At 67.8% G+C, this 114,350-nt stretch carries 97 protein-coding genes (2 of these 97 running past the window's edge); 64 read left to right on the top strand and 33 right to left on the bottom strand.

Annotation, left to right across the window (positions count from 1 at the left end):
- From QLQ85_RS09450 to QLQ85_RS09400, 11 genes are all read left to right on the top strand, one after another.
- Positions 1-186 carry the 3' end of a CapA family protein gene (locus tag QLQ85_RS09450; protein ID WP_282738769.1) on the top strand. 3,492 nt of this gene lie to the left of the window's left edge, so only the last 186 of its 3,678 coding nucleotides appear in the window; its start codon lies off the left edge, out of view; the stop codon is at positions 184-186.
- A gap of 41 nt (positions 187-227) precedes the next feature.
- Complete coding sequence (locus tag QLQ85_RS09445; protein WP_282738768.1) at positions 228-2,813, top strand: acylphosphatase; 2,586 nt, start codon at positions 228-230, stop codon at positions 2,811-2,813.
- 182 nt (positions 2,814-2,995) lie between these two features.
- Entirely contained in the window at positions 2,996-4,393 is a 1,398-nt protein-coding gene (locus QLQ85_RS09440) for an ATP-binding protein (protein WP_282738767.1), read from the top strand.
- 19 nt (positions 4,394-4,412) lie between these two features.
- Positions 4,413-4,541: a hypothetical protein gene (locus tag QLQ85_RS09435; protein WP_282738766.1), complete on the top strand. Its 129-nt coding sequence runs from the start codon at positions 4,413-4,415 to the stop codon at positions 4,539-4,541.
- A gap of 7 nt (positions 4,542-4,548) precedes the next feature.
- The gene (locus tag QLQ85_RS09430) at positions 4,549-5,499 is read left to right on the top strand and encodes an ATP-grasp fold amidoligase family protein (RefSeq protein ID WP_282738765.1); all 951 of its coding nucleotides are present in this window, start codon (positions 4,549-4,551) and stop codon (positions 5,497-5,499) included.
- 99 nt (positions 5,500-5,598) lie between these two features.
- A complete protein-coding gene (locus tag QLQ85_RS09425) occupies positions 5,599-6,591 on the top strand; it encodes an ATP-binding protein (RefSeq protein ID WP_282738764.1) in 993 nt (330 codons plus the stop codon).
- Positions 6,588-8,630, top strand: coding sequence for a glycosyltransferase family 2 protein (locus tag QLQ85_RS09420; protein ID WP_282738763.1), 2,043 nt, complete (start codon positions 6,588-6,590; stop codon positions 8,628-8,630). Before QLQ85_RS09425 ends, QLQ85_RS09420 begins: the two co-directional genes overlap by 4 nt.
- Complete coding sequence (locus QLQ85_RS09415; RefSeq protein ID WP_282738762.1) at positions 8,617-10,077, top strand: glycosyltransferase family 4 protein; 1,461 nt, start codon at positions 8,617-8,619, stop codon at positions 10,075-10,077. Before QLQ85_RS09420 ends, QLQ85_RS09415 begins: the two co-directional genes overlap by 14 nt.
- A complete protein-coding gene (locus QLQ85_RS09410; RefSeq protein ID WP_282738761.1) occupies positions 10,074-12,320 on the top strand; it encodes a glycosyltransferase family 2 protein in 2,247 nt (748 codons plus the stop codon). Before QLQ85_RS09415 ends, QLQ85_RS09410 begins: the two co-directional genes overlap by 4 nt.
- The gene (locus QLQ85_RS09405; protein ID WP_282738760.1) at positions 12,317-14,515 is read left to right on the top strand and encodes a glycosyltransferase family 2 protein; all 2,199 of its coding nucleotides are present in this window, start codon (positions 12,317-12,319) and stop codon (positions 14,513-14,515) included. The genes QLQ85_RS09410 and QLQ85_RS09405 overlap by 4 nt, the downstream gene beginning before the upstream one ends.
- A gap of 63 nt (positions 14,516-14,578) precedes the next feature.
- Entirely contained in the window at positions 14,579-15,616 is a 1,038-nt protein-coding gene (locus tag QLQ85_RS09400) for a glycosyltransferase family protein (RefSeq protein ID WP_282738759.1), read from the top strand.
- Between the two features lie 47 nt (positions 15,617-15,663).
- On the opposite strand, the gene QLQ85_RS09395 is transcribed toward QLQ85_RS09400, so the two are convergent.
- The 10 genes from QLQ85_RS09395 to QLQ85_RS09350 form a co-directional block, all read right to left on the bottom strand.
- On the bottom strand, positions 15,664-17,019 hold the full coding sequence (locus QLQ85_RS09395; protein WP_282738758.1) for an aminotransferase class I/II-fold pyridoxal phosphate-dependent enzyme: 1,356 nt from the start codon (positions 17,017-17,019) through the stop codon (positions 15,664-15,666).
- Positions 17,016-24,440, bottom strand: coding sequence for a type I polyketide synthase (locus QLQ85_RS09390; protein ID WP_282738757.1), 7,425 nt, complete (start codon positions 24,438-24,440; stop codon positions 17,016-17,018). Before QLQ85_RS09390 ends, QLQ85_RS09395 begins: the two co-directional genes overlap by 4 nt.
- Positions 24,433-26,043 carry an LTA synthase family protein gene (locus QLQ85_RS09385; protein WP_282738756.1) on the bottom strand — a complete coding sequence of 537 codons (1,611 nt, stop codon included), beginning with the start codon at positions 26,041-26,043 and terminating at the stop codon, positions 24,433-24,435. Before QLQ85_RS09385 ends, QLQ85_RS09390 begins: the two co-directional genes overlap by 8 nt.
- Complete coding sequence (locus QLQ85_RS09380; protein WP_282738755.1) at positions 26,040-26,816, bottom strand: SDR family NAD(P)-dependent oxidoreductase; 777 nt, start codon at positions 26,814-26,816, stop codon at positions 26,040-26,042. The genes QLQ85_RS09385 and QLQ85_RS09380 overlap by 4 nt, the downstream gene beginning before the upstream one ends.
- Positions 26,792-28,117, bottom strand: a complete 1,326-nt coding sequence (locus QLQ85_RS09375; protein WP_282738754.1) for a capsule biosynthesis protein — start codon at positions 28,115-28,117, stop codon at positions 26,792-26,794. The genes QLQ85_RS09380 and QLQ85_RS09375 overlap by 25 nt, the downstream gene beginning before the upstream one ends.
- 1 nt (position 28,118) lies before the next feature.
- The gene (locus QLQ85_RS09370) at positions 28,119-30,134 is read right to left on the bottom strand and encodes a capsular polysaccharide biosynthesis protein (protein ID WP_282738753.1); all 2,016 of its coding nucleotides are present in this window, start codon (positions 30,132-30,134) and stop codon (positions 28,119-28,121) included.
- 253 nt (positions 30,135-30,387) lie between these two features.
- On the bottom strand, positions 30,388-32,478 hold the full coding sequence (locus QLQ85_RS09365) for a YjbH domain-containing protein (RefSeq protein ID WP_282738752.1): 2,091 nt from the start codon (positions 32,476-32,478) through the stop codon (positions 30,388-30,390).
- Complete coding sequence (locus QLQ85_RS09360) at positions 32,475-33,257, bottom strand: hypothetical protein (protein ID WP_282738751.1); 783 nt, start codon at positions 33,255-33,257, stop codon at positions 32,475-32,477. The genes QLQ85_RS09365 and QLQ85_RS09360 overlap by 4 nt, the downstream gene beginning before the upstream one ends.
- A 28-nt stretch (positions 33,258-33,285) precedes the next feature.
- Positions 33,286-34,023: a YjbF family lipoprotein gene (locus QLQ85_RS09355; protein ID WP_282738750.1), complete on the bottom strand. Its 738-nt coding sequence runs from the start codon at positions 34,021-34,023 to the stop codon at positions 33,286-33,288.
- On the bottom strand, positions 34,023-34,448 hold the full coding sequence (locus tag QLQ85_RS09350) for a hypothetical protein (RefSeq protein WP_282738749.1): 426 nt from the start codon (positions 34,446-34,448) through the stop codon (positions 34,023-34,025). Before QLQ85_RS09350 ends, QLQ85_RS09355 begins: the two co-directional genes overlap by 1 nt.
- A gap of 765 nt (positions 34,449-35,213) precedes the next feature.
- Here QLQ85_RS09350 and QLQ85_RS09345 point away from each other — a divergent pair.
- The 19 genes from QLQ85_RS09345 (at position 35,214) to QLQ85_RS09255 (ending at position 58,823) form a co-directional block, all read left to right on the top strand.
- Positions 35,214-36,341, top strand: a complete 1,128-nt coding sequence (locus QLQ85_RS09345) for a polysaccharide export protein (protein WP_456070417.1) — start codon at positions 35,214-35,216, stop codon at positions 36,339-36,341.
- Between the two features lie 46 nt (positions 36,342-36,387).
- Positions 36,388-38,586, top strand: a complete 2,199-nt coding sequence (locus QLQ85_RS09340; RefSeq protein ID WP_282738747.1) for a polysaccharide biosynthesis tyrosine autokinase — start codon at positions 36,388-36,390, stop codon at positions 38,584-38,586.
- Positions 38,587-38,671: 85 nt separating this feature from the next.
- Positions 38,672-39,988 carry a UDP-N-acetyl-D-glucosamine 6-dehydrogenase gene (gene wbpA / locus QLQ85_RS09335; RefSeq protein ID WP_282738746.1) on the top strand — a complete coding sequence of 439 codons (1,317 nt, stop codon included), beginning with the start codon at positions 38,672-38,674 and terminating at the stop codon, positions 39,986-39,988.
- Between the two features lie 40 nt (positions 39,989-40,028).
- The gene (locus QLQ85_RS09330) at positions 40,029-40,979 is read left to right on the top strand and encodes a Gfo/Idh/MocA family protein (protein WP_282738745.1); all 951 of its coding nucleotides are present in this window, start codon (positions 40,029-40,031) and stop codon (positions 40,977-40,979) included.
- A 14-nt stretch (positions 40,980-40,993) separates the two neighbouring features.
- Complete coding sequence (locus QLQ85_RS09325; RefSeq protein ID WP_282738744.1) at positions 40,994-41,584, top strand: acyltransferase; 591 nt, start codon at positions 40,994-40,996, stop codon at positions 41,582-41,584.
- 26 nt (positions 41,585-41,610) lie between these two features.
- On the top strand, positions 41,611-42,696 hold the full coding sequence (locus QLQ85_RS09320; protein WP_282738743.1) for a DegT/DnrJ/EryC1/StrS family aminotransferase: 1,086 nt from the start codon (positions 41,611-41,613) through the stop codon (positions 42,694-42,696).
- A gap of 31 nt (positions 42,697-42,727) precedes the next feature.
- The gene (locus QLQ85_RS09315) at positions 42,728-44,158 is read left to right on the top strand and encodes a lipopolysaccharide biosynthesis protein (RefSeq protein WP_282738742.1); all 1,431 of its coding nucleotides are present in this window, start codon (positions 42,728-42,730) and stop codon (positions 44,156-44,158) included.
- Positions 44,159-44,206: 48 nt separating this feature from the next.
- Positions 44,207-44,791 carry a GNAT family N-acetyltransferase gene (locus QLQ85_RS09310; protein WP_282738741.1) on the top strand — a complete coding sequence of 195 codons (585 nt, stop codon included), beginning with the start codon at positions 44,207-44,209 and terminating at the stop codon, positions 44,789-44,791.
- 16 nt (positions 44,792-44,807) lie between these two features.
- Complete coding sequence (locus tag QLQ85_RS09305) at positions 44,808-45,734, top strand: GNAT family N-acetyltransferase (RefSeq protein ID WP_282738739.1); 927 nt, start codon at positions 44,808-44,810, stop codon at positions 45,732-45,734.
- A gap of 5 nt (positions 45,735-45,739) precedes the next feature.
- On the top strand, positions 45,740-47,203 hold the full coding sequence (locus QLQ85_RS09300; RefSeq protein WP_282738738.1) for a polysaccharide deacetylase family protein: 1,464 nt from the start codon (positions 45,740-45,742) through the stop codon (positions 47,201-47,203).
- Between the two features lie 30 nt (positions 47,204-47,233).
- Entirely contained in the window at positions 47,234-48,553 is a 1,320-nt protein-coding gene (locus QLQ85_RS09295) for a hypothetical protein (RefSeq protein ID WP_282738737.1), read from the top strand.
- Positions 48,513-49,631 carry a glycosyltransferase family 4 protein gene (locus tag QLQ85_RS09290; protein ID WP_282738736.1) on the top strand — a complete coding sequence of 373 codons (1,119 nt, stop codon included), beginning with the start codon at positions 48,513-48,515 and terminating at the stop codon, positions 49,629-49,631. The genes QLQ85_RS09295 and QLQ85_RS09290 overlap by 41 nt, the downstream gene beginning before the upstream one ends.
- A gap of 12 nt (positions 49,632-49,643) precedes the next feature.
- The gene (locus QLQ85_RS09285) at positions 49,644-50,900 is read left to right on the top strand and encodes a glycosyltransferase family 4 protein (protein WP_282738735.1); all 1,257 of its coding nucleotides are present in this window, start codon (positions 49,644-49,646) and stop codon (positions 50,898-50,900) included.
- Positions 50,897-51,493, top strand: a complete 597-nt coding sequence (locus tag QLQ85_RS09280) for a sugar transferase (RefSeq protein ID WP_282738734.1) — start codon at positions 50,897-50,899, stop codon at positions 51,491-51,493. The genes QLQ85_RS09285 and QLQ85_RS09280 overlap by 4 nt, the downstream gene beginning before the upstream one ends.
- On the top strand, positions 51,486-52,193 hold the full coding sequence (locus tag QLQ85_RS09275; RefSeq protein WP_282738733.1) for an acetyltransferase: 708 nt from the start codon (positions 51,486-51,488) through the stop codon (positions 52,191-52,193). Before QLQ85_RS09280 ends, QLQ85_RS09275 begins: the two co-directional genes overlap by 8 nt.
- A complete protein-coding gene (locus QLQ85_RS09270) occupies positions 52,193-53,389 on the top strand; it encodes a DegT/DnrJ/EryC1/StrS family aminotransferase (protein ID WP_282738834.1) in 1,197 nt (398 codons plus the stop codon). Before QLQ85_RS09275 ends, QLQ85_RS09270 begins: the two co-directional genes overlap by 1 nt.
- A 50-nt stretch (positions 53,390-53,439) precedes the next feature.
- On the top strand, positions 53,440-55,410 hold the full coding sequence (locus QLQ85_RS09265; RefSeq protein ID WP_282738732.1) for a polysaccharide biosynthesis protein: 1,971 nt from the start codon (positions 53,440-53,442) through the stop codon (positions 55,408-55,410).
- 111 nt (positions 55,411-55,521) lie between these two features.
- Positions 55,522-57,375: a glutamine--fructose-6-phosphate transaminase (isomerizing) gene (gene glmS / locus QLQ85_RS09260; protein ID WP_282738731.1), complete on the top strand. Its 1,854-nt coding sequence runs from the start codon at positions 55,522-55,524 to the stop codon at positions 57,373-57,375.
- A gap of 158 nt (positions 57,376-57,533) precedes the next feature.
- The gene (locus QLQ85_RS09255) at positions 57,534-58,823 is read left to right on the top strand and encodes an O-antigen ligase family protein (RefSeq protein WP_282738730.1); all 1,290 of its coding nucleotides are present in this window, start codon (positions 57,534-57,536) and stop codon (positions 58,821-58,823) included.
- A 12-nt stretch (positions 58,824-58,835) separates the two neighbouring features.
- Here QLQ85_RS09255 and QLQ85_RS09250 read toward each other — a convergent pair whose 3' ends face one another.
- The 6 genes from QLQ85_RS09250 to QLQ85_RS09225 form a co-directional block, all read right to left on the bottom strand.
- Positions 58,836-59,450 carry an alpha-ketoglutarate-dependent dioxygenase AlkB family protein gene (locus QLQ85_RS09250; protein ID WP_282738729.1) on the bottom strand — a complete coding sequence of 205 codons (615 nt, stop codon included), beginning with the start codon at positions 59,448-59,450 and terminating at the stop codon, positions 58,836-58,838.
- A gap of 24 nt (positions 59,451-59,474) precedes the next feature.
- The gene (locus tag QLQ85_RS09245; protein WP_282738728.1) at positions 59,475-60,017 is read right to left on the bottom strand and encodes a phosphatase PAP2 family protein; all 543 of its coding nucleotides are present in this window, start codon (positions 60,015-60,017) and stop codon (positions 59,475-59,477) included.
- Positions 59,989-61,149, bottom strand: coding sequence for a glycosyltransferase family 4 protein (locus QLQ85_RS09240; RefSeq protein ID WP_282738727.1), 1,161 nt, complete (start codon positions 61,147-61,149; stop codon positions 59,989-59,991). Before QLQ85_RS09240 ends, QLQ85_RS09245 begins: the two co-directional genes overlap by 29 nt.
- 132 nt (positions 61,150-61,281) lie before the next feature.
- Complete coding sequence (locus QLQ85_RS09235) at positions 61,282-62,226, bottom strand: LysM peptidoglycan-binding domain-containing protein (protein WP_282738726.1); 945 nt, start codon at positions 62,224-62,226, stop codon at positions 61,282-61,284.
- Positions 62,178-63,044 (bottom strand): acetyltransferase, encoded by an 867-nt coding sequence (locus tag QLQ85_RS09230; RefSeq protein ID WP_282738725.1) that lies wholly within the window; start codon positions 63,042-63,044, stop codon positions 62,178-62,180. The genes QLQ85_RS09235 and QLQ85_RS09230 overlap by 49 nt, the downstream gene beginning before the upstream one ends.
- Positions 63,045-63,117: 73 nt before the next feature.
- Positions 63,118-64,023 carry a LysR family transcriptional regulator gene (locus tag QLQ85_RS09225; RefSeq protein ID WP_282738724.1) on the bottom strand — a complete coding sequence of 302 codons (906 nt, stop codon included), beginning with the start codon at positions 64,021-64,023 and terminating at the stop codon, positions 63,118-63,120.
- 147 nt (positions 64,024-64,170) lie between these two features.
- Here QLQ85_RS09225 and QLQ85_RS09220 point away from each other — a divergent pair, with 147 nt between their 5' ends.
- Positions 64,171-64,872 (top strand): CoA transferase subunit A, encoded by a 702-nt coding sequence (locus QLQ85_RS09220; RefSeq protein ID WP_282738723.1) that lies wholly within the window; start codon positions 64,171-64,173, stop codon positions 64,870-64,872.
- A 68-nt stretch (positions 64,873-64,940) separates the two neighbouring features.
- Positions 64,941-65,603: a CoA transferase subunit B gene (locus QLQ85_RS09215; RefSeq protein ID WP_102626876.1), complete on the top strand. Its 663-nt coding sequence runs from the start codon at positions 64,941-64,943 to the stop codon at positions 65,601-65,603.
- Between the two features lie 198 nt (positions 65,604-65,801).
- Here QLQ85_RS09215 and QLQ85_RS09210 read toward each other — a convergent pair whose 3' ends face one another.
- The 3 genes from QLQ85_RS09210 to QLQ85_RS09200 form a co-directional block, all read right to left on the bottom strand.
- On the bottom strand, positions 65,802-66,569 hold the full coding sequence (locus QLQ85_RS09210) for a VOC family protein (protein WP_282738722.1): 768 nt from the start codon (positions 66,567-66,569) through the stop codon (positions 65,802-65,804).
- Between the two features lie 173 nt (positions 66,570-66,742).
- Entirely contained in the window at positions 66,743-67,015 is a 273-nt protein-coding gene (locus QLQ85_RS09205; RefSeq protein ID WP_282720533.1) for a GrxA family glutaredoxin, read from the bottom strand.
- Between the two features lie 156 nt (positions 67,016-67,171).
- Positions 67,172-67,993: an inositol monophosphatase family protein gene (locus QLQ85_RS09200; RefSeq protein ID WP_282738721.1), complete on the bottom strand. Its 822-nt coding sequence runs from the start codon at positions 67,991-67,993 to the stop codon at positions 67,172-67,174.
- 108 nt (positions 67,994-68,101) lie between these two features.
- Between QLQ85_RS09200 and hybE the strand changes: the two genes are divergently transcribed.
- Positions 68,102-68,536, top strand: a complete 435-nt coding sequence (hybE, locus tag QLQ85_RS09195; RefSeq protein ID WP_282738720.1) for a [NiFe]-hydrogenase assembly chaperone HybE — start codon at positions 68,102-68,104, stop codon at positions 68,534-68,536.
- Between the two features lie 68 nt (positions 68,537-68,604).
- Positions 68,605-69,378: a 3-hydroxybutyrate dehydrogenase gene (locus QLQ85_RS09190; RefSeq protein ID WP_282738719.1), complete on the top strand. Its 774-nt coding sequence runs from the start codon at positions 68,605-68,607 to the stop codon at positions 69,376-69,378.
- A gap of 27 nt (positions 69,379-69,405) precedes the next feature.
- Here the strand turns inward: QLQ85_RS09190 and QLQ85_RS09185 are convergent, their stop codons facing one another.
- Positions 69,406-69,945, bottom strand: coding sequence for a response regulator transcription factor (locus QLQ85_RS09185; protein ID WP_282738718.1), 540 nt, complete (start codon positions 69,943-69,945; stop codon positions 69,406-69,408).
- A gap of 37 nt (positions 69,946-69,982) precedes the next feature.
- Positions 69,983-71,254, bottom strand: a complete 1,272-nt coding sequence (locus QLQ85_RS09180; protein WP_282720528.1) for an ATP-binding protein — start codon at positions 71,252-71,254, stop codon at positions 69,983-69,985.
- A 211-nt stretch (positions 71,255-71,465) separates the two neighbouring features.
- Between QLQ85_RS09180 and prfC the strand changes: the two genes are divergently transcribed.
- Complete coding sequence (prfC, locus tag QLQ85_RS09175; RefSeq protein ID WP_282738717.1) at positions 71,466-73,055, top strand: peptide chain release factor 3; 1,590 nt, start codon at positions 71,466-71,468, stop codon at positions 73,053-73,055.
- 90 nt (positions 73,056-73,145) lie between these two features.
- Here prfC and QLQ85_RS09170 read toward each other — a convergent pair whose 3' ends face one another.
- A complete protein-coding gene (locus QLQ85_RS09170; protein WP_282738716.1) occupies positions 73,146-73,364 on the bottom strand; it encodes a hypothetical protein in 219 nt (72 codons plus the stop codon).
- Between QLQ85_RS09170 and QLQ85_RS09165 the strand changes: the two genes are divergently transcribed.
- On the top strand, positions 73,341-74,108 hold the full coding sequence (locus QLQ85_RS09165; protein WP_282738715.1) for a TatD family hydrolase: 768 nt from the start codon (positions 73,341-73,343) through the stop codon (positions 74,106-74,108). The genes QLQ85_RS09170 and QLQ85_RS09165 overlap by 24 nt on opposite strands.
- A gap of 167 nt (positions 74,109-74,275) precedes the next feature.
- Here QLQ85_RS09165 and ygfZ read toward each other — a convergent pair whose 3' ends face one another.
- Positions 74,276-75,325, bottom strand: coding sequence for a CAF17-like 4Fe-4S cluster assembly/insertion protein YgfZ (gene ygfZ / locus QLQ85_RS09160; RefSeq protein ID WP_282738714.1), 1,050 nt, complete (start codon positions 75,323-75,325; stop codon positions 74,276-74,278).
- A 157-nt stretch (positions 75,326-75,482) separates the two neighbouring features.
- Between ygfZ and QLQ85_RS09155 the strand changes: the two genes are divergently transcribed.
- The 6 genes from QLQ85_RS09155 (at position 75,483) to QLQ85_RS09130 (ending at position 82,483) form a co-directional block, all read left to right on the top strand.
- Positions 75,483-75,680 (top strand): hypothetical protein, encoded by a 198-nt coding sequence (locus tag QLQ85_RS09155; protein ID WP_282720524.1) that lies wholly within the window; start codon positions 75,483-75,485, stop codon positions 75,678-75,680.
- Between the two features lie 18 nt (positions 75,681-75,698).
- Positions 75,699-76,121 (top strand): OsmC family protein, encoded by a 423-nt coding sequence (locus QLQ85_RS09150; protein ID WP_282738713.1) that lies wholly within the window; start codon positions 75,699-75,701, stop codon positions 76,119-76,121.
- Between the two features lie 75 nt (positions 76,122-76,196).
- On the top strand, positions 76,197-78,224 hold the full coding sequence (gene uvrB, locus QLQ85_RS09145) for an excinuclease ABC subunit UvrB (RefSeq protein WP_282738712.1): 2,028 nt from the start codon (positions 76,197-76,199) through the stop codon (positions 78,222-78,224).
- A gap of 201 nt (positions 78,225-78,425) precedes the next feature.
- The gene (locus QLQ85_RS09140) at positions 78,426-79,931 is read left to right on the top strand and encodes a fumarate hydratase (protein ID WP_282738711.1); all 1,506 of its coding nucleotides are present in this window, start codon (positions 78,426-78,428) and stop codon (positions 79,929-79,931) included.
- Positions 79,932-80,082: 151 nt separating this feature from the next.
- Positions 80,083-81,501: a cardiolipin synthase gene (cls, locus tag QLQ85_RS09135; RefSeq protein ID WP_282738710.1), complete on the top strand. Its 1,419-nt coding sequence runs from the start codon at positions 80,083-80,085 to the stop codon at positions 81,499-81,501.
- A gap of 64 nt (positions 81,502-81,565) precedes the next feature.
- Positions 81,566-82,483, top strand: a complete 918-nt coding sequence (locus QLQ85_RS09130) for a LysR substrate-binding domain-containing protein (protein ID WP_102626860.1) — start codon at positions 81,566-81,568, stop codon at positions 82,481-82,483.
- Positions 82,484-82,492: 9 nt separating this feature from the next.
- Here the strand turns inward: QLQ85_RS09130 and QLQ85_RS09125 are convergent, their stop codons facing one another.
- A complete protein-coding gene (locus tag QLQ85_RS09125) occupies positions 82,493-83,587 on the bottom strand; it encodes a bifunctional nicotinamide-nucleotide adenylyltransferase/Nudix hydroxylase (RefSeq protein WP_282738709.1) in 1,095 nt (364 codons plus the stop codon).
- Positions 83,588-83,723: 136 nt separating this feature from the next.
- Between QLQ85_RS09125 and QLQ85_RS09120 the strand changes: the two genes are divergently transcribed.
- Positions 83,724-84,644 (top strand): YihY/virulence factor BrkB family protein, encoded by a 921-nt coding sequence (locus QLQ85_RS09120; RefSeq protein ID WP_282738708.1) that lies wholly within the window; start codon positions 83,724-83,726, stop codon positions 84,642-84,644.
- Positions 84,645-84,714: 70 nt separating this feature from the next.
- Here the strand turns inward: QLQ85_RS09120 and QLQ85_RS09115 are convergent, their stop codons facing one another.
- Positions 84,715-85,758 carry a Glu/Leu/Phe/Val family dehydrogenase gene (locus QLQ85_RS09115; protein ID WP_282738707.1) on the bottom strand — a complete coding sequence of 348 codons (1,044 nt, stop codon included), beginning with the start codon at positions 85,756-85,758 and terminating at the stop codon, positions 84,715-84,717.
- A 220-nt stretch (positions 85,759-85,978) separates the two neighbouring features.
- Between QLQ85_RS09115 and QLQ85_RS09110 the strand changes: the two genes are divergently transcribed.
- A complete protein-coding gene (locus tag QLQ85_RS09110; RefSeq protein WP_282720523.1) occupies positions 85,979-86,251 on the top strand; it encodes an acylphosphatase in 273 nt (90 codons plus the stop codon).
- Between the two features lie 11 nt (positions 86,252-86,262).
- Here the strand turns inward: QLQ85_RS09110 and QLQ85_RS09105 are convergent, their stop codons facing one another.
- The 3 genes from QLQ85_RS09105 to QLQ85_RS09095 are packed head-to-tail and all read right to left on the bottom strand — an operon-like array spanning position 86,263 to position 89,132.
- Entirely contained in the window at positions 86,263-87,204 is a 942-nt protein-coding gene (locus QLQ85_RS09105) for a nucleoside hydrolase (RefSeq protein ID WP_282738706.1), read from the bottom strand.
- Between the two features lie 33 nt (positions 87,205-87,237).
- Positions 87,238-88,182: a ribokinase gene (locus QLQ85_RS09100; RefSeq protein ID WP_282738705.1), complete on the bottom strand. Its 945-nt coding sequence runs from the start codon at positions 88,180-88,182 to the stop codon at positions 87,238-87,240.
- A gap of 14 nt (positions 88,183-88,196) precedes the next feature.
- The gene (locus QLQ85_RS09095; protein WP_282738704.1) at positions 88,197-89,132 is read right to left on the bottom strand and encodes a D-2-hydroxyacid dehydrogenase; all 936 of its coding nucleotides are present in this window, start codon (positions 89,130-89,132) and stop codon (positions 88,197-88,199) included.
- Between the two features lie 182 nt (positions 89,133-89,314).
- On the opposite strand from QLQ85_RS09095, the gene QLQ85_RS09090 reads away from it, so the two are divergent.
- The 14 genes from QLQ85_RS09090 (at position 89,315) to QLQ85_RS09025 (ending at position 100,862) form a co-directional block, all read left to right on the top strand.
- Entirely contained in the window at positions 89,315-89,578 is a 264-nt protein-coding gene (locus QLQ85_RS09090) for an FmdB family zinc ribbon protein (RefSeq protein WP_282738703.1), read from the top strand.
- A gap of 49 nt (positions 89,579-89,627) precedes the next feature.
- On the top strand, positions 89,628-91,409 hold the full coding sequence (aspS, locus tag QLQ85_RS09085) for an aspartate--tRNA ligase (RefSeq protein ID WP_282738702.1): 1,782 nt from the start codon (positions 89,628-89,630) through the stop codon (positions 91,407-91,409).
- 78 nt (positions 91,410-91,487) lie between these two features.
- Positions 91,488-92,237 carry a YebC/PmpR family DNA-binding transcriptional regulator gene (locus QLQ85_RS09080; RefSeq protein ID WP_282738701.1) on the top strand — a complete coding sequence of 250 codons (750 nt, stop codon included), beginning with the start codon at positions 91,488-91,490 and terminating at the stop codon, positions 92,235-92,237.
- A gap of 9 nt (positions 92,238-92,246) precedes the next feature.
- Positions 92,247-92,786 carry a crossover junction endodeoxyribonuclease RuvC gene (gene ruvC / locus QLQ85_RS09075; RefSeq protein ID WP_282738700.1) on the top strand — a complete coding sequence of 180 codons (540 nt, stop codon included), beginning with the start codon at positions 92,247-92,249 and terminating at the stop codon, positions 92,784-92,786.
- A gap of 109 nt (positions 92,787-92,895) precedes the next feature.
- The gene (ruvA, locus tag QLQ85_RS09070) at positions 92,896-93,507 is read left to right on the top strand and encodes a Holliday junction branch migration protein RuvA (RefSeq protein WP_282738699.1); all 612 of its coding nucleotides are present in this window, start codon (positions 92,896-92,898) and stop codon (positions 93,505-93,507) included.
- Positions 93,508-93,555: 48 nt separating this feature from the next.
- The gene (gene ruvB / locus QLQ85_RS09065) at positions 93,556-94,593 is read left to right on the top strand and encodes a Holliday junction branch migration DNA helicase RuvB (RefSeq protein ID WP_282738698.1); all 1,038 of its coding nucleotides are present in this window, start codon (positions 93,556-93,558) and stop codon (positions 94,591-94,593) included.
- A complete protein-coding gene (ybgC, locus tag QLQ85_RS09060; RefSeq protein WP_282720503.1) occupies positions 94,590-95,024 on the top strand; it encodes a tol-pal system-associated acyl-CoA thioesterase in 435 nt (144 codons plus the stop codon). Before ruvB ends, ybgC begins: the two co-directional genes overlap by 4 nt.
- Positions 95,025-95,047: 23 nt before the next feature.
- Positions 95,048-95,725, top strand: a complete 678-nt coding sequence (tolQ, locus tag QLQ85_RS09055; protein ID WP_407650374.1) for a protein TolQ — start codon at positions 95,048-95,050, stop codon at positions 95,723-95,725.
- A gap of 12 nt (positions 95,726-95,737) precedes the next feature.
- Positions 95,738-96,178 (top strand): protein TolR, encoded by a 441-nt coding sequence (gene tolR, locus QLQ85_RS09050; RefSeq protein ID WP_282738696.1) that lies wholly within the window; start codon positions 95,738-95,740, stop codon positions 96,176-96,178.
- Positions 96,179-96,187: 9 nt separating this feature from the next.
- Positions 96,188-97,387: a cell envelope integrity protein TolA gene (gene tolA, locus QLQ85_RS09045; protein WP_282738695.1), complete on the top strand. Its 1,200-nt coding sequence runs from the start codon at positions 96,188-96,190 to the stop codon at positions 97,385-97,387.
- On the top strand, positions 97,387-98,679 hold the full coding sequence (gene tolB, locus QLQ85_RS09040) for a Tol-Pal system beta propeller repeat protein TolB (protein ID WP_282720500.1): 1,293 nt from the start codon (positions 97,387-97,389) through the stop codon (positions 98,677-98,679). The genes tolA and tolB overlap by 1 nt, the downstream gene beginning before the upstream one ends.
- Positions 98,680-98,725: 46 nt before the next feature.
- Entirely contained in the window at positions 98,726-99,259 is a 534-nt protein-coding gene (pal, locus tag QLQ85_RS09035; protein WP_282738694.1) for a peptidoglycan-associated lipoprotein Pal, read from the top strand.
- 47 nt (positions 99,260-99,306) lie between these two features.
- A complete protein-coding gene (ybgF, locus tag QLQ85_RS09030; protein ID WP_282738693.1) occupies positions 99,307-100,083 on the top strand; it encodes a tol-pal system protein YbgF in 777 nt (258 codons plus the stop codon).
- 17 nt (positions 100,084-100,100) lie between these two features.
- Positions 100,101-100,862 carry a YciK family oxidoreductase gene (locus tag QLQ85_RS09025; protein ID WP_282738692.1) on the top strand — a complete coding sequence of 254 codons (762 nt, stop codon included), beginning with the start codon at positions 100,101-100,103 and terminating at the stop codon, positions 100,860-100,862.
- A gap of 68 nt (positions 100,863-100,930) precedes the next feature.
- On the opposite strand, the gene QLQ85_RS09020 is transcribed toward QLQ85_RS09025, so the two are convergent.
- From QLQ85_RS09020 to ubiG, 3 genes are all read right to left on the bottom strand, one after another.
- Positions 100,931-101,755, bottom strand: coding sequence for a hypothetical protein (locus QLQ85_RS09020; RefSeq protein WP_282738691.1), 825 nt, complete (start codon positions 101,753-101,755; stop codon positions 100,931-100,933).
- 168 nt (positions 101,756-101,923) lie between these two features.
- Positions 101,924-102,592, bottom strand: coding sequence for an HAD-IA family hydrolase (locus tag QLQ85_RS09015; RefSeq protein WP_282738690.1), 669 nt, complete (start codon positions 102,590-102,592; stop codon positions 101,924-101,926).
- Complete coding sequence (ubiG, locus tag QLQ85_RS09010; RefSeq protein WP_282738689.1) at positions 102,589-103,314, bottom strand: bifunctional 2-polyprenyl-6-hydroxyphenol methylase/3-demethylubiquinol 3-O-methyltransferase UbiG; 726 nt, start codon at positions 103,312-103,314, stop codon at positions 102,589-102,591. The genes QLQ85_RS09015 and ubiG overlap by 4 nt, the downstream gene beginning before the upstream one ends.
- 214 nt (positions 103,315-103,528) lie before the next feature.
- Here ubiG and galU point away from each other — a divergent pair, with 214 nt between their 5' ends.
- Together galU and QLQ85_RS09000 are read left to right on the top strand one after the other, a co-directional pair.
- Positions 103,529-104,419, top strand: coding sequence for a UTP--glucose-1-phosphate uridylyltransferase GalU (gene galU, locus QLQ85_RS09005; protein WP_282738688.1), 891 nt, complete (start codon positions 103,529-103,531; stop codon positions 104,417-104,419).
- 5 nt (positions 104,420-104,424) lie between these two features.
- Entirely contained in the window at positions 104,425-105,732 is a 1,308-nt protein-coding gene (locus tag QLQ85_RS09000; RefSeq protein ID WP_282738687.1) for a nucleotide sugar dehydrogenase, read from the top strand.
- A gap of 90 nt (positions 105,733-105,822) precedes the next feature.
- Here QLQ85_RS09000 and sodB read toward each other — a convergent pair whose 3' ends face one another.
- Positions 105,823-106,401, bottom strand: a complete 579-nt coding sequence (sodB, locus tag QLQ85_RS08995) for a superoxide dismutase [Fe] (RefSeq protein ID WP_282738686.1) — start codon at positions 106,399-106,401, stop codon at positions 105,823-105,825.
- A 283-nt stretch (positions 106,402-106,684) separates the two neighbouring features.
- On the opposite strand from sodB, the gene QLQ85_RS08990 reads away from it, so the two are divergent.
- The 4 genes from QLQ85_RS08990 (at position 106,685) to msrA (ending at position 114,184) form a co-directional block, all read left to right on the top strand.
- Positions 106,685-107,596 (top strand): coiled-coil domain-containing protein, encoded by a 912-nt coding sequence (locus tag QLQ85_RS08990; RefSeq protein ID WP_282738685.1) that lies wholly within the window; start codon positions 106,685-106,687, stop codon positions 107,594-107,596.
- A gap of 90 nt (positions 107,597-107,686) precedes the next feature.
- A complete protein-coding gene (gene tamA, locus QLQ85_RS08985) occupies positions 107,687-109,504 on the top strand; it encodes an autotransporter assembly complex protein TamA (RefSeq protein ID WP_282738684.1) in 1,818 nt (605 codons plus the stop codon).
- 20 nt (positions 109,505-109,524) lie between these two features.
- Complete coding sequence (gene tamB, locus QLQ85_RS08980; protein ID WP_282738683.1) at positions 109,525-113,538, top strand: autotransporter assembly complex protein TamB; 4,014 nt, start codon at positions 109,525-109,527, stop codon at positions 113,536-113,538.
- 31 nt (positions 113,539-113,569) lie between these two features.
- Positions 113,570-114,184, top strand: coding sequence for a peptide-methionine (S)-S-oxide reductase MsrA (gene msrA, locus QLQ85_RS08975; RefSeq protein WP_282738682.1), 615 nt, complete (start codon positions 113,570-113,572; stop codon positions 114,182-114,184).
- Here msrA and QLQ85_RS08970 read toward each other — a convergent pair.
- Positions 114,165-114,350 carry the 3' portion of a hydrolase gene (locus tag QLQ85_RS08970; protein WP_282738681.1) on the bottom strand. Its footprint extends 855 nt past the window's final position, so only the last 186 of its 1,041 coding nucleotides appear in the window; its start codon lies beyond the right edge, outside the window; its stop codon occupies positions 114,165-114,167. The genes msrA and QLQ85_RS08970 overlap by 20 nt on opposite strands.

The raw sequence follows: 114,350 nt of genomic DNA, 5'->3' as shown, positions 1-114,350 counted from the left end.
GAAGTCAAACCGGCGGTGACAGGGCTGGACGATCTAGTGTTTCGTGGAGTATTCCGTGATACAGATGAATTGATGGGTGAGCTTTCTGCACTAGTGGAGGATGGGGATTTAGTAGCAATAAAGGGGTCGTCTCGTGGTACTGGTATTCGTAGGATTGCTGACAGAATCATATCTGAGATGAAATAAACGATCTATCATTGTGCCTTACTATCTAAAGGAACGTTTTGGTGATTCATACTAGCCGCCTGAAGAAGTCAGATCACTACGATTATAGAAGGCTTGGGAAAATAATTTCTCAGGACCCTGTCCATGCCACATTCTCCAATGTTGCAGCACAGCTGGGGGTGTCATGCCTGAAACTTTCCAAGTCCGTTTCCATCCTCTCTCAGGATAATGAATTCGTTATTTACAGGCTCAATGAGCCAGGAATAAATTCTATAGTTTCGGCAAAGCTATGCCGAGACAAGAAGATTGCAAGTGACATTGTAAGAAGGGCTGGCCTGAACGCTCCAGAGTCGTACTCGTTCAGTATGAGCAGCAAGGAGTATGTCAGCAAGATTCCACCCGATTTTTTTCCATGTGTAGTGAAACCCCACTCTAGCTACGGTGGGAAAGGAATTTCTCTTGATATAGACGATTACGAAAAGCTGGCAGTTGCCTTTGATAGGGCGGCGTTGGAATCAGAGACGGTTATTATTGAAAGACAACTGACCGGAGACGATTATAGGCTGTATGTCGTTGATGGTAGTGTTGTTGCAGTGAGTCAAAGATTTGAAGCCCACGTTGTTGGCGATGGGCGGCACACGGTTCTTGAGCTGGTAAATGAAAAGAATAGAAAAAGGAGGAAGAATCCTAGGCTTAGAAAACTACTGATAAAGATTGACGATAGAGCTGTAGATATTCTCAAAGGACAAGGGTTTGCCCTGGATGATATCCCTGAGAAGGGAAAAGTCGTGAAGCTGAGAGATGTAAGAAATGTGAGCTCTGGAGGTGAAAACCTTGATGTCACGGATTTCGTTCACCCATTATTCTGTGATATAGCCGCGAAAATAAACTCTCTTTTCCCCGGGCTTTATTCGAGTGGTATTGACCTGATTGCCGAAGACATAAAAAGATCCCCCGAGGACCAAGACTGGGGGTTTATTGAGATTAATGTCAATGGCTCTATCGTGCACCACAACCTGGGAAACTACGATTCTTCCAGGAATGTCGCCAAGTCTGCGATATCCGGACTTTTTTATCCATCCTACATGAATGACAAGAAAAGTGTAGTATTGGATTTCAAATATGACAAGGCTGACCAGGCCGAGATAGAGGAGTTGTTGAGGAGAGAAGCCGCGCTGCGAGAAGTGGCCGGAGAGGTTGACTTTTCAGACGGGGAGTTCAAGGTCAGTCTTTCTGGAAGAAAGAAGGCTGTTGATGATATAACAACCACTTTGCAATGGTTCCTGAAGAAAGATGTTGAATTGCCATTTTTAAACAATGGAACCAAGTCGCTGGGTGGAAGCAGAGGATTCTATTCGTATAGCGGTACATGTGTTGCTCAGCCGGTTTCTTATGGAGAGAGGCGCTCTCTGTTTAGTCGATCAGGTTCATTGCATCAGCAGTTGATTGTAGATGCTGCTTTGGCTAGAGGACTTCGTGTTTCTCGGGATAGCTCTAGGTTTATCAGGGTTGAAGGTGGAGAGGAGACCGTATGGTTCTATAACTCGATGCCGGAGATGACAACATACGGGGATCGCTACATCTCTAACAGCAAGCATTTGACAAAAGTCTTCCTGTCATCATTGGGGGTTAATGTCCCGCAGGGAGAGATATTCGGAAAGGAAAAAGTCGAAGATGCGTGGAGATTTGCCAGGAAGATAGGGCTTCCTGTTGTAGTAAAACGCTCGGGAGGGAAGGGTGTAACGGCTAATATCAAGGATGAGGATGGCTTCAGGTCTGCTTGGCATCATGATGTCAGCAATGTTGTTGAACGCCATGTTGATGGTGGCGACTACAGGTTGTTTGTTGTCAATGGTAGAATAGTCTGTGCGGCCAAGCGAGTTCCTGCATATGTCATTGGAGATGGCACTATCTCTATCAAGGAACTGGTGAGGCAAAAGAATAGAAAGAGGAGGAGTAACCCTTATTTAGGGGCAAAGGCGTTTGTGATTACCAGGAAGATGGAAATGAGCCTCAAATCACAAGGGCTAACTCCTGATGCAGTATTGGATGAAGGAAGAGAAATTCAGTTGGCAAGTGTCGCGAATATTGCAGGCGGTGGGGAGAGTCATGACATAACAGAAAACGTCCACCCTTCCTGGAATGATATTGTCAAGAATGTACAAGGAGCGTTTTCCGGCTGTATTCACTTTGGGGTGGATTTATTGGTTAAGGATATATCCTTGCCACCCGAGGGTCAGGTGTGGGCAATCAGTGAAGTCAACACCAATCCGGATATTGCAATGCACCACTTCCCAGCTTCTGGTGAGCCAAGGGATGCTGCCGGGGTACTTATTGATCATATCATGCAGCGATGCCTGATGCCCTCTGTGAAGCGTAGAAAGAGGGTTGTATTTGCCAAGGCCTCTGGAGATGTCCAAGGGGTTGGGTATAGGAAATATTTGGCCAAGATTGCATCGCGATATAATGTAAGCGGTGGAATTGTCAACCTGGATGATGGCTCTGTTTACTTTGAATTCAGAGGGCATGGAAATGCCATTGACTACCTATTGAGCTGTGCGCGGATAGGAACACGAAGATCTAACGTGGATAATGTTGAGTTACTGGAAAATAGCGTTGGTGTGAATGAGTTTGATATAAGCTTCTGACAACCTTCTATGGAGAGGAGGGGGTGATGGATTTTCGTTCCAACGTCATGGCTGTTTCATTGGGATGTCACTCTGTAGAAACATTCTTGATATATGTTTACATGCCCGATATGCCACAGTCTAAGATATAAGGTGGTCATATCCGGTTTATGCTGTTATTTATCAATTCTCGGGAGTGATCCATGGACGATTTTGTCAGCTGGCCGCAACCCTTTTCACCTGCTGCGGTGAAAGATGCCTTTGGTAAACCCTTATGTGGCTACTGTATATCTCTGGAAGCCTGGAGGAGAGGGCTGAGTGTCAAGGTGAAACACGCTGGGTATAATAAATACACGATATCCAGCAAGGAGAGAACACTGACCTTCAACAAGTCGCTCTTGGTGAAGGATAGAAACCGCATACGAAACTTATCCAAGAATAAGCATAAGGTTAAAAAGCTTCTGTCGGAAAATGGCGTCAATGTTCCTCGCGGTGAAGTGTTCGGTTCTGACTCCAGCCTGGATGATGCACTTTCATATGCTAGAAACATTGGATATCCCGTTGTTGTAAAGCCATTGGTTGGTAGTCTTGGAGATGGGGTTTTTACGAATATCCTCACGGATGAGGATTTCGTGGCTCATTATAAGTATCTAAGGGATGAAGAGAATGAGCCTTACATAATAGTTGAAAAACACTTTTCCGGTAATGACTACAGGGTGTTCGTCATTGGCAGCGAGGCAGTGGCTATTGTCAAAAGAATACCTGCCAATGTCAAGGGGGATGGCAAGAGTACGATAGATCAACTCATCAAGAAGAAAAATGCGTTTAAAAAGCTTAATCCCTTCCTTTCCAAAGGGCTGATCAAGAAAGACAGAGAGGTGCTTGATTTCATAAGGAGGTCTGATTACAGGCTTGATAGCGTCCTTCCCGAGGGGGAAGTGCTATTTCTCAGGGGAAAGGCAAATGCATCGGCAGGCGGCGATACTGTTGACTTTACTGATCAAATTCCTCTGAAAGTGAAAAATGCAGCGGTTCAGGCTGTGCAAGCCATAGATGGACTCGAACATTGTGGAGTCGATGTTCTATTTGATGAGGAAAGTGAGGAGTATTGTGTTCTTGAGCTTAATACAAGAGCTCAGGTAGGGGTCAATATGTACCCCGTTGTGGGAAAAGGTAGAAACGTTCCTAAACTTCTCGTGGACCACTATTTTCCAGAGTCGAAGGGGAATGCTTTCAATTTCTCCACTCGGATAGCCTTCAATAATAAAAAAGTGATCGGTGCATTAAGAGGGGGGGTTATAAATGAGGTGTCGCTGGCCCCGTTTCCTAAGCTTAGCAGCATTCTTCGGAGAAAATTTGTCTGCTCGTATGCCAAGGCTTCTCCTGATGCTGTGCCCGACATGATTGCGAAATTGGCTGGTCGCTATGGCATTTTAGGGTTTGTGAGCGCTCCTTCCGAAGGCAAGGTCGAGGTGGTTGCAGTTGGGACAAGGGAAAAGGTAAGAAATTTCAAGAATAAAATCGCGTCTCAGCCGGGGCTCTCCATAGACACAGAAACGAGATGGCGTCGCACAGTGAAAAACTGCTTCGAATGCCGATGAGGTATCAAGAGGAGGGTGAATGGCACTCGATCGCTTGCTGAGAATACTTCTTCGCCAGCTCATGAGGCCCATCATCAGAAAGCTGCCGATGCCAGTCGTGATTGGCCTGGTGGCAGCGGTGCTGGTGCTTATGTTCGCTTTTCGATGAGTCCCCTGTGAAACAACTTCTGCCCCGTGCTGCGACCACCAGGGCCGCAGCCAGCCATGACGTGCCCGTTGCCTTGGCGGCCTTTCCGAGCTTCACCTCCTTCCTGGCCGAGCCGGATGGTCTCTCCTGGACACGTGCCGCACATCCTGCTCGCAAGGGGACGGCACCGCAGCCGCCATCCTTCCGCGTTGGCATGGATGCCCTGGTGCGTCGCTATCAGCGAGAGGCGTCGTTACCGGGCGTGCGGCCATTCAATCGGCTCGCCAATGATCGTGGATGGGTCGGGCGGCGCATGAGCGAGCTCGGCGTCGCCACGGCGCGTATCCTGCGTGACGATTTTCCGCTGCAGAATCTGCGCGAGGCCCTGGAGGGCATCGAGGAGTGCGTGATCAAGCCCAGGCAGGCGCACAGCTCCCGCGGCGTGATGTCGTTGCGTCGCCTGGGCGAGGTGACCTTCACCTGCCTGCAGCAGCGCTGCGAGCTCAGCCTGGTCGAGATTCTCGATTACCTCTATCGCGACATGCGCGAGCACCAGTTTCCCAACCACTGGCAGCTCGAAGAGCTGCTGCTTCCGCCTTCCGGGCTGCTGCGCCCGGTGGACGACTTCAAGTTCTATGCCTTTCGGGGCCGCGTGGGCCTGACCCTTCAGGTATCCCGGGCGACCCAGGGCACCCACTACCGGTGGTACGACCGTGACTGGCTGCCGGTGCAAACGGGCAAGTACGCAGAGGCACTCGATCCCGCGCTGCTTCCCCCTCGTGCCCCGGACGCCATGCTGGCACTGGCCGAGCGGGTGTCGGCGGCCTTGCCGACGCCGTTCTGTCGCATCGACCTCTACGAGGCCCGTCAGGGTCTGGTGCTGGGGGAGCTGACGCCGGAACCGGGAACCTACCATGCCTTCGGCGAGCAGGCCGATCTCTATCTGGGCGCCATGTTCGAGATGGCGCAACATCTCTAATCCCTTGCCGCAGGTAAGTGGCCAATGAATCTATGGACGAATGTTCGAGAGACCCTGATCAGCACCGCGGCGGAGTCTCACGATACTATCTTTGCGGCGATGAGGACCCGGGCGCTGGGGCCCTTGCTGATCGCCAGGGAAGCCGAGCGCGATGGCGCGAGGATCGAGTGGCTATCGCGCTATATGTTCGTTGCGCGTGTGGAAGACGTCGATATCCTGTTCCACGACAGCCGCTCGCTGGATACCACGGTGGCAGCGACCTTTTCGGGCCGCAAGGACCTGACGCGTGTGCTGCTGCAGCGGTCGGGTATTCCCGTCGCCCCGGGTGGCGTGGCCAAGAGCCTGGCCAAGGTCTCGGCCATGCAGAAGCGCTTGAATGCCCCCCTGGTCATCAAGCCGAAGACCGGTACCAAGGGGTACGGCATCTCGGTGGGCGTACAGACGCCCACCGAGCTCAAGCGGGCGTTCCGCCGAGCCAACAAGGCGAGTGCCGGGGTCCTTGTCGAGCGCCAGATGTCGGGGGTCGAGTACCGCGTGCTGGTGGTCGGTGGAGAAGTGGTGGGTGCCCTGGGCAAGGATGCGGCCCATGTGGTGGGCGATGGGCATTCCACCATCGCCGAGCTCATCGAGGCAAAGAATGCCCTGCGCGCCAGGAACCCCCATCTCTCCACACGCTTGATCAAGGTGCGCAGGCATATCCGCACCAACCTCGAGCGGCAGCAGCTCGGCGTCGAAAGCGTGCTGCCGGAAGGCCGGAAGGTCTATCTCCGCCAGGAAGCCAATTTCTCTGCGGGCGGGGAGACGCTGGATGTCACCGACGCACTGCCCGCATCCGTCAAGGCGCTAACGGTGGCGGCGGTGGCGGCCATTCCCGGTCTGGAGCTGGCGGGCGTTGACATCATGCTCGACCGCGAGGCGCCCGATGAGCGCCAGGCGGCCTGTGTGCTGGAGATCAATACCAATCCCGGTATCGGTGGCCATCACTTCCCTGCCGTCGGACAGCCGCGCAACGTGGCCCGTGCCATCTGGCGGCATACTCGCGCCATGATGACGGCGCGCCAGGCCTGGCGCGAAGGACGTCGCCCCCGATGACTCTCGTGCCGAGCGGTGGGGTGATGCGCTGGATAGGGCGGCTGGGCCACTTCCTTTCCCTGTGGCCCAACCGGGGAGAGCGGGGCCAGCTTGCGCTGATTCGCCGACATGGCATGTTCCAGCCTGACTTCTATCGAGCGCAATTGCCGGCCTGGCGACGTCCGCTGGCCTGGCGGCCGGCGCTGCACTTCCTGCGCCATGGCTGGCGGCAGGGCTATGCACCGGATCCTCGCTTCGCTCCCCAGTGGTATCTGCAGCGCTATGCCGACGTGCGTCAGGCCAATGCCAACCCGTTGGTGCATTTCCTGCGCCATGGCGTCCACGAAGGGCGCCGCCCGTCTCCCCATGGGGTACTGAGCGATCTGCCCTTCCTGCGCGCCTCGGCGATCTGGTATCACCAGCAGCTCTGGCATGGGCATGCCCAGGTCGCCTTGCCGCGGTTGCAGGCCCTGGCCAGGAAGGGCGATGGGGCGGCGCACTGGTATCTCGCAGGCTGGCACTATGGCCATGGCCGTTATCGCGAGGCACTGGCGCACCTGGAACTTGAACGTCCCCTGGCGGCCTGCCCCTTCGCCCCCTATGTGGCCCAGGCGCGGGTGAAGTGCCGGCTGAAGCTGCGGCAGGATGCCGAGGCATTGGCCGAGCTGACGGCCGGCAGGCTGGGCGACGAGCCCTCGGTCCGCGCCCTGGTCGAGGCGAGCCTCGTGGTGCGGCCTGCCGAGCAGCGGTTGATCGCGCTGAATCGATTGTTTGAGCGTCACAAGCTGGCACCCGTGCGCCTCCGGCGAGGGGCGAGAGTCGGCCTGTCCGGACTGGAAACGCGACGGGTCACTGCCACGCCACGCCGCCAGATGCCGCTGGTCTCGGTGGTGGTGCCCGCCTTCGAGGCCGAGGAGACCCTGGAGGTGGCGCTGGATAGCCTGCTGGCGCAGAGCTGGCCCCACCTCGAGATACTGGTGGTCGATGACGCCAGCAACGATGGCACGGCCGAGCTGGTCGCCCGGCGCGCCGAGTGCGAGCCGCGGCTGAAGCTGCTGCGACACGAACGCAACCTCGGCGCCTACGCGGCGCGCAATACCGGCATGCGTGCCGCGCGTGGCGCCTACGTCACGGTGCACGACAGCGACGACTGGTCGCATCCCCAGAAGATCGAGCAACAGGTCACCGCGCTGCTGACGCACCCCGACGCCAGGGGCGCGCTATCTTTCTGGGTCCGGGCCGACCCGCAGCTGCGTTTCGTCGGCCCCTGGCACCTGTGTGGTGACTGGCTGGAGGTCAATCCCTCGTCGCTGATGGTGCCCCGCAAGGTGCTCGATGAGCTTGGCCTGTGGGATCCGGTGCGCGTCGCGGCCGACAACGAGTTCGTCGAGCGGTTGACGCGCCGCTATGGCGAGCCGGCGCTGTTGAGGGTCTGTCCACAGGTGCCGCTGGCATTCTCGCTGGTTCAGCCCGACTCCCTGACCCAGCGTTCGGCCACGCACGTGCGCACGGTGAACAATGGCTTGCGCCACCTTTACCATCAGGCGGCGCGTTGGTGGCATGGACGCCAGGTGGTGCCGGTTCTGGATGCCCGACACCATCGCCGGGCCTTTCCGGCGCCTCTGGGGAGCCTGCCACTGGCCCCCAGAGAGTTCGACCTCGCGGTGCTGGCCGACCTCTCGGCGCGCAATCCCGAGCTGAAGGCAGTGCTCGAGTGCGTGTTACAGCTGCGTCAGGCGGGGCTGGCCGTGGCGCTCTGCCCCTGGTCGCGGCCGGATGACTTCGCCTCACGGCGGGTGGCCGATGAGGTCTGGGAGCTGTGTCACGAGGAGGAGCTGGCCGTTGCCCATGCCGGGATCACCCTGACCGCCGGGCAGTTGCTGGTTCAGGCGCCGGGGACGCCGGAGAGCTGGCCGGACAGCGTGCCGCGGTTGCGCGTCGAGGAGGGGATACGCTGGCTGAACCGGGAGCCCTTGCCGGAACGGCTGGCCGTGCCCTTGAGGGCCTACCTGGCCCAGGGGGGCAGAGAGGTCGAGAGGCCCTGTGATGGGGGTGATTGAGCCGTGGCGCCGGCATGGCTGGCGCCACCCCTGGCTGCTTCTGGCGGCGCGGCGTCTGCTGGATCGCGCCTGGTACCTGGCGCGCTATCCCGATGTGGCCGAGTCGGGGATGGATCCGCTGCAGCACTTCCTCGACTTCGGCCTGAGGGAGGGCCGTGAGCCGTCGCCGCACCTCAGCCTCAGCGGCTATGGCTGGCACCATGGTCGCGGACGCTGGCAGGTCGGCGAGGCGCTGCTCCATTACTGGGCATGGGGACGCCGGCGCGGCCTCGAGCCCCTGCCCCTGGTCGCCGGCCGGGGCGGTGGCGAGGGAAGCCCGCGGCTGGTCGTGTGTGCCCATGACCTGGGCCCGCGGCTGTTCGGCGCCGAGCGCAGCCTGCTGGACGTGGTACGGGGACTGGAGTCCCTGGGGGCCGAGGTGGTGGTGGCCGTGCCCAATGCCAGCCACCCGGACTACCTGGCCGAGCTGCTGGCCCATTGCCGTGCCGTCAAGGTACTGCCCTACGCCTGGTGGCATGCCCATCGGCCGGCCTGGCCCGACAGCGTCGAGGCCTTCCGGCGGCTGCTCGCCGAGTGCCGGGCCGAGGGGGTCTATCTCAATACCCTGACCCTGGAGACGCCGGCACTGGCCGCCCGGGCCCTGGGCCTTCCGGTGATCACCCATGTGCGCGAGCTGCCCGCCCATGATCCGGCGCTCTGCCGGACCCTGGGGGCCGATCCGGCGTCGGTGGTGGCACGAGTGGTGGCGATGTCCGACCTGATCGTGGCCAACTCCCGCTGCACGGCCAGGGCGTTCGAGGGCCAGGGGACGGCCGTGAAGGTGGTCCCCAATACCCTGGCCATGGAGGCGTGGACGGCGCTGACGCCGCCCGGGCCGGAGGATGGCCGCCCCCTGCGCGTCGGCATGCTCGGTAGCCTGGTGGCCAAGAAGGGACTTGCGGACTTCGCGGCCCTGGCCGCGGCGCTGGCGTCGCGGGGCATCGAGGCCGAGTGTCGGTTGTACGGGGCCCCCACCCCGGAGCTGGAGACGCTGCTGGCCGCGGATCGGTCCCACCGGCTGGTTCATCGAGGCTATGTCGAGGATCCGCGCGAGGCCCTGGCCGAGCTGGACGTGGTGGTGAACCTGTCGCGTTTCCAGGAATCCTTCGGGCGCACCGTGCTCGAGGCCATGGCGGCGGCTCGGCCGGTGGTGGCCTATGCCTGGGGGGCGCTACCGGAGCTGGTGGCCGAGGGGCGCACGGGGGGGCTGGTCCCCTTCGGCGACCCCGAGGCGGCCGCGGCGAGCATCGCCGAGCTGGCCGGCCATCGCGAGCGGTTGGCCACCATGGGTGCGGCCGGCCGCGAACGGGCCCTGACACACTACGGACAGGCGGCATACCTCGATGCGCTCGGGCGGGCCATCGAGACGCTGTTTCCAGTGACGAGAACGAAGCGATTATCGACGTGAACAACGGATTACCGAAGCTGGGCGTGGCGGCCATCGTCAAGAACGAACTGCCCGACCTGCGGGAGTGGATCGCCTTCCACCTGGCGGTGGGGGTATCGCACTTCCTGATTGCCGACAACGGGAGCAACGACGGGACGCGCGAGTATCTCGCACTGCTCGAGTCCCTGGGGCTGGTGACCCTGCTCGAGGTGCCCACGGTGGGTGACGAGAAGCCGCAGTTGGGCGCCTATCGGGCGTTGCTGGCGCGCTGTCCCGAGGCGCTGGACCTGCTCGCCTTCATCGATGCCGATGAATACCTGCTGCCGCTGGAGGGCGTTGCAGGGCCACCCTCCCTGTTGCCGTGGCTGGCGCGGATCTTCGCCGACGCATCGGTCGGTGCGCTGGCCCTCAACTGGGCCTGCTTCGGCTCGTCGGGAGCGCGCTTCCGTGAGGAGGGGCTGGTCATCGAGCGCTTCGTGCAGCGGGCGCCGCGCCGCTTCCGCACCAACCGCCACTACAAGAGCATCGTCCGGCCCGAGCGCGTGACGGCAATACTCAATCCTCACCATGTCGCGCTGGACCATGGCCACTACGTGAACGCCAGGGGACAGCGGCTCGAGCCGCTGGAAGAGCGCCCGGGCCTCAGTCGCAAGGTGGTGTGGGGCGGTGCTCGGGTCAACCACTACCTGATCAAGTCGGTGGAGGAGTTCCTGCTCGGCAAGTCGCTGCGTGGGAGTGCGGCGACGCCGGACTACCACAAGGGACGCGACTATTTCGAGCGCTTCGACCGCAACGACAAGACCTGTCGCCTGGCCGAGCGGCTGGCGCCCGAGGTGCATCGCCAGTTGCTGGCGCTGCCGGCGGAGCGCCAGGGGGCCCAGCGTGAGTCCCGCGGGCATCGGCGCGGGGCGCTGCGTCGGCTCGTGCGGTGGCTCCCCGCGGGCGAACGTGCGCGTGTCGCCGCGGTGCTTCCCGAGCCCATCGCCGAATGGACCCTGGAGTCGCCGACCGCCAGGCGCACGGTACGTACGCCACGCGGCCTGCTGCTCCAGGGCCGAATCAGCCTGGCCGAGGGGATCGACGCCAGGCGGGCGTCGCTGCGGGTGAGCTGGGAGGAGGAGAGCGACCTGGTCTATCCCCTGGCCTTCGACCGCCGCCAGGATGGCCGCTATGCCGCGCACTTCCGTGTCGAGGTGCCGCGTCCGGCGGGCGGCCTGGTGCTCCACCTGGTACTCGATGACCGGGTGCTGGAGCTCGAGCGCCTGTGCATCGATGCCGAGGCGGCGACGGTCGGGGAGGGCGGCGTGCTGGTCGGCCGGGAGGGATGGCTGTTCCTGGATCGCGATACCAATGCCAGCGTGCATCAGCACTGTGGCCACCTGCGCTTGAATGCACTGGGGCGGCAGCGCTGGGCGGCCTATGGAGAGGGGCTCCAGGGCCTCGCGGCGTCGCTCGGGGCGGCCTGCGCCCTGCTGGCGGCGCCCAGCAAGGAGCAGGTGATGGACCAGTACCACCCGTTGCCGGCGGCCGGGGAGGGGCCGGTGGACCAGGTGGCGGCGATCCTGCCGACCGCCCTGCTGGTCCACCCACTGGCGCCGCTTCGGGCCCTGGGGGATGCGGCCTATTACGTGACGGATACGCACTGGACGCATCGTGGTGCGCTGGCCGCGACCCTGGCGCTGCTGGAGGCCCTGGGGCACGACCGCCTGCCGGCCGAGCGACTGTTCGCCGCCGACGAGTATGCGCCCTTCCGGGTCAAGGGCGACCTGGGCGGCAAGCTGCCGTCGCCACGAACGGCACCGGCGCAGCGCCAGGTCTCCTTCTCCCATGAACCCTACAAGTGCTACGACAATGGCTTGCCCAACATGGGGCGGATGATCGTCTGGCAGAATCCCGAGGCGCTGTATGGGCGGCAGCACTGCCTGCTGTTCGGCGCCTCGTCGAGCCTCTCGATGTTCCAGTATCTGGTGCGGCTGTTCGGGCGCCTGACCTTCGTGCACTCGGCCGGGAGCATCGACACCTCGCTGGCCCGGTCGCTGGCACCCGATGTCCTGCTCGCCCAGACCAACGCCCGCTTCATGACCCGCGCCCCGAGCCTGACGTTCTCCCTGGCCGATGCCATTGCCCGCAAGGCGCAGGAACTACGCGGTAGCGAGGCGCCGGTAACGCCCGGTCGGCGGGCCACGGTGGCGCCGTCGGAACTGGTGCGACTGGGGCTCGTGACCTGGGACAGGGCCTTGCCGGCAGGGTGGTTCGAACCATGACGCACGAACCCGCTATCACGGTGTCGCTGGGCATCGACGTCAAACTGCCGCTCACCCCCGGCCATGGGGTGCACTGGCTGGCCGAGGAGGGGGCCTGGGACGTCCGCTCGGAGGAGGCCGAATTCCAGACCACCCGGGGGCTGCCGCTGCCCGGCTGGTACATGATCGAACTCACGGCCGAGCGCTCGGTGACCACGGTGGCCTCGGGGTTGCTCCTCGAGGCCGGCAAGCGCAGCGTCCGCATCGACATGCCGCTGCGGGTCGGCAAGGTCACCAAGCGGCTGGTGTACGTGCCGCTCGGGGTCAGGCGGATCCGCTTTCGGCCGATGAATGCCGAGGGGCGCTTCCGGCTGCGGCACTTCCGGCTGGTGTGGGTGACCCCCGCCTTCGCCCGCGATCGGCTCGTGCGGCGGCTGATCAATGCCCACGCCGCCTATCGTGACCGGACCCCGCGCCAGGTCGTGCAACGGCTGCGGGAGGCGGCGTGCCGCCAAGCGCTGAGCTGGCGGCAGGTAGCGCTGCGCGAGTACGAGACCACCTTCGTCAGCCTCTGTTCGCGGCGCAACTACCGGCACTGGGTCGAGACCCTGGAGCGCCGCCCCGATGCCCTGGCGGTTCGCGACGGTCTGGCAAGCCTGTTGCCCCCCTCGGTGCGGGTGGTATTGCCGATGGGGGCGACGAACTCGCCGTCGGCCTTGCAGGCCACCCTGGCGAGCCTGCGCGGCCAGGCGGTGACGACCTGGCGAGCGGTGGCCGTGGTCGCGGATCCCACCCGGCAGGCCGCGCTGGCCGACGAGCTGGCGCGGGAGCCCGGGCTGAGCGTGGCAAGGCAGGCGTGTCCGGCGCCGGATGAGTGGGTGCTGTGCATGTCGCCGGGGGATCGCCTGGCCGACCAGGCACTGCATTCCCTGGCCGCGGCGCTCGAGGCGAATCCGCGGGCCCAACTGGTATATGGCGACGAAGACCGTATCGATGCCGAGGGGAGGCGCCAGGCGCCCCGCTTCAAGCCGGCCTGGAATCCCGATCTGCTGCTTTCCCAGGCCTACCTGGGCCGGGCGGTCTTCTTCCGGGGCGATGCCTGGCAGGCGTTGGCGGCGGGGCGCGAGCCTCCCGGGGGGCGTGCGCCCGAGCCCTGGGTGCATGAGCTGGCCCTGGGGTTCCTGGCCAGGTGGGGCGGGCAGGCGGCCACCCGCTGTGCCCATGTCGGCAGGATCCTCTATCACGCGGTGGACGCCCTGCCCGGTGTGCCCGCCGCACACTGGCCGACGCTGGTGGGGCACCATCTGCAGGAACGGGGGCTGATGGCCGAGGTGGGCCCGGGCCTGCTGACGGGGAGCGTGCGGGTGCGCTGGCCGTTGCCCGAACCGGCGCCCCTGGTGAGCCTGCTGGTACCGACCCGCGACGGGGTGGAGATCCTTCGCCCCTGCGTCGATGCGATCCTCGAGCGCACGGCGTACCGGCACTTCGAGCTGCTGATTCTCGACAACCAGAGCCGGTGCCCCGAGACCCTGGCCTACATGGCGGCGGTGTCGCGTCGCGACCCGCGGGTACGGGTGTTGCGCTGGGATCACCCCTTCAACTATTCGGCCATCAACAACTTCGGCGCGTCCCAGGCACGGGGCAGCGTCATCGGGTTGATCAACAACGACGTGGAGCCCATCGACGGGGCCTGGCTGGACGAGCTGGTCAGCCAGGCGTGCCGGCCGGACATCGGCTGCGTGGGCGCCAAGCTCTACTACCCCGATGGCACCATCCAGCATGCCGGGGTGATCCTCGGCCTGGGCGGCGTGGCCGGGCATGCGCATCGCTTCTTCCAGCGGCATGAGGAGGGCTATGGGGGGCGCCTGAAGCTGGTGCAGAACCTCTCGGCGGTGACGGCCGCCTGCCTGCTGCTGCGCAGGGAGGTCTTCGACGCGGTGGGAGGGCTCAACGAGTCCGATCTGGCCGTGGCCTACAACGATGTGGATCTCTGTCTGAAGGTCCGCCAAGCCGGGTACCGTAACCTCTGGACCCCCCATGCCGAACTCTACCATCACGAATCGGTGTCCCGCGGCGCGGACGATACACCGAAGAAGCGGGCCAGGGCGCTGCGGGAGGCCGACTACATGCGTCGTACCTGGGGCAAGTTGCTGGATACGGATCCCGCCTACAACCCGAACCTGACGCTCATCCACGAAGACTTCTCGCTGCGCTAGGCGTCCGGCCGCCGGCCGAAGCCTGGCAGGCATGTCAATGACTGAAAGGAGCACGGCAAGCCGATGCACGCGCGCTGGGTGGTACTGAGCGACGGGGCCCGGCCCACCGAGGACATCTACTTCCTCGCGTCGGCGGCGCCGGTGCTGCAGGCCGAGGGAGCCTGCGTCGAGCGGTCGGTGGCCCGACGGCGGCGCCTGCCGCTGTGGCCGGGAAGTGCTCGCGAGCGGCGGCGACTGGCGGGGGCCAGGGTGATCCTGTGTCGCGCCCTGGCCCCCGATTGGCTGCACTGGCTGGAACGCCACCGCACCGAGCTGGCGGGCGTCCACTACCTGATCGACGACGATCTCCCCGCCGCGGCGTCGGATACCACCCTGCCGGCGGCCTACCGGGCGCGGATGGCACGCATCGCCAGCCTGCAGCCGCGCCTGCTGGCGGTCGCCGATGAGGTGGTGACCTGCAGCGAGGCACTGGCGGCCCGCTTTGCCGGGCGTCATCCCCGTGTGTCGGTGCTCACGCCGCCGCTGCTGGCGCCCTTGTCTCCCCTCCGGCATTTCTCCCGGGCGCCCGGCGCCGAGTCGCCCTGGTGGGTGGGCTTCCACGGGACCCGGGCGCACCTGGCCGATCTACGCCATATTGCCCCGGCGCTGGTGCGGCTGCACCGTGAACGGCATGACGTCGCCTTCGAGGTGATGCTGGGGGCGCACGCACCGGCCGAGCTCGGCGCCTTGCGGCGCTGTGACTCCCCACCGCCTCTGTCGTGGTCGCGCTTCCGCGACTATCAGCGGCGGCGCCGGCTTCACATCGGCCTGGCACCGTTGCTGGATACGCCTTTCAACCGCGGGAAGTCGTTCATCAAGTTCCTGGACATCGCCGCCATGGGCGGAGTGGGCATCTATTCGCGCCGGCTTCCCTATACCGGGATCGTCGAGGACGGCGTCAACGGCCTGTTGGCCGATGACTCCCCGGAGGACTGGTACCGCTGCCTGGCCTGGCTGCTCGATCATCCCCGGGACGCCGCGCGGATGGCCAGGGCGGCGGCCGATACCGCCCGGCGGGTCGGGGACGTCAGACGCGCCGCGGACTTCTGGCGGGCACGTTGAGCCTGCGCTTCGGTCCCCGATGGCGCCCGAAGCGCGCTGCGGACGGCTCACCGGCGGCCATATCGAGGCGTCGATGATCCTTCCAGCTCCTCCATGAGGGTATGGAGGGTGGTGTCGATCTGCTGCCGTGTGTGGTCGCAGCCGAGGAAGAAGCGCAGCCGGGCGCTCTTCTCGGGCACGGCCGGATGAAGGATCGGCTGCACGTTGATGCCCTGCTCGAGCAGGGCATGGGAGAGTCGGGCGGCGAGCGCTGAGTTGCCGACGATGATGGGCACCACGGCCGTGCCGATGCTGTGGCCGGTGTCGAGGCCCAGGGCGCGGGCGCGCTCGAGGAAATAGCGCGAGATCTCGTGCAGCCGCGCCACCCGGTCGGGTTCCCGCTGCATCAGCGTGAGTGCCTCGAGGGCGGGGGCCGCCACCTGGGCGGGCAGGCCGACGCTGTAGAGGAAGCCGGGGGCCAGGTAACGCAGGGTCTCCACCAGCGCCTGACAGCCGGCGATGTAGCCACCGCAGGCGGCCAGGCTCTTGCTGAGGGTGCCCATCCAGATGTCCACCGCCTCGCTCTCCACCTGGAAATGCTCACGCAGCCCCAGGCCATGCCCGCCGAGCACGCCGAAGGAGTGGGCTTCGTCGACCATCAGCCAGGCCTGGTGACGCTGCTTGATCTCGATGAAGCGGGGCAGCTCCGGGACGTCGCCATCCATGCTGTAGAGCCCTTCGATGACGATCAGCACGCGCTCGAACCGGTGGCGGTGGCGAGTCAGCAGGGCATCCAGGGCCTCGCTGTCGTTGTGGGGAAAGGCGATTCGCCGGGCGCCGGAGAGCTGGGCGCCCACCAGGGCGCTGTTGTGAATGTATTCGTCGTGCAGGACGAGGTCCTTGGGCCCCAGCAGGTAGCCGAGGGTGGAGACGTTGGTGGCGTGGCCGCTGACGAAGGCCACGGCATCCTCCGCCCGGTAGGCGTCGGCCAGGGCTCGCTCCAGCTGGCGGTGGACGGGGCGTTCGCCCGCGACCACGCGGCTCGCGGAGACCGAGGTGCCGTAGTGGGCCACGGCGTCGCAGGCGGCGCGGTTGACCCGGGCATCGCCGGATAAGCCCAGGTAATTGTAGCTGGCGAAGTTGAGGCACTCGCGGCCGCCGATGACCGAGGTGGCACCGGCGTTGCCTTCATGTACCTTGAAGAAGGGGTCCGTCAGGCCGAGCCTGCGGGCCCCTTCGCGCATCATGGCGATCTGCTGGTAGCCGGGATGGGCGTCGAAGCGGGTGAAACGCTCGGCTACCCGGGCGGGAGGGGCGGTGTCCCGCTCGCCCTCCGCTGCCTGGTCGACGGGCGGCGCGGGCCGCTGACGCTGGCGGGCCTGCGCCAGCAGTCGCTGCTTGAGGTCGTCGTGGGAGGTGCTCACTGGTGGGCCTCCTCGGTGGGTTCGGTCGTGGTCAGCGCCGCTTCGACACCGTGCCGGGCGGCCAGGGCGGCGAGTTCGCCGTCGTCGGCGTCGGCGCCCTCCGGTCGCTGGAGCTTGCCGATCAGCACCCCGGCCAGCTTGTCGAGGGTCGAGGCTTCGCTGAGCACCATCACCGGCACCTGGACGCCCAGGCGTGACTCGATGGCGGTCATCAGCTCCACGCCCATCAGGGAGTCGAAGCCCATGTCGTAGACCGAACGGTGCACGTCGATCTTGTCCTCCTCGATGAGCAGGATGCCGGCCAGTTCGGCCCGCAGCAGGTCGGTCACGGCACCATGCAGCTCCTCCGCGGGCAGCTCGGCGAACAGGGCGGCGAGATCGTCGTTGTCCTCTTCGGCCCGGTCGTCGTCCTCGGCCTGGCGGGCGAGCTCCTGGAAGCGGGGGGCTGCCTCGGTGGGCAGGAAGCGGGACAGGGCGCCCCAGTCGAGTTCCAGCACGCCCAGGCTGGGGCCGCCCAGCTGGTCGTCGTGATGCATCAGCAACTGCTCCAGCACGCGCAGGGCGTCGTCGGAGTGCAGCGCCGCGCCGCCCAGGCGTTCCTGCAGGGCATCGCGGGTGCGGGTGTTGCGGGCCAGGAAGCCCACGTCATCGATGGCGCCCCAGCGCAGGCAGGTGGCCGGCAGGCCGCGGGCACGGCGGCTGGCGGCGAGGGCCTCGAGCCAGTGGTTGGCGGCCACGTAGCTGGCCTGGCCGGGGTTGCCGAACAGGGTGGTGGCCGAGGAGTAGAGCACGAAGAAGTCCAGGGCGTCGTCGCGGGTCAGGGCGTCCAGGTGGCGGGCACCCTCGACCTTCGGCGCCAGCACGCGGCGGATGCGTTCGGCGTCCAGGTTGCGGATCAGGCCATCGTCGATGACGGTGGCGGCGTGCACCACGCCGCGCAGCGGCGGCAGTCGCTCGCGGCACTCGTCGAGCAGGCACTCGAGGGTCGCCCCGTCGGTGATATCGCAGGCGACGGCCTCGACCTCGACGCCCTGGGCGCGCAATGCGGCCACGCCGGCCTGGGCCTCTTCCGAGGACGCGCCGCGGCGGCTGACCAGGATCAGGTGGCGAGCGCCACGGCTGGCCAGCCACTGGGCGGTCTTCAGGCCGAAGCCGCCCAGGCCGCCGGTGACCAGGTAGCTGGCCCGGGCGGGCAGGCTCAGGGTGTCGCTCGACAGCGGGGCCGGGTGGCGGGCCGGGGCGATCGGCTGTTCGTGGGTGACGACCACCTTGCCGATCTGGCGCGCCTGCTGCATGTAGCGGAACGCCGCGACCACCTGCTGGGTGCTGAAGGCGGTGTAGGGCAGCGGGCTCAGGGTGCCGTCGTGGAACAGCGCCATCATCTCGCCGAACAGCTCGTGGGTCAGCCCGGGCTGCTCCTTCATCAGCTGGTCGGAGTCGATGCCGAAGTAGCTGAGGTTGTTGCGGAAGGGCCGCAGGCCGATGTGGGTGTTCTCGTAGAAGTCACGCTTGCCGAGCTCGAGGAAGCGACCGAAGGGGCGCAGCGCGCGCAGGTTCTGGTTGATCGCCTCGCCGGCGAGCGAGTTGAGCACCACGTCGACACCGCGCCCGCCGGTCTCCTCGAGGATCTCCTCGGCGAAGGTGAGCGAGCGGGAGTCGTAGAGACGCTCGATCCCCTGCAGGCGCAGGAAGTCGCGTTTCTCGTCGGAACCCACGGTGGCGTGGATCTCGGCGCCCAGCCACCGGGCGACCTGGATGGCGGCGATGCCGACCCCGCCGGCGGCGCCGTGGATCAGCACCTTCTCGCCCGGGGCGAGCCGCGCCAGGTGCTTCAGCGCGTAATAGACGGTGAAGAAGGTGGTGGGAATGGTGGCGGCCGCGGCGAAGCTCACGCCCTCGGGAATCGGGGCGATGGCGTCCCGGTGGGCGATCAGCCGGTCGCTGAAGCTGGCGGGGCCGAAACCCACCACGGCATCGCCCACCGCCAGGTCCTCGACGCCGGGGCCCACGGTCGTGACGATGCCGGAGAATTCCAGCCCCAGGGTGGGACCGGCGAAGCCGTTCTCGATGGCCTCGTCGGAGAGCAGGCCGAGGGTATACATGACGTCGCGGAAGTTGAGGCCGGTAGCCTGCACGCGGACTTCCACCTCGCCGGCCGCCGGGTCGGGCAGCGGGCTGGGGGTCCAGGTCAGGTGGCGCAACTGGCCGGGTAACGAGAACCCCAGGGTCATGGCACGCCGCGGCGTGGCGTCGGGTCCGGCGGCCCCGGGCGCCGGCAGGGTGCGGAGCCGGGTGGCATGGCGCTGGCCCTGGGCGTCGAGGACGATCTCGGTCTCGGCGTCCGGGGCGGTGAGCTCGGCGACCAGGGCATCCAGCACGGCATCGTCCAGGGCGGCCTCGCCGATGGGCAGGTCGAGCAGGTGCACCGCCTGGGCGGAGGACTCGTTGGCCAGCGAGCGGCCGAAGCCCCACAGGGCGGCATCGGCGGGCGCTTCGTGCGCATTCCCCCACATCCCTGCCACGCCACGGGTGACCAGCCACAGGCGGGTCTGGTCGCCGAGCCGCTCCAGGTCCTGTGCCCAGCGGGCGGCTTGCGCACAGCGCTCGCCACCCTGGCGCAGGTCGACCAGGGCGGTGGGCGGCGGGCTCGCGGCATCGAAGGCCTCGCTCACCCTGGCGGGCAGGCCGCGTGCCTCGAGGGCGGCGGCGAGGCGCTCGGCCAGGCCATGGCCGGCGCCGTCGGCGATCAGTTGGTAGGCGAGCGGTGGGGTCTCGAGCGTCGGCGCGGGCTGGCCGGGCAGACGGGCATGCAGCAGATAGGCGCCGCGGCCTTCCTCCTCGAGCGGGATGGACTGCAGGTCGGTGGCGCCCAGGGCCTCGAGCCGGGCCATGACGTCGGCCAGCTCGGTGGCGTGCAGGGTGGTGCCGCCGTCGTGCAGGCCGGGCGTGGCCAGCAGGGTATCGAGCCAGGCGCTGGGATGCAGGCCCAGCAGCAGGAGCTGGGCACCCGGGGCCAGGCGGGCAGGCAGGGCGTCGAGCAGGCGGCGGTTGCGCTGGCGATGGCCGATCTCGAGGCTGACCAGGGCGAGCTGGGCCGGTGTGGCCTGCTCGTCCAGAGCATCGAGGCGTTCGATGTCGATCAGCGGATGACGCTCCTGGAGCTGCTCGGCCTGGTGCCAGGAGGCATCGTCCACCGCCAGGACGCGGTAGTCGCAGCGGTCGGGGTCGATCAGGTCGCAGAGTCGTTCGCCGAGTGACGGGGCGCTGGGACCGGCCTCGATCAGGCTCAGGCGTTGCCCGGCGGGCAGGCCGGCGAGTACCTGGCCGAGGGCATCGCGCAGCCCATCGGCCAGGGCCTGCCAGCCGGCGTTGCCGAGCAGCTGCCGGTTGAGCAGTGCCAGGCCGTCGATGTCGAGCCCCAGGGTCTCGGCATTGGCGTCGCCGGCGAGCAGCGCCGGCAGGTGCAGGCCGAAGCGTCCGAGGCGCTGGATCGGCGCGAAGTAGTCGGGGTAGTCGCTCATCAGCAGCTGCCAGATGGTGGTGGCCTCTACCCCGTCCTCGTCGTCGTGCAGGGTCCAGCCCCGTTCGTCGGCGGTGAGGCGTCCGGTGTTGCCGAGCAGGCGCAGCAACTGGTCGAGCAGCGGCTGGACATCGAACCGGCTACGGATCAGCTCCCGGTAGCGGGCGTGGCTGAGTCGCTCCCCACCGGCCAGTTGATGCAGGGCCCGGGTCGCGAAGGCTTCGGCCAGGCTGTCGAGCAGCGGATCGACCTCGCCGGCGAAGCGTCGCCCGGTGAGTCGGCCGAAGTCGTCCAGCAGCCCTGGCAGGGCGGCGTGCAGTGGGCCGAGATCGAGTGCCGCGGGTCGCCGTGGTGCCGGGGTGAGGCGTACGTCCAGGTAGCTGAAGCGCTGGTGGTGCTGGCGCTTGAGGCGCACCGCCTTGAAGCGGGTCTCGCTGAGCACCGCCACGGCCTGGCCCTGTTCGTCGTAGAGTTCGAAGTCGGCGGTGAAGGAGTGGGGCGAGCGCTTGCGCATGCGGGCATGGGCCAGCGCCGGCACCCCGCCTCCGGGCCGGAACTGCAGGCGCCCGACGCGTACCGGCACGAAGGCCAGGCCGTTGTCGTGCAGCCCCTGGCGTGCCAGCAGCGGGATGAAGAGCTGGAAGGCGCTGTCGAGGATGCCGGGGTGCAGATGCAGGGCATCGAGGTCGTCACGGATCGCCGCGGGCAGCGCGATCTCGCCGATGATGCTCTCGTCCTCGACCCAGGCATGGGCGATGGCCTGGAAGGCGGGCCCGTAGTGGAGCCCGAGCCGCTCGGCCATGCCCAGGTGGTCGGCCAGGGTGACATCGGGCGCTCGCTCGGGGCGGGCCGGGGCCGGGCGGCGCAGCAGGAAGCCGCGGCTCTGGGCCATGAGTCGGGCCACGGCGTTGAGCTGCCAGTCGCCGCCGGAAACCGGCTCACGGGACCGGATCGTCAGGCGGCCGTCGGCCGGCTCGGCATGCACCCGCACGCGGCGGCCGTTGGCGCCGTCGAGCAGCAAGGGAGCGCGAATCTCCAGCTCCTCGATATCGATCAGCGGGAGTTCCCTGCCATGACGGGCGGCGGCCAGCGCCAGCTCAACGAAGCCGGCACCGGGGAAGACCGCGCCTTCGCCGACCACATGATCGGCCAGCCAGGGGAGGCGGCCGGTGTCGAGTTGGCTCTCCCAGGCATGGGGCTGCTGCACCAGTCGGTAGCCGAGCAGCGGATGTTCGTAGTAGCGGTCGAGCAGGCCCTGGCCGTCGCCGGTGCCCTTGACCCAGTGGCGCTCGCGCTGCCAGGGGTAGCGTGGCAGGTCGACGGAGCGCCCCTCCACGGGGAACCAGCGTCGGGCGTCCACGGCGGTGCCGGAGAGCAGGGCCTGGCCGACCGCCTGGGTGATGCAGCGCTCGGCGGGCCTGGCGCGCTCCAGGGTGGGGATCACCAGCCCGTCGCGTTCTCGCTCGCCCAGGGCGTCAGCGAGATAGCGACGCAGGATCGGGTGGGCGCCGATCTCGATGAAGGTGTTGATACCCTCGTCGATCAGCGTCTGGATAGCGGAGGCGAACAGCACCGGCTTGCGGATGTTGTGCCACCAGTACTCGGCCCCCAGCTCGTCGCCGGCAAGCGCCGAGCCGGTCACGGTGGAGACGTAACGCCGTTGCTCGGCCCTGGGGTGGAGGCCGGCCAGGGCATCGATCACGCCGGCTTCGATGGGGTCCATGGCCGGGCTATGGAAGGCGTAGTCCAGGGGCAGCCGCGTGGCGAAGGTGCCCCGTTCGCTGAGCGCTCGCTCGAGGTGACCCAGTGCCTCGGGGTCGCCGGCTAGGGTGATCCCTCGTGCGCTGTTGATGCCGGCCAGGTGGATGCCCTCATGCTCGGGCCGGGCGAGCCATTCTTCGATCTCGTCGGCACCCATGGCCACGGCGCTCATCTCGCCCTGGCCGCGGGTCAGGCCCTGGAAGTGGCTGCGGTAGTGGATGACCTTGACCGCATCGGCCAGGCTCAGCGCGCCGCAGGCCCAGGCCGCGGCCACTTCGCCGACGCTGTGGCCGACCACGGCCTGGGGTTCGATGCCGTGCTCGCGCAGCAGGGCGGTGAGGCCGACCTGGACGGCGAACAGTGCCGGCTGGGCGATCTCGGTACGCACCAGGCGCCCGTCACCGTTGCGCCCCTCGAGTTCGGCGCGCAGCGAGAAGTCGCCGAGGCGCTGGAAGAGGGCATCCACCTCGTCCACGGCGGCGGCGAAGGCCGGTGCGCTGGTCAGCAGGTCGCGGCCCATGGCCTCCCACTGGCAGCCGTTGCCGGCGTAGACGAAGGCCGGGCCCTGGGCAGCCTCCAGGCGCTGGCCGCGGGCCAGCCCGGCGGGGAGCTCCTCGGCCTCGGGATCGGCGAAGGCGGCGAGGACCCGGGCCGCCTGTTCCTTGCTCTCGGCGAACAACAGGGCGCCGTCGCGGTGGTGATCGCGGCGCCGATGGAGGGTGTGGGCGATATCATAGAGGTCGTCGTCGCTCTCGGGCAGCCAGTCGGCGAGCCGGGCGGCCATGGCCTTGAGGGCCGGCTCGCCGCGGGCCGACAGGCGCAGCGGTAGCGGGCCCGGGGCGTCTGGAGCCTGTCGCTCCGGCACCTCGGGAGGGGTTTCGAGAATGACATGGGCGTTGGCGCCGCCGAAGCCGAAGGAGTTGACCCCGATCACCAGGCGACCCTCGGGCTTGAGGGGCAGGGCCTGGGTAGCCACACGCAGGTTCCACTCGTCGAGCTTGATGCGCGGGTTGAGCCTGCGCACGCCGATGGTGGCCGGCACCTCGCGGTGGCGAAGGCTGTAGAGCGCCTTGGCCAGCCCGGCCACCCCGGAGGCGCCCTCCAGGTGGCCGAGGTTGCTCTTCACCGAGCCGATGGGCAGCGGCTCGCGACGCTGCTTGGCCAGGGCCTCGCCGATGGCGTGGGTCTCGATGGGGTCGCCGACCGGGGTGCCGGTGCCATGGGCCTCCAGGTAGTCGATCTCGTCGGGCGAGATGCCGGCCTGGTGGTAGGCCTTGCGCATCAGGGCGACCTGGGCGCTGGAGCTGGGCACGGTGAGTCCCGACTTGTGGCCGTCGGTATTGACCGCCGAGCCCGCCACCACGGCGAGGATGCGGTCGCCGTCGGCGATCGCCTGGTCGTAGTCCTTGAGGAGGAAGAGCCCGGCCCCCTCGGAGCGCACGTAGCCGTCGCCGGCCTCGTCGAACACCTGGCAGCGTCCGCTGGGCGAGAGCATGCTCGCCTTGGTGAAGACGATGAAGCCATAGGGGTGCAGGTGCAGGCTGATGCCGCCGGCCAGGGCCATGTCGGCCTCGCCGTTGCGGATCGCCTGGCAGGCCTGGTGGAAGGCCACCAGGGAGGAGGAGCAGGCGGTGTCCAGCGATATGCTCGGCCCGTGCAGGTCGAACACGTAGGAGAGTCGGTTGGCGGCGATGCTCGAGGTGTTGCCGGTGGCCGAGGCGGCATCCAGGGTGCTCAGGTCGTCGGCGACCCGGTAGGAATAGTCGATACTGGCGATACCGACGAAGACGCCGCACTGGCTGCCACGCAGCCGCGAGGGTGGCAGCCCGGCGTTCTCCATGGTTTCCCAGGCCAGCTCCAGCAGCAGGCGTTGCTGGGGGTCCATGGTGGCGGCCTCGCGCGGCGAGATGCCGAAGAAGGCCGCATCGAAGCCGCTGATGTCCCCCAGGCTCCCGGCGGCGAAGGTGACGCTGGTGCCGGGGTGGCGCTTGTCGGGGTGGCGGTAGGCCTCCTGGCTCCAGCGGTCGTCGGCGACGCGGGTGACCATATCCTTTCCGGCCTTGAGATCCTGCCAGAACGTTTCAGGCGTCGTGCCAGGAAAACGGTGGGCGGCGCCGATGATGGCAACGCGTCTAGTCATGTCGTGCTCCTGATGTTGCTGGGTCTTCCCTGGGTCTTGCTCTGTTCGTTCCTGGCTGTCCCGGGCCTGTCCCACGACAGGCGGGGCTCGCAAGCAGCGTGTCCTGCAGCACCGTCCCCAGGTCGGCGACCGCCCGCTCGCGGGGCGGTGTCGAGCCGATGGCCTGGGGGGACCAGATGGCGTATCGGGTGTGGCCGGGGGGCATCCCGTGGCGACGGTAGGCCTGCGGCATGATGGGCACATGGTCGCCATACCAGCACAGCAGGCTGGGGCGCGACTGGGCGGCCAGGATCCGGCGCAGTCGTTCGATCATGCGGTCGGCATTGACCAGGTGGCGCAGGTAGATGGCCAGGTCGTCATGCTCGGCCGAGCGCGCCGCCTGGGGCGTCAACAGGGCGTAGGCCTCGTCGGGCACGGGACGCTCCAGATGCAGCGGGCCGTGATTCTCCATGGTGATCACGAAGACGAACAGCGGCCGATCGTCCTCGCCGGCGAGCAGCCTGCCCACGGTCTCGGCGACGGCCAGGTCACCGATATACTGGCCATCGCGATCGCTGGGATCGAAGTCCGTGATATCCAGGAACCGCTCGAACCCCAGTCGTGGCATGACCCGGTCGCGCAGGTAGAAGCCGGCGGGGTAGGGGTGGACGCAGACGGTGCGGTAGCCGAGCCGGCGCAGGTTGGCGACCAGGTTGGGGACCGACCGGCGTGCCAGCTGGCGATAGGGGTTGAAGCGATGGATGCCGAGTTGCGACTCGCCGAGGCCGGTGAGAAAGGCGCTCTCGGTACGCACGGTGTTGGCGCCCCAGGCGGGGACGTGCAGGGGCCCATGATGCAGGGCCTCGCCGCACAGGGCATCGAAGTGGGGCAGCAGGTCCGGGCGTACCAGCGGGCACCAGGCGCGGGGATCGAAGAAGGATTCGCTCTGCACGACCACCAGGTCGGGCAGGCGCTTGCCCGCCGGGGGGTGGGGGGAGGTGGCGAAGGGGGCGACAAGCCGCTCGGTGTCCAGCGGCCTCAGTGCCAGGCGGCCATAGGCCCAGAGGGCGCCGCATAGCCCGAGCCGCTCGAGGTCGCGCTGAGGCGCCAGTGTGGCGGCGGGCAAGCGACGCAGGCCGAGCCACAGCAGCGGCAGGGCGAGCAGCAATGGCGATGCCACGGCCAGCAGGTAGGTGCCGGTGCCCAGGCGGGTGACCAGCGAGGCTTCCAGCCACAGGAAGGCGGCGATGGCTGCGGCCCCGGCGCTGCCGGCGGCGATGGCCAGGCCGATGCCGAAGAAGGGCACATAGAGCCGGGGGTGGCGCAGGGCATCGAGGAAGTACTCGAAGTCGTGGCAGATAAAGGGTTCGTTCAGGGTCCGTGACTTGACGTTGCTGGACTGCACCACCACCAGCTGCAGCGCGGCGATGAGGCCGGCGGCGAACCAGGGGCGTTGCAGGACCAGCAGGAACAGGGCGAACAGCGTGAGCCAGCTGGCCAGATGGAGGGCCAGGGTGACGGGGGGCCGCCGCCAGGGAGGACCCACGGCGGGGCGCAGCAAGGCCTCGATGGCGAAGCTGAGCCCGAGGCCGGCGAGCAGGGGCAGCCAGAGTACCGCGATCATGGCTGGCCTCTCCCGTAGCCGAGTAGCCGCAGCAGGCGCTGAGAGACCGAGGCGGGCAGCACCGCGAGCCACCAGCAGCCATGATGCAGCAGGAGCGGGAAGGCGATGCGGGCCCGGTTGCGCGTCACGCCGCGGCGGATGGCCCGGGCGGCGCGCTCGGGTGACCAGAGCCAGGGCTTGGGGCCGGGCATGGCGTCGCACATGGCCGAGCGCACGTAGCCGGGCATGACCACGCTGACGCCCACGCCATGGGGCGCCAGGTGGCCGCGCAGTCCCTCGCCGTAGGCCTTGAGCCCCGCCTTGCTGGCGCTGTAGGCGGGGGTGAGGGGCAGTCCGTGCCAGGCGGCCAGCGAGCTGACGAACACCAGTTGACCGCTGCCGCGTCGCACCATGGGCGGGGCCAGGCGATGCGCCATGGCCAGGGGGGTGCGCAGGTTGATGGCCAGCAGGCCGCTGGTCTCGGGCCAGGGCTCGAGCTCCCCGGCCGGGCCCGCATGGGTGTTCTGGCCGGCGTTGGCGATGACGATATCGGGCAACTGCCGCTCGGCGAGGTCGTCCAGCCAGTCGCTCAACTGGCGGTCGTCGGTGAGGTCGATGTCGCAGAGCTCCACCCGGGCGCCCCGCGCGCGGCAGGTGTCGGCCAGGGAGGCCAGCATCTCCCGGCGACGCCCGTGCAGGACCAGGCGGGTCCCGGGGGCGGCGTATTCCCGCGCCAGGGCGCTGCCGATGGCGCCGGTGGCACCGGTGATCAGGACGGTACGCGATCTGGCCACGTGACGCTCCTTGCTCTCCTGGGCCTGGGCCGTTGGCGGGGGCCTTCGCTCGATGAGGCGGGCGACAGCAGGATCTCCAGCGGCGAGCGCTCCGCCTCGAGGGCGCGCACGGCATTGGTGACGGCCAGGTCGATGCCCGGCCGGCAGTAGAAGCCGCCGTTGAGTTGCACGGTATGCATGAGGGTATGCCGGAAGCAGTCGAAGAGTTCGGCACCGGGGGGCGGCGGGTGCTGCCAGAACTCGTCCAGGCGGCCCTGGAAGGTCAGGCCGGTGAGGTGGTAGATGGGGTCGCTGAGGGCCAGCGTCGGGCGCTGGTGCTCCAGGGAGACGATGCCTACGGTGCTGTTGATGGTGACGGTGCCGGCCGTCCGCTTGAGCAGCACGTTCAGGTCGCCCGACTCCAGGTAGACGATGCGGCCCTCCAGGCCGTAGTGGCGTTCCAGTCTGGCTACGCTGCGGGCATGGTCGTCCAGCCCGGTGTCGAGGGGGTGGTTCTTGATGCACAGCAGGGCATCGCCCGGGGCGTGAGCGGCGAAGGAGCCCATGACATGGTCCATCACCTCATGCATGTTGGCGTAGGGCGAGTGGTCGCGGATCTGGGCGTCGCCGTTGAGCTGCAGGGGCAGCACGAAATAGGGGCGACTACCCTCGACCAGCTCCTGGATGCGGCGGGCGTCCCGAGGCTTCCAGAAGCGCAGCTGGGTGAAGCGCTTGAGGTAGCCGGCATATTCCACCGGGGCGATGACCGGGGCGTGATTGCGGTAGTGGGGATGGAGCAGCGGATTGGCCAGTCCCGCCAGGTGGTAGAGCACGTCATGGGTGGCGCGCACCCGGAAGGGCGAGCGGAAGCGCACCGGTTTGGGCAGTGGCGGCAGGCGCCGCCCGACCTCGAGGAACCACCGGGGGTCGCGGGGCAGCAGCGAGTGGCCGTTGACGCCCTCCCGCTCCAGGGTGATCCAGAAGGGGCGGAAATAGCCCTCCTCGAAGACATGGGAGCGAATGCCGACCGTCGCGGCCTGCTCGATGGCGGCGCGGTGGACGGGGCGTCGGTCGCCGAACACCACCTGGTCGGTGATGGCGTGGCGCTGGCAGAGGTCGGTCAGGAAGGCCGGCAGCTCCGTGGGGCGGCCGCGGAACGAGTGGACGGGGCCGATGCCGCGCCGCCAGTAGGCCAGGTCGCCGGCGTTGTAGTGCACCTTGACGACGCGGTGGCCATCGGCGGCGAGCCGAGCGGCGAGGCGTCGGTGGAAGGGCGAGCAGACGCCCTGGAGGAACAGGAAGGAGCGGCGTGGCAGCGTCACGTCAGTGTCTCCCGATGAAGGCGTTGCGATAGCGGCGGTAGAGGCGTGTCTTCCAGCCGAGGGGCCGGCATCGAGCGCGCTCCCTCTCCAGCAGGTCGACGGCGGTTTCGGCGTTGCAGAGCTGTCGCGTGCGCGGGTCCACGTAGACCGGGTAGCGGATCAGGGTCCCGGCCACCAGGGCATCCAGGGACAGGCGGCGCCGGCGTCGTGGGCAGTGGCGCTGGTCCCGGGTGAGCCCCCAGCCGGCATAGAACGGGAGACCGTAGGTGGTGACCTGGCGACCACGCAGCAGGGCCTCGAAGCCGGCCAGGGAGCTGATGGTGTGGACCTCGTCGACCTCGTCCAGCAGCGTGGCGATGTCGACCTCGCCGACCTCATGGTCGTAGAGGGCCCGCTCGGCGGGTGACAGGGCGCCCTTGCGGGCCCCGCTGGTCACGTCCGGGTGGGGCTTGTAGAGAAGGCAGGCGCCGGGGTTGGCCCGGCGCACGGCGGCCAGTAGGGCCGCGTTGGTGCGCACCTCGCCGGCGCCGCGCGCGATCGAGGCGTCGGTTTCCACCTGGCCGGGCACCAGCAGGCGCCGCCGGCCATCGGCCGCTGGCAGGCTATGGGCGCCGGCCAGGTTGTACTTGGAGAGTCGCAGACGCACCAGGCGCTGGCGCAGGGCGGCGGCCCGCTCGAGCAGGTCGGCATCGAAGTCGCCGTGTTCGAGCAGGTGCTCCAGGTCGCTGGGGCGCGCGGGGTCGTAATAGATGCCGCGCCGGTCGAGCACCAGCGACAGCGGGCGGGCCAGGTCGACGCCCAGGCCCACCGAGCGGATGAAGCCGTCCTCCATGCGCCACAACGGTACGCCGGCTCGTTCGCAGGCATCATGCAGGGCGTCGTCGACCCCCGGCGACCAGGCCAGCAGGCGCTCGCCTGGGGCTGCCTGGCCGGGGGCTGCGGGGCCGCGTCGGTGCCGGCAGCGGGCGTCGTCACCGAGGAAGTCGCCGACGAAGCCACGCTTCCAGCCCGAGAAGCCGCAGGCGACCCAGTGGCCGGCCAGGCGTTCGCGCTGACCGCGCTGGTCGGCGATCAGGTCGATGGTGGCCTCCAGGGTGCTGGCCTGGCCGGTATAGGGATTGGCATAGCGACAGTAGCGCAGGTAGGCGGCGGCGAAGAGCTGCTCGAGCGAGCGCGTCACGCCGCGCCGGGGACAGGCCTGGCGGTCCTCGGTCAGCCCCCAGCCGGCGAAGAAGGGGAGCCCGTGACAGACCACTCGCTTGCCGGCCAGCAGCGCCTCGAAGCCGAGCTGGCTGGTGACGACGTGAACCGTGTCGACGGCGTCGAACAGCGCCCAGGGGTTGAGATCCTCGGCGATCAGCCGGCAGCGCGGGTGGTCGGCATGGGCCGGCAGGTGGCCGCTTTTCTTGCCGGCGATCACGTCCGGATGCACCTTGACCAGGATCTCGGCATCGGGATGCTCGTGCAGGGCGGCGTCGAGCATCGTCTCGAAGGTGGCGGCATCGGCACCGCCGTATCGGATGGAGGCATCGCCATGGGTCTGGTCGACGACCAGCACCCGGGGGCGCTCGCCGACGGGCAGGGGGCGGTCGGGCGCGTGGTTGTACTTCGACAGGCGATGCCTGGCGAGCAGCGCCATGCAGTGGCGCGCACGGTCGAGCTCAGCGGCGCTGAAGTCGGCATCGCGGATCAGGCATTCGAGGTCGGAGGGGCGCGAGGCGTCGTAATAGATGCCGCGGCTGTCCACCACCAGGCTGTGGGGTTGAAAGCCCGTGACGCCGAGTCCCAGGGAGCGCAGGAAACCGTCCTCCAGGGCGACGTAAGGCAGACCGCGGCGCCTGGCGAGGCGCCGGGCGCGCCGGGCGGTGGGCTTGCTGCCCCAGCCGAGGACGGCATCGAGGGCGGCGGGGCGCCCCGGGCCGATCGCGACGATCCGGGAGAACTCCGGCAGGAAGGCCGGAAGCGTGGTCAGGCGGTCGATGCCGCGTGATGTGTAGCCTGCGATGTATCCTGCCATCGGCGATTCCCTGGGCGAAGGCTCCGACCATGGTCCATCATGGTCATCATGCGGAAAGGGGGTGAAACGTACGTGATGTGGTCGTGCGCTTCAATTCGTATCGTGTCAGCATCCATATACGCTTGTGTGCGAATGGCGACACGCAAAACGCCGGTTCCAGGCCGGGACGTGGGCCTGAACGCGCACGAGTCGTGGCAACGCCTATCGCCGGCGCCCCGTCATCTCCCTACCCGATCGTTGCCGTTGGATTTGCCTAGCGCATGGCGGCGTCGTAATCCCGCCAGTAGCGGCCCATCTGGCGCTCCTCGGTCAGCGCGTGGAGCTCGAAGCGCCTGGCCAGGCGAGCACCGCCGTCACGGCTGAGTGGTTGCCACGCCAGCCGGGCACGCTGGCGGGTCGAGTGCACGAAGAAGGCATCCAGCGGCAGCGACAGGTAGAGCCCCTTGTCGAAGCTGCCTTCGCCGAAATCGCTGCCGGCATCGGTGATGGTGGTCCAGCCCCCCAGCCGCACCCCGGAGTCGAACTCCCGCGACAGGTCGACGGTGACGCCAAGGTCGCCGGCCAGGTAGCGGCCCACGCTGACCTTGGCGAGGACATCCTCGAAGCCGGTCCGCCAGTAGCCGGTGAGGTGGCCGGTCCAGGTGCTGTAGTCGCGCAGCGCCAGGCGCTGGTCGAAGTCGCGCTGCTTGACCCAGTTGACGTCCAGTCCCACCGCGACATCGCCGTTGAAGGGGCGGTAGAGGAGCTCGCCACCGACGCCCGCGAACATGGTCTCGAGCAGGCCGCCATAGCCGATGGCGTACCAGTCGCTGCCGAGGCGGGCGGTGTGGCTGTACTGCAGGTTGCTGATGCCGATGTCGGTCTCGGCCAGGTAGTCGCCGATATGGGTCCGCACCCGTGGCAGTTGCGAGTCGGCAAGGTAGCGGTAGTTGTCGAGGTTGTCGGCCAGGGTGTAGGCCAGGGTGGCGGAGAACCAGTTGCCGGCACCCAGGCGGTACTCGCTGTCCAGGTTGGCGGAGAGGCGATAGAGGTAGCCATCGGGGCCGCCGAAGTTCTGTTCGAGCACCGGGCCCAGGCTGTAGCTGAAGCGGCGCGGGTCGTTCTCGTGGAGAATCCGCCCCTGGGCCGGCCGGAGGGCACCGTGGGCATAGATACCGTGGCGGTGGTCCACGGTGTCATCGGCCGAGGCGACCGCCGCCACCAGGGCGCTGCGCTCGTGCACGCTCTCGCGCAGCGCTAGCCCTCGCTCCTGCCAGCGAAAGCGGAAGGTCTCCACCTCGCTGGCCAACTGGTTGTGCAGTATCCGTCCGGCACGCTGCTCACTCTGGGCCAGCGACGGATAACGCGCCGGTTCGCCCTCGACGATCACCGCGTTACCGTCCTGGCGTAGCCGATGGACGTCGATGCCGGCGTTGTCGGCGAGTTCGCGACTCAGGGCCTGCCAGTCCCGGGTGTGCTCGGCGGGGGCCGGGCCCAGCGCGGCCGGCGCCGGATCGCGCTTGGCCTGGGAGAGGGTCGCCAGGTTGGTGGAGAGCGAGATGCCGAGCATGGCGGTATTGCCGCGTTGCCAGCCGGCCCTGAGCTCGATGCCATCGCTCAGTCGATAGCGCGCACCGAGGTTGATCCTCGAGTCCTGGCGCTGGTCGTTGCGCTGGGGTTCCCGCTGATAGTCGTTGCCCTCGAGCTCGAGCTGCAGGACCAGGGGGTCCCAGGGCGTCTGGTACTCGATGCCCCCGAACACGGCCGCCGGTCCGCTGAACAGGCTGCCCAGGTTGAGGGTGCCGCCGTCGTCACCCGGGCTGAAGCCCGAGCGTCGATCGAAGCGATCGTCAAGTCGTGCCAGGGGGTTGGCGAAATCATCCTGGTTGCCCAGATAGCCCCAGCCGATCCCCAGGCTGACATCGACATCGTGCCAGCGCTTGTTCGCCACCAGGTACTCGGCGCCGAACAGGCCGGTGCCCCCCATGTCGCGTATCCCCACGGCGAGCTGGGGCCAGCGGCGGTTCTCCTCGCGCAGGCGCAGCTTCACGTCGATGCCCTTGTCCAGGTTGTTGCGATCCTCCGTCGCCGCCAGGTACTGGCGGTTCTCGACCTCCACATAGCGGAAGCCGGCCTCCAGCCACTCGGCCGGCTGGAAGAAGAGGTTGTAGCGTCGATAGGGCGCGGTGCGCGAGAAGGAGAAGGCGAAGTCGCCGAGTGGGGCCATGCGGGCCGTGGGCGTCTGCATCAGGCCGATGCCGCCGAAGTCGCCCTGGCCGAGATCGGCCTGGGCGGCGGTTGCCGCCAGGCCGACCGTCAGAGCCAGCGGTGAACGCAGCAGGCGGCGCCGTTGGAGTCCATTCATGGGGTCTGGCCGACATCCGTATCGGTGAAGCCGAAGCTGTCACAGCTCACGCCAGGCAGTCGCGAGGCGAGAAAGCCCGGCAGGGTGCGGTTCACCCAGTCGGCCTCCTGACTATCGCCGGCGAGCAGCAGGACGATCCGGCTGCCCGGCACCAGGGGGCTCTCCTCGCCGTTCCAGGCCGCGATGCCCAGTCGCCGGGGCGGGCTCTGGGGGCCGACGAGCCAGGCCTCGTCGGCGGCCCGCCAGTGTGCCGCGGGCTGTTCCCGCAGCGCCTGCCGCAGCGTCATGCCGGGCGACCAGGGGCGGCGGGCCACGCCGCCGAAGGTCCACAGCTCTACCCAGTCGGGCGGCTCGCACTGGCCGGCCGTGCTGAGAGCCGATACCCGTGGATCGTGGCGTGGCGCGGCGAGCAGGGCGGCCAGGTCGGCCCGTTCCGGGGTGCGGCCACCCTCCCGGAACAGAGCGCCGATCGTCGTCTGCCAGTCGGTCAGGGCCCGAGCCATCGCTGGCCGACCGTCGAGCCTGCCGAGGGTGGCCAGGGTGGCGAGTTCCTCCTGGAGTCTCAGGGCCTGGCGTCGTTGAGGCGCGAGATGCTCCCGGCGGAGATAGTAGGCGAAGGCGGGATGATCGGGCTGGGTGCCGCGGGACAGCCAGTACTCCGAAAGGCGGGGTGAATCGCTCGAGGCACTCGGTGGCAGGCCGAGCAGCAGGGCCGCCAGCGCCAGGCGACGGGCCAGGCCGGTCGGCGAGCGGTGATGGAAGGTTTCTTTATCCAGCATGGTGGTGTCTCGTGGCGGCGGCCAAGGGTCACTCCGGTGCCTCTCCGGCGCCGGCATGTGAGGTGGCGGCGTCCTCTGCATCGGTCCACCAGGGGCGCGCCACCTGCCAGCGGAGGCGCTGCCCGTCGGGCCAGGCGGTGACGTCACCGGCCCAGATGCGCCGGCTGACCGGGTCGCGCCAGAGCCGGTTGATGGTGCGGCCTCCCCCCTGCCAGCTCAGGCGCTCGGTGCAGCGCTCGAGGGCGAGGGTCGTCAACGGCAGTGCCAGTGGACGGGGAGTCCCACACTCCAGGCTGGCGTTGGCCGTGGCCAGGTGTTCCGTCCCGTCACCATCCCGCCAGTGAGCATGCAGGCGATAGCGCCCGGCGTCGCCGGGGGCGTCGCGCAACTGGCCGAGCAGGGCGGCATCGAAGCCGGCGCTGGTCATGGGCAGGCCATCCCGCAGGTGGAGGGTGGCGCGGTCACCGGCCTGCCAGTAGGTGTCGCGCCCGTTGCCGCCGCTGCGGTAGGCCATGACCATCAGGGCTTCGTTGCCTTCACTGGTCACGACCAGCGATGCATAGGGCAGGGCCTCGGCGCGTTCGGCCGCGTCACCGGTGCGCCAGGGGGCGACCAGGGACTCGCCCATGGGCGTCAGTCCCCCGCCCTGAACACAGCCGGTCAGCCCGAGGCCCAGGGCGAGTGGCAGGTAATGACACACCAGGGCCGCCTTGCGGCGGCCCTGGTGTTGCAGGCGTCGTGGGTGGCGCCGAGTGTCGTCGTCCATCAGCGGGTGCCGGTACCTGTGCCGGTCCCCGTACCCGTACCCGTACCGCCGGTAGCGCCCGTCACGACGCCGATGCCCACGGCGCCCTTGTCGATGGCGCCGGCAATGGCGTCACCGGAGTTTCCGGGGGCGTCGCCCGAGGCGCCACCGCCGGCGGTCACGCCACCTCCCGCGACCGCGCCGGGGGCCGGGGTGTCGCCCGAGTTGCCGGGCGCCCCGGGAGTCTGGGTGTTGCCGGCGCCCAGGTTGGCGTTGGCTGAAGCGCCGGCATCGACCGATGCGCCGCTGCCGAGGTCGGCGCTGCCCGCCGCATCGGCCTGGCCGGTGCCGGAGGCCTGCTGGGCGAGGGCGAGCGGCGACAGCATCATCAGTGCGATTCCCGCAACGGCGACGGTCCTTCTCGAGGGAGTCAAGGGGTGGATCATGGGGTCGTACTCCTGTGGTTGGGCCGGAAAGGCTCCGGGCTGGAGCTGGATGGAGCCGGTCCGGTACGGCACATGCCTGGGCGCCCTGTCCCGATTCGCCCCGCTGAAGGCGCCTTGCACATGGCCAAGAGCTCAATTTGTCTCAGAAGAAAGATGTAATACACGACTCATTGACAAGGAGAAAGAAACCAATAATTTCCTAGTTATTCATTTTGTAATCAATGGTAATAAATTGAAAAATTGAAAACATTAGGGATGACATGTAGTCAAAAGGGATTATGCTTTCTTCGTTCCACTGATGGCGTCCAGGGATCCGGAAGCCCTCGTCGGACTCTATACCTGATCGGTCATTCATCGCCATTCGGCTTTTTGCGCCAGAGTGTCGGTACGCTGCTGCCCGCTGGCGGCCCAGGCATCAGGGATGGTCTGATAACCCTGTGGCGGTAGCGTGCCCGGGGCCGGGCCCGGCGCTGCGCTTCCGGCCTCCCGAGGCGCCCCGATGGTGGCTGGGCTGTCTCGGGTTGCTGCCCGCACGAGGTGTGTAATTTTTGCGACAACGCCGATTTTGAATGTCGCCAATTTGCTACTTTGAGTGCGTTTGATAACGTCAGTTTCGAAAAATTTAATATTGTTAATTGGTGTTGTTTTTTTGAAATGATAGTGTCATCGAGACGAGAAGAGGATGTTGTTACCGCTGAGGTCGCATCGGCATCAGGGAAGGTAATGATAACGGCTTGAGTGAGTAGCGTAATGACGCCCAATCGGATGCGCCGGATGATGGCCGGAGCAGTGCTGGCCTCCGGCCTGATCGCCCTGCAGGGGTGCGCCTTCGCGCCCGGCGGGCATGTCGACTACCGCACGGATGCGGCCCCCATCGATGACCTGGTGGATGTCGAGCCCATCACCTTCGGGCTGGTGCGCGCCCTGCGGCGTGACGGCATCGACCCCGACCAGGACGAGGTCGGCCGAGTCAGCGAGTCGCTGCGCGGCGACATCGGTGCCTACGAGTACCGGATCGGCAAGGGCGATGTGCTGAGCATCATCGTCTACGACCACCCGGAACTGACGATCCCGGCGGGCAGCGAGCGCAGCGCCGCGGAGTCGGGCAACATCGTGCACAACGACGGTACCGTCTTCTATCCCTACATCGGCCACATCGATGCCCTTGGCCTGACCGTTGCCGAGGTGCGGGACATCATCACCCGGGGGCTCGAGCCCTATGTGGCCATGCCGCAGGTCGAGGTGCGGGTCGCCGAGTTCAACTCCCAGAAGGTCAACGTCACCGGCGCGGTGGCCGAGCCGGGGCCGATGCCGATTCGCAACGTGCCGCTGACGGTGCTGGACGCCATCAACCTGGCTGGTGGGCCGACCGAGGAGGCCAACTGGCACGAGGTGATCCTGACCCGGGAGGGAGAGGAGATCCGGCTCTCGCTGCACGACATGCTCAACAACGGCCGACTGACCCAGAACCGGCTGCTGCGGGACGGTGACCTGCTGCATGTCCGTGACAACGCCAATCAGAAGGTCTACGTGATGGGCGAGGTGCGCGATGCCCAGAGCCTGCCGATGGGGGGCAGTCGCCTGACCCTTACCGATGCCCTGTCGGAAGCCGGCGGCATCAACGAGGGCAGCGCCAGCGCATCCGGGATCTTCGTCATCCGCCGGGCCTCGCCGGAGAGCGACAAGCTGGCCACCGTCTATCAGCTCGATGCGCGCAACGCCACGGCCCTGATGCTCGGCACCGAGTTCGAGTTGCAGCCGACCGACGTGATCTATGTCACCACCACGCCACTGGGTCGCTGGAACCGCGTGATCCGTCAGCTGCTGCCCACGGTCAGCAGCCTCTACCAGACCACCCGGATGGGCAGCGAGCTAGATGGGTTCCGGGAGTGACCGGAGCCGAGGCGAGGTCATCGATCCATCCGTTCAGGACTCTTCCATGGCGAAAGACATCAAGACGGGCTCACGCCCTGCACACGACGATATCGACTTGGGGCGACTGTTCGGTGTGCTGCTGGACAGCAAGTGGCTGATCGTTGCCGTCACCGCCCTGTGCGCATTGGCGGCCATCATCCACGTGCAACTGATCACGCCGATCTTCCGTGCCGACGCGCTGGTCCAGGTGGAGGGCAAGACTGGACTCAGCAACCCGCTGGCCGAGGTGCGTTCCATCCTCGGCGAGGAGCCCAAGACCGAAGCCGAACTCGAGATCCTGCGCTCACGCATGGTGCTGGGCAAGGCGGTGGACCAGGAGCGGCTCGATATCGTGGTGATCCCGACCCGTCTGGCCGTGGTCGGCAACTTCCTGGTGCGCCGGGGCATGGAGCGTCCCGGCTTTGCCGGGCGCAGCGTGTGGGCCGGCGAGTACCTCAATGTCGGTGATTTCCAGGCCGATCCGGAGTGGCTCGGCCGCGCCTTCCGGCTGGTGGCTGCCGAACCGGGTCGCTATCGCCTCTATCACGATGACGAACTGCTCGGCGCGGGGCGCGTCGGCGAGGACGAGTCCTTCCTCGATGGCCAGGTGGCGCTGCGTGTGGCAGAGCTGGAAGCCGGCGAGGGGGCCGAGTTCACCCTCGTCAGGCGAACCCGCCTGGCGGCGATCAATGACCTGCGCTCGCGCTTCAGCGTCGGTCAGCGCGGCCGCGACAGCGGGGTCTTCAACATGACCCTGACCGACGAGGATCCGGAGCGCGCCCGGCGTACCCTCAGCGTGATCGCTCGGATCTACCTGACCCAGAACGTCGAGCGTCAGAGCGCCGAGGCGGAACAGAGCCTCGAGTTCCTCGAGGAGCAGGTGCCCCAGGTGCGCAGCGAACTCGCCACCGCCGAGGACGCCCTCAATGCCTATCGCATGGAGCATGACAGCGTCGATCTGTCGCTGGAGACCCAGTCGGTGCTCAACCAGCTGGTCGAACTGGAGGCACAGCTCAGCGAGCTGGAGATGGAGTTGGCGGAGATCCGCCGACGCTACAACGGTGCGCACCCGACCTACGCGGCACTGATGGAGAAGCGCGAGAACCTGGAGCAGAGCCGCGAACGGCTTAACGAGCAGATCCATGCGTTGCCCGAGACCCAGCAGCAGGTCCTGCGCATGTCCCGGGACGTGGAGGTGACCCAGCAGGTCTACGTACAGCTGCTCAACAAGATCCAGGAGATGAGCATCACCAAGGCCAGTACCGTGGGCAATGTGCGCATCCTCGACGACGCCGTGGCCCAGCCGGGGCCGGTGGAGCCACGCAAGCCGGTCACGGTGGCGCTCTTCACCCTGATCGGTGGCTTCCTGTCGGTGGCCTTCGTGCTGGTGCGCAGCATCTTCAATCGGGGGGTGGAGAGCGCCGAGCAGATCGAGGAGCTGGGGCTGCCGGTCTATGCCACCGTGCCGCTCTCCGAGGACCAGCAGAAGCTGGTGCGTCGCTTCAAGCGGCGGAACCAGAAGCGTGGCCGCGAGGTGGCCTGCGGCGTGCTGGCCCAGAACTCCCCCGACGACACCTCGGTCGAGGCCCTGCGGGGCCTGCGTACCAGCCTGCACTTCGCCATGCTCGAGGCACCGAACAACCGGCTGATGATCACCGGCCCCAGCCCGAACATCGGCAAGAGCTTCATCAGCGTCAACCTCGGCGCGGTGATCGCTCAGGGCGGGCAACGCGTGCTGGTGCTGGATGCCGACATGCGCAAGGGGCACGTGCACAGTGCCTTCAACGCCGCGAGCGAGGGCGGGCTCTCCGAGGTGCTGGCCGGCAAGTGCGAGCCCGATGAGGTCATCCGGCCATCGCCGATCAACGGCCTGAGCTATGTGGCCCGTGGCAAGGCACCGCCCAATCCGGCGGAGTTGCTGATGAGCGATCGCTTCGGCCGCCTGCTCGACGCCCTCGGCGAGGCCTACGACCTGGTGATCATCGACACCCCGCCGGTCCTGGCGGTGACCGATGCCGCCGTGATCGGTCACCAGAGCGGTACCACCCTGCTGGTCGCGCGCTTCGGCCTCAATCCGCCGCGGGAGATCGATGTGGCGATCCGCCGCCTCGAGGGCAGCGGGGTCGAGGTCAAGGGCGGCATCCTCAACGCCATCGAGCGCAAGGCGGCCACCAGTTACGGCTATGGCTACTACCACTACGCCTACAAGACCACCAACGGCTAGGCCTGCAGGCACGGTGGCCGATTGCCGGGCTGCCCCGCACCGTCGGGGCATTCATCAACCCCTCACACCACACCATGGAAGCGTCATGACCACTATCAAAGATCGAGTGATTGACCGGCTGGAGCGCAAGGATGCCGTGATCGGGATCGTCGGGCTCGGCTATGTGGGCCTGCCATTGATGCTGCGCTACAGCGACATCGGCTATCGGGTGCTGGGCATCGACATCGACCCGGCCAAGGTCAAGCGGCTCAACGCCGGGAGCAGCTACATCGAGCATATCCCCGGCGAACGAGTCTCCCGGGCCCGTGACGCCGGCTTCGAGGCCACCGCCGACTTCACCCGTGTCGCCGAGGCCGATGCCGTGATCCTCTGCGTGCCGACCCCGCTCAACAAGTATCGCGAGCCCGACATGAGCTTCGTGATCGATACCGTGGATGCCCTCAAGGGCCACCTGCGTGAAGGGCAGGTGATCTCGCTGGAGAGTACCACCTACCCCGGCACCACCGAGGAGGAGCTGCTGCCTCGGGTCGAGGAGGGTGGCCTGGTGGTCGGCCGTGAGCTGTTCCTGGTCTATTCGCCGGAGCGCGAGGACCCGGGCAACCCCGACTTCGAGACCCGCACCATTCCCAAGGTGGTGGGTGGCCACACCCCGGCCTGCCGCGAGGTGGGCGTGGCGCTGTACCGCCCGGCCATCGACCGGGTGGTGCCGCTGAGCTCGACCAAGGCCGCCGAGATGACCAAGCTGCTGGAGAACATCCACCGGGCGGTGAACATCGGCCTGGTCAACGAGATGAAGGTGGTCGCCGACCGCATGGGCATCGATATCTTCGAGGTGGTGGACGCCGCCGCCACCAAGCCCTTCGGCTTCACCCCCTACTATCCCGGCCCGGGGCTGGGGGGGCACTGCATTCCCATCGACCCCTTCTACCTCACCTGGAAAGCCCGCGAGTATGGCCTGCACACCCGCTTCATCGAGCTCTCCGGCGAGATCAACCAGGGCATGCCGGAGTACGTGGTCGGCAAGCTGATGGAGGGGCTCAACCAGCAGGGCCGCGCGCTCAAGGGCAGCCGGGTGCTGGTGCTGGGCATCGCCTACAAGAAGAACGTCGACGACATGCGCGAATCGCCCTCGGTGCAGATCATGGAGCTGGTGCGCGACCGAGGTGCCGAGGTGGCCTACAGCGACCCCCACGTGCCGGTGTTCCCGACCATGCGTGAGCATCACTTCGACCTCGAGAGCGTGCCGCTCACCCCCACCGCCCTGGCCGAATACGACGCCGTGGTGCTGGCCACCGACCACGACCGCTTCGACTACGACATGATCCGGGCCCATGCCCGGCTGATCGTCGACACCCGCGGCATCTATCGTGGCGATGACATCGACAAGGTGGTCAAGGCCTGAGGCCAGCCCCGACATGACCCATGAGCACAAGGAACACGCCATGAAATACTTCGCACTGATCGGCGCTGCCGGCTACATCGCACCGCGCCACATGAAGGCCATCAAGGAGACCGGCAACCATCTGGCGGTGGCCTATGACATCAATGACTCGGTGGGGGTCATCGACTCCGTCTCGCCGGACAGCGAGTTCTTCACCGAGTTCGAGCGCTTCCAGGAGCACGCCTGGCAACGCCGGCGCGATCCCTATACCGCCCTGGACTACGTGGCGGTGTGTTCGCCGAACCACCTGCATCACGCCCATATCGCCGCCGGGCTGCGCCTGGGCTGCGACGTGATCTGCGAGAAGCCGCTGGTGCCCACGCCGGCCCTGCTCGACGAGCTCGAGCGCGTCGAGCAGGAGACCGGCAAGCGGGTCTACAACATCCTCCAGCTGCGCCACCATCCCTCGATCCTCGAACTGAGGGAGCGGGTCGCCGCCGAGGCACGCCACGACAAGCATGACGTCGAGCTGACCTACATCACGTCCCGCGGCAAGTGGTACCACGAGAGCTGGAAGGGCGACCCGCGCAAGTCCTTCGGCGTGGCCACCAACATCGGGGTGCACTTCTTCGACATGCTGCATTTCGTGTTCGGCGACCTGGAGCGCAACGTGCTCCACTACGCCGATGACCACCGCGCCGCCGGTTACCTGGAGTACGAGAAGGCGCGGGTACGCTGGTTCCTCTCCATCGATACCAACGACCTGCCCTCGAGCGTCGAGGGCCGGCAGACCACCTACCGCTCGATCCTCTGCGAGGGCCGCGAGATCGAGTTCTCGGGCGGCTTCACCGATCTGCACACGGTGAGCTATCGGGAGATCCTCGCCGGCCGCGGCTACGGCATCGCACAGGCCCGCCACTGCATCGAGACCGTCGACGCCATCCGCGGCGCCACCCCCGAGCGGCCGGCCACGGGTGAGGCGCACCCCTGTCTCAATCGCTTCGCGTTGTGAGGTCGGACATGGACATGCAGAGATCACGGGCAGAGATACATCCCAGCGCCATCGTCGACGAGGGCGCCGAGATCGGCGCCGGCTCCAGGGTCTGGCACTTCGTCCATGTCTGCGGCGGTGCGCGCATCGGCCGCGGCGTGTCGCTTGGCCAGAACGTCTTCGTCGGCAACCGGGTGGTGATCGGTGATGACTGCAAGGTGCAGAACAACGTCTCGGTCTACGATAACGTCACCCTGGAAGAGGGGGTGTTCTGCGGCCCGAGCATGGTGTTCACCAACGTCCACAACCCGCGCGCGCTGGTCGAGCGCAAGGACGAGTTTCGCGACACCCTGGTGCGCGAAGGCGCCACCCTGGGGGCCAACTGCACCATCGTCTGTGGCGTCACCATCGGCCGCTTCGCCTTCGTCGGCGCCGGGGCCGTGATCAGCCGCGACGTGCCGGACTTCGCCCTGGTGGTGGGGGTGCCGGGACGCCAGGTCGGCTGGATGAGCCGCCACGGCGAGCGCCTGGACCTGCCGCTGGAGGGCGAGGGGGAGGCGATCTGCCCGCACACCGGCGACCGTTATCGCCTCGACCGCCGCACCGTCACCTGCCACCCGGCCTGAGCCCAACCCAAGGGGAAGCGACACACATGGACTTCATCGACCTCAAGGCCCAGCAGCTGCGGATCCGCGACCGCATCAACGAGGGCATCCGCAAGGTGCTGGAGCATGGCAAGTACATCCTCGGGCCGGAAGTGGAGGAGTTGGAGGCGCGCCTGGCCGATTACGTCGGCGTCCGCCACTGCATCAGCTGTGCCAATGGTACCGATGCGCTGCAGATCGCCCAGATGGCGCTCGGCATCGGCCCCGGCGACGAGGTGATCACGCCGGGCTTCACCTACATCGCCACCGCCGAGACCGTGGCCCTGCTGGGCGCCCGTCCGGTCTACGTGGACATCGATCCGCGTACCTATCTGCTCGACCCGGCGAAGCTCGAGGCGGCGATCACCCCGCGTACCCGGGCGATCATCCCGGTCTCGCTCTACGGCCAGTGCGCCGACATGGATGCCATCAACGCCGTCGCCGGGCGGCACGGCATCCCGGTGATCGAGGATGCGGCGCAAAGCTTCGGTGCCACCTACCGGGGGCGTCGCTCGGGGAGCCTCTCCTCGATTGCCACCACCTCCTTCTTCCCCAGCAAGCCGCTGGGCTGCTACGGCGACGGCGGGGCGCTCTTCACCGACGACGACGACCTGGCGGCGGTGCTCCGGCAGATCGCCCGTCACGGCCAGGACCGCCGCTATCACCATGTGCGCGTCGGCATCAACAGCCGGCTCGACACCCTGCAGGCGGCCATCCTGCTGCCCAAGCTGGAGATCCTCGACGAGGAACTGCTGCTGCGCGAGAAGGTCGCCGACTGCTACGGACGACTGCTCGGCGCCGCGGGACTCGAGGCGCCCCATGTGGAGCGTCACAACACCAGTGCCTACGCCCAGTACACCCTGGAAGTGGAGGACCGTGAACTGGTGCTGGCGCGGCTGGACGAGGCGGGCATTCCGACCGCGGTGCACTATCCGATCCCGCTCAACCAGCAGCCGGCGGTGGCCGACCCCTGTGCCGACCTGCCGGTGGGTAATGCGGCCGCCCGACGGGTGATCAGCCTGCCGATGCACCCCTACCTGGGCGCCGACGATCAGCACCGGATCGTCACGGCACTCCAGGAGGCCCTGCTGTGATGGTCGTCGGGATAAGCAAGGGGGGCGGCGCGTGCTGAACCGTCTTGCCGCCCCGGCCCGCCGGCTGCTTCCCACTCATGCCTTCGCCCGCGGGGTGAGCGTGCTGGTGGGAGGCACGGCAGGAGCGCAGCTGCTGGCGGTGCTGGCGGCGCCCCTGCTGACGCGTCTCTATACCCCGGACGATTTCGGCCTGCTGGCCGTCTTCACCGCCTTCCTGGCGTTGTTCACGGTGGTGGCGGCCGGGCGTTACGAGTTGGCCATTCCGCTTCCCGAAGAGGACCAGGACGCCGCCAACCTGGTGCTGGTGGGCCTGCTCTGCGTGCTGCTGACCGCGGGAGTTGCCCTGCTCGGGGTCCTGCTCTGGGCGGAGGCGATGGCGGCGACGCTCGGCACGCCGGAGCTTGCCGAGTATTTGTGGCTGGTACCCGTGGGGGTGCTGTTCGTCGGGACCTACCAGGTCTTCAACAAGTGGGCGGTTCGTTCGCGGCACTTCGCCCATGTGGCTCGGACACGGATCTGGCAGGCGCTGGGCATGCTGGGGATCCAGATCGGGGCCGCGCCGCTCGGGCCCGTTGCCTTGCTGGGAGGTCAGGCCACGGGGCAGGGGATCGGTGCCACTGGCCTCGCGCTGTCTGCCGTCAGGCGACCGCAGTTCAGGCACTGCTCCCTGAAGGGCGTGGCGCGGCAGGCCCGCCGCTACAGCAACTTTCCGATCTACTCGACCTGGACCGGCTTGTTCAACACCGGCAGCCTGCAACTGGCCCCCATCGTCTTCATTGCCCTCTACGGTGCCACGGTAGCGGGGCTCTACGGGTTGACACTGCGCATCCTGACCATGCCGATCAGCCTGGTGGGCCATGCCATCGGCAGCGTCTTCCTGGCCCATGCCCCCGAGGCCAGGCGACAGCACCGGCTCTCGCCGCTGGTCGAGTCCCTGCATCGGAAACTCGCCGTCCTCGGGATTCCTCCCCTGGTATGCCTCATGGTCATCGGGCCGGAGCTCTTCGCCATGATCTTCGGCGAGCAGTGGCGCAAGGCCGGCGTCTATGCCCAGTGGATGCTGCCGTGGATCTACATCCAGTTCCAGTGGTCCCCCTTGTCCATGTTGGCCAGCGTACTGGAGCTGCAGCGAGATGCCATGCTGGCCCAACTGCTCATGCTCGTTGCCCGTTTCGGCCTGCTGTTCGTCCTGTTCATGGCCGGTGCCGGTGCGGACATGGCCGTTCTCGTCTTCTCCCTGGTCAGCGCCCTCGTCTATCTCCTTCAGCAGGCATGGTTCTTCAACAAGGCAGGGGTTTCATTCGCCAGGAGCATGGGCTACGAGCTCGTCAACCTGCTGATGTTCACCGCCATCACCCTGCCGCTGATCGTCCTGTACCACCAGGGCGTCATGGACCTGATCTGGTTCATCGCGGTCGTGACGCCGCTGGCGGCCGGGTGGACATGGTGGCGGGTCCGGTAGGACAAGGGGGCGGCGCTTGATCGTCAGTCGGCATGAGGAGAGGGAACCATGATGAGGCATTTCAGGAGGCTGCATGCCGTTTGTGGCGGGGTCATGGTAGTGCTGAGAAACCTGGTGGCGGGCCGCCAGGTTTCCGGAATCGGCTGCGGGACAAGGGAGGGCATCGTCTACAGAGGCATGGAGGCAGGTGAGTATCGCCAGGTGATGGCGCTCTATGCCTCGCTGCACGAGGGAAGACGGCCCAGCTGGGTGATGAGGACTGTATGCCGATTGCTCGGCGGAAAGATGACGCTGGTCGCCGTCGCGCGGCATCGGGGGCAGGCGCGAGTGGTGGGCATGAACATGTTCTATGTCAACAGAAGAGACATTGCCGATCAGACGATCCATGAGGGCTTCATCGGGGTCAGTCCAGACATGACGGGACGGGGGGTGGCATCCGAGCTCAGGAGGATGGCCATTCACCATTTCGAAACGCAGGGGTTCAAGGGCATCTCGTCCCGCATTTCGCTCGACAATGATGCGTCCCTGGCGTCCGCCGAGAAACTGGGTTTCGTTCCCGTGGAGCGCTATCACGACGCGGTAATGAGGACCGATCGACAGTATCTGATTCGCTGGTTCCAGGATGGATCTTGAGTGATAAGGAAGGCGCATGAATGGTGACCCCCTGTTCCACCCCGGGTGGATCGAGTTCAACGAGCAGCAGTGGGGACTCGAGGCCGAGCACGTGACGCTGACCCCCGACAAGGGCGATGCCTGGCGGCTCGATACCGTGCTCTACCACAACCGGCGCGGACGGCTGGTTACGCCGCCACGCAACCCCTATCTGCCGATCCATTTCGAGTGCAGCAGCGAGCGCCCGGCCTCGATCAATCGGCGCAAGCGGATGGCGCTGACTCGTCTGGCCGAACGGCTGCGCGAGACGGGGCTGGGGGGCAGCCTCAGCCTCTCCCCGGTGGCCGACGATGTCCGGCCCTTCGAGTGGGCGCAGATGTCGGCACGACCGCGCTTCACCTACCACCTGGAGATCGCCGGGCGCGAGGCGCGTATCGACCCCAGCGCCCGCAAGAAGGCACGCAAGTGTCGCCGACTCGATTACCGCTGCGAGGTGAGCGACGACTATGCCGCGGTGGCGGGGTGTCTGTCGGGACCCGAGGCTCGCAAGGGATTCGATTACCGCCTGGAGACCGCCGAGCTCGAGCGTCTCGCCAAGCTGATGGGGCCGGATCACTTCGTCTGCTTTCTGGCCCGCAATGCGCGGGGCGAGCCCATGGGTACCCGGGTCTGTCTCTATGCCTCCGGCGGGCATGCGCTGGCCTGGTCGGCGGGCATGAAGACCGAGGCCATGAAGGATGGCGTCAACAATCTGGTGGCCGAGGAAGCCCTGGCGTTCTTCGAGGCGCAGGGCTGCACGGTGTTCGACTTCATTGGTGCCAACATTCCGCCGGTGGCGGAGATGAAGGAAGCCTGGGGTGGGCGGCTGGTCTGCCACTTCGCGATCAGCCAGCGCGGCATGCGCCAGCTGGCCCGGGAAGCCTATGTGACGGCACGTACCCTGTTGAAGAGGGAATCCAAGTGAACGACATGACTGCACTGCATGGCCCACAGCCGGCGCCTCGGACGGGCGCTGCCACGATCCCTCGTTCGCCACTCGCCCCTGCCACCACGACGGCGGACGTGGTCACCGGCTCGTCAGTGGCCGGCGCCGACCCGTTGCTCGCCTGGCTAGAGCGAGTGCTCGACGAGCGCTTCGGTCTGCCCCTGCGACTGGAACGCGATGGCCCCGAGCGGTTGGTGATGACGCTGGACGGGGCGCCGGGCCAACTGCTGTTCGACCGCCTCCAGTCGGGCTTCTTCCTGCGCGGAGGGGACCTGCCTCACGCACACTGGGACGCCGCCGCCGAAGGCTTCACCGCCCCCCTCGACCTGCCACTGCCGGCGCCGGGAGCGGACAGCCTGCCCCGGCCGCTGGTGGAGCCGGCCCCCGGCGGCCTGGCCATCCACTACGATATCCTCGGGCTTGCCTACTGGATGCTGAGCCGCCAGGAGGAGGTGGAGGTCGAGACCCTGGACCGCCACTGCCGCTTCCCGGCCAGTGCCTCCCATGCCGGCCGACACGGTTACCTGGATCGCCCGGTGGTCGACGAGTGGCTGGCGGTGCTCGGCCAGGTGATTCGCTGCCAGTGGCCGGATGTGACGCTGCGGCGCCACGCCTTCCGGATGCGGCCCACCCACGATGTCGACCGTCCCAGCCGCTACGGCTTCGCGCGCGACGTCAAGCTGGCCCGGGTGATGCTGGGGGACACCCTGCTGCATCACCGCCCCCAGGCGCTGCTGCTCGGCCCCTGGGTACGGCTGACCACGCGGCGACGCCTGCATCCCCTCGATCCGCTCAATACCTTCGACTGGCTGATGGACCTCTCGGAGCGCTACGGCCTGACCAGCGCCTTCTACTTCATCTGCGGTCGCACCGACCCGCGCAAGGACGCCGACTACGAACCGGAGCATCCGGCGATCCGGGAACTGCTCAGGGGGATTCACGCCCGGGGGCACGAGATCGGGCTGCACCCCAGCTACCATACCTTCCGCAACCCCAAGGAGCTGGCCAACGAGGCCGCCCGACTGCGCCGGGTGTGTGCCGAGGAGGGGATCGAGCAGGCCGAGTGGGGCGGACGCATGCACTACCTGCGCTGGCAGACCCCGCTGACCCTGCAGGGCTGGGCCCAGGCGAAGATGGACTACGACAGCACCCTGGGCTATGCCGAGTCGCCGGGTTTCCGCTGTGGCACCTGTTTCGACTATCCGGCCTTCGACCCGGTCAAGCGCGAGGCACCGCCACTGCGAATCCGGCCGCTGATCGCCATGGAGGGGTCGGTGATGTCGCCGCTCTACCTGGGGCTGGGAAACGGCGAAGAGGCGTTCGAGCGCTTCGCCACCCTCAAGGCCCGCTGTCGTGCCATGGGCGGCAGCTTCACCCTGCTATGGCACAACTCCGAGCTGACCACCGGCGCCCAGCGCGCGCTCTACGAACGCGTGCTGGCGGCATGAGGGGGGCATGTCCGGCGTGGAGTTCATCCCATGATCCTGTCCGGTGACAGCCTGGCCGCACGCGCCTCCAGCGTCGGCTTCTTCGTGTTGTTCCCGGGGTTCATGATCTACCACACCCTGGTGGCCCTGGGGCTGATCCCCGCCTTCCTCGGTGGGCTGTTCGGGATGGTGTCGGTGCTGATGTTCGGCATCTACGTGGTGGTGCTGCCGTCGCAACGCCACGTCATGTTCTCCGCTACCCGGGGATTCGCGTTGCTGGTCATGGCCTTCTTCACCTATGTGCTGTGCTGGTCGGTTGCCAGCTACGGCCTCCAGGGAGGCGGCCAGCTGCGCGCGGCGATGATCCAGTCACTGGAGACGATGGTGCTGTGGCTGGTGCTGTTCGTGATGGGCTACCGGGTGCCGCTTGACTCCCTGGCCCTGGCCAAGGCCTTCCGGATCGCCTTCCTGGCGACGACCGGTTACCTGCTGTTGTTCGTGGTCACGACCGGCCAGCTGATGTTCTTCGCCCGGCAGATGATCGAGGCTGGGGGCGGCGACAACGTCTCCACCTACCAGGGCTACGCGCGCAGCGGGCTGGTGATGCTCGTCTTCCTGATCGCCGTGAGCCGGAGCGCCGCGGGGCGGGCCGGCCTGATCGCCATGGGGGCGTTCGTGATGTTCGTCCTCGGTGCCCGCTCGGAGCTCTACGCCTTCCTCGCCCTGGTCATGGTGTTGCTGGTGGTCTGGGCGGGGATGAGCGCCAAGTACCTGCTGACGCTGCTGGCGGTGCTCGCCCTGGCCGTGCTGGTGGTGGCCAGCCAGTTCGAGGCGATGTCGGGCACTCGCCAGCTGCAGGTGCTGGACCTCTCCGGGACCAGTTCCTGGATGGCGCGCCAGGACCTCGGGCGGCGCGCCCTGGGGCAGATCATCGCCAGCCCGTGGCTGGGCAATTTTGGTGGTCATGTCACCGCCGCCGGCGGCACCGGCGGCTATGCCCACAGCATGCTCTCGGCCTGGGTCAACTACGGCCTGCTCGGCTTCGTGCTCTATGTCGGCATGACCGTGGTGGCCTTCCTGGGGGCGGCGTATCGCATGGTCTATCGCCGCGACACCTCCGCCTGGTGGGTATTCGCCTTCTCCATCAACTTCGTCTGCCTGCTGCTGGTGGTGCTGGCCAAGCCCGTGTTCTGGCCATTGCCGGCGCTGGGCTGGGGTGCCTTCGCCAACGCCATGGTCTGCACGCGACTGGCCACGCAGGATGACGCCAGTCGCCGAGACGAGAACGTGCAGCAAGAGGCTGCCGACGATTCACAAGGACGAGACGATCATGAAAGTGGCACATCTGACCTCCGCCCATCCCCGCTATGACACGCGGATCTTCCTCAAGCAGTGTCGCTCGCTGGCGGCCGCCGGCCACGAGGTGACCCTGGTGGTCGCCGACGGCCGCGGCGACGAGCAGCGCGACGGCGTGCGCATCGTCGATGTCGGCAAGCTCCCGGGGCGCTGGAATCGCATCTTCAAGACCACCCGCCGGGTGCTGGAGCGTGCCCGCTCGCTGCAGGCCGACGTCTACCACCTGCACGATCCCGAACTGATGCCGATCGGCCGCCGGCTCAAGCGCCAGGGGCGTACCGTGGTCTATGACGCCCACGAGGACCTGCCGCGTCAGATGCTGGCCAAGCACTACCTGAACGGTACCGTCAGCCGGATGTTGTCCCGAGGGGTCGAGGTCTACCAGCGCCGGGCCTGTGGCGACTTCGACGCCGTCGTTGCCGCGACACCCTACATCCGCGACCGCTTCGCCGAGTTCCACCCGCGGGTGGTGGACGTCAACAACTTCCCCATGCAGGGCGAACTCAGCGGAGCGCCCGATCCGACCCTGGCGGCCTCGCCGGAGGAGCCGCCCTCGGTCTGCTATGTGGGTGGCATCGCGCCGATTCGTGGCATCCGCGAGATCGTGCGCGCCATGGAGTCGGTGGATCAGGAGTGCCGCCTGCAGCTCGCCGGCAGTTTCAACCAGCTTGCCGTGGAACAGGAGGTGATGACCTACGCCGGTTGGGCGCGGGTCGAGGCCCACGGCTACCTCGATCGTGACGGCGTGCGTCGAGTGATGGGCGGCTCGCTCGCCGGTCTCGTCACCCTGCATCCGGTGATCAACTATCTCGATGCGCTGCCGGTGAAGATGTTCGAGTACATGAGCGCCGGAGTAGCGGTGATCGCCTCGGATTTCCCGCTGTGGCGGGAGATCGTCGTCGGCAACGACTGCGGGCTCTGCGTCGACCCGCTCGATCCCCCGGCGATCGCCGAGGCCATCGACTTCCTGGTGGCCAACCCGGTACGGGCCCGCGAGATGGGCGCCAACGGGCAGCGTGCCGTGGCCGAGCGCTACAACTGGCAGCAGGAGCAAGACAAGCTGCTCGATACCTACCGCGCCCTTTCCGGCTGACCCGAGGCCCCCATGCGACACGTCTGGATACTCAATCACTATGCCAAGCACCCGGAAGTGGCCGGCGGTGCGCGCCATTTCCAATTGGCACGCCACCTGCCGGCCTACGGCTGGCAGGCCACCCTGATCGCCGCCAGCGTCGATCATCCCAGTGGCCACCAGCGGCTGGGCGACGGCGAGCAGACGCGGCTGGAGAGCTGCGATGGCGTGCCCTTCCTGTGGCTGCGCACCTCGAGCTACCGCGGCAACGGCGGCGGACGCATGAAGAGCATGCTCGAGTATGCACGGCAGGCGATTCGTCCCGCGCGGCTTGCCGGTCTCGAGCCCCCCGACCTGATCATCGGCTCGAGTGTCCATCCCTTCGCCGCCCTGGCCGGCTGGTGGCTGGCCAGGCGCCATGGGGTGCCGTTCGTCTTCGAGGTTCGCGACCTCTGGCCGCAGACCCTGGTCGACATGGGGCGGCTGCGCGACGGCAGCCCGATGACCCGGGCCATGCGCACGCTCGAGACCTTCCTCTACCGGCGCGCCCGGCGCGTGCTCACGCTGCTGCCCCGGGCGCGGGACTACATCGTCCCGCGGGGCGTGCCGGCCGAACGGGTGGTATGGCTCTCCAACGGGGTCGACCTGGCCGACTATCCGGCCCCATCACCCCCGTCGGTGGGCCCCCCGGAGGTGCCGCTGTCGCTGATGTACTTCGGCGGGCACGGCGAGGCCAATGGCCTCGAGGTGCTCATCGAGGCCATGGGGCGGGTGCGTGAGGCCTCCGCGCGAGACGGTCGAGCGCTGCCCGTGCAGTTGCGCCTGATCGGCGAGGGACCGGCCAAGGAGGCGCTGCAGCGCCAGGCCACCGAACTCGGCCTCGATGGACGCTGGGTGCGCTTCGAACCGCCGGTCCCCAAGCGCGAGATCCCGATGCTGGCCCAGCAGGCCGATGCCTTCGTGATCACGGTGCGCGACCTGCCGAGGCTCTATCGCTTCGGCATCAGCATGAACAAGCTGTTCGACTACATGGCCGCGGCGCGTCCGGTGATCATCGCCTCCGGTGCGGTGAACGATCCTGTCGCCGACGCCGGGGCCGGCATTTCGGTGCCGCCGGAGGACCCGGCGGCGCTGGCCGAGGCGATCCTGGCCCTGGCCGCGCTGGCGCCCGAGGAGCGCGCGGCGCTGGGCCGTGCAGGGCGGGAGCACATGGAAGCGGCCTACGACTACCGGATCCTGGCCGACCGATTGGCCGGCGTGATGAACGACGTCATGGAAGAAGTGCGATGAAACGACTGCTCGATATCCTGGCGGCCCTCGTCGCCCTGATCCTGATCTCACCGCTGCTGGTGGTGGTGGCGCTGCTGGTCTGGCTCAAGCTCGGTTCGCCGGTGCTGTTCCGCCAGACGCGGCCGGGGTTGTACGGCCGGCCGTTCCAGATGATCAAGTTCCGCACCATGCGCGAGGCCTTCGACGAGCGGGGCGAACCGCTCCCCAACGCGGAGCGCCTGACCCGGTTCGGACAGTGGTTGCGTGCCAGCAGCCTCGACGAGCTGCCGGAGCTGTGGAACGTAGTGCGCGGCGACATGAGCCTGGTGGGCCCGCGGCCGCTGCTGATGGAGTACCTGCCGCTCTACGACGCTCACCAGTTCCGCCGCCACGAGGCGCGTCCCGGGGTCACCGGCTGGGCCCAGGTCAACGGCCGCAATGCCTTGACCTGGGACGAGAAGTTCGACCTGGACGTATGGTACGTGGACCACCGCTCGCTGGGGCTCGACCTGCGCATCCTGCTGCTCACGGTGAAGAAGGTCGTGGTACGCGAGGGCATCGCCCACGACGGCGATGTGGCGATGCCACGCTTCCGGGGAGGTCGGGATGAGTAATCGGGGACACCTGGCGATCTTCGGCGCCAGCGGGCATGGCAAGGTGGTGGCGGACATCGCCATGCAGACCGGCTGGCGGGAAGTGACCTTCTTCGACGATGCCTGGCCCGACAAGTCGTGCCTCGAGCACTGGCCGGTGCGAGGCGACATGACGGTACTGCTGGGCCTGCTGTCGCAGTTCGACGGCGTGATGGTGGCCATCGGCCACAACGCGGTGCGTCAGGCCAAGCTCGATACGCTGGCCAGGGCCGATGCCCGGCTCGTGACCCTGGTGCACCCCCGCGCCACGGTCAGCCCGCTGGCGCGTCTCGGTTCCGGCACGGTGGTGGTCGCCGGCGCGGTGATCAACGCCTTCGCCGAGCTGGGCATGGGCAGCATCGTCAACACCAGTGCCACGGTCGGTCACGATTGTCGCTTCGGTCCCTGCGTGCACGTGGCCCCGGGCGCCAACGTGGCGGGCGATGTCGCGGTCGGCCGCGGCAGTTGGATCGGGGTGGGCGCCTCGGTGAGGCAGGGTGTGACCATTGGTGAGGGCGTGATGGTGGGGGCAGGCGCCGCCGTGGTCGCCGACATCGCCGAGGGGCTCACCGTGGCGGGGGTGCCGGCCCGCCCGCTCGCCCAGGAGGACGCCACCGCCAGGAACGATCGGGCCGTCGGCAGACGGCGGCTCGGCCTGGCGTCACCACAAGGAAGCTCATGATGCTGAATGGCCCCTTTTCCCCCTGGCCTTCCTTCACCCGGGACGAGGCCGATGCCGCCACCCGGGTGCTGCTCTCCAACCGGGTGAACTACTGGACCGGCGAGGAGGGACGCGCCTTCGAGCGCGAGTTCGCCGACTTCGCCGACAGCGAATACGCCGTGGCGTTGTGCAATGGCACCACGGCGCTGGACCTGGCCCTCAAGGGCCTGGGGATCGGCGAGGGTGAGGGCGCTGGGCGCGACGAGGTGATCGTCACCCCGCGCACCTTCCTCGCCTCGGCGTCGAGCATCGTCACCGCCGGTGCGGTGCCGGTGTTCGCCGACGTCGACCGCGATTCCCAGAACATTACCGCCGAGAGCGTGGCCGAGAAGCTCACCCCGAATACCCGCGCGATCGTCGCCGTCCACCTGGCCGGCTGGCCCTGCGAGCTGGAGGCGCTGATGGCCCTGGCCGACCGCCGCGGCCTCTACGTCATCGAGGACTGCGCCCAGGCCCATGGCGCCCGCTACCGGGGGCGCAGCGTGGGCAGTATCGGCCAGGTGGGCTGCTGGTCGTTCTGCCAGGACAAGATCATGTCCACCGGGGGAGAGGGCGGCATGGTGACCACCAGCGACCGCACGCTGTGGCAGCGCATGTGGGCCTACAAGGACCACGGCAAGAGCCGGGAGGCGGTCTACGAGCGCGAGCACCCGCCGGGGTTTCGCTGGCTGCACGAGAGCTTCGGGACCAACTGGCGCATGACCGAGATGCAGGCCGCCATCGGCCGGATCCAGCTCGCGCGCATGCCCGAGTGGAAGGCCGCCCGCCAGGCCAATGCCCGACGCATCTGGCGGGCGGCGGACGCGAGCCCCGGGTTGCGCGTGCCGGTACTGCCCGACGATATCGAGCACGCCGCCTACAAGTGTTACGTCTTCGTCGAGCCGGCCCGGCTCGCACCGGGCTGGAGCCGGGACCGCATCATCGCCGAGATCGTCGCCTGCGGCGTGCCGTGCTTCTCCGGCTCCTGCTCCGAGGTGTACCGCGAGAAGGCCTTCGATGGCACCGGTTGGCGGCCACCGCGTCCATTGCCCGTGGCGCGCGAGCTCGGCGAGACCAGCCTGATGTTCCTCTGCCACCCCACGCTTACCGAAGCCGAGATCGACAAGACCTGTGCGGTACTCGGCGAGGTGATGGAACGGGCCAGCGGCAGGCAGTGAGACCGACCAGGGCCGGGCATCGGGCCCCGTCCCGTCACGGAGAGACCACCATGAGAGATCTTCTGCAACCGCTGTTTCGCCTGCCCCGCAGGCGCAAGCGCACCATCCAGCTGTTGGCGGACTGTGTGCTGATCACCTTCAGCTTCCTGCTGGCGATGTTGCTGCGGCTCGAGGACTGGGCCCCCCTGGGCGAGGTGCGTACCTGGGCGGCGCTGCTGGTGATGGTCCCGCTGAGCCTGGCGATCTTCATCCGGCTCGGCTTCTACCGGGCGGTGATTCGCTACATGAGCCACAAGGCGATCCGCGCGGTGTTCATCGGCGTGAGCGTCTCGGCGTTGTCGTTGCCCCTGGCCAGCTACCTGTTCGCGCTGGGGATTCCGCGCTCGGTCCCCTTCATCTATGCCATGCTGGCGCTGTTGACCATCGGCGGGGTGCGCTTCGGGCTGCGGGCGATCTACCTGCGCAACCAGATCCGCCACAAGCAGCGGGTGGTGATCTACGGCGCCGGGGCGGCCGGGCGGCAGCTGGCGGCGTCGCTGCGGCATGGGCAGGAGTACCTGCCGATCGCCTTCGTCGACGACGCCCGCAGCGTCCAGAACACCTTCATCGAGGGGCTCAAGGTCTATCCGCCGCGTCAGCTCGGCTACCTGGCGGATACCTACGGCGCCGATCGGGTGCTGCTGGCCATCCCCAGCGTTAGTCGGGAGCGCCGCCGCGAGATCCTCGCCGATCTCGAGCCCCAGGGCTTCCCGGTGCAGACCATTCCCGGGGTGGCCGACATGGTGAGTGGCCGTGCACGCATCAGTGAGGTGCGCGACGTGGCGGTGGAGGATCTGCTGGGCCGCGACCCGGTACCGCCGAACCCGGCGCTGATGGATGCCAACATCCGCGGCAAGGTGGTCATGGTCAGCGGTGCCGGTGGCTCCATCGGGTCGGAGCTGTGTCGCCAGATCCTGCGCCACGGCCCGGTGCGCCTGCTGTTGCTGGACCTGTCGGAGTTCAGTCTCTACCGCATCGAGCAGGAACTGCGCCAGCTCGCCGAGGACGAGGGCCACGAGGTCGGCATCCAGGCACTGCTCGGTTCGGTGCAGCATCGTTCGCGCCTGGAGACGGTGATGAAGGCCTTCGCCGTCCAGACGGTCTACCACGCCGCGGCCTACAAGCATGTGCCGATGGTCGAGCACAACGTGGTGGAGGGCATCCGCAACAACGTCTTCGGGACCCTCGAGACGGCACGGGCCGCGATCGCCGCCGGGGTCGAGACCTTCGTGCTGGTCTCCACCGACAAGGCGGTACGCCCCACCAATGTGATGGGCGCGAGCAAGCGTCTCGCCGAACTGGTCTGCCAGGCGCTGGCCGGTCACCAGCACCAGACCCGGTTCTGCATGGTGCGTTTCGGCAACGTGCTCGGCTCCAGCGGTTCCGTGGTGCCGCTGTTCCGCCGCCAGATCCAGGCCGGCGGACCGATTACCCTGACCCATCCCGAGATCACCCGCTATTTCATGACCATTCCCGAAGCCGCCCAACTGGTGATCCAGGCCGGGGCCATGGCGCGTGGCGGGGATGTCTTCGTGCTCGACATGGGCGAGCCGGTGAAGATCGCCGAGCTGGCCCGCCAGATGGTCCGGCTCTCCGGCCTCAAGGTGCGTGACGAGCGCCATCCCGAGGGCGACATCGCCATCGCCTGCAGCGGTCTGCGCCCCGGCGAGAAGCTCTTCGAGGAGCTGCTGGTGGGCGACGACGTCGCTCCCACCTCGCATCCCCGCATCATGACCGCCAAGGAGGTGTGCTGGGAGTGGCCGCGGCTCGAGGGCTTCCTCGAGCGGCTCTTCCAGGCCTGTCGCGACTTCCGTCACGACGACATCCGCGAGCTGCTGCTGGAGGCGCCCACCGCCTACCGGCCCCAGGGCGAGATCGTCGACGTGGTGTGGCGGGAAAGGAGTGCTGCGCCTGCGGGAGCCCGGCCACCGGCGCCGGTCACCCGCCTGCGTCCGGCACTCGAGCGCCAGGGCCAGGCCTGAGGCTGGCACGGCGCCGCCACCGGAGGGCGCCGCCGCATCGCCGGCACGTCATGCCGATCACCGCATCACCGCTCCGGATCGTCCCGGGGCGCTGTTCATGGAGGAGCCAACATGTGTGGCATCGTTGCAGCCGTCGGGTCGGACAATGTCCTGCCCGTACTGATGGATGGCCTGAAGCGTCTCGAGTATCGGGGCTATGACTCCGCCGGGGTCGCCCTGGTGGAACAGCCGGGCAAGCTCGGTCGCGCCCGCGAGGTGGGCAAGGTGGCGGCACTGGAGGCCGTGCTCGCCGGTACGCCGCTGGTCGGCATGACCGGGGTGGCCCATACCCGCTGGGCGACCCATGGCCGGCCCAGCCAGGACAATGCCCACCCGCATGTCTCGGGGTGCATCGCCGTGGTACACAACGGCATCATCGAGAATCACCGCGCCCTGAGGGCCGACCTCGAGGCCGACGGCTACGTCTTCACCTCGCAGACCGACACCGAGGTGATTGCCCACCTGGTCGAGCGCGAGATGCGCGGCGGCCGGGGATTGCGGATCGCCGTCGAGCGGGCGGTGCAGGTCCTGGAGGGGGCCTATGCGCTGGGGGTGATCCATGCCGACGAGCCCGACCGGGTGGTCGGGGCACGGCAGGGCAGCCCACTGGTGGTGGGCATCGGCGAGCACGGCCACTATCTGGGCTCCGACCCCCTGGCGTTGCTGTCGGTGACCGATCGTTTCATCTACCTGGAAGACGGCGATCTGGTGATCGCCACCCGCGATGGCTGTGAGGTGCAGGCGCGCTTGCCCGACGGCGGGCGGCGGGCGGTGAGTCGTCCGGTGGCCCGCTACGAGCACGATGACCCGGCGGTGGGCAAGGGCAGGTTCGCCCACTACATGCTCAAGGAGATCCATGAGCAGCCGGTGGCCGTGGCCAACGCCCTCGAGGGACGCCTGGGCGACGACAGGGTGCTCGTCGGGGCCCTCGGTCCCGACGCCGAGCGGTTGCTCGCGGCCACGCGTCAGGTTCACATCGTCGCCTGCGGCACCAGCTACCATGCCGGCCTGGTGGCTCGTTACTGGCTCGAAGAGCTGGCCGGGATACCCTGCCAGGTGGAGGTCGCGTCGGAATACCGCTACCGGGAGGTGGTGACCCAGCCGGGCACCCTGTTCCTGACGCTGTCGCAGTCCGGCGAGACCGCCGATACCCTGGCCGCCCTGCGCCATGCCGGCCGCCGGCGGGGCGCCCAGGCCTATGCGGGGAGCCTGGCGATCTGCAACGTGCCCGGCAGCTCGCTGGTGCGTGAGTCCGACCTGGCGTTGATGACCCACGCCGGACCGGAGATCGGCGTCGCCTCGACCAAGGCCTTCACCACCCAGCTCACCGCGCTGATGCTGGTCACCCTGGCGCTGCGGCAGGTGAGTGACGGCGATCCCGCGCTCACCGCCCGGCTGGTGCGCCGCTTGCGCTATCTGCCGACCCTGCTCGGCGATACCCTGAAGCTGGATGAGGAAATCGCCCGGCTCGCCACTGGCTTCGCCGACCGGCGGCACGCGCTCTTCCTCGGTCGCGGCAGCCAGATGCCCATCGCGCTGGAGGGCGCGCTCAAGCTCAAGGAGATCTCCTACATCCATGCCGAGGCCCATGCCGCCGGTGAGCTCAAGCACGGCCCGCTCGCGCTGATCGACGAGCAGATGCCGGTGGTGGCGGTGGCGCCGATGTCACCACAGCGGGAGAAGTTGCGCTCGAACCTGCAGGAGGTGCGGGCCCGTGGCGGCCAACTGCTGGTGTTCGCCGACCCCGATGCCGGGCTCGGTCATGAGGAGGGCATGGAGGTGATCAGCGTGCCGGCGTGTTGCCAGTACCTGGCGCCCATCGTCTATACCGTGCCGCTGCAGTTGCTCGCCTATCGCGTGGCGGTGGCACGCGGTACCGACGTCGATCAGCCTCGCAACCTGGCGAAGTCGGTGACCGTGGAGTGAGGCTTGCGGGCTCCCGAGTGTCCCGTCCGCTGTGTCGGGGCACCCTTGGCCGTCTATGCTGGTCAGAAGAGACTCGGCGGGCACCCGGGGGTTGCCAGGATGGCGACCGGGACGGGGGGCCCGGAACGACAAGTGATTCAGCGGATGAAGCAGAGGCCATGATCGACGACGGACATCATCGCGTGCTGCCCGGGCCCTTCGCCCGGCCGACGCCTGCTCGGCAAGACCAGTGCCATGCCCGCCTCGCGGGCATGGCACTGGCGTTTTTCGGGGTCGGTTTTCTCGTACTGCCCTGGTGGACGCTGGCCATCGTGCCGCTGCTGCTGGGGCTGGCCGTGCTGCTCGCGAGCGAGCGACCGCCGTTGCCCTTTCCCCAACCCCAGGATCGTTGGGTCATGGCGGTGCTGCTGTGCTACGGGCTGAGCTGGGTGATCGCCGGGCCCTGGCACGACGAGGGACTCCGCGGGCTCAAGGAAGCCGCGCCGGTATGGCTGGCCCTGTTGGCCCTGGTGGCGCTATCACGGCTCCGGGTATCCTCGGCCTGGCTGTGGGGCGGCTTCGCTGCCGGCAGCCTGGCGACCGGCGGGTGGACGGTGTGGCAACGGCTCGTCGAGAACGCCTCGCGAGTCAATGGCCACGAGCCGCTGCATGCCATCCTGTTCGGCAACCTGGGCCTGCTCGCCGGCCTGATCTGCCTGGCCGGGTTGTGCTGGGCCTTCGGCCGTGAGCAGCGCCGGCGCTGGATGCTGCTGCTTGCCGTGGGGGGGCTCGCCGGGCTGATGACCTCGGCGCTGTCCGGCTCCCGGGGCGGTTGGGTCGGGCTGCCACTGGCGCTCTGGGTGCTGTATCGCGGCTATGGCCCGCGGCTGGCGCCGCGCTGGCGGCTGGCCGGGTTCGGGCTGCTGGTGCTGCTGGTGGCAGGGCTCTATGTCACCCCGCAGACCGGCGTGGAGCGGCGCGTCGATAATGCCGTCGCTAGCCTGGAGGAGTACCTGGCCGGGGACCCGGAGATGACCTCGGTGAGCGCCAGGGTCGAGATGTGGCAGGGGGCGATGCGGCTGATCGCCGAGCGTCCGCTGGTGGGCTGGGGCGCGCGCGGGTATCGGCAGGCGATGCGCGACCGTGGGGCGGCGGGGCTGCAGCATCCGTCCCTGGGGCGTTTCTGGCACGCCCACAACGACCTGCTCGATGCCTGGGCGAAGCGCGGGCTGCCGGGATTGCTCACCCTGCTTGCCCTCTACCTGGTGCCCCTCTGGCTGTTCCTCGGCGGTATCCGCAGCGCTGCGAGTGAGCGCCGGGCCCTGGCGATGGCAGGCGTGCTGCTGCCGGTGGCCTTCCTCGGCTTCGGGCTCACCTACAGCTTCATGGCCTACCCGGCGGGCGGGCTGGTCTACGGCCTGCTGCTGGCGATCCTCTGGGGCCTCTACCGCCAGGCACCGGTGGCGTAGCGGGGAGGGGGTTCAGGGGACGATGCGGCGAAAGGTGAGGCTGATCCGCAGGCCGGGGAGACAGCGCGGCAGCAGTGCATGCTGCAGCCGTCGCTGCACCCCGGGCCCCATCCACAGCAGGCTGTCGTGGGGTAGCCAGGCGTTGAATGCCTCGCCGTCTCGCTGCTTCCAGCGAAAGCGCAGGGGGCGCTCGGCGCCCAGGCTCACCGCGGCGACCCGCGGGTCGGGGCCCAGCTCCGGCTCGTCGTCACTATGCCAGCCCATGCGCTCTTCGCCGCCGGCGTAGCGGTTGAGAAGCACGCTGTTGAAGTCGGCGCGAATCCCGGCGGCGGCGAGTCGCGCGATCACCGCGTCGCGAAGGCGGGAGGCCTCGGGGTGCCAGGTCTCGGGGCTGAAGTCATGCCCCGAGTAGCGGTAGCGGGCCTCGGCGTCGCCCATCCACACCTGGCGGCGGGGGATCAGGTGCTCGCGGCCGTAGAGGCGCAAGCGGGGGCGTTGCCAGTCGAGCTCGCGGTCGAGCCGCATCAGCGCCCGGCCGGCGGCGGGTTCGCCTAGCAGGGCGTCGAAGCGCACCAGAAGGGGTTCGTCGAGCAGCGTGGCGCCGCCGACCGGTCGGCAGTCGATCATGTCGCCAGCATGCCATTGCAGGGCTCAGCTGGCGAGCGACAGGCTCGCCAGGGCGAAGCCGTAGCCGATCATCGCGCCGGCGACGACGTCGCTGAGGTAGTGCAGGCCGAGTCCGACACGGGAGAGGGCGATCAGCAGCGTCAACGGCACGATCCCGGGCAGCAGCCAGGGGGCGTGGGTGGCCGTGAAGGTGCAGAACATCACCGCGTGCATGGTGTGGCCGCTGGGAAAGCTGTAGCGATCCCGGGCCGGCTCGGTGCAGGCGATGGCGTGCTTGAAGGTGATGAAGGGGCGCTCCCGGCAGAGCCGGGTCTTGATCAGCCGGTAGACGACGATGGCGACCAGGGCGGTGGCGGTGTACTGGGCCATCAGCCACCCGCCTCGTTGCCCATGCAGCAGTGGCTGGATCAGGATCAGCGCCACCCACGCCGGCCAGTCGCCGAGGCGGCTGGCCAGGCGCAGGGCGGCCAGCCAGGGGCGGTGCAGGTTGAGGCGGACCAGGCGACGACAGAGGTGCCATTCGAGCAGGTCGAGACGCTCAAACACGGCAGGGGCTAGTGGCTTCATGGAGGGTCTCCCGAGCATGGATCAGGGCGCCGAGGAAGTCATCGGTGACCGATGACCAGTCGTTCTGCAGGGCACGGCTTCGGGCGGCGCGTCCCAGCCGTGCATAACGGGCGGGCTGTCGGCAGAGGCGGGCGGCGGCCTCGCGAAAGCCCGCTTCGTCGCCCATCGGGAGGCTCACGCCGTTGATGTCATCGTCGATCAGCTCGGCGCCGGCGGCCTGGCGAAAGGCCACGACCGAGAGGCCGCTGGCCATGGCCTCCGGCACCACGTTGCCCCAGGTCTCGGAGACCGAGGGGAAGACGAAGAGGTCGGCGCTGGCATAGTGGCGAACCAGGGCCTGCTGGTCGATGAAGCCGGTGAAGTGGGCATCGGGCAATGCGCGCTGCAGGGCCGGACGTCCCGGGCCGTCGCCGACCACGACCAGGGTCAGGTCCGGCCGGGCATCGAGCATGGCGAGAAAGGTCTCGCGCAACAGCGGCAGGTTCTTTTCCGGCGCCAGGCGTCCGACGTGCAGCGCCACGGGGCGGTGATCGTCGCTGCCCCAGCGCCTTCGCAGTTCGGGGTCGCGATGGGTTGGCGAGAAACGCTCGCCGTCGATCCCTCGTCCCATCACCCGCAGGTTCTCGAAGCCCCTGGCGGCGAGGTCGCCGGCCTGCTGCCGGGTCGGTACCAGGGTGGTGGCGCAGCGGTTGTGGAAGGCCCGCAGACGCCGGGTGACCAGCGGGGCCAGCCAAGGCAGGCCGTAGTCGCGGCAGTAGTGATCGAAGTTGGTGTGCCAGCCGCCGACCACGGGGATCGACAGCCGGCGAGCCACCCGCTGGGCCGACCAGCCGAGCGGCCCCTGGGTGGCCAGGTAGACGACGTCGGGCCGCTGCTGGCGCCACAGGCGCAAGATGGCCCGTGTGGCGGGCAGGCCGAAGCGTACCTCGGGGTAGCCCGGCATGGGGATACCGGCTACCTGGAGCTCGGCTTCCATGGCGTCGGCGCGGGGGGCGCCGGCGGCGACCGGGCGGGGACGAATCAGCTGCAGGACATGGTCGCGGCGGCGCAGCTCGCCGGCGAGTTGGCCCAGGGTGTGGGCGACGCCGTTGATGTCCGGGGACCAGGTCTCGCTGACCAGACTGATGCGCATGACACTCCTCGTCCTGTCGCTGGGCCCGGCGGGCCCTTGTCAGGAACCGAGGATCGCACCGGGGCGTGACAGCCCGGCGTCGGTGCCATGAACAGACGATGACGCCGGACAGGGCCCGGCGCGGTTCGAGTGTCAGCGGAGGACGCGGCGAGGGTCGATGGGCTTGCCGCCATGGCGCAGGTCGAAGAGCAGGTCGAAGCGCTCGGTGGCGTTGCTGTAGCCCACTTCGCAGACCTCCTCGCCACGGCTGATGCGATCGCCGCTGCTCACGAGCGGCCTCTCGCACAGTGCATAGACGCTTTGCAGGTTGTCGGCGTGATGCACGATGACCACCTGGCCGAGCTGGCGCATGGAATCGGCGAAGCGTACCTCGCCGTCGGCCACCGACGCCGCCCTGGCGCCGCGGGCGGTGGCCAGCAGCATGGGTTGCAGGGTACCGCGGCCGTCGGCGCCGAAGCGACGCACGACCCGGTAGTCGTCCAGCGGCCAGGGCCAGTTGCGGGCCGAGGCGGGCAGGTCGCCGGGATCCGGCAGGCTGGCCCGGGCAGGGGCGGCGCTGGTACCGCCCGAAGCGGAATGGCGGCTGCCGCCACCGCTGCTGCCGGCATTACGTCGAGCATTCGAGGAGCCGCCGGCGAGAGGCACCCGGATGATCTGGCCGATGCGCAGGGCGGTGGGCTCGACCCCGGGGTTGGCGGCCTGGATGCGCGACGCCCGGGTGTTGAAACGCCGTGCGATGCCCGCGTAGGTGTCGCCGGGACGAATCTGGTAGCGATAGGGGCCGCCGGAGGGGGCGCGCTCCTGCTGAGTCGGCATCAGCAGTCGCTGTCCCACGGCCAGGCGACGGGAGTCGACCCCCGGGTTGAAGCGCTGCAGCCGCTCGAGCGGCACGCCGCCACGCCGGGCCATCGCGCCCAGGGTGTCGCCGCGCTGCACCGTGACCCACCGACCGGCGATGCCGGGATCGCTGCTGCGCTGTGTCTCGCCGCCGCGACCGGCGCAGCCGGCGAGCAACAGCACGATCAGGGTCAGGGCGAGAGCGAGGCGTCCTTGTCCAGCCACAGGGCGTTCAGCCATGAGTGGAAGCGTTCCTTGTAGTCCGGGTCGTCGTGATAGTCCCCCGTCACCATCCAGCCGGGCACCTCCAGGCGCCGGGCGTTCAGGGTCACCGGCCCCTCCCGCCCGCAGAGGTAGCCCCAGAAGGTGGGCCGCGGGTTGTCGTAGTGCAGGGTCACGTCGAGGATACCACCGAGACGGTCGCCGAGCAGGCCCAGCACCTGGGCGATGCCGCCGGCCCGGGGCCGCAGCAGGTGGCGGTAGGGGGAGGCCTGGGCGGCATGCTTGGCGGGGGTGAAGCGGGTGCCCTCGACGAAGTTGTAGATGGCGATGGGCCTCTCCCGCGCCCGCTCGCACATCCGCTCCGTGGCCTCCCGGTCGCGCCGGGCCAGATGCGGATGCCGCTCGCGTTGTTCGCGAGTCAGGCGGCGCAGCATGGGGAACTCCATGGCCCAGAAGGCCAGGCCGACGATGGGAATCCAGATCAGCTGGCGCTTGACGAAGAAGTGGGGCATGGGAATGCGGCGATGCAGGGCAAAGAACAGCAGGAAGATGTCGGTCCAGCTACGATGGTTGGAAAGCACCAGCCACCACCGCTCGCGGGAGAGGCCCTCGGGGAGGTGAATGTCGAGCCGGGGCCTGAGCCAGCGGCGCATCCACCAGAGATTGGAGCCGACCCAGTTCAATGCCACCTCGTTGAGGCCACGCAGCACGAGCCGGCGCAGGCGGCGCCCGGGGGTGACCAGCTTGACCAGGGTCAAGGCGATGAGCGGGATACCCCAGAACAGGGTGGTGAGGATCAGCAGCAGCACGCTGACGAGCCCCTTGAGGGACGACATGCCAGGACTCCTCGTCACGATGGCGAAAGCGGCAATGCTAATGGATCGGTTGCGGGTCCACCAGCCGAACGCCTCAACGTCTCGGGGCTGGCAGCGGGGGACGGGGGGTCTCGGCGAGGACCTCCTGCAGCGCCAGCGCGGCCACCGAGAGTTCATGGGTGCCATAGGTGACGACCCCCACGGCGCGCTCGATCACCGGGTCGACCAGGGGCAGGCAGCGGGCACCGAGCTCCTGCATCTGCCGGATGCACAGCGAGGGTATCGCGCTGACCCCGAGGCCGCTGGCGACCATGCGTCCCACGGTGGCCAGTTGATGGCTTTCGAAGGCGGTGGGCAGGACGATGCCGCGGTTCTCGAGCTGCTGCTCGAGCAGGCGGCGGACCATGGAGGGCCGCTGCAGGGTAATGAAGTCATGGGTCAGCAGGGTCGCCCAGTCGAGTCGCTCACGGTCGGCCAGCAGGGAGTCCGCTGGGACCACGGCGACGAAGCGGTCGACGAACAGGGGCGTGAAGGTGAGGCTGCCGGTGGCCTCGGGCTCGAAGGCGACGCCCAGCTCCACCTGGCGATTGCGCACCATGTCGATCACCTGTTCGTTGATCACGTCGTGGACGGTGATATTGACCCGTGGATAGCGCTGCCGGAAGGCCATCAGCGCCGGCGGCAGCAGGTTGCTGGCGAAGGAGGGCATGGTCGCCACCGCCAGGCGCCCGAGCTGCAGGGTGAAGCGTTGGCGCAGCAGCTCCTCGGTATTGTCCCATTCGGCGAGCAGGCGCTTGGCCAGGGGCACCAGCGATTCGCCTTCCGGGGTCAGGCGCACGCTACGCGTGCTGCGGATCAGCAGGCGCCCGCCCAGGCTCTCCTCCAGCCCCTTGATCGCCAGGCTGAGTGCCGGCTGGGAAAGGTGGAGTTGTTCGCACGCCTGGGTAAAGCTCAGGGTCTGGGCGACGGCGATAAAGGCACGAAGCTGCTTGACGGTCATGGCATGCTACCAAGGTTTAATTTATTAGCTTTGATCATCAATCGATAAGAAAAACAAACTTAACAAATATATCGTCGCGAACAACACTGGAGCCAGGAGATCGCGGCATCCAGCGACATTCATCCCACAACGACACGAGGCGTCACTATGGCCGGATTCGACAAGCGTGTGTACTCCTACGAAGAGGCAATGGACGGCATCGAGAGCGGCATGACCGTGATCGCCGGTGGCTTCGGGCTCTGCGGCATCCCCGAGAACCTGATCAGCGAGATCAAGCGGCGTGACGTCAAGGACTTGACGATCTATTCCAACAACTGCGGGGTGGACGGCTTCGGCCTCGGGCTGCTGCTCGAGGGTCGGCAGATCAGTCGGATCTTCGCCTCCTACGTGGGTGAGAACGCGCTGTTCGAGCAGCAGATGCTCAACGATGAGATCGAAGTGATCCTCACCCCCCAGGGTACCCTGGCCGAGAAGATGCGCGCCGGGGGGGCAGGCATCCCGGCCTTCTACACGGCCACCGGTTACGGCACGCCCATCGGCGAAGGCAAGGAGGTCCGAGAGTTCAACGGCCGTCACTACATCCTCGAGGAGTCGGTCGTCGGCGACTTCGCCATCGTCAAGGGCTGGAAGGCCGATCGCTACGGCAACGTGGTCTATCGCGATACCGCCCAGAACTTCAACCCGATGGCCGCGACAGCCGGCAAGATCACCGTGGTCGAGGTCGAGGAGATCGTCGAGCCCGGCGAACTCAGCCCAGACCAGATCCACACCCCGGGCATCTATGTCGATCGGATCATCCAGGGCACCTTCGAGAAGCGTATCGAGAAGCGCACCGTACGCGAAGGCTGAGCCCCGCCTGCGACCCGACGGCCGGCCCCGGGGCCGGTGCTTCTCCACCGAACACAAGAGGCAACAAGATGGCACTCACTCGCGAACAGATGGCACAGCGCGTGGCGCGCGAACTCGAAGACGGCTTCTACGTCAACCTGGGGATCGGTATCCCGACCCTGGTGGCCAACTATATTCCCGATGGCATCGATGTCATGCTCCAGTCCGAGAACGGCCTGCTCGGCATGGGGCGTTATCCCACCGAAGCGGAAGTCGACCCGGACATGATCAATGCCGGCAAGGAGACCGTCACCGCCCGCCCGGGCGCGGCGATCTTCTCATCGGCCGAGTCCTTCGCCATGATTCGCGGCGGTCATGTGGACCTGACCGTGTTGGGCGCCTTCGAGGTCGACCAGCAGGGCAACATCGCCTCCTGGATGATCCCCGGCAAGTTGATCAAGGGCATGGGGGGGGCCATGGACCTGGTGGCCGGTGCCGAGAACATCATCTGCACCATGACCCACGCCTCCAAGCACGGTGAGTCCAAGCTCCTCGAGAAGTGCTCCCTGCCACTGACCGGGGCGGGTTGCATCAACCGGGTGCTGACCGATCTGGCCTACCTGGAGATCAAGGATGGTGCCTTCATCCTCAAGGAGCGTGCCCCGGGCGTTTCCGTCGAGGAGATCGTCGAGAAGACCGCCGGCAAGCTGATCGTGCCCGATCACGTGCCGGAGATGACCTTCGACGCCTGACCCCTCGGCGGGGGGCGCGCACGCCCACGGCCCGGACGTCCGACGTCCGGGCCGTGCTCGTTCAGGGGGCGCGGACGGCCGCTGTCGAAATTCTGACCGTTTCGTGGGTGGGGCGGCCGGGGTGGTGCCTGTCGGGCCTTTCCCAAGGCTACTGCACAGCGTTATCCACAGATTCTGTGGATGAATGCGGCTGCCGACTCATGACATCTCGCAGCGGGTGTGGAGAGGCAGCAACAGTTCGACGGCGCGCTCCTGGTTGGCGCTGACCTGTTTCTGTACCAGTGCGAGTCCACCGAGCTCGATGCGATGCTCGTCGCCCGCGGCGAAGGCCAGCCGCTGCGAGCAGGTGGGGTAGAAGCGATAGCCGAGCAGTGGCGAGACGGGGAAGATGCCGTGGTGGCGGTCGGGATTGCCGGTCAGTCCCACCTCTCCCATCCGGGTGTCGAGGTCGCCGAGGTCATGGCCCAGTCGCTGGCAGTCGAAGCCGGCGTGGTGCATGCGTGGGCCCATCACCGAGAGCCAGCCGGCCAGGGGATGGGCCTGGCACAGGGCCAGGTAGGTCGGCCAGTCGGGCATCGGCCAGGGGCGGCCGCGGCAGAGCAGGTTCTGGCCGCGGCGATCCTCCGGTGGCACCTTGGCGACCAGCGACTCGAGCCGCCTGCGGGGGGCTCGCGAGAGGGTGCCGAGTTGCAACTCGGCGAGCACCAGCCAGGCCTCGTCGCCGGGGGGAGAGAGCAGCGACACCAGCAGGCCGCGGTCGGCCATGGCGTGGCGATGCTGGAGGCGATAACCGAAGTGGGCCAGGGTCGGCAGCAGGGCATCCATGCCGTAGGGCCCGTGGTTCAGGGTGAGGATCGCGAGGTACTCTGCCGGCGTCTCCACCGGCCAGAGTCGCAGCCCGCCGATATCCGGGTGCTGATGGACATAGTCCAGCCACAGTTGCTGAACGAACTCTTCCCGCTGCATCTTGCATGTCCCTCTATCGTGACGCCCTTCGGCCCCGAGCCGGCCGTGCCGTGTAAGGCGAAAGTATAGGCAGAGGGGCTCGTGGGCCATTCAACGAGGGGAAGACGCTCCCGGGTCGCCCCGGGAGGTGCGGGCAATCCTGCACGCCAGCGTCGGGTCGGTCATGGAACCGCTCAGGCGTTGGCGGTTGCCAGCAGGCTCTGGTCGCGGACGTACTGGTCGAACTCGGTGAAGCCGCCGACATGGGTCTGGTCGACGAAGATCTGCGGCACGGTGTGGACCGGCTTGCCGATGGTCTTCTCCATGTCGGCCTTGGTGATGCCCTCGCGATGGATGTCGACGTAGCGAAAGCCATCGATGGCACTGGCGGCCTCGAGTTTCTCGGCGAGCTGTACGGCACGTACGCAGAAGGGGCAGCCGGGGCGACCGAAGATGACGACGAACATGAGCGATCTCCTGGTACTCGTCGTGAGCACGGGGGAAGTGTGAAAGGGAATGGGAAGAATCAGGGCACCATTGTGACCGATCGCGGGTGCCCTGGCCAATAGGGGGTGGCTAGGGCGCCCATTGCAGGGGGCTATCGCCGGGGTGTGACGCCGGGTTCAGGGCTGGTCCAGTTCACCACTGTCGGCGCGACGCAGCAGGTCGCCGAGTTCGCGATGGATGCCGGGGCTCGTCACCAGAAGGTTCTCGCCGTAGAGGTCCTCGGGGATGCCTTCGGGGCATGGGTAGAGATGACCGGTGCGGGCGCCGGCCTCGCGGGCGATCAGCCAGCCGGCGGCAAAATCCCAGGGCGAGACGCTCTCGTAGTAGGCATCGAGCCGGCCGCAGGCCACGTCGCACAGGTCGAGGGCCGCCGAGCCGTTGCGCCGCACGTCCTGGCAGTGGTCGAGCACGGCGGCGAGGCGTCGCATCAGCGGCGGGCGGCTGTCGCGACGGTAGGGGAAACCGGTGCCCACCAGGCAGTGCTTCAGGTTGCCGGCCCGGCTGGCCTGAATCGGGGCGTCATTGCACCAGGCGCCCTGGCCGTCGATGGCGGTGAAGGTTTCGTCGAGGAAGGGGGCATGGACCACCCCCAACCGAATGCGTCCCTCGTGCGCCCAGCCGATGGAGACGGCCACGTGGCGAAGCCCGTGGGCGAAGTTGACGGTACCGTCGATGGGGTCGACGATCCATAGCGGTCCGGGGTGCGCCAGGTTGCTGCGGTCCGGTGCCAGCTCCTCGCTCAGCCGCGACTCGCCGGGGAAGTGCTGCTGGAGACGCTCGCCGATGCGGGTGTCGACCGCGACGTCGACGTCGGTGACCAGTTCGTGGCCCTGCTTGTAGCGGTGGCCGAAGGTCTGGCGGTCACGGGCTTCGACGATCAACCGCCCCGCTTCCCGGGCGATGTCGACGGCGATCTTCAGGCGCTCGACGGGCTGCATGGGCACCTCTCTCGTGGCTGGTGGGCCCGTTCATGCTAGCAGCTCGAGGCGTGGCTGCCGAACGCCATCCCGGCCCGGTATACTGAATCCTGCACCAAGGAGGAGACGATGCAGGCCCTGAGCCCCGAACAGTATGTCCGATTGCGCGAGTTGGCCGATGCCTGGGCGGGCCGCCATCTCAAGGCGGCCAAGCGTGACCCGCGCTTCAATCCCAGGCTCACGGCCGACGCCCTCTGCTTCCAGCGCCACGGCGACCATTTGCTCGGGGCGCTGGTCACGCCGCTGTCACTGTCGCTGGTGCTGTTGCCCGAGGCGTCGTCCCCACCGCCGGCAGAACAGCGAACCCGCCGTGTTTCCCTGCCCTCGGGCGATTACGGTTTCCGCGCCGAGCATCTCGGCGAGACGCTCTGGCTATGGCGCTGCGAGCTCCTCGACGACCTCTCCGACCTCGCTTCGAGGGAGGCGGCGAGCCGCCTGGCCCAGCAGTTGATGGAGCGGGTCATGGCACCGGCGGCGCCCGACGACCGAGCTGGCGCCGGGTGATCGTGCGCCTTATGCTGATGGCCGATCCGTTTTCCCGATACGATCCGAACACTGCAAAGGAGCCACGCATGTCATCGACCGCATCCTCCACTCCCCGCGTCGCCCTGGTGACAGGGACCAGCAGCGGTATCGGCGAGGCCGTGGTCCGCCACTTCTGCGAACAGGGACACCAGGTGCTGGCGGTGGATTTCAATCCGGCCGGCAAGGAGATCGCCGAAGCGGCCGGGGCGGCGTTCTTCCAGGCCGATCTGACCGACGGCGAGGCCTGCAAGGCGGCGGTGGCCGAGGCGATCAAGCGTTTCGGACGCGTCGATATCCTGGTCAACAACGCCGGCATCCAGCATGTGTCGCCCATCGAGGAGTTCCCCGAGACGAAGTGGCGACAGATCCTCGACCTGATGCTGACCGCGCCCTTCCTGCTCTGTCAGGCCGCGTGGCCCTCCATGCGCGAGAACGGCTGGGGGCGCATCATCAATATCGCCTCGGTGCATGCCCAGGTCGCCTCGCCCGGCAAGGCGGCCTATATCAGCGCCAAGCACGGCATGATCGGCCTGACCAAGACCGCGGCACTGGAGGGTGGCTCCCAGGGCATCACCGCCAACGCCATCTGCCCGGCCTACGTGAAGACCCCGCTGGTGGACAACCAGATCGCCGATCAGGCGAAACTGCACAGCATGGACGAGCAGGAGGTGGTCGAGAAGATCATGCTCAAGAACGCCGCCGTGAAGCGCCTGATCGAGCCGTCCGAGGTGGCCGAGCTGGTGGCCTATCTCGCCTCCGATGTCGCCGGGGCCGTCACCGGCTCGAGCTACAACATCGACCTGGGCTGGACGGCGCAATAACCCGGCTTCGCCGGGAGCTGCGAGCTTTCAGCGCCTCACCGGCCGCTTCTGCAGCTTGCGTTGCAGGGTGCGGCGGTGCATGCCCAGGGCGCGGGCGGTGGCGGAGATGTTGCCGTCGTGTTCCTGGAGCACCTTCTGGATGTGCTCCCAGGTGATGCGATTGATCGACGGGGGATGTTCCGCGACCTCGATGTCCGGATCGCCCTCCTGCTTGAACAGCGCGGCGATCACCTCGTCGGCGTCCGCCGGCTTGCACAGGTAGTTCACCGCTCCGAGCTTGATCGCCTCCACGGCGGTGGCAATGCTCGAGTAGCCGGTCAGCACCACCACGCGGCACTCCGGTACCACCTCGAGCAGATCGGGAAGCAGCTTGAGTCCCGAGTCGTGCTCCAGCTTCAGGTCCAGGGTGGCCAACTGTGGCGAGTGTCGCCCGGCCAGCGACAGCGCCTGCTCGGCATCGTGGGCCACCAGGACCTCGTAGCCGCGGCGGGTCATGGCACGGTCCAGCACATGGCAGAACATCTCGTCGTCATCGATGATCAGCAGGCGTTGTGCGGTGTCTTGCATGGGGGCCTCGCAGGGGAGTCGTCGCAGGGGCCGAGGATCATTCCGCCGGCGCTGTTCGCGGCAGGGTCACCTCGGTGAGGGTCCCGCCCTCGGGATGATTGTACAGGCTGACGCCGCCGCCGAAGCGGTTGATGGTGGCGTGGGTCAGGAACAGGCCGATGCCCATGCCCTTGCTCTTGGTCGAGACGAAGGTCTCGCCGAGCTGGTCGGCGATCGACATGGCCACCCCCGGGCCGTGGTCGCGGATGTCGATGACCACGTCGTCGGCGCTCCAGTCCAGGCGAATGGCGATGTCGTCGGGATTGGCATCGGCGGCGTTGTTGAGCAGGTTGGTCAGCGCCTGATCCAGGGTGGGGTCGACGGCGAGCCAGGGGCGGCCGCGGCGGCCGGCGATCTCGAGCCGATGGCCGACATCGGGGCGCAGCACCAGCCAGCGCTGCACCACCTCGGTGAGCCACTGCTCGGCGTCGAGAGTCCGGGGTTCGGCCAGGCGCTGCCGATCGGCGCTGGCCACCAGGTGCTGCAGCCGTGACTTGCAAGTGTCGACCTGCTGGCGCAGCAGGGCCAGGTCCTTCTCCAGCGCCGGGTTGCCACGGGCCTCCTCGCGCATCTCGGCGAGCAGCACCGCCATGGTGGAGAGCGGCGTGCCGAGCTCGTGGGCGGTGCCGGCGGCCTGGGTGGCCACGGCCAGTACCTGCTCGTTGCGCAGTGCGGCCTCGCGGGTGCGCGACAGCGCCTGATCCCGGTTGCGCAGCGCATGGGCCATCTTGTAGATGAAGAAGGTCACCAGGCCCGCCGAGAGGCCGAAGTTGAGCCACATGCCCAGCACGTGGAGGTTGAACGGGCCGGCGGCATGGCCGTGGCTGAGCTGGGGGACTGGCTGGTAGAAGACCATCAGGAAGGTATAGGCGCCCATGGCCGTCCCGGCGATCACCCAGGCGTGTCGCCAGGGCAGGGTGGCGGCGGCAATGGTCACCGGCACCAGGTAATAGGTGATGAAGGGGTTGGTGGAGCCACCGGTGAAGTAGAACAGCAGCGTCAGGCCGGCCACATCGGCCAGCAGATGGACCAGGTATTCGTGATGGGTGACCGCCCGCGGGCGGCCCAGGCGCCACCAGGTCACCACGTTGATCATCGCCATGCCGACGATCACCGCGATCACTGCCGGGACTTCCAGCTCGAAGCCGAGCAGCTCGATGCCGATGATGATGGCGGCGAGGAAGCCGGTCCAGGTGATCCCGCGCACGAAGGTCAGGCGAACCAGGTTGCGGCTGGGGGTGGACAACGGCAGGGGCAGGGCGGTGGGCATGGGATCTCCACGGTTCATTGCCCGGCGATGATAACCGATCTCGAGCGGGCCGCCGACATGGCCGCCGGTGACGTGTGCCGCCGTAGCGCGTCGATTGAAGACGGCCGCCCCTACATTTCGTGCCGTCAAAGCCGTAGAATGCCCGCCATCCCTTCATATGCCTTCATTCACGCACCGGGGCACCGGTGCCATGCAGACGAAATCGAAATCGATGTCAGACGCCACCCTGGCCCGTGAAGTCGGGCTGCGACGCACCTTCGCGATCATCTCGCACCCCGATGCGGGCAAGACCACCATCACCGAGAAGATGCTGCTGTTCGGCAACGCCATCCAGCTGGCCGGTTCGGTGAAGAGCAAGCGCGCCGATCGTCATGCGACCTCCGACTGGATGAAGATGGAACAGGAGCGGGGCATCTCGGTCACCACCTCGGTGATGCAGTTCCCCTACGGCGGGCGCATCGTCAATCTGCTCGACACCCCGGGCCACGAGGACTTCTCCGAGGACACCTACCGCACCCTGACCGCCGTGGATTCGGCGCTGATGGTGATCGACGGCGCCAAGGGCGTCGAGGCCCGGACCATCAAGCTGATGGAGGTGTGTCGGCTGCGCACCACGCCGATCCTCACCTTCGTCAACAAGATGGACCGCGACATCCGCGACCCCATCGAGGTGATGGACGAGGTCGAGACGGTGCTCGACATCCAGTGCGCGCCGATGACCTGGCCGATCGGCATGGGGCGCGGCTTCAAGGGCGTCTACCACCTCTACAACGATGTCATCCATCTCTACACCCAGGGGCAGGGCAGCCGCATTCCCGAGGACAGGCGGATCGAGGGGCTGGACAACCCCGAGGTCGAGGCGGTGCTCGGCGAGGACCTGGCCGAGGAGCTGCGCATGGAGGTGGAACTGGTGCGCGGGGCCTCCCACGCGTTCGATCACGCGGCCTACCTGCGTGGCGAATTGACCCCGGTCTACTTCGGCACCGCCATGGGCAACTTCGGGGTGCGCGAGATGCTGGACGGCTTCGTCGAGTATGCGCCGTCGCCTCAGCCCCGCGAGACCGATACCCGTACCGTGGAGGCCAACGACGGTCGCTTCACCGGGTTCGTGTTCAAGATCCAGGCCAACATGGATCCGAACCACCGCGATCGTATCGCCTTCCTGCGGGTCTGCTCGGGCAAGTACGAGAAGAACATGAAGATGCGCCATGTGCGGATCGGCAAGGACGTGAAAATCGCCGATGCGTTGACCTTCATGGCCTCGGATCGCACCCAGGTGGAGGAGGCCTGGCCCGGCGACATCATCGGCCTGCACAACCACGGCACCATCCAGATCGGCGATACCTTTACCCAGGGCGAGGACATGCGCTTCACCGGTATCCCGCACTTCGCTCCGGAGCTGTTCAAGCGCGTGCGCCTCAAGGATCCGCTGAAGATGAAGGCGCTGCAGAAGGGCCTGCAGCAGCTCTCCGAGGAGGGCGCCACTCAGGTGTTCATGCCGCTGGACAACAACGACCTGATCCTCGGCGCGGTGGGCACCCTGCAGTTCGACGTGGTCGCCCACCGCCTCAAGGAGGAGTACAAGGTCGAAGCCGTCTACGAGGGGGTGAACGTCAACACCGCCCGCTGGATCTACTGCGACGACGCCAGGAAGCTCGACGAGTTCAAGCGCAAGGCCGGCGCCAACCTGGCGATGGACGGAGGCGGTTACCTGACCTATATCGCCCCGACCCGGGTCAACCTGCAGATGACCCAGGAGCGCTGGCCGGAGATCCGTTTCCAGCCCACCAGGGAACACTGACCCTTCCAGCCCAGGTTCGCGGCAAGGCCGGCTGATCTTGCCGCGTGCAACGCTCACACGCTGTGAACCCCTCCCTGGGCGCTCCATTTGTCATCCATGACAAATGAGGTTCGCTTTTGCACGCGCCAAGCGCCGGCCCGTTCCGGCGTTGGCGATTTCTGCAGAACGATACTTGACCGGGGCGACGAAGCCTTGAAGCATGGAGCTTCCAGCTTCCAGCTTCCAGCTTCCAGCTTCCAGCTTCCAGCTTCCAGCTTCCAGCTTCCAGCTTCCAGCTTCCAGCCTATGCTTATCGACGCCCACTGCCATCTGGACTTCCCCGATTTCGCCGCCGACCGCGAGGCGGTCATCGCACGGGCCAGGGCGGCGGGCGTTGCCCGTTTCGTGGTGCCGGCCACCATCCGGGCCCGCTGGGGGGAGGTGCTGGCGCTGGGGCGGCGCGACGACGTCGACGTCTGCCTGGGGTTGCACCCCTATTTCATGGATGAGCACGCCGCGGGGGATGTCGAGGCACTGGGGCAGGCGCTGGACGATCACCCCTGGGCGGTGGCCGTGGGCGAGTGCGGCATCGATGCCCGCTTCACCGAGACCCTGGAGGCCCAGTGGCGGCTCTTCGATGCCCAGCTGCGCCTGGCCAGGTCACGCCGCCTGCCGGTGGTGATCCACTGCGTGCGCGCCAACGACCAGGTCGCCAAGCGGCTGCGCCAATTCGACCTGCCCTCAGGTGGGCTGATCCACGCCTTCGCCGGCTCGCCGGAGCAGGCGCGCAAGTTCCTCGACCTTGGCTTCAGGGTGGGGCTGGGTGGAGCGGTCACCTTTGACCGGGCCAGGCGGCTGCGGCGTGCGGTGGAGTCGCTGCCCGACGACGGCTATGTGCTGGAAAGCGACAGCCCCGACATGCCGCTCGCCGGTCACCGGGGCGAGCGCAACGAGCCCGCCCGGGTCGCCGAGGTGTGCCGGGCGGTGGCGCGGCTGCGCGGGCAGACGGTCGAGAGGGTGGCGGAGGACAGTACGGCGACGGCCAGGCGGTTGTTTGGATTGGATGGCGGCTGAGACCATGGGCGCACCTGCCATGTAGGAGCTCTGCTCCGCTGGGCGATTGCGGCGCGAAGCGTCGCCAGGCGGTCATCCGAACCGTCAGCGAAACCCGCCCGGGCGCCTGCGGCGCCAATCGCTCGGCATAGCCGGGCTCCTACAGAGCCCAGCCCACCACGGGGGCCTTACTTCGCCGCCAGGGCCTCCGGGTCCAGCCGTTCGATGGGATAGGGCAGCTTCAGCAGCTTGAGCTTCTGGCCATCGACGTGCAGCGGCAGGAGCGGCTCCTTCGTGCTCATCACCGCCAATACCTCGGCCTCGCCGTAGGCATCCAGTTCGGCGGCCAGGACCTCGCCGCACGACTTGTCCTCGGCATCCCGGATGGTGCTGCCGAGTTCGGGCAGCAGGCTGCCATCGAGCTGGGCGCGCACCAGGCGCTTCTTCACCTGGCCCCGGAAGTGGGCGCGGGCCACCACCTCCTGCCCCGTGTAGCAGCCCTTCTTGAAGCTGATGCCGCCGAGCGCCTCCCAGTTGATCATCTGGGGCAGGTAGGTGTCGCCCTGGCTCGCGTCGAGCCAGGCCAGGCCGGCCTGGATGTCGTGCAGCCGCCACACCGCGTTGCCCACCGGCGTGGCGTGCTCGGCCAGTCGCTGGCTTGCATCGGCGGCCTTGTCGGCGGGCAGGCAGGTCAGCAGGCGAGGGCGGGGCCCGGGGTGGGCCAGTACCTGGATGTCAGCGTCGCCGGCCTGATGCCAGGTTTTCGGCGGGATGATATCGAAGCGCACCTCGGCCAGCGCGGCCGCCTCGCGACCGATCAGCCCGAGCAGCGCCAGGTCGTCACGCACCGAGAGCTCCACCCGGTAGAAGGCGGCGAACTTCTTCAGGAGATCGACCAGTGGGCCCACCAGGCTACGGTGCATCGCCAGCCGGTAGTGTTCCGGCGCCACCCGCCACAACTGGGCATTGGCCAGCATGCGCCCCTTGGGGGTGCAGAAGCAGGTGAGGGGGGCAAACTCGCCGTCGGCCAGGGTCACCTGGGCGCTGGTCTGGCCCTGCAGAAACTTCTCGGCATCGGGACCCGCCACATCGAGTACCCCGAGATGGACCAGGGGGATCATCACGGTGTCCTCCAGCGCCCGGCGCGCTGGTTCCGGCGCGCCGGGCGCTGCCTGGTCGAACTCGACCCGGTCCTCGGCCGTCTGCCGGCCACCCAGGGCGGCGATCCATTCGTTCATTCCGGCACTCCTGTCGTCGTCGCTTGGTCCATGTCTGCCAGAGTAATGCGGGCGGCGGGGCGGCATTGCAACCGCTGCCGGAACATCAGGGGCATGTTAGACTCGAGCCTTGATCTTATGCATTCACGACAGCTTATGCATGTCATCGGAGGCCGCCATGGCGCACCAGTCGCTGACTTTCAAGGGTGTCGATGACGCCGACCAGATCAACCGCATCACCACGGCGCTGATGATGCTCGACGGCGTCGACAGTGTCGAGGTCGGTCGCCACGGCGCCGACGTCGAGGGACGGGCCAGGCGCGAGGCGCTGATCAAGGCGGTGCAGGCCCTCGGGCTACCCATCGAAGTCAAGTGATCAACACAGGGGCGGATGATGAAGAAGAGCATCGAGGTGATCAGCGAACGCAACAGCGTCTACCGCCAGCGGGTCGAACTCGACGGCTTCGAGGACCTCTACGTGGATGTGCCGGAAGCCTTCGGTGGCGAGGGCGGGGCGCCGGATCCCCATGACTACTTCGACCTGTCGCTGGGTGCCTGCAAGGCGATCACCGCCCAGATGTATGCCCGGCGCAAGGCGTGGCCGCTCGAAGGGGTGAGCGTCAGGATCAACCGCGACGACAGCGAGGAACGCCAGGGCACCTATCGACTCGAAGTGGTGATGACCTTCCACGGCATCGACGCCCCCGAGCAGCTTGCCCGGCTGGAAGAGATCAGCAACCGTTGCCCGATACACCGGTTGATGACCAGTGCCACCGTGGAAGTCGCTACCCGCACGACCAGTGTCGCCGAGGCCTGAGCCTGCCCGGCATTGTGCCACCCCCTGCTTCTCCCTGGGCGCCGCCGCGGTGCCCGAAGCGTTCCCGGAGCCACCATGAGCAAGTCGTTTCGCCTTCAGTCCAGGTTTCAGCCCGCCGGCGACCAGCCCTCGGCCATCGACGGCCTGGTGAAGGGGCTGGAGTCCGGCCTGGCCCACCAGACGCTGCTCGGCGTCACCGGGTCGGGTAAGACCTTCACCATGGCCAACGTGGTGCAGCGGCTGCAGCGTCCGACCATCGTGATGGCGCCCAACAAGACCCTGGCTGCCCAGCTCTACGGTGAGTTCAAGGCGTTCTTCCCCGACAACGCCGTGGAGTATTTCGTCTCCTACTACGACTACTACCAGCCCGAGGCCTATGTGCCCTCCTCGGACACCTTCATCGAGAAGGACGCCTCGATCAACGACCATATCGAGCAGATGCGCCTCTCGGCCACCAAGGCGCTGCTCGAGCGCCGCGATGCGTTGATCGTGGTCTCGGTGTCGGCGATCTATGGTCTCGGCGATCCGGACCAGTACCTGAAGATGCGTCTGCACTTCACCCGGGGCGAGCTGATCGACCAGCGCCGCTTCCTGCGCCGCCTGGCGGAGCTGCAGTACACCCGCAACGACATGGATTTCAGGCGCGGCACCTACCGCGTGCGCGGCGACGTCATCGACATCTATCCCGCCGATTCCGACGAGGAGGCGGTGCGTGTCGAGCTGTTCGACGACGAGATCGACACCATCAGCCTGTTCGACCCGCTGACCGGCGAGGTGCGCGGCAAGGTGCCACGCATGACGATCTACCCCAAGAGCCATTACGTGACGCCCCGGGAGACGATCCTGGCGGCCGCGGAAATGATCAAGGGCGAGCTGGCCGAGCGACTGGGGTGGCTCCGGCAGCACGACAAGCTGGTGGAGGCCCAGCGCCTCGAGCAGCGTACCCTCTACGACATCGAGATGATGCACGAGCTGGGCTACTGCAACGGCATCGAGAACTACTCGCGCTACCTCTCCGGCCGCAATCCGGGCGAACCGCCTCCCACCTTCTTCGATTATCTGCCCAGCGACGCGCTGCTGTTCATCGACGAGTCCCATGTCAGCGTCCCCCAGGTAGGCGGCATGTACAAGGGCGACCGCTCGCGCAAGGAGACCCTGGTCGAGTACGGCTTCCGCCTGCCCTCGGCGCTGGACAACCGCCCCATGACCTTCCAGGAGTGGGAGTCGATCTGTCCCCAGACCATCTTCGTCTCGGCCACCCCCGGGCCCTATGAGGCCGAGCACGCCGGCCAGGTGGTGGAGCAGGTGGTGCGTCCCACCGGGCTGGTCGACCCGGAGATCGAGGTTCGTCCGGCGTCCACCCAGGTCGACGACCTGCTGTCGGAGATCCGCCTGCGCGCCGAGGTGGGGGAGCGGGTGCTGGTGACGACCCTGACCAAGCGCATGGCCGAGGACCTCACCGAGTACCTCGACGAGCACGACGTGCGGGTGCGTTACCTGCACTCCGACATCGATACCGTCGAGCGGGTGGAGATCATTCGCGACCTGCGCCTCGGCAAGTTCGACGTGCTGGTCGGCATCAACCTGCTGCGCGAGGGCCTCGACATCCCCGAGGTGTCGCTGGTGGCGATCCTCGACGCCGACAAGGAGGGCTTCCTGCGCAACGAGCGCTCGCTGATCCAGACCATCGGCCGGGCCGCCCGCAACGCCCATGGCAAGGCGATCCTCTACGGTGATCGAACCACCGATTCCATGCGCCGCGCCATGGACGAGACCGAGCGTCGGCGCAACAAGCAGATCGCCCACAACGAGACCCATGGCATCACGCCGCAGACCGTGACGCGCTCGGTGGCCGATATCCTCGAGGCCGCCCAGGCGCCCGGCAGGAAGGGCAAGGGGCGCAAGGCCGAGCGCAAGGTGGCCGAAGCGGCCGCGATCTACGATCCCGCCGACCTGTCGCCAGGCGAGCTGTTCAAGGAGGTCTCCAGGGTCGAGGATGCCATGTTCGAGGCCGCCCAGAACCTCGAGTTCGAGGAGGCCGCGCGCCTGCGTGACCGGCTGCATGGGCTCAAGGAACGGCAACTGCTGCTAGGCTCGGCCTGATGGCGAGCCGCAGTCCTTTGCCCTTTGCTGTTATACCGTTATCTCGCGTCCTGACGGCCCACCGGTACCGACCCTTGGCTGGTAATGCACTGCGACCACATCGCCGGTGGGGTATAATCCGTCCCCGTTCGAGCCCGCCAGCGTGACAGTGACCGGCTGTGCAGAGCGGGCATGCCGACAACGCCAAGGAGCCCCTTGCCCATGACCGTGATCCGCCAGGACGATCTGATCCAGAGCGTCGCCGATGCCCTGCAGTACATCTCCTACTACCACCCCAAGGACTTCATCGACGCCATGGCGGCGGCCCATGAGCGAGAGGAGAACCCGGCGGCCAAGGACGCCATCGCCCAGATCCTGATCAACTCGCGCATGTGCGCCACCGGCCATCGCCCGATCTGCCAGGACACCGGCATCGTCACCGTCTTCGTCCACGTGGGCATGAACGTGCGCTTCGAGACCGAGATGAGCCTCGACGACATGATCAACGAAGGCGTGCGTCGCGCCTACCAGCTCCCCGACAACGTGCTGCGTGCCTCGGTGCTCGCCGACCCGGACGGCAAGCGGGCGAACACCCGCGACAACACCCCGGCGGTGATCCATCACAAGCTGGTACCGGGCGACACCGTCGAGGTACACGTGGCGGCCAAGGGAGGGGGCAGCGAGGCCAAGTCCAAGTTCGCCATGCTCAACCCCTCCGACAGCGTGGTCGACTGGGTGATGGAACAGCTGCCGAAGATGGGCGCCGGCTGGTGTCCGCCCGGCATGCTCGGCATCGGCATCGGCGGCACCGCCGAGAAGGCCATGGAGCTCGCCAAGGAATCGCTGCTCGAGCCCATCGATATCCAGGAGTTGCAGGCCCGCGGAGCGTCCAGCCGGGCCGAGGAGCTGCGCCTGGAGCTGTTCGACAAGGTCAACCGCAGCGGCATCGGCGCCCAGGGCCTGGGCGGGTTGACCACGGTACTCGACATCAAGGTCAAGGACTACCCGACCCACGCCGCCAACAAGCCGGTGGCGATCATCCCCAACTGCGCCGCCACCCGTCACGCCCACTTCACCCTGGACGGCAGCGGTCCCGCGGCCCTGCCGGCGCCGAAGCTCGAGGACTGGCCGGAGATCACCCGCGAGGCGGGGGACAACGTCAAGCGCGTGAACCTCGATACCGTCACCCCGGAAGAGGTCCAGGCCTGGCAACCCGGCGACACCCTGCTGCTCAACGGCAAGCTCCTCACCGGCCGCGACGCCGCCCACAAGCGGATGGTGGACATGCTGGCGAAGGGGGAGAGCCTGCCCGTCGACATGCGGGGGCGCTTCATCTACTACGTCGGCCCGGTGGATCCGGTGCGCGACGAGGTGGTCGGTCCGGCCGGTCCCACCACCGCCACGCGCATGGACAAGTTCACTCGCACCATGCTCGAGGAGACCGGCCTGCTCGGCATGGTCGGCAAGGCCGAGCGTGGTCCGGCCGCCATCGAGGCGATCCGCGACAACAGGGCGGTCTACCTGATGGCGGTGGGCGGTTCCGCCTACCTGGTCGCCCAGGCGATCAAGAAGGCCCGTGTGGTGGGCTTCGAGGACCTGGGCATGGAAGCCATCTATGAGTTCGAGGTCGAGGACATGCCGGTGACCGTGGCGGTGGACAGCCAGGGCACCTCGGTGCACCAGACCGGCCCGGCCAAGTGGCGGGAGATCATCGCCGAGCGCGCCTGACGCCCGCGACGTGAACCGCAGCGACCCCGCCATCTGGCGGGGTCNGTCGCGCGTTTCGGGGGTATGCTGTAGGCCCTTCTCTTCATGGGCAAGTTTTCCCGAGACCGATGGCCGCCGATGGAACCGGCGACCGGTGACAGACGGAGCGCGCATGACCTCGTGGCTGTTCGGCCTGGCGATTTTCCTGACCTATCTGCTGGGCATCGTCTCGGCGGTGATGGCCCTGATGTCGAGTCGGACCTCCCAGGGTGCCATCGCCTGGATCATCTCCCTGGTCACGCTACCCTACCTGGCGGTACCGGCCTACTGGATCTTCGGGCGGCCACGCTTCTATGGCTATGTCTCGGCGCGTGGTGAGCGGGATACCGTGCTGCGTCGGGTACTGGCACGCTATCGCGAGCGGGTCGAGCCGTTCGTCGCCGAGGCGCGGGATGCCGATATCCGGGCCGTCGAGCAGTTGGCCATGATGCCGTTGACGACCGGCAACCGCGCCGAGCTGTTGATCGACGGCGAAGCGACCTTCGACAGCCTCTTCGACGGCATCGAGCGGGCCGAGGAGTACATCCTCATCCAGTTCTTCATCGTGCGCGACGATGCCCTGGGCCTCGAGCTCAAGCACCGGCTGCAGCAGGCCGCCGAGCGCGGGGTAAGGGTCTATTTTCTCTACGACGAGATCGGCAGCCACCAGCTCAACGAGGGTTACCTGAAAGACCTCGCCGCCTACGGCATCGGGGTGAGTGCCTTCCGTTCCTCCCGCGGCTTCCGCCACCGCTTCCAGCTCAACTTCCGCAACCATCGCAAGGTGCTGGTGGTCGATGGCCGGGAAGGCTGGCTGGGCGGCTTCAACGTGGGCGTGGAGTACCTCGGCCAGCATCGTCGCCACGGGCCCTGGCGCGACACCCACCTCAAGCTCGTCGGCCCCAGCGTGCTGGGCCTGCAGGAGGCGTTCTGGGAGGACTGGCACTGGGCCACCGGGGCGGTGATCAACCTGCACTGGACGCCACGGGTGACCTGTGAGGAGTGCCAGGACGTGGTGATCGTGCCCTCGGGGCCGGCGGACCGGCAGGAGACCGCCAGCCTGCTGGTGCAGCACGTCATCCACAGCGCCCACGAGCGTTTCTGGGTGACCAGCCCCTACTTCGTTCCCGACCAGGGCGTCCAGGACGCCCTGCGGCTGGCGGCCATGCGCGGGGTCGACGTGCGCATCATGATGCCCGAGCGTCCCGACCACCTGCTGGTGTTCCTCTCGGCGTTCTCCTTCCTGCCCGACATGCTGCAGGCGGGGGTCAAGGTGTATCGCTACCAGCCGGGCTTCCTGCACCAGAAGGTGATGCTGATCGACGATGCCGCCGCCAGCGTGGGCACCGTCAACCTCGACAACCGCTCCTTCCGGCTCAATTTCGAGATCACCGCGGTCGTCCCCGACCGCCGCTTCGCCGCCGAGGTGCGCCTGATGCTGGAGCAGGATTTTGCCAACTGCCGGCGCGTCAGCCGCGACGAGCTGACCTCACGGCCGCTGTGGCGCAAGATCGTGTCACGGGCCGCCTACCTCCTGTCGCCGATCCAGTGATACATTACCGCCTTCGAAGGCCTGTGGGATAAGGCCGGCACCTCACCAGCGATCGGGAGCCCCGGTGAACCTCGAGACCAAGTGGCTGGAAGACTTCGTCGCCCTGGCCAACACGCGCAGTTTCTCCGCCTCGGCGCGTCAGCGCCATGTCACCCAGCCGGCTTTCAGTCGTCGCATCCGAGCCCTGGAGCAGGCCGTGGGCGTCACCCTGGTGGACCGTTCCACCACGCCGGTGGATCTCACCTCCGAGGGGCAGCTGTTCCTGGTCACCGCCCGCAACCTGGTCGAGCAACTCAACGAGAGCCTGGGCCACCTGCGCGGTCTCTCCATCGCCAACGAGGCACTGGACATCGTCGCTGCCCACTCCCTGGCGCTGAGCTTCTACCCGCAGTGGATCTCGCGGCTCCAGAAGGGCCTGGGCGAGTTGCCCACCCGGCTGGTGGCCATGAACGTGGGGGAGGCGATCCATGTGCTGCGCGAGGGCAATTGCGACCTGATGCTGGCCTACTACGATCCCTATGCCAGCATGCAGCTCGACGCCGAGGTCTTTCCCTCCTTCTCCATCGGCCAGGTCAAGATGATACCGGTCTGCCTGCCAAGCGAGCTGGGGAAGCCTCGCTGGCCGCTGGAGGGACGCGACCCGATTCCCTACCTCTCCTACACCCAGGGTGCCTTCCTCGGTCGCAGCGTGCGCATGCTGCTGAAGAACGACCCCCTGCGCATGCGCCTGCGCACCGTCTACGAAACGGCCATGGCCGAGGGCCTCAAGGGCATGGTGATGCAGGGGGTCGGGCTGGCCTGGATTCCCGATTTCTGCATCCGCGAGGAGCTGACCCGCGGCAGGTTGGTGCGCGCCGGTGGCGAAAAGTGGGACGTGCCGCTCGAGATTCGTCTCTACCGCTGCTCGCTGGTACACAAGCCCGGCGTCGAGAAGCTGTGGCGGCAGATGATGAAGTTGCCCCGCGACTTCCTGCAGGCCTGAGCACCTCCTTCAGGCGCCGCCGAGATCCGCCGGCAGGCCGAGAAAATCCTGGATGATGAAGAAGTGGTCCTCGAACAGGCTTTCCGGCTCGAGGTCGGCCAGGGCGACCCAGCGGGCATGGTCGCCGCCCTGGACCGGCTTGAGCTGGGGCAGTTGCTGCTCGGGACGCAGGGCGAAGTAGAAGGCCTCGGCGAGGGTGCGGCCCCGCCAGCTGCGGTGGGGTTCGTCGAACAGTCGCTGGCCGCGCAGGGAGCCCTTGAGCACCGGCTCGGGCACCTTCAGGCGCACCCGCTCGCGCAATTCGCGCAGGCAGGCCTCCAGCAGCCGCTCGTGAGGGTTGATGAAGCCGCCCGGCAGGGCGAAGAGCCCCTTGCCGGGAGCGGCGGTGCGCCGCACCAGCAGCACATGGCCGGACTGGACCACCACGGCGTTGACGGTGACGAAGATGGGCGGGTAGGGCGCCTGGGCCCAGGCGGAGCGGTACTGGTCGAGCAGTCGCTGCTCCTCGATCAACTGGCGATAGCCATCGCCGCTGCAGAAGCCGCGGACCTCCTCGTGCACGCCCGGGGGCAGGTCATGGGCGGCGCCGGTGCTCAGGTAGTCCTCGGCGGAGGAGGCCGAGCGGAACAGGCGCTCGCGGATCTGGCTCGCCGAGATGCCCTCGACCAGCGGCACGCTCACCGATTCCCACTGCGGAAACAGCGCAAGGTAATAGCTGGACTGGCCGCGACTGGCGCCGATCAGACCGATGCGAGGCAGGCGGGCGTGGTCGTGACTGGCGATGTCGCGCACCTTGCGCTGCACGTCGCGCACCCAGACATCGTTGTTGTAGAGCGCATCCAGCAGTGGAACGATCTCCAGCCGGGCATTCTCCTCGTCGTCGAAGGCGCTGCGCAGCATGCGCTGGCGTTCGTCGAAACGCCAGGGGTTGCGCAGCGAGCGGGCCTGCCAGGCGGAACCGGCCAGCACGATGACCTGACGGGCTCGCTTGAGCGCCTCGTGGATCACCGCCAGATGGCCCAGGTGGGGGGGCTGGAAGCGGCCGATGAACACCAGACAGTCGAAGTCGCAGGTGGGCAATTCGGTGTCCGATCGGGCGGTCATGGGCGTTCCTGGCAGGCTGGGAGTGCGCCGCCCATTATGGTCAGGCCGAGCGGGCGGTGCAATGACAAGCCCCTTGCGGCGAGCCCGCTTTCATTCGCGTATGCTGAAGGACTGGGCGGGGTGCGAGGAGGACGATGTGATCAAGATAGCCGACATCAAGGACGCCGGACTCTTCTGGTGGAACGTGGTGCAGGATGCCATCCGGCTGTGGCTGGAGCGCAATGCCTTCAGTTATGCCGGCTCGCTGGCCTTCTACACGCTCTTCTCGCTGGCTCCCACGATGATCATCGCGGTGACGGTGATCGGCGTGGTGCTCGGCGAGGAGGCCGCCCAGGGGCAGATCTTCGCCCGCTTGCAGGCGGCCATGGGGACGGAGGCGGCACAGGCGATCGAACAGGCGGTGGCCCAGTCGCGCATCGAGGCATCGGGCCTCGTGCCGACCCTGCTCGGCGTCGGCGCCCTGCTGGTCGGTGCCACCACGGTGTTCGCCCAGATGCAGTTCTCGCTCAACACCCTCTGGGGCGTCACCGCCCGGCCGAGCAGCAACAGCCTGCTGGTCTACCTCAAGAATCGGGTGCTGTCGATGGCCGTGGTGCTGTCGATCGGCTTCATCCTGCTGGTGTCGCTGGTGTTCGGCGTGATGCTGCGCGCCATTCTCCAGCACGCCGACGACCTGCTGCCCTTCGTGGAGCTGTTGACCACCGGGGCGGAATTCCTGATCTCGCTGGCGGTGATCGCCGCGCTCTTCGCCACCATCTTCAAGGTGCTGCCCGATGTGGTGCTGCGCTGGCACGACGTCTTGACCGGCGCCGTGGTCACCGCGGTGCTGTTCGCCATCGGTCGCTGGGGGATCGCCGTCTACCTGGCGCACACCGCCACGGCCTCCACCTACGGTGCCGCCGGCTCGGTGGTGATGATCCTGCTGTGGGTCTATTACAGCTCGTTGATCCTGCTGTTCGGTGCCGCCTTCACGCGCTGCCACCTGGTGGCACGGGGGCGCCGGCTGGTGCCGCGCAATTCCGCGGTGCTGGTGAAGCGCGAGCTGCTCGTCGATTGAACGCCCGGGGCTGGCGGCGCAGGCGGGAAGGCCGGCGAGCGCCGGCCTTGGTCGCGCTGACGGGGACACTTCACCCGCGGCCGAAGCGTTCCCGGGCCAGGTCGTCGGCGACCCGGGCGGGACTGCGCTGCTCGCGGGTGGCCCGGGTGAAGATCTCGTCCAGGGTGGTGCCGATGCCCTCGATACGGGTCATCGCCGCCTCGCGTCGGTAGTCGTCGCGGCGCTGCCAGGCGATCTCGATCACCCCACCGGCGTTGGCCACATAGTCGGGGGTATAGAGGATGCCGCGTGCCATCAGCCGCTCGGCGATCTCGGGGCTGGCCAGCTGATTGTTGGCCGCACCGCATACCACCTTCGCCCGCAGTCGCTCGACCACCTCCGGCGTCAGTGCCGCGCCCAGGGCGCAGGGCGCGAAGACATCGACCTCGGCGTCGAAGATCGCGTCCGGTGCCGTGGTCTCGGCACCGAATTCCTCGGCGAGATGGATCGCGGCCTCGCGGTTGACGTCGGTGAGCACCAGGCGGGCACCGGCGGCGTGCAGGTGGCGGGCGAGGTGTGCGCCCACGTGCCCGACGCCCTGGATGGCGACCCGCAGGCCCTCGAGGTCGCGCCGGCCGAGGCCGTGGCGCACGGCGCTCTTCAGGGCGCAGAACACGCCCCAGGCGGTGAAGGGGGAGGGGTCGCCCGACTCGCTGCCGTCACGTCCCAGGCCACTGACATGGCGGGTGGTCTCGGCGATGATCCGCATGTCCGCCTCGCTGGAGCCGGAATCCTCGGCGGTGATGTAGGCGCCGCCCAGGGAGTCGACGAGGCGCCCCATGGCACGCAGCAGTTCGGGGGTCTTGTCGGTGCGCGGATCGGCGATGATCACCGCCTTGCCGCCACCCAGCGGCAGGTCCGCGAGGGCCGACTTGTAGGTCATTCCGCGGGAGAGGCGCAGCACGTCGGTCAGGGCCTCGGCCTCGCTGGCGTAGGGGTAGATGCGCAGGCCGCCCAGGGCGGGGCCGCGGTGGGTGTCGTGGATGGCGATGATGGCGCGCAGACCGCTCGCCTCGTCGCTGCCGAAGACGATCTGTCGGTGGTGATCGAAGTCGGGATGCTCGAAGATCGGCATGAGGGGGAACTCCCTTGTGAGGATGATCATTGTGGTTGTGGCCGCCCGGGTAGGGCGATGATCCGGGGCGAGCGGCTTGTGGCCGCGGACCGCCTGGATCTCGTTTTCAGCCTAATGCATCGCCGCGTTGGCGGGAAGCCCGCGGCAGGCACTGGCCCGGCCCCGTCCGAGGCTGGTAGAAAGAGAGGCGATGGAGATACGAAACGGGGAGGTGATGGCCATGGACAAGTGCTGCGTCAAGGCCCTGGTGGTGGGCAAGGTACAGGGGGTCTGGTATCGCCGCGCGGCCCAGGAGCAGGCCCTGCGGCATGGCGTGACGGGCCATGCCAGGAACCTGCCCGATGGGCGCGTGGAAGTGCTGATGTGCGGCGACCGCGAGGCGATCAAGGCGCTCAGCGAGTGGCTGTGGAAGGGGCCGCCCAATGCCCGGGTCACCCACGTGGAACTCGAGGTGATCGAGGCCCATGACCCGGACACCTTCAGCACCCTCTGAAAGAGGGCCGCTCAGGCCAGGGTGTCGGCGATCCAGTCGCTGACGGCCAGGCCGTCCACGCCCAGGCAGACATCCACCAGCGGCGTGCGCGACCAGCGTGCCTCGATGAAGGCGCGGCCCTCCGGGGCGAAGATGGTCTGGCCTTCGGCATCGCCGGACGTCGCCACGGTGAGGTGGCCGCGGGAGGTGATGAACAGCTCCGGACGCAGCAGCCAGGCCAGGGCGCAGCTGTCGTGGGGGCAGCAGCCATCGATGCCGAGAAACTCGTAGTAGAAGTCGCGGTAGAAGGCGTAGCTGCCCGCCAGCACGCGGCCGAGCTCCCCCTGGCCGGCCTCGATGCGCGCCATGTGCGCCGGGGTGAGCACGCAGCGGTGGGTGACGTCGAGGCCCACCAGGGTCAGCGGCCAGCCGGCGGTGAGCACCCGGGCGGCGGCGTCGGGGTCGTTGAACATGTTGGCCTCCGCCACCGGGGTGACATTGCCCCCCTCGCGGATCGACCCGCCCATGATCACCACCTGCCGGACCCGGTCGACGATGGCCGGGTCGAGCTGCAGTGCCGCCGCGAGGTTGCCCACCGGTCCCACCGCCACCAGCGTGACCTCCCCGGGCCTGGCGTTCACCGTATCGACGATGAACTGGGCGGCGTTGCGCGGATCGGGCCGGCCCCTCACCGCCGGCAGCTCGATGTTGCCCAGGCCGTTGGCGCCGTGGATATGGGCCGGCGCCGGGTGGCGCGGCTTGACCATCGGGACGGCGGCCCCCTGGGCGACGGGGATCTCGCGCCCGGCCAGCTCGGCGAGCAGCAGGGCGTTATGGGTGGCGGTCTCCACGTCCACGTTGCCGTAGGTGGTGGTCATGCCCAGCAGCTCGATGTCGGGATGGCGCAGGGCGATGGCGATGGCCTGGGCGTCGTCGACGCCCGGATCGGTATCGAAGATGATCGGGTGTGGCACGGAGGCGTCTCCTCGGGCGATGAAAGGGGCGGATCAGGAACCGGCGGGGCCGTTGCGCAGGGCGCGCTCGACCTCGTCGCGTTCGGGGATGCTCTCGGCGGCGCCCGGGCGCTGGACTCCCAGCGCCGCGGCGGTGGCGGCACGCCTCAGGCAGTCGGCGACCGGGCGCGCCTCCTGCAGGGCCGCCAGGTAGTAGCCGATGAAGGTGTCGCCGGCGGCGGTGGTGTCCACCGGCGTGACCGGCAGGGCCGGCTGGTGAAGGCGCTGGTCGCCGTGCTGGTACCAGGCCCCTTCACCGCCCAGGGTCAGCACCGTCTCGCAGCCCGGCAGCTTCGCCGCCAGGGCGTCGAGCAGTGCCTCGGCGGCGCTGGCCTCATCGACCCCGGCCAGCCCGGCCGCCTCGACACGATTGACGAACAGCAGGCGGCATGCCTCCAGGGGGAGCGACAGCACCTCGTCGGTCATCGGTGCCGGGTTGAAGGCGACGTTCAGGCCGTGGTCGGCGGCACGGACCATGACTTCGGCCAGGGCGTTGCACTCGTTCTGGAGCAGTAGCCAGTCGCCGGGCCGGGTGGTCTCGATCAGCGTCGAGAGCTCCCCCGGGTGGAAGCCGTGGTTGGCGCCGGGAAACAGGATGATGGCGTTCTCGCCCCGGTCATCGACCTGGATGACGGCATGACCGCTGGGTTCGTCCACCAGCTCGACACGGGAGACATCGACGCCGGCCCGGGCCAGGGTGTCGCGGGCCCAGGCATCCTGGCGTCCCAGGCGCCCCCAGTGGCATATCCTGCCGCCGGCGCGGGCCGTGGCCAGCGACTGGTTGGCCCCCTTGCCGCCGAGGCCGACCCGGTAGTCGTGGCTGGCCAGTGTCTCGCCGGGCTTGACCAGGTGGGGCACCCGGTAGAAGTGGTCGAGGTTGATCGACCCGTAGTTGTGAACATGGTTATGAACACTGCCGTGAACATCGCTGTGGGGCATGGCCGTTTCCTCGATCAGTTCGTCTGCCAGGTACGCAGGTTCTCGGCGGTCAGGGCCACCACCCGCTGGCGGGCCTCGGGTGTGATCCAAGCACTGTGCGGCGTGACGATCAGGTTGAGCGGCTCGGCGAGGGCATCGAGCAGCGGATGGCCGTCGCGGGGCGGCTCCACCGGCAGCACGTCGACGCCGAGCCCGCCCAGGCGGCCCTGACGCAGGGCCTCCAGGGCCGCGACCTCGTCGATGATGCCGCCGCGGGCACAGTTCACCAGCAGGGCGCCGGGTTTCATGGTGGCCAGCAGCGTGGCGTCGACCAGATGGCGGGTGGCCTCGGTGAGCGGGCAGTGCAGGCTGATGACGTCGGCCTCGGGTGCCAGCTCGGTCAGGCCGCGTCGCCGGTCGCCGGCCTCGTTGCCGGGACGGGCGGCGAAGCTCACGCCCATGCCGAAGGCCTCGGCGAGCTGCGCCACCTTCGAGCCCAGCACGCCCTGGCCGACCACCACCAGGTGCTTGCCCTCGAGTTGCAGGGTGCCGTGGTCCATCAGGCAGAAGAAGGCGCTTTCGCCCCAGCGGCCGGCGGCCACGTCGTGCTGGTAGAGCGGCAGGCGATTGGCCAGGGCCAGCATCAGCATCAGGGTGTGTTGCGCGACACTGGCGGTGCCGTAGGCGGTGACGTTGCGTACCGCGATCCCGAGATGCTCGGCGGTGGCCATGTCGATGTTGTTGGTGCCGGTGGCCAGCACGCAGATCAGCTTCAGCTCGGGCAGCGCCTCCAGGGTCGGTGCATCGAGCACCACCTTGTTGACGATGGCCACCTGGGCTCCGGCCAATCGCTCGACGCTCTGGGCGGTGGTGCTCAGGGGGTACACCTCCAGCACCTCGACACGATCGCGGATCGGGGCGAGGTCGATATCGGGGCCGAGACTGGCGGCATCGAGAATCACGGCTTTCATGCGGTTTCCTTCCAGTGAGCGGGGCGCGGATGCCTTGCCGGCACGGGTGGTGGGCACGCTATAATGTCGGGCTTTCGGGCAGGCTTGGATGTTGCGCGGGCCGGCCACATATTCGTTCTTGTCGGGCCCGATGCCCGATATCGTCCTGACCTGGGTAATGTCGTCCCCGGAGAGATAAAACCATGCCCATCTACGAATACGAGTGCAAGGCCTGCGGCCACCGTCTGGAGAAGCTTCAGAAGGTCAGTGCCGCTCCCCTGACCGACTGCCCGGCCTGCGAGGCCGACGAACTCGCCCGACTGGTCTCGGCGGCGGGCTTCCGGCTGGCCGGCGGTGGCTGGTACGAGACCGATTTCAAGTCCGGCGGCAAGAAGAACCTGGCCGGCGACGCTGCCGCTGCCAGTGACGGCAAGGCACCGGCGAAGAAGGACGGCGCGGCGGCCTGAGGGCCGCCCATCGCCCCGTTTTCAACAACGCAACAGAACAGGATATGACATGCGCAGCCATTATTGCGGCCAGCTGAACGAGACCCTGGTGGACCAGACGGTCACCCTGTGCGGCTGGGTGCACCGCCGCCGTGACCACGGGGGCGTGATCTTCCTCGACATGCGCGATCGCGATGGCATCGCCCAGGTCGTGGTCGACCCCGATACCGCCGAGGCCTTCGCCACTGCCGACCGCGCCCGCAGCGAATTCGTGCTGCGCATCCAGGGTCGCGTGCGGCTGCGCCCGGAAGGTACCCAGAACCCCAACATGCCCACCGGCATGGTCGAGGTGCTGGCCAAGGAGGTGGATGTCCTCAACACCGCCGCCACGCCTCCCTTCCAGCTCGACGAGCACGGCAAGGTGGGCGAGGAGGTGCGTCTCAAGCACCGCTACATCGATCTGCGTCGCCCCGAGATGATCGAGAAGCTGCGCCTGCGGTCGCGGATCACCCACAGCGTGCGGGCCTTCCTCGAGGGGCAGGGCTTCCTCGACATCGAGACCCCGATCCTGACCCGCGCCACCCCGGAAGGGGCGCGTGACTACCTGGTGCCGAGCCGCACCCATGCCGGCAGCTTCTTCGCCCTGCCGCAGTCGCCCCAGCTGTTCAAGCAACTGCTGATGGTGTCCGGGCTCGACCGCTACTACCAGATCGCCCGCTGCTTCCGTGACGAGGACCTGCGCGCCGACCGCCAGCCGGAGTTCACGCAGATCGATATCGAGGCCTCGTTCGTCGACGAGGACGACATCATGGGCATCACCGAGTCGATGGTCCGCCAGCTGTTCCGTGACGTGCTGGCCGTCGAGTTGCCGGAATTCCCGCGCATGCCCTATGCCGAGGCCATGAACCGCTTCGGTTCCGACAAGCCGGACCTGCGCATTCCGCTGGAGCTCACCGACGTCGACGACCTGATGCAGCGGGTCGACTTCAAGGTCTTCTCCGGCCCGGCCAAGGCCGACGACGGCCGCGTCGCTGCCCTCAAGGTGCCGGGTGGTGCCAGGTTGTCGCGCAAGGAGATCGACGAGTACACCAAGTTCGTCGGCATCTACGGTGCCAAGGGGCTGGCCTGGATCAAGGTCAACGAGCGCGCCCGCGGCCTCGAGGGCCTGCAGTCGCCCATCGTCAAGTTCATGGAGGAGGTGGTCGAGGAGCTGCTCGATCGCCTCGGCGCCGAGGACGGCGATATCATCTTCTTCGGTGCCGACAAGGCCCGCATCGTCAACGAGGCGATCGGCGCTCTGCGGGTCCGGCTGGGCGAGGATCTCGACCTCTACACTCAGGCGTGGGCGCCGCTGTGGGTGGTCGACTTCCCTATGTTCGAGGACGATGGTAGTGCGCGGATGCAGGCCCTGCACCACCCCTTCACCGCCCCTTCCTGTGACGTCGAGACGCTCAAGGCCAACCCGATCGCGGCGCTGTCCCGGGCCTACGACATGGTGCTCAACGGCACCGAGCTGGGGGGCGGCTCGATCCGTATCCACGACCCGGTCATGCAGCAGGCGGTGCTCGAGGTGCTGGGCATCGACGAGCACGAGGCCCGCGAGAAGTTCGGTTTCCTGCTCGACGCCCTGCAGTACGGCGCGCCGCCCCACGGCGGGCTGGCCTTCGGCCTGGATCGCCTGGTGATGCTGATGTCCGGCGCCCGCACCATCCGCGAGGTGATCGCCTTCCCGAAGACCCAGAGCGCGGCCTGCCTGATGACCGATGCCCCGGGCGAGGTGAGCGGCGAACAACTGCGCGAACTCAACATTCGCCTGCGGCAGAAGGCCAAGGCGGAAGGCGCCGGCGACTAGGCGGTTCCCGCACCGTGTATCATGGTACCGGCGCCTTCAGGGCGCCGGTTTCACGTACGAGGCAAGGGGAGGACTGGCATGGCGGGTCACAGCAAATGGGCCAACATCAAGCACCGCAAGGCGGCCCAGGATGCCAGGCGGGGCAAGATCTTCACCAAATTGATCCGCGAACTGACCGTGGCGGCCCGTCAGGGCGGCGGAGAGCCGGCCGACAACCCGCGCCTGCGGGCCGCCATCGACAAGGCGCTGGCCAACAACATGACCAAGGACACCATCCAGCGGGCGGTGGACCGCGGGGCGGGCAACAGCGACGGCGACGAGATGGAGGAGTGCGTCTACGAGGGCTATGGCCCCGACGGCGTCGCGGTGCTGGTCGAGTGCCTGACCGACAATCGCAACCGCACCGTCTCGGACGTGCGCCACGCCTTCAACAAGTGTGGCGGCAACCTGGGCACCAGCGGATCGGTGGCCTTCATGTTCCACCAGCAGGGCCGCCTGGACCTGCCCGCCGGTGTCTCCGAGGAGGCGGTGATCGAGGCCACGCTGGAGGCGGAGCCGGAGGACGTCGTCGCCCTCGACGACGGCAGCCTGGAGGTGATCACCTCACCGGGGGCCTACAGCGCGGTCAAGGACGCCCTGGCGGCGGCCGGGCTCGAACCGGAACGCAGCGAGGTGGGGCTCTTCCCCGAGACCACCACGCCGATCACCGACCTCGAACTGGCCCGCAAGGTGATCCGGCTGATCGACATGCTGGAGGAGCTGGACGATGTCCAGAACGTCTACACCAATGCGGAGTTCGCCGACGATGTCCTCGACCAGCTCGATTGAACCTTCCGAATGCTGATTCTCGGCATCGACCCGGGCTCGCGACTCACCGGCTACGGGATACTCGACGTCGCCAGCGCGGCGCCCGCCTATGTGGCCAGCGGCTGCATCCGTACCCGGGCCGATGACCTGGCCCAGAGGCTGGCCCAGGTCTATGCGGGCATCGCGGAACTGATCGCCGTGCACCGCCCGGGGGAGTTCGCCATCGAACAGGTGTTCATGTCGAAGAACGCCGATTCGGCGCTCAAGCTCGGCCAGGCGCGGGGCACCGCCATCGTCTGCGCCGCCAACCATGGCCTGCCGGTCAGCGAGTACGGGCCGCGCCAGATCAAGCAGGCGGTGACCGGCAGCGGCCGCGCCGACAAGGCCCAGGTGCAGCACATGGTGACGGCGATCCTGGGACTCGACGGCACGCCCCAGGCCGATGCCGCCGATGCCCTGGCCATCGCCCTGACTCACGCCCACGCCCGCCTGGGGCTGATGACCCGGGGCAGCTTCGGTGGCCATCGCACGCCCCGCCGCGGCAAGGGGTGGCGCGACTTCCGCCCGTGACGGAAAATTCTCGAACGCTGTTTGAGGACGGGCTGGCCAGCTGGCAGGATGACCAGTATAGTGATCGCCATGTCTCGATGGACCCATTGCCGACGGATATGACAGCCCCATGATCGGACGCCTGCGTGGCACACTGCTGGAGAAGCAGCCGCCCTGGCTGGTGGTCGACGTAGCCGGCGTCGGCTATGAGCTGGAAGCCTCCATGAACACCCTGGTGGCGCTGCCCGGCCCCGGCGAAGCCGTCGCCCTGTTCACCCATCTCAGCGTGCGCGACGACGCCCACCTGCTCTACGGTTTCGCTCGGGAGCAGGAGCGGTCGCTGTTTCGTGCCCTGATCAAGGTCAACGGCATCGGGCCCAGGCTGGCCCTGGCGATCCTCTCCGGCATGGACGAGATGGCCTTCATGCGCTGCGTGATGGATGACGATGCCAAGGCGTTGACCCGGCTGCCCGGGGTCGGCAAGAAGACCGCCGAGCGCCTGATCATCGAGATGCGCGATCGCTTTCCCCATTGGGAGCCGGCCGAGGCGGGGCTCGGGGTGGCGATCGGCGGCAGCGCTGCGGCGGACGTTCGGCAGGATCCGCTGGTGGATGCCGAGGCGGCGCTGGTCAGCCTGGGCTACAAGCCCGCCGAGGCGACGAGAATGCTCGCCGGGCTCGAGGACGAGGCCTCTACCGAGGCCATGATCAAGGCGGCCCTGAGCCGTCGCCTGGCCGGGTGATCCTGATGTTGCCGATGCCTTTCTCCCAGTCGACCCCGGGGGCCGTCCATGCTGGAGAATGACCGCCTGATCGCCGCCGACCCACGCGAGGGCGAGGGACGCATCGATCACGCCATTCGCCCGAAGCGGCTGGCCGACTACATTGGCCAGCCACGGGTACGCGAGCAGCTCGACATCTTCATCAGCGCGGCCCGTGGCCGGGACGAGAGCCTCGACCATACCCTGGTGTTCGGCCCGCCCGGGCTCGGCAAGACCACCCTCGCCAACATCATCGCCGCGGAGATGGAGGTGGGGCTCAAGTCGACCTCCGGGCCGGTGCTGGAGCGAGCGGGGGACCTCGCCGCCATGCTCACCAACCTGCAGCCCGGGGACGTGCTGTTCATCGACGAGATCCACCGCCTTTCGCCGGTGGTGGAGGAGATCCTCTATCCCGCCATGGAGGATTTCCAGCTCGACATCGTGATCGGGGAGGGGCCGGCGGCCCGCTCGATCAAGCTCGACCTGCCGCGCTTCACCCTGGTCGGGGCGACCACTCGGGCGGGATTGCTGACTTCCCCGTTGCGTGACCGCTTCGGTATCGTCCAGCGGCTCGAGTTCTACGATATCGACGAACTGACCGAGATCGTCGCGCGTTCGGCACGGCTCCTCGGGGTCGAGGCCGACCGCGGTGGCGCCCTGGAGGTCGCGCGTCGCTCGCGGGGCACGCCACGCATCGCCAATCGCCTGCTGCGCCGGGTGCGCGACTACGCCGAGGTGCGCGGCACCGGCCGGGTCGATGCGGCCATCGCCGACCAGGCGCTGAACATGCTCCATGTGGATCACCACGGTCTCGACCACATGGACCGGCGGCTGCTGCTGGCGATGATCGAGAAGTTCGACGGCGGCCCGGTGGGGGTGGATTCGCTCGCCGCGGCGATCGGCGAGGAGCGCGACACCATCGAGGACGTCATCGAGCCCTACCTGATCCAGCAGGGGCTGATGATGCGCACCGCCCGTGGGCGTGTCGTGACCCGTCAGGCCTGGCAGCACTTCGGCCTGGTGCCGGCCGGGCAGGCCGTGGATGCCCAGGGGGAGGTGCGGCCGTGAGTGATTTCCGGCTGCCGGTGCGGGTCTACATCGAGGATACCGACGCCGGCGGCATCGTCTATTACGTCAACTATCTCAAATACATGGAGCGGGCGCGCAGCGAATGGCTCCGGGCGCAGGGGTTCACCCAGCGCGAGCTGTTCGAGGCCGGCATCCAGTTGGTGGTCCACCGCCTGGAGTGCCGGTATGCCAAGCCCGCCCGCCTGGACGACGGCCTCGAGGTCGGGGCCGACGTCCTGTCGCACGGTCGCTGCCGGCTACAGTTCGGCCAGGTGGTGACGCGTCGCGGGGAACCCTTGTGCGAGGCGAGAGTCGACATCGCCTGTATCGATGCCGAGCGCCTCAAGCCCGTGCCCTGGCCCCCGGCCCTTGCCGCGGCACTCGCTCGACAACCTTCAGCCCAATCGCAAGACGTTCAACCGCCAGTCTGACGAGGATTCCCGTGAACGACTCCATGTCCATTCCCCACCTGATCATGAACGCCAGCACCGTGGTGCAGCTGGTGATGCTGCTGCTCACGGTGGGATCGATCCTTTCCTGGGTGGTGATCTTCCAGCGCACCTTCGTGATGCGCCGTGCCCGCCAGTCCCACCAGGTCTTCGAGGAGCGCTTCTGGTCCGGCGTCGACCTCAACGAGCTCTATCGCGAGACCCCGGCGGAGCAGGAGACCCAGGGCGCCGAGCACGTCTTTCGTGCCGGCTTTCGCGAGTTCAACCGCCTGCTACCCAAGACCCGCAGCCCCCAGGCGATCCTCGACGGCGTCCAGCGCAGCATGCGCGTGGCCTGGTCCCGCGAGGAGGAGCGCCTCAACCTCCACCTGGTGTTCCTGGCCACGGTGGCCTCGGCCAGCCCCTACATCGGGTTGTTCGGCACCGTGTGGGGCATCATGGGCTCCTTCCAGTCGCTCTCAATGGCCCAGCAGGCCACGCTCGCCACGGTGGCGCCGTGGATCGCCGAGGCGCTGATCGCCACCGCCATGGGCCTGTTTGCGGCCATCCCCGCGGTGATCTTCTACAACCGGCTCTCCTCCGAATCGGGGCGGCTGCTCGGCAAGTACGAGGACTTCGCCGAGGAGTTCCACTCCATCCTGCATCGCAACCTGCAGGGCCGGACCGAACCCGCCACCGCCTGAGGGAGTTGCACCATGCACGGACCTTTCCATCGCGGCGGCGGCCGCAAGCCCATGGGCGAGATCAACGTCGTGCCCTTCATCGACGTCATGCTGGTGCTGCTGGTGATCTTCATGATCACCGCGCCGATGCTCACCCAGGGTGTGCAGGTCGAGCTGCCCCAGGTCAGCTCGGAGCCCATCGAGGACGTCGAGGACAACGAGCCGATCATCGTCTCGGTGGACCGCGAGGGACAGTACTTCATCTCGCTGGGCGACGATCAGACCCCGGTCAGCCTGAACGATATCGCCGACCGGGTGATCATCATCCTCGAGCGGCGTCCGGGAACCCCGGTGATGGTGCGTGGCGACCGCAACGTCTCCTATGGTCAGGTGGTCAACCTGATGAGCACCCTGCAGATCGCCGGAGTCGGCAATGTCGGGCTGATCTCGGAACCGCCGCCCGGGGAGGGGTGAGGAATCGACATGGCCAGACACGACCAGCGCGTGGGCTATGGCCTGCCGGTGATCCTCGCCGTCGCCCTGCACGTCGCCGTGTTGGTGATCAGCGTGATCAGCCTACCCGCCCGGGACCCGGAGCCGACCTCGTCCTCCATCGTCCAGGCCACGCTCGTCAGCACCGAGACCACCACCGACCAGGCCCAGCGTGCCGAGGAGGCGCGCGCCCGTGCCCAGGCTCGCGAGGCGGAGGAGCAGCGCCAGGCCGAGGAGGCGGCACGCCAGGAAGAAGAGGCGGCCGCCGCCGATGAGGCCGCCCGCCAGGCCGAGCAGCAGGAGCAGCGCGAGGCCGAGGCCCGGGCCCGCGAGGAGGCGCGCCAGGCCGCCGAGGCCGAGGCCGCGCGGCGCGACGAGGAAGCCGAGCAGCAGGCTCGCCTGCGTGAACAACAGGAGGAGGAGCGCCGCCAGCAGCAAGAGGCAGAGCGCCAGGCAGAGGCCGAACGCCAGCGGGAAGCCGAGGAGGAGGCCGAACGTCAGCGGGAAGCCGAGGCAGAGGCAGAGCGCCAGCGCCAGGCCGAGGAGGAGGCCGAGCGCCAGCGCCAGGCCGAGGAGGAGGCCGAGCGCCAGCGCCAGGCCGAGGAGGAGGCCGAACGCCAGCGCCAGGCCGAGGAGGAGGCCGAACGCCAGCGGGAAGCCGAGGCAGAGGCCGAACGCCAGCGCCAGGCCGAAGCAGAGGCCGAACGCCAGCGGGAAGCCGAGGCAGAGGCCGAGCGCCAGCGCCAGGCCGAGGAGCAACGGCGCCGCGAGGAGGAAGCCCAGCGTCAGCGCGAAGCCGAGGAGGCCGCCCGGCGTGCCGCCGAAGAGGCCGAGGATGCCCTGCAGCGGGCCATCGAAGGCGAGAGCGATGCCGTGGCCAATGCCCAGCAGGGCCAGGAGGCGGCCAACGACTTCATTAATCTGGTACGCCGCGCGGTGGAGCAGGCCTGGGTGATTCCGCTCAACGTGCCCCAGGGAGCTGCCGCCGAGGTATCGGTGCGCCTCGGGCCGTCCGGAGAGCTGTTCACGGTCACGATCGCGCAAAGCAGCGGCGACAGTGCCTTCGACCGCTCGGCGGTCCAGGCCGTGGAGGCCGCCGCACCGTTCAGCGAACTGCGCCAGTTGCCAGCCGCGGTGCAACGGGATTACCGTCAATTCAATCTGCGATTCAGACCGGGGGATGTACGCTGATGAAAGTCCTGATGACCACCTGGCTGGCCGCCATGCTGCTGATGGTCGGCAGCCTGGCCCACGCCCAGGGCAACCTGACCATCGAGATCACCCGCGGCAGCGACCGGGCCACCCCGGTCGCCGTGGTACCCTTCGCGGGCAGCGAGAACCTGCCCGAGGATGTCGCCCAGGTGATCCACGACAACCTCGAGCGCAGCGGCTATTTCGACCCGCTCCCGCGCGATTCCATGATCGAGCAGCCCACCGAGAGTGGTGAGGTCCGCTATCGCGACTGGCGGGCCCTGGACGTACGCTACCTGGTGGTGGGGCGCGTCAGCCAGGAGGGCGGTGGTTACCGTATCCAGTTCGAGTTGATGGACGTCAGTGGCGAGCGCCGCATGCTCGGCGAGGTGCTGACCACCCCCGAGGGCCAGCTGCGCAAGGCCAGCCACCACATCAGCGACCAGATCTTCGAGGCGATCACCGGTATCCGCGGGGCCTTCTCGACCCGTATCGCCTACGTCACTGCCCAGGGGGTCGGCGACGACATGCAATTCGGCCTCTATGTCGCCGATGCCGACGGCCGCAACAGCCAGCAGGTGCTCTCCTCGGTCGAGCCTATCCTCTCGCCGGCCTGGTCACCGGACGGTGACAAGCTGGCCTATGTCTCCTTCGAGACCGAGCGCCCGGCGATCTACATTCAGAACCTGGCCTCGGGCCAGCGGGTGCGCGCGACCTCCTTCGAGGGCATCAACGGTGCCCCGGCCTGGTCGCCGGATGGCCGCAAGCTTGCCATGTCGCTGTCGAAGGACGGCCAGCCGGAGATCTATGTGATGGACGTGGGCTCGGACAACTTCCAGCGGCTCACCAACAACTCCAGCATCGACACCGAGCCGTCCTGGGCCCCGGACGGCCGCAGCCTGCTGTTCACCTCGGATCGCAGCGGCGGCCCGCAGATCTATCGCCATGACCTGGCCAGCGGAGAGCAGGAGCGCCTGACCTTCACCGGCAACTACAATGCCCGGGGGCGCTTCGCGCCGGACGGAGAGGCGATCTTCCTGATTCACCGCAGCAATAACGGCTACCAGGTGGCCAGGCAGGATCTCGACAGCGGCCGACTGGTGGTGATCAGCGAGTCGAACCGGGATGAGTCTCCCAGTGTTGCGCCCAACGGGACCATGGTAATCTTCGCCACCCAGCAGGGAAACAGCGGGGTGCTGGGAGCGGTATCGGCCGATGGACGCGCTTCTTTCCGGCTGCCCTCGGCGCAGGGTGACGTGCGCGAGCCGGCCTGGTCCCCCTTTCTGAACTGAACAGCTCGAACGATGGTGTCTTTCGTAACCAGCAAGGAGTAAGACGATGCAACTCAAGCCCTACGCCAGGATCCTGGCGGTCGCACTGTCCCTGGCCTTCGTGGCCGGTTGTTCCAGCAGCGGCGGTACCCAGGACGGGTCCATGGACGGTTCGCGTACCGGTGGTGCCGCCGGCAGCGGTGTGGCCGGCAGCGGTCAGGTCAGCGGCAGCGACATGGGCAACGGCTCCGGCCAGCAGGCCGATGGGCGCATCCCCGAGCAGCGCACCATCTACTTCGAATTCGACAGCGATCGCATCCGCAGCGAATTCGAGCCGGTGCTCGCTTCCCATGCGCGTTACCTGCGCTCCAACGGCAATGCCCGTGTGGTACTGCAGGGGCATACCGACGAGCGCGGTACCCGCGAATACAACATAAGCCTGAGTGAGCGGCGTGCCCGCTCCGTCGAGCGCTTCCTCAGCGTGCAGGGCGTTTCCCCCTCCCAGGTCGAGGTGGTGAGCTACGGCGAGGAGCGTCCGGCGGCGCGTGGCCAGAATGAAGAGGCCTACGCCCAGAACCGTCGGGTCGTTTTCGCCTACTGAGTCGAACGCGACCCGGTCGATCGCAACCCGCGCCGATGGAGACACGCATGAAACACGGTCTGAAAGGACTGTGCGGCGCGGGAGCCCTGGTGCTCCCGCTGTCCGTATGGCTCCCAGCGATGGCGCAGCAACCGGTGGTGGAGGATCTCACCAGCCAGCCGCGCTCCTTCTACCAGCAGGCGGAAACCCGCGAGGAAGCGGGCGGTAGCCTGGTGATCTTCAACCAGGTCCAGCAGCACGACGAGGAGCTTCGCCAGCTGCGTGGCCAGGTCGAGGAGCTTCGTCACCAGCTCGATCAGCTACGGCGGCAGAGCCGCGAACAGTACCTGGACCTCGAGGAACGCATGGCGTCCGGCAGTGCCGGGATGGACATGGATGCCTCCGCTCAGGTCGACGAGCAGGCCGCCCGCGAGGTCGCTCGGACACCGTCACCGAGCGGTGCCGGTGCCGATGCCCAGATGGCCTACCAGGCGGCTTTCGCCAGGGTCCAGTCCCGGGAGTTCGGCGAGGCGATCAATGCCTTCAACCGTTTCGTGGCCGAACACCCGGACAACAACCTGACCGCCAATGCCTACTACTGGCTCGGCGAGCTGCACTCCGCCGAAGGCTCGCTCGACGAGGCCGAGGGAGCCTTCCGGACCGTGCTCGACCAGTTCCCGCAGAGCAGCAAGGTCCCCGATGCGCTCTACAAGCTGGGCCTGCTCAAGGCGCGCCAGGGCCAGCCCGGCGAGAGCCGTGAGCTGCTCGAGCGGGTCCGCGACAGCTACCCCGACAGCGGCGCCGCTGGACTGGCCAATGACTTCCTGCGCCAGTCGGGCAACTGATTCACCAAGGAGCATCGATGACCAGCAAGATCGACTACCAGGCACCGGACGGGCTGCTCGAGAACCGCATCATCCTGGTCACCGGGGCCGGTGATGGCATCGGCCGGGCGGCGGCGCTCGCCTTCGCCCGTCATGGGGCCACGGTGATCCTGCTTGGCCGCACCATCGCCAAGCTCGAGAAGGTCTACGACGAGATCGAGGCCGCCGGAGGACCGCAGCCGGCGATCTTTCCGCTGAACTTCGAGGGCGCCACCTTCAAGGACTACCACGACATGGCCGAGACCCTGGACAAGGAGTTCGGCCGCCTGGATGGCCTGCTGCACAATGCCGGTCTGCTCGGTCGTATCACCCCCTTCGAGCAGTACAACCCCGAGCTCTGGGAGCAGGTGATGCAGGTCAACATCAATGGCCCGATCTGGATGACCCAGGCCTTGCTGCCGTTGCTCAAGAATTCCGCGGACTCCTCGGTGGTCTTCACCTCCTCCAGCGTCGGGCGCCGGGGCCGGGCCTACTGGGGCGCCTATGCGGTCTCGAAGTTCGCCACCGAAGGCTTCGTCGAGGTGCTGGCCGACGAGCTGGAGCACCTGGGCAATATCCGCGTCAACAGCCTGAACCCCGGCGCGACACGCACCCAGATGCGCAAGACCGCCTATCCGGGCGAGGACCCCAGCTCGCTGCGCACCCCCGAAGAGATCATGCCTACCTACCTGTGGCTGATGGGTCCGGACAGCCGCGGCCACAATGGCGAGAAATTCGACGCCCAGCCCTCCGGGTCCTGAATGCCAGCCGGGTGACGAGCCCTTCGAGCTCCCCGGTGTCGGGTGGGGTCGGCCCCCTCGGAAGGCTTCTAGCGTCGCTCCCAGGCGCCGTCCTCACGCCAGCCTGCGCCCGCCCTGGACCGGCGCGAGCGGACGTCGTCCATGCTCGGCAGGGGGTCTCCCGGGGCGGCTCCGGCCTCGAAGACCACGGTCCCCGCTGGAACGGCATCCAGCGCGACGCCCTCCAGCAGGGTGGAGACATCTTCGCAACTGATCAGGCCGGCCCGCCCACCGATCGGCCCCAGGTGAGCAATCAGGCGCCCTTCGTATGGCCAGCAGCGTTGAGGCACATGCGAGACCTGCCAGACACGCCCCTGCCACCGTACGCGGGTGGAAGGCTCGATGCATAGGGCATCGAGGGGAATCAGCGCCGCAAAGAGCCGGCTGTTGAGGATCACCCCGGTCTGCCCGATGCAGACTCCCCCGCGATAGTCCCCCTGCTTCAATGCCTCGATTACGGCCCGGCGGCTCTGCTCGGTCCACGGGGTACCGATGCCACACAGGTGCAGGATGTCGTCATCGATCTGCTTGATCACCCAGACCTCGATCGGTGCTCGCCACAGCAGGTGCCACAGCGATCCCAGCCACGCCCACGCTTGCGGACCATGATCCAGGAACCGCGCGCGAATGACACTCATGGTAAGCCGGCGCACCCTCGGCACGATATCGGGCGCGAGCCCAGGCGCTGGCATGGCTTTCCTGGCCGACGCCGGGACGAGGGCGTCATGACGGGAGAAGGAGGCCCCGCAGTCGATGCAGCCGTAGATGTGGGGGCGCCTGGCCAGGCGCCTCCAGAGGCGTCGCCGATGCTTGAGGACGCCGTAGCTGCGGCAGTGCGGGCAACGCTTGCTCATGACCTGTACCCTGGCGAGCCAGATGCGAAGGGACCGCGACACCACGCCCCGGCGGCGGTTGCCGGCGCAGGGATGACGGAGGCGGGGCCACCTCCCACAGTGTCGTCCCCGGGTCACCTCCCTGCCAGACTGAAAATGGTCATGCCCGATCAGGCGCCGGGGCGGGGCTCAGTGCCCGATCAGCGCCGCCACCAGCGCTTCGCCCGTCTCGAACCAGAAGTCGGCCGGCCAGGCGCGGTAGTCGTCGTGCTCCTCGATATAACCATAGCCCACCGCCACGGCGGCCATGCCGGCCGCCCGTGCCGCCTGGATATCACGCAGATGGTCGCCGATATACCAGCAGTCGGACGCTGTCGCTCGCAGCCGGCGGGCGGCCTCCCACAGCGGCTCCGGTGACGGTTTCTTCACCGGCAGGTCGTCGGCACAGATCAGCACGCCCGGCGTCAGCCCGAGCGCCTCGATCAGCGGCTCGGCATAGGCGCGGGGCTTGTTGGTGACGATCCCCCAGGGGCGTGCACGGGCCTCCCAGTCGGCCAGCAGTCGGTCGAGCGGGGGAAACACCCGGCTCTCCGCAGCGACGGCCTGGCCATAGGCCTCCAGCAGGAAGTCGCGGGCCGCGTCATGCCCCTCGGCGTCCCTGGCCAGGCCCAGCGCCAGGGTCACCAGGGCACTGCCGCCGTTGGAGACCTGGGCCCGTATCACCGGGTACTCGAGCGCAGCGAGCCCATGGTGAGCACGCAGGGCATTGGTGGCCCGAGCCAGGTCAGGCGCGGTATCCACCAGGGTGCCGTCGAGATCGAAGAGCAGCGCGCCCGGTCGCGGGACGGCAGCCTTCACGCGACCTCCCGCCGGCAGTGCATCAGGTAGTTGACCGAGACATCGCGACGGGAGAGGCGATAGCGGCGGGTCAGGGGGTTATAGACCAGGCCGCACTGTTCGCGCACCTCGAGCCCCGCCTCGCGACACCAGCCGGCGAGTTCCGAGGGGCGGATGAACCTGGCGTAGTCGTGTGTGCCGCGCGGCAGCATGCGCAGCAGGTACTCGGCGCCGAGGATCGCCAGGGCGTAGGCCTTGGGGTTGCGGTTCAACGTCGAGAAGAACACCTGGCCACCGGGCTTGACCAGCCGGGCGCAGGCGTCCACCACCGAGGCCGGGTCGGGCACGTGCTCGAGCATCTCCAGGCAGGTCACCACGTCGAAGGTGGCGGGCTGCTCCGCGGCCAGCGTCTCGACGCTGACGTTGCGGTACTCCAGCTCGACGCCGCTCTCGGCGGCATGCAGCCGCGCCACGGCCAGGGGAGCCTCGCCCAGATCGATGCCGGTGACCGCGGCGCCTCGGTGGGCCATGGCCTCGGCCAGCAGGCCTCCACCACAGCCCACGTCGACCACCCGCCGGCCGGCCAGCCCGGCACGGGCATCGATGAAGTCGAGACGCAACGGATTGATGTCGTGAAGGGGCTTGAACTCGCTTTCCGGGTCCCACCAGCGGGCGGCCAGGGCCTCGAACTTGGCGATCTCGCCGGGATCGACGTTACCCGCATCCGTGTGACTTGCGCTCATCAGAGCTCTCCGTTCTGAATCAACTTGAGTTGTCGCCGAGCCGACACGGTGGCAGGGCGGTGCTCGTTCGGTATCATGAGGTATTCTACCCGCTCCGGGGGCCGCATTCCCATGACCTGCCAGGGCGATAAGGCATCACCGGTGCGTCTCATCCGGTGGCAAGCGTCACATGTCGACATTCACCGACGATTACTCACAGGACAAGGATGGCACCATGATCAACAAGGCCGTGCTTCCCGTTGCCGGCTTCGGCACCCGCTGCCTGCCGGCCTCCAAGGCAATTCCCAAGGAAATGATCACCATCGTCGACCGACCGGTGATCCAGTACGTGGTGGCAGAGGCGGTGGCCGCCGGCATACGTGACATCGTGCTGGTGACCCACGGCAGCAAGAGCGCCATCGAGAACCACTTCGACAAGCACTTCGAGCTCGAGGCGAGCCTCGAGGCCAAGGGCAAACATGAGCTCCTGGAGGAGCTGCGCTCCATCGTGCCCGGGGACGTCAATATCATCAGCGTGCGCCAGTCGGAGCCACTGGGGCTGGGCCACGCCGTGCTCTGTGCCCGGCCGGTGGTGGGCGACGACGAACCCTTCGCGGTGCTGTTGCCCGACGTCCTGGTCGACGACGATGGTCTCGAGCGCAACGACCTGGCCGGCATGATCGATGCCTTCGAGCGTACCCGGCGCTCCCAGCTGATGGTCGAGGAGGTTCCCCACGAACTGGTCTACAAGTACGGCATCGTCGATACCGGTGGCGAGATTCCCGGCCCTGGCGAGTCGCGCCGACTGGCCGGCGTCGTCGAGAAGCCGGCCGTCGAGCAGGCACCCTCCGACCTGGCGGTGATCGGCCGCTACGTATTGCCGGGAAGGATCTTCCCGCTGCTCGCCGAGACCCCTCCGGGCGCCGGTAACGAGATCCAGCTCACCGATGCCATCGAGGCCCTGCGCCGGGCCGAGGGCGTGGATGCCTGGCGAATGCGCGGCAAGACCTATGACTGCGGCCACCAGCTCGGCTACCTGGAGGCGATCCTCGCCTACGGCCGTCGTCACGCCCGTTATGGCGAGGGCTTTCGCGAGTTGCTCGCCCGCTACGCCACCGAGGAGTGAGTCCCATGCGGGTACTGATCCATGGCAGTGAGCTCTCTGCCGCCACCACCGCGGCGGCGCTGTCCTGGGTGGGCCACCAGGTCACCTGGGTACCCCATGCCAGCGCCCCCTGGTCGCGGCTTCGCCACGCCGACTGGCTCAATCGCGAACCCCGACTTGCCCAGCAACTCGAGGAGGGCATCACCCGGGGGAGTCTGCGGCTGATCGAGGCCGAGGTCCTGTCGGCGGAAGACGGTGAGGCCATCGAGATTCTCTGGCTCGCCCTGTCGCCCGAGCAGCGCGGTGATCTCGCCGCGCCGCTCGGCACGATCGCCGAACGGGCCGCCAGCGGCCTGGTACTGGTCAACAACTCCACCTTTCCGGTGGGCGAGACCGAACGACTCGAGTCGATGCTGAACGGGCGCGGCGTCGCCGTGGCGCTGCCCGACCTGCTGGAGGAGGGGCGCGGCTGGGAGACCTTCACCCGGCCCGGCCGCTGGCTGCTGGGCTGCGACGACGACCCGGCCGAGGTCCGGGTGCGGGAGTTGCTGCGTGCCTTCAACCGTCGCAGTGAAGTGTTCCAGCGCATGCCGAGGCGTGCCGCCGAATTGGCCAAGCTGGCGATCAACGGCATGCTGGCGACCCGCATCAGCTACATGAACGAGATCGCCGGCCTGGCCGACAGCCTGGGAGTGGACGTCGAGCATGTGCGTCGCGGCATGGGGGCCGACTCGCGCATCGGCTACGAGTACCTCTACCCGGGCTGCGGTTTCGGTGGCCCCAACTTCTCCCGCGACCTGATGCGGCTGGCCGACGTGCAGTCGGCGAGCGGCCGGCACTCGGCGTTGCTCGAGCAGGTGCTCGACATCAACGAGCACAAGAAGGAGACGCTGTTCCGCAAGCTCTGGACCCACTTCCACGGGCGCCTGCAGGGGCGCACCGTGGCGATCTGGGGGGCGGCCTTCAAGCCGGGCACCGCGCGCATCGACCATGCCCCGGTGCTGACGCTGCTGCGTTCCCTCTGGGCCCAGGGGGTCCGGGTGCGGCTGCACGATCCTTCGGCCATCCATGCCCTGCTGGCCGAGGTCGGCGAACATCCGCTGCTCGAGGTGTTCGAAGGGGATCCCTACCACGCCTGTGAAGGCGCCGATGCCCTGATGCTGGTCACCGAGTGGAAGGAGTACTGGAACCCGGATTGGCCGCGGCTAACGGGCTTGCTCGGCGAGAAACTGCTGCTCGACGGACGCAATATCTATGACCCGGCCTGGGCCGCAGCCCAGGGCCTCTACTATCGCGGCATTGGTCGACGGGCGGATCCCGTCGCTGCCCCCTGACACCCGGCCCTGGAACGAAACGGTCCCGCCAGAGTGGCGGGACCGTTTCGTTCTGGTCGCTTCAGCGGGGTGACGCGATGGCGTCGGCCCTTAGCCGAAGTTCTGGGCGACGAACTCCCAGTTGATCAGGGCCCACACGCTCTCCATGTACTTGGGACGAGCGTTGCGGTAGTCGATGTAGTAGGCATGTTCCCACACGTCGATGGTCAGCAGCGGGGTCTGGTCATGGGCGATCGGGGTGTCGGCGTTGCTGGTGTTGACGATGTCGACGCCGCCGTCGGCGGTCTTGATCAGCCAGGTCCAGCCGGAACCAAAGTTGCCGATGGCGTTGGCGTTGAAGGTCTCCTTGAACTTCTCGAAGGAACCGAACTTGGCGTTGATGGCGTCCGCCAGGGCGCCAGCGGGCTCGCCGCCACCGTTGGGCGACAGGCAGTGCCAGTAGAAGGTGTGGTTCCAGACCTGCGCCGCCTGGTTGAACAGGCCACCGGAGGAGGTCTTGATGATCTCTTCCAGGGACTTGCCGGCGTTCTCGGTGCCCTCGACCAGCTCGTTGAGCTTGGTGACGTAGGCCTGGTGGTGCTTGCCGTAATGGTAGTCGAGGGTCTCGGCGGAGATGTGCGGTTCCAGCGCGTTCTTCTCGTACGGCAGGGCGGGAAGTTCAAATGCCATTCAGGGACTCTCCTTTGTCGTCACGGTGGTAAAACAGCGCCTCATGGTGAAGGATTCATCGCCACCACGGCAAGGGCCGGCCTCGAGGGTGTTGGCGGTGGCCCGTGCGTTCGGGGCGAAAAAAACCTTACACTAAGAAAACGCTGTGCAACTATTGTCGCGGCATCATAGCACCCGGGTCGGGAGGCGCCAATTCCGATCGTCAGGCTCGGGTTTCCGTCACAAGGCTGCCACGCCTGCCAGCCGAGGCAGGTGTCATCGCTCGAGAGTTAAGGAGTTCGCCATGGCAGAGCGCCCGGATGACCGCCGGTATGCGCGACCGATCGTCCCGGACCCGGATTCCAGCCTGGCACCTCATCGTCTGCGTCATCCTCCCCCGCCGCGTGTCTGGCCGCTATGGCTGCTGGTCCTGGTGCTGATCGCCGCTGGCGGTGCCCTGGCCTGGGCCGGCTGGGAGGAGCGGGCCCGCTTCGAACGTGAGCTCGCACGGCTCTCCGGCGAGGTTTCCAATGTTCATGCCCGCTTCGACGCGGAGGAGGGCCGCGGCGAGGCCCTCGAACGCCTCGAATCCCGCCTCGAGGGCCTGGCGACCCGTGACGAGGAACTCGACGAGCGCCTGGCAGGTCAGGAGGAGAGCGTGCCGGCGCGGTTCGCGGCCATCGATGAACGCATCGACGCGCTGCAACGGCGGCAGGGGGGCATCGCCGAGGAGGCCGAGACTCGCGATGCCGTGCTGGCGGCGACCCGGCGTTCCCTCGATGCCCTGGAGCGCGCCGGCGACGACGGCCGGGCCGCGCTGGACGAACGGGTCACGGCGCTGAGCGATGCCCGCGAGCGTGATGGCGAGCGCCTCGCCGACCTGGATGAACGGCTGGCGTCGCTGGAAGCCGAGGTGGGCGAGGGCGAGGCCCTGGCCCGCCTCGAGGCCGCCCATGAGGAACTGGCGACGGCCCACGGCGAACTCGAGGAGCGGCTGACCCGCGAGGAGCGCCAGCTGCAGGAACGGCTCGACGAGCTTGCCGCGCGGGTGGCGGGGCTCGTCGATGAGGTTGAAGCCGCGGTGGCATCACGGGATGATGATGCAGAGCGCTCCGCTGCCATGGCGGGCAGGCTGGGCGCGCTGGAAGCCGAGCTTGGCGAGCTGCGCCGCTCGCAGCTCGCTCTGAGTGCCCGGATCGAAGCCCTGCAGCGCTGAGGCAAGGGTGCCAACGCCAAGCTAGGGAAAGCCGTTGATATGAATAATCGCGTGGTTACACGCCTGGGTGCAGCGGCCTTGTGTCTTGGCATGACTCACTCGGCAATGGGGCTCGATGCGCGCATCGACGGCGTGGACGGCGATGTTGCCGAGAATGTCCGTTACTACCTGGATGGGCTCGATGCCGCGCGGTACAGCCGTTCGCGGATCGAGGGCGAGGTGCAGCGACGCACCCGTGAGGCGTTGCGGGTCTACGGCTACTACTCGCCCCAGGTGGCTCACCAGTTGCCCGAGGGCGATCCGCCCGGGTACGTGGAACTGATGATCGAAACGGGGCCGCGGGTGAGGATCGAGACCCTCGACATTCGCATCGAGGGCGATGCCGCCGAGGACCCAAGGTTCCGCGAGGCCGTCGAGGCCTTTCCGCTGGCCGAGGGCGACCCTCTGGTACACGCTCCCTACGATCGGCTGCGTAGCCGGCTGGCCAACCTCTCGCTGGAGCGCGGCTACTTCGACTGGCGCTTCGTCGACCGCCGCATGGAGGTACGCCCCCATGCCGAGAGTGCCCGGCTCTACCTGGCCCTGGACAGCGGACCTCGCCACCACTTCGGCGAGGTCACCATCGACGGCAGTCATATCGAGGAAGAGCGGCTGCGGCGCATGCTGCCGTTCTCGCCCGGCGATCCCTATCTCGCCGGCGAACTGGCCCGCTACAACCAGCGTCTGGGGCAGACCGGCTGGTTCGGCTCCATTGCCGTGCGCCCGCGGCTCGGCGAGGCGGCGAGCCTGGCCCTGCCGGAGCCCCGGGTGGGATTCTGGAACGAGGTGGAGGTCGCCGGTGGCGAACTGGCCAGCCTGCCGCCGGACGCCGCCGGCCCGCGGCTGAGCGGCCCGGCGCTGGAGGGGGCCACGGTGTTGCATCGCCCTGACCGACCCGAGGTGCCCATCGACATCAGCGTGACCCCGGCCGATCGTCACAAGTTCGAGGTCGGTGTGGGCTACGCCACCGACGTGGGGCCTCGCACCCGATTCGCCTGGAACCAGCCCTGGATCAACCGCTACGGACACGGGCTCGACCACAACCTGTTCCTCTCCGCGCCCGAGCAACGCTTCACCGGCACCTACAACATGCCGCTGGCCGACCCGCTGCGCGACAGCTACCGCTTCCAGTACGGCTTTCGTCAGCGCGACAACGAGGATACCCGCTCCCTGGAGGCGACCGTGGAAGCCGCCCGGCGCTGGGAGTTCGAGAACCTCTGGGTCCAGACGCTCTATGTGCGCACCACCTACGAGGATTTCACCCAGGGGGGCGACGAGGAGCAGGTGTGGCTCCTCTATCCCGGCATCAGCTGGTCGCGCACCCGTACCCGCAATCCCACTTTCCCGAGCTGGGGGGACCGTCAGCGCATCGCCTTCGAGGTGTCCGATGACACCTGGGGGTCCGACGCCGACTTCCTGCGCATGACCGGCGAAACTCAGTGGATCCGGATGTTCGGCGAGGATACGCGCTTCGTCACCCGGCTCGGTTTCGGTGCCATCGAGACCGACGACTTCGACAAGATCCCCCCCTCACTGCGCTTCTTCGCCGGCGGTGACCGCAGCGTCCGCGGTTACGCCTACGAGAGCCTGGCGCCGCGCAACGAGGAGGGCGAGCTGCGCGGTGGTCAGCAGCTGCTTACCGCCAGCACCGAACTGCAACGCCGGATCACCGGAGCCTGGTGGGGTGCCGCCTTCGTCGACACCGGCGACGCCTTCGAGGAGTGGGGGCCCGATGCCCTCAATACCGGCGCCGGTCTCGGCGTGCGCTGGATCTCGCCGATCGGTCCGATCCGCTTCGACGTGGCACACCCCTTCGATGACGAGGACAACGACTTTCGGCTTCACTTCGCCATTGGTCCCGAGTTCTGATGGCCCCCCCGAGTAAAGGCATGAGAGCACGAGTATTGATCTGGGCGCTGATTCGCCTGCTGATCCTGCTTCCCTTGTGGTTGCTGGGCCTGGCGGTGCTGGGCCTCGGCCTGGCGCTGTCGCCCTGGGGTACCGGGCTGTTGCTCGAGGAGGGCGCCAAGCGCGGCTTCTTCGAGCTGGAGGCCGTCGAGGGTGCGCCGCTCGACACCCTGGTACTGCACGGCCTGCGCCTCGAGGCGGGGCCGGCCAGGGTCGCCGCCGAGCGCCTTGAACTGGCCTGGGCCGACGACTGCCTGCTCGGTGGGCGGCTGTGCCTCGATGCACTCGTCGTGGAGGGCGCGCGGATCCGCCTGGCCGAGGCGGAGGCGGACGACCGCGAGGGGGGAGGGCCACCCGAGATCCTCTCGCTGCCCTTCCCGGTGGAGATCCGCTCCCTCGCCCTGCTCGACGTGGAGGTGCAGCTGGCCGACGGCACCCGGATCACCTGGGAGCACTTCAGCACCGGCGCGGTGGCCGAGGCCGACACCCTGACCCTGCTGCCGACGCGGCTGGCCGGCACGCGGGTGCTGCTGCCACTCTCGCCGGGAGCCCGCCTCGCCCTCAGCGAGGCCGAGCACGAGGGGCCGCGGCTCGGTGCCGCGGCGATCGATGGCGCCATCGCGGTACGTTCGCCGCTGCCGGCGGCGGCCGCAGCCGAGCTCGAGGGGCTGGCCGGCCTGCCACTGGAGGAGCAGCCGCGCCGCGAGTTGCCCGAGGTGCGTCTGCCGCTGCGGATCGAGGCCCCGGAGTTGCGGGTGGAGGACTTCGCCGTCGCCGGCCCCATGGATTACAGTGTGCGGCGCCTGGACCTGGCGCTGACCGGCGAGGGTCACCGGATCGAGATCGCCCCGCTCGAGGTGACGACGGTGGACGCCGACGCCAGCTTGACGGCCAGCATCGAGCTGCGTGACGACTACCCCCTCGAGGCCAGGCTCGAGGCCGCGCTCTGGCTGCCCGAGGCGATGCCCGAACTGGCCGGGGAGCACGTCGACCTGGCACTCGACGGCGATCTCGGGGATCTCGGCGTCCGCCTGGGGCTCTCCGGGCCGGTCACCGCATCCCTCGACGCCCGTCTGGACGCCCTGGACCCGACCCTGCCGTTCACGGCCTCGCTGGAGAGTGACCTGCTCCAGTGGCCTTTCCCCGGGACGCAGTCCACTCGGGACGAAGCGGCGGAGGAGGCCAGCGCCGTGCCGACGGAGCCATACCTGGTGGAGGACCTCTCCCTGCGCCTGGAGGGCAGCCTGCTGGCCTATCGGGTCGCCGCCTCGCTGATGGTGGAAGGGCCCGAGATCCCCTATACCCGGGTGGCCCTCACCGGTACCGGGGATCTCGAGCACTTCGCCTGGACGCCCCTCTCGGCGAGTCTCGGCCGCGCCTCGGTAGTGACTCGTGGCCGGGTCGACTGGGCCGACGAACTCGGCGTCGAGGCGGTGGTCCGCCTGGACAACCTCGACCCCGGTGATTTCGTCGACGGCATCACGGGACGGCTGGATGGCGATGCCGAGCTGGCCTTCGTCCAGTCCCCGGCGGGCTGGCAGCTGCGGGTTCCCCGGCTCGCCATCGATGGCGAGCTGCAGGAGTTGCCGATGTCGCTGCGGGCGAGCCTCGCCGGAGACAGCGAGATGCGCTGGCGGATCGACACCCTGGACTTCCGTCAGGGCGACAACCGACTGACCGCCGCCGGCGGCGTGAGCGAACGCGCCATCGACCTCGCCGGTGAGCTGAACCTGCCGGCCCTGGCCAACCTGCATGACGACCTCTCGGGCAGCCTGGCCGGCGAGTTCACCGGCTCCGGCACCCTCGAGTCCCCTCGGCTCGACCTGGACCTCACCGGCCAGGCGCTGCGCTTCGCCGAGCACCGCCTCGAGCGGCTGCGCCTCGCCGGCCGGGTCAGCGGCATGGAGGATCCCGCGCTGGACCTGGGCCTGGATATCGAGCGACTCGATGTCGCCGGCCAGCGCTTCAGCGAGGTCGGCCTGCGCCTCGACGGCCGGCTCTCCGCCCATCGCTTGACCCTGGACGCCACCGCTGGCCGGGGCATGCCACTCTCCCGCGTCGCCCTGGCCCTCGAAGGGGGCATGGGGGACGATCGGCAGCGCTATGCCGGGCGCCTGCTCCCGCTGGAGGTCGATACCGACCACGGCGATATCCGCCTGGCCGAGGCACTGGCCTTCGAGGCCAACCTGCCGGACGGCAGCATACGGGTGCAACCCTTCTGCCTGAGACGCGAGCAGGGCGGCGACCTCTGCCTCGAGGAACCCATGCAGGCCTCGGCGGAACGCGGCCAGGCGGCGCTGGCGATTCGCGGGCTGCCGATGTCGCTGATCGAGGCGGCGGTGCCCGAGGATTGGGAACTGGCCGGCGCCACCGACGCCACGCTGCTCGCCGAGTGGCGCCAGGGCGGCACGCGCTGGCAAGCCGATCTCGGGCTGGCCAGCGAACTCGCCGTGCGTGGCCTGGATGCCTACGGCCAGCCCTGGGAACTGCCCCCCTCGCGACTCACGGTGAGCCTCGAGGCCAACCAGGCGAGTGCCGATCTCGACCTGGCGCTGAGCCTTGCCGAGGCAGGCGACCTGAGCCTGGTGCTGCGCATCGAGGATCCCATCGGTAGCGGGAACCTGGACGGCCGGTTCTCCCTCGACGACTTCCAGCTCTCGCGTTATCGCACCCTGATGGCCGGCATGGAGACCCTGGAAGGGGCGCTGGAAGGGGAGGTGCGTATCGGTGGCAGCCGCGAGGCGCCGGTGCTCGATGGCACCATCGGGCTCAGCGGCCTGCAGATGGTCGGGGGCGAGGTGCCGCTGGAGGTGCGTGACGGCGAGCTCGAGGTGCGCCTGGCCGGGGACCAGGGCCGGATCAACGGGTTCGTCGCCGCCGAGGAGGGACGACTCGAGATCGACGGCGATGCCAGCTGGCCGAGCCCCGACGACTGGCGCATCGCCGTGGACCTGGATGCCCGCGAGCGGCCACTGCTGGCGGTACTGCCCGAGTTCGGCCGCTTGCGGGTCGCCCCGGACCTGCGGGTACGGGTTCAGCCGGATCGCCTGCGGGTGCGCGGCGAGGTTCAGGTGCCCTGGGCGCGGCTCGAGATCGGCGAGATGCCGGAGTCGGCGGTGACGCCGAGCCCGGACGAGGTGATCATCACCCGCCGCGACGAGATACGTGCCGAACGCCAGGCCGAACGGGCCACCGAGGAGGGCGAGGAGGGCGAGGAGGGCGCCGACGCTTCGGCGGCCCGGGCACTGGCCGAGGCCGGCATGGCCGTGGACGTGCAGATCGACCTGCAGCTCGGCCCGGACATGCACCTCGAGGCCTACGGCCTGGAGTCGGGTCTGGCCGGCATCCTGGAGGTGCGCCAGCAGAACGGACCGGTGCAGCTGTTCGGCGACGTCAACCTGGTCGACGGGCGCTTCCGCGCCTATGGCCAGGACCTGCTGATTCGCCGGGGCGAGCTGCTGTTCAGCGGACCACCCGACCAGCCGCTGCTCAACTTCGAGGCGATCCGCAACCCCGCGGTGACCCAGGACGAGGTGATCGCCGGCCTGAGAGTCACCGGCACCGCCGCCGAGCCGCAGATGCGGGTGTTCTCCGAGCCGGCGATGGATGAGGCGCGGGCACTCTCCTACCTGCTGCGCGGGCGCCCGCCCGAGGACGGCGATGCCGAGGGAGCGCTGGCGTCGGCGCTGCTGGGCCTGACCCTGGGGCGCACCGGCGGCGCGGTGGGCGCCATCGGCGAGGCCTTCGGCATCGATGACCTGTCGCTGGAGACCGCCGGGGTCGGCGACGAGAGCCAGGTGCGAGTGAGCGGCCAGCTCACCGAGGACCTGCGGGTCAGCTACGGGGTGGGGGTCTTCTCGCCGATCGCCGAGCTGACACTGCGCTACACCCTGTGGCGGAACCTCTACCTCGAGGCGGTGTCCGGTGTCGCACAGGCGGTGGATCTCGTCTACACCTTCAGCCGGCCGGGGAGGCCACCCACGCCGAACGACTGACTCGACCCACACAGGCACACGAGGAACCGTGATGAGTATCGATCCTGCCCGCGCCCTGCCGGGGCGCGATACGCCGATGAAGATCAGCGGCATTCATGGCGTCAATGGACGCTCCCTGGTCCCGCCGTTTGCGGAGCACCTGCGCGAGATCGTACTGGGCCTGGGCTGCTTCTGGGGGGCCGAACGGCTCTTCTGGCGGCTGCCCGGCGTCCACGTCACGGCGGTGGGCTATGCCGGCGGCGTCACGCCGAATCCGACCTATGACGAGACCTGCACCGGCCAGACCGGCCATGCCGAGGTGGTGCGGGTGATCTTCGATCCCGCCGAACTCGATCTCGAGCGGCTGCTGCAGGTGTTCTGGGAGGCCCATGACCCGACGCAGGGCGACCGCCAGGGCAACGACATCGGCTCCCAGTACCGTTCGGCGATCTACGTGACCGATGACGACCAGCTGGCGGTGGCCAAGCGCACCCGCGATGCCTATCAGCGGGCACTGCAGCGAGCCGGCGGCGGCAGGATCACCACCGAGATCGCCCCCCTCGAGGCGTTCTACTACGCCGAGGAGTACCACCAGCAGTACCTGGACAAGAACCCCGGGGGCTACTGCGGCCTGCGCGGTACCGGCGTCAGCTGTCCGATCGGGTGACCCGGAGTCGGTCCGGCCATGCCTCCTGGCCCGCGGGGCTGGCCCAGTCCTCCAGTTGCCGCCCCACCCGGCGTGACAGCCAGGAACGCAGGCCCCCGTCGCGCCACTCGATGAAGCCCACATGGCCGCCATGCCGGGCGATCTCCACGCGTACCGATGCCGAGGG

The organism is Halomonas kalidii (assembly GCF_030010475.1).
Classification (GTDB): Bacteria; Pseudomonadota; Gammaproteobacteria; order Pseudomonadales; family Halomonadaceae; genus Halomonas; species Halomonas heilongjiangensis.
Note: the sequence above shows the minus strand (reverse complement) of the source record. Positions and strands in the feature narration are given on the sequence as shown.

What these genes read in the sequence shown, in the direction of transcription:
- QLQ85_RS09440 (WP_282738767.1), top strand. Translation starts at nt 2,996, where the DNA reads ATGGACGATTTTGTCAGCTGGCCGCAACCCTTTTCACCTGCTGCGGTG.
- QLQ85_RS09435 (WP_282738766.1), top strand. Translation starts at nt 4,413, where the DNA reads ATGGCACTCGATCGCTTGCTGAGAATACTTCTTCGCCAGCTCATGAGG.
- QLQ85_RS09425 (WP_282738764.1), top strand. Translation starts at nt 5,599, where the DNA reads ATGAGGACCCGGGCGCTGGGGCCCTTGCTGATCGCCAGGGAAGCCGAG.
- QLQ85_RS09420 (WP_282738763.1), top strand. Translation starts at nt 6,588, where the DNA reads ATGACTCTCGTGCCGAGCGGTGGGGTGATGCGCTGGATAGGGCGGCTG.
- QLQ85_RS09415 (WP_282738762.1), top strand. Translation starts at nt 8,617, where the DNA reads ATGGGGGTGATTGAGCCGTGGCGCCGGCATGGCTGGCGCCACCCCTGG.
- QLQ85_RS09405 (WP_282738760.1), top strand. Translation starts at nt 12,317, where the DNA reads ATGACGCACGAACCCGCTATCACGGTGTCGCTGGGCATCGACGTCAAA.
- QLQ85_RS09400 (WP_282738759.1), top strand. Translation starts at nt 14,579, where the DNA reads ATGCACGCGCGCTGGGTGGTACTGAGCGACGGGGCCCGGCCCACCGAG.
- QLQ85_RS09390 (WP_282738757.1), bottom strand. Translation starts at nt 24,440, where the DNA reads ATGACTAGACGCGTTGCCATCATCGGCGCCGCCCACCGTTTTCCTGGC.
- QLQ85_RS09385 (WP_282738756.1), bottom strand. Translation starts at nt 26,043, where the DNA reads ATGATCGCGGTACTCTGGCTGCCCCTGCTCGCCGGCCTCGGGCTCAGC.
- QLQ85_RS09370 (WP_282738753.1), bottom strand. Translation starts at nt 30,134, where the DNA reads ATGGCAGGATACATCGCAGGCTACACATCACGCGGCATCGACCGCCTG.
- QLQ85_RS09365 (WP_282738752.1), bottom strand. Translation starts at nt 32,478, where the DNA reads ATGAATGGACTCCAACGGCGCCGCCTGCTGCGTTCACCGCTGGCTCTG.
- QLQ85_RS09360 (WP_282738751.1), bottom strand. Translation starts at nt 33,257, where the DNA reads ATGCTGGATAAAGAAACCTTCCATCACCGCTCGCCGACCGGCCTGGCC.
- QLQ85_RS09355 (WP_282738750.1), bottom strand. Translation starts at nt 34,023, where the DNA reads ATGGACGACGACACTCGGCGCCACCCACGACGCCTGCAACACCAGGGC.
- QLQ85_RS09350 (WP_282738749.1), bottom strand. Translation starts at nt 34,448, where the DNA reads ATGATCCACCCCTTGACTCCCTCGAGAAGGACCGTCGCCGTTGCGGGA.
- QLQ85_RS09345 (WP_456070417.1), top strand. Translation starts at nt 35,214, where the DNA reads ATGCGCCGGATGATGGCCGGAGCAGTGCTGGCCTCCGGCCTGATCGCC.
- QLQ85_RS09340 (WP_282738747.1), top strand. Translation starts at nt 36,388, where the DNA reads ATGGCGAAAGACATCAAGACGGGCTCACGCCCTGCACACGACGATATC.
- wbpA (WP_282738746.1), top strand. Translation starts at nt 38,672, where the DNA reads ATGACCACTATCAAAGATCGAGTGATTGACCGGCTGGAGCGCAAGGAT.
- QLQ85_RS09330 (WP_282738745.1), top strand. Translation starts at nt 40,029, where the DNA reads ATGAAATACTTCGCACTGATCGGCGCTGCCGGCTACATCGCACCGCGC.
- QLQ85_RS09325 (WP_282738744.1), top strand. Translation starts at nt 40,994, where the DNA reads ATGCAGAGATCACGGGCAGAGATACATCCCAGCGCCATCGTCGACGAG.
- QLQ85_RS09320 (WP_282738743.1), top strand. Translation starts at nt 41,611, where the DNA reads ATGGACTTCATCGACCTCAAGGCCCAGCAGCTGCGGATCCGCGACCGC.
- QLQ85_RS09310 (WP_282738741.1), top strand. Translation starts at nt 44,207, where the DNA reads ATGATGAGGCATTTCAGGAGGCTGCATGCCGTTTGTGGCGGGGTCATG.
- QLQ85_RS09305 (WP_282738739.1), top strand. Translation starts at nt 44,808, where the DNA reads ATGAATGGTGACCCCCTGTTCCACCCCGGGTGGATCGAGTTCAACGAG.
- QLQ85_RS09300 (WP_282738738.1), top strand. Translation starts at nt 45,740, where the DNA reads ATGACTGCACTGCATGGCCCACAGCCGGCGCCTCGGACGGGCGCTGCC.
- QLQ85_RS09295 (WP_282738737.1), top strand. Translation starts at nt 47,234, where the DNA reads ATGATCCTGTCCGGTGACAGCCTGGCCGCACGCGCCTCCAGCGTCGGC.
- QLQ85_RS09290 (WP_282738736.1), top strand. Translation starts at nt 48,513, where the DNA reads ATGAAAGTGGCACATCTGACCTCCGCCCATCCCCGCTATGACACGCGG.
- QLQ85_RS09285 (WP_282738735.1), top strand. Translation starts at nt 49,644, where the DNA reads ATGCGACACGTCTGGATACTCAATCACTATGCCAAGCACCCGGAAGTG.
- QLQ85_RS09280 (WP_282738734.1), top strand. Translation starts at nt 50,897, where the DNA reads ATGAAACGACTGCTCGATATCCTGGCGGCCCTCGTCGCCCTGATCCTG.
- QLQ85_RS09275 (WP_282738733.1), top strand. Translation starts at nt 51,486, where the DNA reads ATGAGTAATCGGGGACACCTGGCGATCTTCGGCGCCAGCGGGCATGGC.
- QLQ85_RS09270 (WP_282738834.1), top strand. Translation starts at nt 52,193, where the DNA reads ATGCTGAATGGCCCCTTTTCCCCCTGGCCTTCCTTCACCCGGGACGAG.
- QLQ85_RS09265 (WP_282738732.1), top strand. Translation starts at nt 53,440, where the DNA reads ATGAGAGATCTTCTGCAACCGCTGTTTCGCCTGCCCCGCAGGCGCAAG.
- glmS (WP_282738731.1), top strand. Translation starts at nt 55,522, where the DNA reads ATGTGTGGCATCGTTGCAGCCGTCGGGTCGGACAATGTCCTGCCCGTA.
- QLQ85_RS09255 (WP_282738730.1), top strand. Translation starts at nt 57,534, where the DNA reads ATGATCGACGACGGACATCATCGCGTGCTGCCCGGGCCCTTCGCCCGG.
- QLQ85_RS09250 (WP_282738729.1), bottom strand. Translation starts at nt 59,450, where the DNA reads ATGATCGACTGCCGACCGGTCGGCGGCGCCACGCTGCTCGACGAACCC.
- QLQ85_RS09245 (WP_282738728.1), bottom strand. Translation starts at nt 60,017, where the DNA reads ATGAAGCCACTAGCCCCTGCCGTGTTTGAGCGTCTCGACCTGCTCGAA.
- QLQ85_RS09240 (WP_282738727.1), bottom strand. Translation starts at nt 61,149, where the DNA reads ATGCGCATCAGTCTGGTCAGCGAGACCTGGTCCCCGGACATCAACGGC.
- QLQ85_RS09235 (WP_282738726.1), bottom strand. Translation starts at nt 62,226, where the DNA reads ATGGCTGAACGCCCTGTGGCTGGACAAGGACGCCTCGCTCTCGCCCTG.
- QLQ85_RS09230 (WP_282738725.1), bottom strand. Translation starts at nt 63,044, where the DNA reads ATGTCGTCCCTCAAGGGGCTCGTCAGCGTGCTGCTGCTGATCCTCACC.
- QLQ85_RS09225 (WP_282738724.1), bottom strand. Translation starts at nt 64,023, where the DNA reads ATGACCGTCAAGCAGCTTCGTGCCTTTATCGCCGTCGCCCAGACCCTG.
- QLQ85_RS09220 (WP_282738723.1), top strand. Translation starts at nt 64,171, where the DNA reads ATGGCCGGATTCGACAAGCGTGTGTACTCCTACGAAGAGGCAATGGAC.
- QLQ85_RS09215 (WP_102626876.1), top strand. Translation starts at nt 64,941, where the DNA reads ATGGCACTCACTCGCGAACAGATGGCACAGCGCGTGGCGCGCGAACTC.
- QLQ85_RS09210 (WP_282738722.1), bottom strand. Translation starts at nt 66,569, where the DNA reads ATGCAGCGGGAAGAGTTCGTTCAGCAACTGTGGCTGGACTATGTCCAT.
- QLQ85_RS09205 (WP_282720533.1), bottom strand. Translation starts at nt 67,015, where the DNA reads ATGTTCGTCGTCATCTTCGGTCGCCCCGGCTGCCCCTTCTGCGTACGT.
- QLQ85_RS09200 (WP_282738721.1), bottom strand. Translation starts at nt 67,993, where the DNA reads ATGCAGCCCGTCGAGCGCCTGAAGATCGCCGTCGACATCGCCCGGGAA.
- hybE (WP_282738720.1), top strand. Translation starts at nt 68,102, where the DNA reads ATGCAGGCCCTGAGCCCCGAACAGTATGTCCGATTGCGCGAGTTGGCC.
- QLQ85_RS09190 (WP_282738719.1), top strand. Translation starts at nt 68,605, where the DNA reads ATGTCATCGACCGCATCCTCCACTCCCCGCGTCGCCCTGGTGACAGGG.
- QLQ85_RS09185 (WP_282738718.1), bottom strand. Translation starts at nt 69,945, where the DNA reads ATGCAAGACACCGCACAACGCCTGCTGATCATCGATGACGACGAGATG.
- QLQ85_RS09180 (WP_282720528.1), bottom strand. Translation starts at nt 71,254, where the DNA reads ATGCCCACCGCCCTGCCCCTGCCGTTGTCCACCCCCAGCCGCAACCTG.
- prfC (WP_282738717.1), top strand. Translation starts at nt 71,466, where the DNA reads ATGTCAGACGCCACCCTGGCCCGTGAAGTCGGGCTGCGACGCACCTTC.
- QLQ85_RS09165 (WP_282738715.1), top strand. Translation starts at nt 73,341, where the DNA reads ATGCTTATCGACGCCCACTGCCATCTGGACTTCCCCGATTTCGCCGCC.
- QLQ85_RS09170 (WP_282738716.1), bottom strand. Translation starts at nt 73,364, where the DNA reads ATGGCAGTGGGCGTCGATAAGCATAGGCTGGAAGCTGGAAGCTGGAAG.
- ygfZ (WP_282738714.1), bottom strand. Translation starts at nt 75,325, where the DNA reads ATGAACGAATGGATCGCCGCCCTGGGTGGCCGGCAGACGGCCGAGGAC.
- QLQ85_RS09155 (WP_282720524.1), top strand. Translation starts at nt 75,483, where the DNA reads ATGGCGCACCAGTCGCTGACTTTCAAGGGTGTCGATGACGCCGACCAG.
- QLQ85_RS09150 (WP_282738713.1), top strand. Translation starts at nt 75,699, where the DNA reads ATGAAGAAGAGCATCGAGGTGATCAGCGAACGCAACAGCGTCTACCGC.
- uvrB (WP_282738712.1), top strand. Translation starts at nt 76,197, where the DNA reads ATGAGCAAGTCGTTTCGCCTTCAGTCCAGGTTTCAGCCCGCCGGCGAC.
- QLQ85_RS09140 (WP_282738711.1), top strand. Translation starts at nt 78,426, where the DNA reads ATGACCGTGATCCGCCAGGACGATCTGATCCAGAGCGTCGCCGATGCC.
- cls (WP_282738710.1), top strand. Translation starts at nt 80,083, where the DNA reads ATGACCTCGTGGCTGTTCGGCCTGGCGATTTTCCTGACCTATCTGCTG.
- QLQ85_RS09125 (WP_282738709.1), bottom strand. Translation starts at nt 83,587, where the DNA reads ATGACCGCCCGATCGGACACCGAATTGCCCACCTGCGACTTCGACTGT.
- QLQ85_RS09115 (WP_282738707.1), bottom strand. Translation starts at nt 85,758, where the DNA reads ATGCCGATCTTCGAGCATCCCGACTTCGATCACCACCGACAGATCGTC.
- QLQ85_RS09110 (WP_282720523.1), top strand. Translation starts at nt 85,979, where the DNA reads ATGGACAAGTGCTGCGTCAAGGCCCTGGTGGTGGGCAAGGTACAGGGG.
- QLQ85_RS09100 (WP_282738705.1), bottom strand. Translation starts at nt 88,182, where the DNA reads ATGCCCCACAGCGATGTTCACGGCAGTGTTCATAACCATGTTCACAAC.
- QLQ85_RS09095 (WP_282738704.1), bottom strand. Translation starts at nt 89,132, where the DNA reads ATGAAAGCCGTGATTCTCGATGCCGCCAGTCTCGGCCCCGATATCGAC.
- QLQ85_RS09090 (WP_282738703.1), top strand. Translation starts at nt 89,315, where the DNA reads ATGCCCATCTACGAATACGAGTGCAAGGCCTGCGGCCACCGTCTGGAG.
- aspS (WP_282738702.1), top strand. Translation starts at nt 89,628, where the DNA reads ATGCGCAGCCATTATTGCGGCCAGCTGAACGAGACCCTGGTGGACCAG.
- QLQ85_RS09080 (WP_282738701.1), top strand. Translation starts at nt 91,488, where the DNA reads ATGGCGGGTCACAGCAAATGGGCCAACATCAAGCACCGCAAGGCGGCC.
- ruvC (WP_282738700.1), top strand. Translation starts at nt 92,247, where the DNA reads ATGCTGATTCTCGGCATCGACCCGGGCTCGCGACTCACCGGCTACGGG.
- ruvA (WP_282738699.1), top strand. Translation starts at nt 92,896, where the DNA reads ATGATCGGACGCCTGCGTGGCACACTGCTGGAGAAGCAGCCGCCCTGG.
- ruvB (WP_282738698.1), top strand. Translation starts at nt 93,556, where the DNA reads ATGCTGGAGAATGACCGCCTGATCGCCGCCGACCCACGCGAGGGCGAG.
- tolQ (WP_407650374.1), top strand. Translation starts at nt 95,048, where the DNA reads ATGTCCATTCCCCACCTGATCATGAACGCCAGCACCGTGGTGCAGCTG.
- tolR (WP_282738696.1), top strand. Translation starts at nt 95,738, where the DNA reads ATGCACGGACCTTTCCATCGCGGCGGCGGCCGCAAGCCCATGGGCGAG.
- tolA (WP_282738695.1), top strand. Translation starts at nt 96,188, where the DNA reads ATGGCCAGACACGACCAGCGCGTGGGCTATGGCCTGCCGGTGATCCTC.
- tolB (WP_282720500.1), top strand. Translation starts at nt 97,387, where the DNA reads ATGAAAGTCCTGATGACCACCTGGCTGGCCGCCATGCTGCTGATGGTC.
- pal (WP_282738694.1), top strand. Translation starts at nt 98,726, where the DNA reads ATGCAACTCAAGCCCTACGCCAGGATCCTGGCGGTCGCACTGTCCCTG.
- ybgF (WP_282738693.1), top strand. Translation starts at nt 99,307, where the DNA reads ATGAAACACGGTCTGAAAGGACTGTGCGGCGCGGGAGCCCTGGTGCTC.
- QLQ85_RS09025 (WP_282738692.1), top strand. Translation starts at nt 100,101, where the DNA reads ATGACCAGCAAGATCGACTACCAGGCACCGGACGGGCTGCTCGAGAAC.
- QLQ85_RS09020 (WP_282738691.1), bottom strand. Translation starts at nt 101,755, where the DNA reads ATGAGCAAGCGTTGCCCGCACTGCCGCAGCTACGGCGTCCTCAAGCAT.
- ubiG (WP_282738689.1), bottom strand. Translation starts at nt 103,314, where the DNA reads ATGAGCGCAAGTCACACGGATGCGGGTAACGTCGATCCCGGCGAGATC.
- galU (WP_282738688.1), top strand. Translation starts at nt 103,529, where the DNA reads ATGATCAACAAGGCCGTGCTTCCCGTTGCCGGCTTCGGCACCCGCTGC.
- QLQ85_RS09000 (WP_282738687.1), top strand. Translation starts at nt 104,425, where the DNA reads ATGCGGGTACTGATCCATGGCAGTGAGCTCTCTGCCGCCACCACCGCG.
- sodB (WP_282738686.1), bottom strand. Translation starts at nt 106,401, where the DNA reads ATGGCATTTGAACTTCCCGCCCTGCCGTACGAGAAGAACGCGCTGGAA.
- QLQ85_RS08990 (WP_282738685.1), top strand. Translation starts at nt 106,685, where the DNA reads ATGGCAGAGCGCCCGGATGACCGCCGGTATGCGCGACCGATCGTCCCG.
- tamA (WP_282738684.1), top strand. Translation starts at nt 107,687, where the DNA reads ATGACTCACTCGGCAATGGGGCTCGATGCGCGCATCGACGGCGTGGAC.
- tamB (WP_282738683.1), top strand. Translation starts at nt 109,525, where the DNA reads ATGAGAGCACGAGTATTGATCTGGGCGCTGATTCGCCTGCTGATCCTG.
- msrA (WP_282738682.1), top strand. Translation starts at nt 113,570, where the DNA reads ATGAGTATCGATCCTGCCCGCGCCCTGCCGGGGCGCGATACGCCGATG.